This window comes from Nanchangia anserum (assembly GCF_015240065.1).
GTDB classification, from domain to species: domain Bacteria; phylum Actinomycetota; class Actinomycetes; order Actinomycetales; family Actinomycetaceae; genus Nanchangia; species Nanchangia anserum.
The window spans coordinates 1,379,666-1,491,075 of record NZ_CP060506.1 but is presented as its reverse complement, the minus strand read 5'-3'; the positions used below and the strand labels follow the sequence as shown (position 1 = coordinate 1,491,075).

Here is a 111,410-nt window from a genome sequence, read left to right as displayed (position 1 = left end):
TCCTCATCCTCGCGACCCTGGCCGCCGTCGCCATCTTCTTGGCGATCGAGGCGTGGCCGGCACTGACCGACTCCTCCGCGAGGTTCCGGGCGATGGGGCAGGCCCAGCCCGTCAGCCTCCTCGCCCTCACCGGCCCCCAGCTGTTCGGCACCGTCCTGGGTGCGGTGCTGGCGATGGTGTTGGCCGTCCCGCTATCGGTGGGTATCGCCTTGTTCATCACCCAGTACGCACCCGCGCGCCTAGCCGGATTCCTCGCCGCCGTCATCGATCTACTCGCGGCGATCCCCTCGGTCGTCTTCGGGCTGTGGGGTGGCCTGTGGCTGCTCCCCAAGCTCGCCGGCGTGTGGACGGGGATGCGAGAGGCGCTGGCGTGGCTGCCGATCGGCACCACACCCGCCTCGCCGACGGGGCGCGTCCTGGCCTCGGCCGCCGTCATTCTCGCCGTCATGATTATCCCCATCGTCACCGCGATCAGCCGCGACATCTTCGCCCAGACGCCGCGCTCGATGCACGAGGCGGCACTGGCCCTGGGCGCGACGACGTGGGAGCGGTTGAAGCTCGCCGTGCTGCCCTACGGGCGGGGCATCATTTCAGCCTCGATGCTCGGCCTAGGACGCGCGCTGGGCGAGACGATGGCGGTCGTCATGGTGCTGTCTGTGGGCGCGACCTATTCCTTCGACGTGTTCGCCTCGGGCGCACACTCGACGATCGCGGCGAATATCGCCCTCCAGTTCCCCGAGGCGTCGGGGCTGACGATGTCGGCGCTCATCGCCACCGGGTTGGCGCTGTTCGCCGTGACGATGGTCGTCAACATGCTCGCCCGCCTCATCATCGCCCGCACCCGGGCCTATTCGGGCGCGAACGCGTAAGGAGCCAGTCATGACGATGTCTCATGCCCTCGCGCTGGCCCCGGTGGATGCCCGCCACATGCGCCGACGCAAGCTCACCGATGCCCTCGTGCGCGGCGGCGTCATCGTGGCCTTCGCCCTCGCCGTCATCCCGCTGGTCTCGCTGCTGGCGACCATCATCGTTCGCGGTGCCCCGCGGCTGTTCGCCGATTTTCCCTATTTCCTCACCGTGTCGATGAAGGGCGTCTTCGGCGGGATGGATGCCGGCGGCATCTACCACGCGCTGCTCGGCACCGTCCTCGTGACGGCCTGGGCCTGCCTCATCTCGGTGCCCATCGGCATCCTCGCCGCGGTGTTCCTCGTCGAATATGGCCACCCGCGTCCGCTCGCGCGCGCTTTGACGTTCTTCGTCGACGTCATGACGGGCATCCCCTCGATCGTCGCCGGCCTCTTCGCCGCCGCCGTCTTCGCCCTGAGCGTCGGCCCGGGCTATCGGGCGGGGATCATGGGCGCCGCCGCGCTGTCGGTGCTCATGGTGCCGACGATCGTGCGCTCGACCGAAGAAATGCTGCGGATGGTGCCGAGCGGGCTGCGCGAAGCCGCCTACGCGCTCGGCGTGCCCAAGTGGAAGGTCACCGTCAAGGTCGTCTTGCGCACGGCGTTCACGGGAATCATCACGGGCATCATTCTGGGAATCGCCCGCGTCATCGGCGAGACCGCGCCGCTGCTCGTCACCGTCGGCACGTTCGACGCGATCAACACCGACGTCTTCAACGGGCGCATGATGACACTGCCCGTCTACGTCTATCGCCAATATGCCATGGGTGAGGCAACGTGCGCGGCCTCGGCCACCTCGTGCGTGACCTCGATCAACGAACAGCGCGCGTGGTCGGCGGCGCTCGTCTTGCTCGCCGTCGTCGTCCTCATCAACTGCGGTGGGCGCTGGCTCGCCCACATGTTCCAACCGAAAGGCGAGAAATGACTACGACCACCTCCTCCGCCTCCCACGCGCCCGTGACTAAAGGCCGCGTTATCGCCGGCGAAGACACCGACGTGACGTTCAATCCCACGGCAATCGCCGTGCGCCACGCGTCGATGTATTACGGCGACGTCCTCGCCGTTGACGACGTGACGATGGATATTCCCGAGCACTCGGTGACGGCGCTCATCGGGCCGTCCGGCTGCGGCAAATCGACCTTCCTGCGCTCGCTCAACCGGATGCACGAGGTCATCGCCGGCGCGCGCGTCAGCGGTGACATCCGCATCGGCGGTGCCGACATCTACGCCCGCGGGATCGATCCCGTGCTCGTGCGCCGCAAGGTCGGAATGGTGTTTCAGAAGGCCAATCCGTTCCCGACGATGTCGATCGCCGATAACGTCTTGACCGGGGTGCGGTTGAACTCACGACGTCTCACCCGCGCTCAAGCCGAGGAGATCGTCGAGACCTCTCTGCGCTCGGCGAACCTGTGGGACGAGGTCAAGGACCGGCTCAACCGACCCGGCTCGGCCCTGTCGGGAGGCCAACAGCAGCGCCTGTGCATCGCGCGCGCCGTCGCGGTCAAACCCGAAGTACTGCTCATGGACGAACCGTGTTCGGCGCTCGACCCCGTCTCGACGCTGGCGATCGAGGAACTCATGGCCGAGCTGGCCGAGGACTACACGATCGTCATCGTCACCCACAACATGCAGCAGGCGCGTCGCGTCTCCCAGCAGACGGCATTCTTCTCGATCTCGGGCCCCTCGCAACCGGGGCGCCTCATCGAGTACGGCCCGACCTCGCGGGTCTTCGAGCACCCCGAGAACGAATCGACGGCGAACTACGTCGCCGGCCGCTTCGGTTAGCCCCATAACAGTCGATGCCCGGCGCCTGCTGCGCCGGGCATCGCATTAGTCTTCTGCGAGCTTGTAGCCCAGCCCGCGCACCGTCACGATGCGGCGCGGGTTCTTCGGATCGGCCTCGAGCTTGGCGCGCAGCCGGGTGATGTGGACGTCAAGTGTCTTCGTCTCGCCCTCGTAGTCCGGTCCCCATACCCGGTCAAGGATCTGGGCGCGGGTGAGGACGATCCCGGGATTGCGCATGAGGAAGGCCAGCAGCTCGAATTCGCGCAGCGGCATGTCGACGCGCCGCCCGGCACACGTCACCTCGTGGCGGTCCTCGTCGACGACGAGATCGGCAACGACGATGCGCGACTCGTCATCTGCTGCCGCGGGTTGCCGCGTTCGCCGCAGCAGGGCACGGATGCGCGCGAGAAGCTCGCGATAGGAATACGGCTTGGCCAGGTAGTCGTCGGCCCCCATCTCGAGGCCGACGACCCGGTCGACGACCTCGCCCTTCGCCGTGACCATGATGATCGGCAGGTGGGCGGTGGCGGGATTGGCGCGCAGGCGGCGGGCCACCTCGATGCCGTCGATGCCGGGCAGCATGAGGTCGAGGAGAACGAGATCATACGTGCTTCGGTCAATGGCGGTGAGTGCTGCGTGACCGTCGGCGACGCTGTCGACCGTGAAGCCGTCGCGGGTAAGCGAATAGGCCAGCGGTTCGCGGAAGGCATCCTCGTCCTCGACGATGAGCACGCGCGTCATGTCGGCATTCCTTTCGAATGTGGCGATCCTGGCAGCCGCGGCAGGGTGATGGTGAATGTCGCCCCACGCCCGAGCTCGGAGTCGAGGCTGATATCGCCGCGGTGATCGTGAACGACGTGGGTGACGATCGACAGGCCCAGGCCGGTGCCGCCCGAGGCGCGTGAGCGCGCGGGATCGACGCGGTAGAAGCGGCGGAAGATCGCCCGGTGCTCGCTTGGGTCGATGCCGATGCCGCGATCGGTGAAGGCGATCGCGACCTCGTCGGCAGACTCGGTGAGAGTGACGTCGACGCGCCCGCCATCTGGGCTGTAACGCACGGCGTTGCTCACGAGGTTGGCGATGGCCGCTCCAGCTGGTCACGCACGGCAAGCACCGTGGCGCGCGCCTCCTCGACGCCGTGGGTGTGGATCGTCATGCCGCGGGTCGCGGCCGGCAGCGACTCGCGCGCGATCCCCGCGGTGACGATGTCGCCGATGGCGCACGGGCGCGCCCGCAACAGCGGAGCGCGCGCCTCGACGCGCGAGAGCTCGATGATGTCGGCGACCAGCCGGCTCAGCCGCTCCGACTCGGTGCACAGTGACGCGGCGAAGTGTCGAACCGCCTCGGCGTCGTCGGCGGAATCGCGAATCGTCTCGGCCAGCAGCGAGATCGCGCCGATCGGGGTCTTGAGTTCGTGGGAGATATCGGCGATGAACTGCTTGCGGGTGTCGTTGAGGCGACGCATCGGCGTGTGGTCGCGGGCAATGAGGACCGTGTAATCCTCGGCCAACTGTACGCCGTCAATGCGCAGGTTGAGCATCCGTTCGGGGCCTCCCGACGGACTCGACGCCGCGACGTCGACGACGCTGCCCTCACCGGTCGCGCGAAAGTGCGCGAGGGCCTCGCGCAGTTCGACGCTGGCGATGACGCGCTCGCGCACCAGCCCCATGGCGAGGGCGGAGACGTCGGCGCGAACGACGGTATCGGTGGAGTCGACGACGATGACGATGCCGGGCATGGCCTGGAGCAGCGCCAACACGTGCCCCGATAGGACGGGTTCGGCCATCGCGGCGCGGATGTGGGAACGCTCGCGCATCCACCACCACACGCGCGCCGCGCCGATGGCGATCCCGAGCATGGCGACGAGGGAAACGATGAGGAAGTCCCTGTCCACACCCGCAGTCTATCGAGTGCGCCGTCCGCCGGTTGTGCGCCCTCGTTCGGCGGCGTATTCGTCAACGGCGCGCCCGTGGAGTATCGTCATCGGGTTCTCGTGAGCATCTATGACAAGACAAGGAGACAACGTGACTGACGCGAAGCGCCGTCGGATTCCCCAGGCCGCCATCGCCGGCCTCATCGCCGGCATCATTTCGGCGATCATCAAGTTCGGGTGGGAGGTTCCCCTGCCTCCGCGCACACCTGAGCGCAACGCGACGAACCCGCCGCAGGAGCTCCTGCAACAGCTGGGCTTCTCCGAGAGCTTCACCCACCAGACATACTCGTGGCTGGGAAACCACATGCCGTGGGTGTCGTTCATCGTTCACTTTGCGTTCTCGATCGCCTTCGCCCTCATCTACTGCATCGTCGCCGAGTACTACCCGCGCATCAAGCTGTGGCAGGGCGTCGCGTTCGGCATCATCGTGTGGATCGCCTTCCACATCATCATCATGCCGGCGATGGGCACCGTGCCCGCGCCGTGGGACCAGCCGTTCGGCGAGCACTTCTCCGAGCTTTTCGGTCACGCCGTGTGGATGTGGGTCATCGAGATCGTGCGCCGCGATATGCGCAATCGTCTCACCCACGAACCCGATGCCGAGGTCGCGCTGGGTTCGACCCGCTGATTTCGCGCACCTGGCCGGCCCCTTCACGTCACCGCGTGAGGGGGCCGACGCGCATTCCGGCAGGGCGGCGATACGATGGAACCGCGAGAGTTAAGCGGAAGGAACACCATGAACGCGCAGACGTGGACCCTGAAGACGACGATCGACGGCCCCGAGGACGCCCCCGTCCTCGTGCTTGGGCATTCGCTGGGATCCTCCCACGTCATGTGGGATGAGGTCGTGGCCGCGCTGGCCGATCGCGTCCGCGTCATCCGCTACGACCTGCCCGGTCACGGCGGCTCCGCACCGGCCCCACTCGATCGGCCGATGACGATGGCGGATGTGACCGCGGCACTCACGCGCACGCTGGCCGACCTCGGCGTCGAGCGCTACCACCTGGCCGGGCTGTCGTTTGGGGGATTGACGACCCTGGCGATGGGGACCGCCGCCCCCGCCGGCCTCGAATCGATCGCCGTGTTCGGGTCCGGCCCGGTCACGGCGCCGCTCGAGCAGTGGCCCGAGCGCGCCGCCCTCGTGCGCGAGCAGGGCGCGGAAGGACTCATCGAGGCCACCTTCGAGCGCTGGTTCACGAAGGACGCGCGCACCGAGCACGCCGACGTGTGGCAGCGGGTGCGCGATGCCTTTGCCGGGTGCGACCGCGAGGGGTATGCGCAAGCCTGCGAGGTCCTCGGCTCGACCGATCTCAGCGACGACGTCGCCGCCATCGCGGTGCCGACGCTGCTCGTCGCCGCAGAAAACGACGGCGCCTTGAATTACGACACCGCCGAGCCGCTGGCGCGCACGATCGGGGCCGGCGCTACGCCGGTAGAGGTCGTGCGGCTCGCCGACGTCAAGCACATGAGCGCGGTGGAGCGTCCCCGCGAGGTAGCGGTGGCGCTGGCGCGCCACATCGGTGTGGACGCGTAGGCTCGCGAGATTTGGCACAATAGCCCCGTGCTGCTCTCCGACCGCGATATCACCGAGCTCATCGAATCTGGCCGAGCGACGATCGATCCGTTCGACCCGGCGATGGTTCAGCCGGCCTCGGTGGACGTCCGCCTCGACCGCTACTTTCGGCTGTTCGATAACCACAAGTACTCGGTGATCGATCCCGCGCAGGACCAGCCCGACCTCACCCGCCGCGTCGACGTCGGAGAAGTCGAGCCCTTCGTCCTTCACCCCGGCGAGTTCGTGCTCGGCGCAACCCTCGAACGCGTCAGCCTGCCCGCCGACATCGCCGCGCGCCTGGAGGGCAAGTCGTCGCTGGGCCGCCTCGGCCTGCTCACGCACTCGACGGCCGGATTCATCGACCCAGGCTTCGACGGCCACGTCACGCTCGAGCTGTCGAACACGGCGACGATGCCGATCGCCCTGTACCCGGGCATGAAGATCGGCCAGCTGTGTTTCTTCCGGCTGACCTCGCCCGCACTGCGCCCCTACGGAGCCGGCGCCTACGGATCGCGCTACCAGGGGCAGCGCGGACCGACGGCCTCGCGCTCGCACCTGCGCTTCGACCGGGTGGACGTCCCCGCGCTCGACGATGAGTGAGGACGACGCCCGCTCACGCGCCCTCACCGACACGCTGCTGGGCCTGAGCACCGAGCACACCCAGAGCCTGCGGGTCATCCGCGACGATGCCCTCGAGGTCGCCCAGCTGCCCACCGTGGACCCGGGAGGCTCGTTCCGCCTCAGCCAGGGTCCCCTGCCCGAGGCCGCGGTCGCGAACGACCTGCTCATCTTGTCGGGCGAGGTCGACCCCGCCGAAGTCGACGCCCTGGCCGTGTCCCTGTGGGACGATGCCGGCTGGCTCAGCCCGGGCGTCCTCCGGCTAAGGGGCGATGATCACCTGCGGGGCCCCTACGACCTCGACCGCGCCGCGCGCGCCCGCCTCGGCGTAGGGTCGTGGGCCACCATGGCCTTTGCCTACGCGCACCCCGGAACCGGGAGCGGCCCCATTCCGGACGAACTCCTCACGTCCCACCCCCTCGTGCGCGCCTACCGTGACGACCAGCCGGCACCCGCACAGTGGGAGGTCATCGAGGGCCTCTACGCGATGGCCCGCCGCCTCGCCGGCGCCTGGCGCGTCGGCCGGGGAGGCGCGCTCCTCCAACCCGATCCCGATTCCGCGACCGACCTCGCGCTCTACGCCCCCACCTGGATCGAGGAGGCTGACCTGCGCGCCCTCATCACCCAGGCGGTTCCCGCAGCGAGCCTCGTCGAGGCTCCCGCGCCCCAGCGCCCGAGCGGGGCGACGCGCGCGGCGAGGCGTCGGGCCGAACGCGCCGTGCGCGAGTGGACCGAGGCACGGCTGGGCAGCGACGAGGTGGAACGCCTGGCCAAGGAATCGCGCGCCTTCGACGAGATGGCCGCAGCTCACCCCGCGCCGATCGTCGGCTACGCACTCACGCTCGCCGCCGGCCACGACTCCCACATCGTCGTCACCGTCGACGCCACCGAGACGGTGCCGCCGGTGTTGCGGTGGGAGCCCTGGGCCAGCGGCAGCCTCGCCCACATTCGCGTCGCGTGGCTGGCCCCGACAACGCCCCCGCCTGCTCAGCGACCGAGCCGCGTCTACCGTGTGGAGCGGCTGCGCGTGAGCGAGACGATCGAGGCGCTGGCCTCGGCCATCCACCATCTGCTCGGCGGTGCCGTCGTCGACGAGGACGGCTTCCTCGTCGTCCTCGATCCCTCATCGCGGTAGCGCTCGCCGGATCCCGCCGGCTCCCGGTATCCTGGGGGCGACCCCCGTGACCTATCCCAGGGAGAAGCGTGCTCGGTATTGCCTTCGCCTACGTGTGCGGGGTCGGTGCTGCGCCGTGGATCATGCGTCGCTGGGGCGTGCGCGGCTTCGCCATCCTCGCCCTGATTCCCGCGGCGGTTGCCTGCTGGACGGCGGCGCAGGCCCCGGCGGTATGGCGCGCCCCGCTACGCACCGAGGTGGGCTGGGTCAGCGACCTCTCCGTCGGTTTGTCCCTCCGCCTCGATCAGCTTTCCTGGCTGCTCCTCATGGTCATTTCGACCGTCGGCGCCCTCATCCTCGTCTACGCCACCCGCTACTTCCCCGCCCGCGCCCCGGGGCTGCGCCGCTTCGCCACGGTATTCATGGCGTTCGCCGGCGCCATGAGCGGTGTCGTCCTCGTCGACCACACGATCTGGCTCTACATCATGTGGGAGGGCACCTCGCTGTTCTCCTTCCTCCTCATCGGTCACCACTACGGACGCGGCTACGCCCGCGCCGCCGCGCGCCAGGCCCTCCTCGTGACGACCACCGGCTCGCTCGCCATGTTCGCCGGCTTCGTCACGCTCGGCGAGATGAGGGGCGGCAGCTACCGCATCTCGGTCCTCGTCGAGGCGCTCGCGGCCGGACACCTCCAGGAGGGGCCAGCGTTGACATGCGCCCTGTTGGCCGTGTGCGCCGGGGCCGTGACGAAGTCGGCGCTCGTTCCCACGCACTTCTGGCTGCCTCAGGCGATGGCGGCACCGACGCCGGTGTCGGCCTTTCTGCACGCCGCGGCCATGGTCAAGGCCGGGGTCTACCTCGTCATCCGCTTCGCGCCGGGGGCCGCGCACCAGCCGGGCTTCACGGCGGTGCTCACCGTGTGCGGCTTAGGCGCCCTCGTCATCGGCGGCTATCGGGCGCTGCGCCAATACGACCTCAAGCTCATCCTCGCCTATGGGACGATCTCGCAGCTGGGACTCATGATCGCCCTGGCCGCCCAGGGAACCGCCGACATGATCGCGGCGGCGATGACGCTGCTGCTGGCCCACGCGACGTTCAAGTCGGCCCTGTTCCTCACGACGGGAACGATCGAGAAGATCGCGGGAACCCGCGACCTGCGCGAGCTGTCCGGGGTGCGGTTGGGCGCGCGGCGACTCGCGACGATCGCCGTGTGCGCGGCGGCCTCGATGGCGGGTCTGCCCCCGACGCTCGGCTACCTCGGCAAGGAGGCGGGCCTGAGCGGGGCACTCTCGCGCGGCGCACAGGGCTGGGTGTTCACCGCCGTCGTCGTCGCCGGATCGGTGCTGACGGTGGCCTACACGCTGCGCTACCTGTGGGCGGCGTTCGCCGTCAAGGGCAAGCTGCGCGGGAGCCTGGACACGCGTCGCTACACCCGCCTCGAACGCGTGCCGACCCCGACGTGGGTGGTCCCGGGAATCCTCGCGGGCCTCAGCGTCCTCGGGGGCCTTCTCCCCACGGGCGTGTCGGCGCTCGTGACCCCGTGGGCCGAGACCGCCCCGGGCCACGCGCACATTGGCTGGTGGTCGGGCTGGCTGCCCGCCCTCCTCACCGCCGCCATTGTCCTCGCGGGATGGCTCATGTATCGCCGCCGCCCCCAGATCGCCCGGCTGCAACGGCGCGCTGCGTTCCCGACCGCGCTCAGCGCCCGCTCCATCTACGAGCGCTCGCTCGCGCTCCTCGAGCAGGGCGCGGGCCGCGTGACGGCGATGTTCCAGCGCGGCTCGCTGCCGTGGGAGACGACGGGAATCCTCATCACGACACTCGTCGTCGTCAGCGCGGCCGCGGCGTATTCGGGCACGACGGCCCAGGCGTCGTGGGTGGGCGCGAACTCGCTCATCGAGGCCGCCGTGTGCCTGCTCGTCATTTGCTCGGCGCTTGCATGCGTGAGCGCGCCGCGCCGCCTTCACGCCGTCCTCGCGCTGGGCGCCACGGGCGCGGGTATCGGCGTGCTGTTCTTGACGTTCGGCGCGCCCGACCTCGGCCTCACCCAGATCGTCGTCGAGGCCGTGACGATCGTCGTCTTCGTCCTCGTGCTGCGGCGCCTGCCCGGGACGTTCCCCGGGCGCGGCGACCTCGCCCACCACCGGCGCACGCGGGCGCTGCGCGGCATCGTCGCCCTCCTCATCGGGGTGGGCGTCGTCAGCGTCGGTTTGTTGGCCGGCGGCGGCCGCATCGACGACCCCGTCTCCGCCCTCTTGCCCGGCGAGGCCGTCGAATTCGGGTATGGCCACAACATCGTCAACGTCATTCTCGTCGACGTGCGCGCGTGGGACACGATGGGGGAGCTCTCCGTCGTTCTCGTCATGGCGATCGGCGTGGCCTCCCTCGTCTACGTCAAGGAGTTGCGCGCGCGCAATCATGCTCGCGGGCGCACTCACCGCCGCCGCAACCGGCAGGCCGCCCGCGCCAAGTCGCGCGAACAGGACTCCCAGATGCTGCTCTCGGCCTCGGTGCTGCTGCCGCCGCAGGCGCGCTCGGTCGTTCTCGAGATGACGGTGCGGATCCTGTTCCACACCCTCCTCATCGTCTCGGCATGGCTGCTCGTTATCGGTCACAACATGCCCGGCGGCGGCTTCGTCTCGGGCGGCGTGGCGGGTATTGCCCTCATCGTGCGCTACCTGGCCGGAGGGCGCGCGGAACTGCTCGAGGCCGTGCCGTTTAACCCCGGTCGACTGCTCGGATCGGGCTTGTTCGTCGCCGCGATTGGGGGGTTGTGGCCGCTGACGTCGGGACGCACGGTATTCCAGACGGTTCCCCTCGACCTCGATTTTGGCTGGGCCGGCAGCCTGCACCTGACGAGCGCGCTCGTCTTCGACATCGGCGTCTACATCGTCGTGCTCGGCCTCGTCCTCGACATCATCGCCGCCCTGGGCGGCCACGTCGACGCCATCGGCGAGCGCGAGGGCGACCAGCGCGTCGAAGTCGATTTCTCCCAGCCGCTCGCGCCGACGAAAGAGGGCACGTCATGACGGTATCGCTCGCGCTGCTCATCACCGCCGGAGTTCTCATCGGCTGCGGCGTCTACCTCATCATGGATCGCACCCTGACACGGATCCTCATCGGCCTTGCGCTGGCGGGCAACGGGGTCAACGTCTTCATGGTGGCCCAGGCTGGGCGGGCGGGCGCGCCGCCCCTCATCGATGAAACGACGGGCGCGGTGATGACGGATGCGCTGCCGCAGGCCATGACGCTCACGGCCATCGTCATCACCTTGGGGACGACGGCGTTCGGGTTGGCGCTGGCCTACCGCTCGTGGCGCCTGGTCGGTCACGACGAGGTCGCCGACGATGTTGAGGATCACCGGTTGGCGCTGCGCGCGAAGCTGCGTCGCCAGGGCGAGCGCATCGCCGACGCCGGCTCCGATGCCGAGGCGCGGGTGGCCCTGGACGATCTCATCGACGCCGACGGGGGGACCGCATGACGTGGCTGCTGCCCGGGCCGGTGCTCATTCCCTTCCTCGCCGCGGGGGCGGCGATGATGCTGGGGCGTCACCACCGCACCCAGGCGTCGCTGTGCGTCGGGGCGCTGTCGACCTCCCTGGTCGTCGCGATCGTGTTGGCGGTACAGGCGGCGTCGGGACCGGTGGCGCTTGACGTCGGGTCGTGGGCCGCCCCGCTCGGCGTCACCCTCGTCGTCGATCAGCTCTCGGGGATCATGCTCGTCATGTCGCTGACGATCACCCTGCTCGTCCTCGTCTACGCGCTCGCGCAGGCCTCGGCCAACGACGGCGATTCGGACGCCCCGGCCTCGGTCTACCACCCGGTCTTTCACCCGGCCTACCTCATCTTGTCCGCGGGCGTGTCCAACGCCTTCCTCACGGGTGACCTGTTCAACCTCTACGTAGGCTTCGAGATCCTGCTGGCCGCCTCGTTTGTGTTGATGACGATGGGGGGAACGGCTCAGCGGATTCGCTCGGGCACGGTCTACGTCGTCGTGTCCCTGCTGGGCTCCCTCATCTTCCTCATCGCGATCGCCCTCGTGTACGGGGCGTGCGGGACGATCTCGTTTGCTCAGCTGGCGATTCGCCTGCGCACGATCGATCCCGGGGTCGCGATGGTGCTCCAGACGATGCTGCTCGTGGCGTTTGGACTCAAGGCCGCCATCTTCCCGCTGTCAGCCTGGCTGCCCGACTCCTACCCGACGGCGTCGGCGCCGATCACCGCGGTGTTTGCCGGGTTGCTCACCAAGGTCGGGATCTACGCGATCATTCGCACCCAGGTGCTGCTGTTCCCACCCTCGCCGGCAGACACGGTGTTGGGCCTGGCCGGGATCGTCACGATGATCGTCGGCATCCTCGGTGCCATCGCCCAAGACGACATCAAGCGTCTGCTCTCCTTCACCCTCGTGTCGCACATGGGATTCATGCTGTGGGGGATTGTGCTTGGCAACCGGATCGGGCTGGCCTCGGCGATTTTCTACGCCGTCCACCACATCCTCGTTCAGACGACGCTGTTTCTCGTCGCCGGTCTCATCGAGCAGGTGGGCGGCTCGACGTCGCTGCGGCGGTTGTCGTCGCTGGCCTCGGTGTCGACGGGACTCGTCGTCCTCTATCTCATTCCCGGACTCAACCTCGTCGGCTTCCCCCCTGACGGGCTTTCTCGGCAAGCTTGGCCTGGCCCAGGCCTCGATACGCTCGGGAACGTCGCTCGGGGTGGCCCTGCTCGTCGCGGGATTGGTGACGTCGTTGCTCACTCTCTACGTCGTCATCAAAGTGTGGAACCTCGCGTTTTGGCAGGGCGACGATCAACCCCAGGCCGACCCGCGCCCGGCCGGCGGGCTGACCTATCACCGGGGTCGGGCGATGGCGGCCCCCACCGCCGCCCTCGTCGTCATCGCCCTTGGCCTGTCCGCGGGGGCGGGGCCGGTCTATGGCTACGTACACGCGCGGCGCGGGGCAGCTGCTCGAGCGCACGCCGTACGTGCGCGCGGTGCTCGGAGACCTCGGTCGAGGCAGCGGCGAATCTCAGCACAGTGGTGGCGCAGATCCCGAGGGGTCGCTCGATCGTCCCCACGACGTCGGCGGGGACCCGGACACTCGGCTGGACCACCCGTCGGACCGGACCGGCGAGAACGGAGGTGCACGCGATGACTAACCCCGACCCCGCGACCACCTCGCGGTGGCGCCTGCTCACGAGTCACGTGTCGGTGCGAATGACCGTGTGGCTCGTCGTCGTCTGGGTCGTCCTGCGCGCCGAGTACACGCTGGTCTCCCTGCTCATCGGCATCATTCTCGCCCTCGTCGCCCAGGTGGCTTTTCCCATGCCGCACCTGGGGATCATCACGCGCGTGCGGCCGCTGTGGCTCCTCGTGCTGTTCGGCCACTTCGTCGTCGACATGGTCGTCGCCGCCGTGCAGGTGTCGTGGCTCGTCCTGCGCCCCGCGCCGGTGGCCTCGCGGGCCGTCATCATTCCCCTGCGGTCGCAATCGGCGCTGTTTCTCACGATCGGAACGGCGCTGACCTCGCTCGTTCCCGGCACCGTCGTCATGGACGCCCACCTGCGCCCGGCAACGATCCACCTCCACGTCCTCGATCTGCCGATGGCCGGGGGAGTCGCCGGGGTTCACCGCTCCCAGCTCAAGCTCGAAGAGCGGATCATGTGGGCACTGGCCTCGCGCAAGGAACTGCACGCGCGCGGGATCTCCCGCCCCGGCCGATACTCGCCGATGGCGCGCCACCTCGAGGGAATCGATGCCGACCACCGCGCCATCGATCTGCCGCTGCGAGACGGGAGCCCGTCGTGACGATCCTTGTCTCTGTCAACATCATCGCCCTCGCGATCGCGGGTCTGCTCACGCTCGTTCGCCTCGTCAGGGGCCCGAGCGCCCTCGACCGCGCCGTCGCGATCGACGTCCTCACCGCCGTCGTCATCGCTCTGGCGGTGTGGACGCTCGTCATCTCGCGTCGCGCCGATGTCGGCGTCATCGTCATCACGCTGACGATGGTGGCCTTCGTCTCCTCGACGGTCATCGGCAGGTTCGGGCGGCGCTACCGTGGCACCGAGCCGCTCGTTGACGATCCCGACACCGACGCGAAGGGGGAGTTATGACGCTCGCCGCCTGGCTCGACGCCATCGGATACGTCCTGTTGAGCGCCGGCACCATCTTCACGTGCCTCGCCGCCGTGGGCATCGTGCGCTTCTCGACGCTGCTCCAGCGCCAGCACGCGGCGACGAAGCCGCAAATGCTCGGCTTCCTGCTGTTCATGGTGGGGATCATGCTCATCCAGCGCACGCCGATGTGGACGGGGTTTGGCATCCTCGCGATCGCGCTACAGGCGATCACGGCCCCCCTGGGGACGCACATCCTCGCGCGCGCGGCGTACGGGCGCGAATGGCTGGGCACGGCGCGCGAGGACGACGAGGAGTGAATCGCCTCGATACCATGGGGAGGCGGACGCCCGTCCGCGTCCTGACCTCACAAGGAGAATGACCTCATGGACATCGGCTGGAAGATTGCCTCTGCCGGATCGCTCGCCGTCGCCGGCTTCATCGCCGACAAGATCGTTGACCTCGGGTGGAAGGCCGTGACCGGTCACACGGCGCCGCGCAACGCCGAGGAGGAGGCGCAGGCGAACCTCGCCGAGGTCGTCATCTTCGGCGTCGTCTCAGGCGTCCTCGTCACGCTGATTCGCCGCCTAACGGTCAAGCAGACGAACAAGTGGTACGGCGGGCGCACTAAGGACGCCGTCGCTGAGCACTCCGAGCGCTAGTCAGCCCGGCCGCGCCGCCCAGAATGTGGCGAAGGTCACTCTATGTGTGAGCTGCGCAATACATACGTGACTGTGCAGGCAGGCATATAGTGAGGTCATGAGCGAACACGTCATTCATGAAAACCACGATCACGTCCATGGTGCCGACTGCGGCCACACCGCCATCGTGCGCGACGACCACACGGATTACCTCCACGACGGCCACCTCCACCACGACCACGGCGATCACTACGACGAACACGTCGTCGAGGGCCACGAGGTCGCCGAGGATCACGCCGGTCACGTCCATGGTGCCGACTGCGGCCACGAGGCCGTGAGCCACGACGGCCACACCGACTACCTCCACGACGGCCACCTCCACCACGACCACGGCGATCACTACGACGAGCACTGAGTCGTAGCCACGCCACAGACCACGCGAGCGCCCCGCCTCATCAACTGGCGGGGCGCTCGCGCATCGGCGATGAGCGACCGCGATCGTGGCTCATGGACTAGGGTGGGAGGCGACAGGGGAGCGGCGGGTGCCGCTGAGAGTGCGAAAACGGTTCGCAGACCCTCGAACCTGATCCGGGTCATGCCGGCGAAGGGAGTCGAGTCTCTCCTCCTCACCTGTGTGTCTGGGAGGTGTACGTATGTCACGAGCGCGAGTGATGCGACGCGTCAGGAGCGCGTGTGCCCTGGGTGTGGCAGCGGTGATGATCGCCGCAGCGGGGGCGTGTTCATCAACCGACGATGCCGCGACGAGCAACGACGTCACGCTGCTCGTTCACGACTCGTTTTCGGTCCCCGACGAGGCCAAGGTGGCCTTCGAGAAGAAGACGGGCTATCACCTGAACATCGTGACGACGGATTCGGGCCAAGCGCTCATCTCGAAGCTCAAGCTGACGAAGGACGCTCCGGTGGCCGACGCCGTCTACGGGTTCACGGACACGACGTCGGGTGACCTTGAGGGGGCCGGCGTCATCGCCGACGCCGGTGTGACGCCGGCGCCGGGGAGCGAGGACTACCGATTGCCGCAGCTCCCCGGGGCCATCCCCGTGGATACGGGCGCGGTGTGTGTCAACATCGACACGACATATTTCGCCGCCCACAAGCTGGCGGAGCCGCAGACCCTCGACGATCTCACCGACCCGGCCTACCGCGGCTTGCTCGTCAGCCCCGACCCCGCCGGCGGCGATACCGGGTTGGCGTTCTTCTACGCGACAATCGCCGCGCACCAGGCGAACTGGGGCGACTACTGGCGCCGCCTCGTCGCCAACGACGTCAAAATCGTTCACGGCTGGTCCGAGGCCTACGAGCAAGAATTCACCCAGGGTGGCGGCGCCGGCTCATACCCGATCGTCGTGTCCTACGCGACCTCGCCCGCCGCGACCGTTGCCGCCGACGGCCAATCGGCGACGACGAAGGCCCTGCCGAAGACGTGTTTGTCTCAAACGGAATACGCCGGCGTCCTCGAGGGGGCACAGAATCCGCGCGGCGGTAAGGCCGTCGTCGAGTGGCTGACGTCGCCCGAGGTTCAGGCCACCATCAGCGAGCACATGTACATGTATCCCGTGCGCGAGGGCGTGGACCTGCCGCAGACGTGGAGCCGCTTTGCCCCGCGCCCGCCCGCCGATGACGTCCTCACGCTCGCGCCCGCGACGATCCGCGATCACCGCGAGCAGTGGCTGCGCGAACTCGCGGACATCATCGGGTGATGATGGCGCGTCGAGGCAACGCCGCGTGGCGCGCAGCGCTCGTTCTCGCCGGGGTCGTGCCCGCGGCGTTCCTCATCGTCTTTTTCGCCTGGCCTGCGGCGACGCTCGTCGGCTACGGCCTGGGGGGCGAGGATGGCCTCGACGTCGCGGCCCTCGGTGCGATCCTTGCGCGAGCGCGCGTATGGTCGGTGGTTGCGACGACCGTGTGGATGGCGGCCGCCGGCACCGCGGGATCGCTCGTCCTTGGCGTCGCCGGTGCCCACGTCCTGTATCGGCTGCGCTTTCCCGGGCGCGGGGTAGCTCGCGCGCTCGTCTTGGCCCCGTTCGTGTTGCCGACCGTCGCCGTGTCGGCGGGATTTCGGGCCCTCTTCGCCGAGACAGGCAGCTTGGGGTTCCTCGGGATCGATGAGACGCCCGCCGCCGTCATCATCGCCATGATGTTTTTTAACGTCTCGCTCGTCACCCGCGTCGTCGGCTCGGCCTGGGCCCACCTCGACCCCAGGCCCGAGGAAGCCGCACTCATGCTCGGTGCCGGCCCCGTGCGAGTCATGTGGGACATCACCCGTCCACGCTTGACCCCGATCCTTACCTCGGTCGGTGCCATCGTGTTTCTCTACTGCGCCGCCGCGTATTCCCTTGTTCTCATTCTCGGAGGCCACCACGTCGCGACGATCGAGACCGAGATCTATCGCGAGACGACGCAGCTGTTCAATCTGCGCACCGCGGCGGTGCTGTCGCTGCTTCAGCTCTGCGTCGTCGGCGTCGTCCTCGTCGTGGCCGCGCGGCTGCGCGCGCGTTCGCTTGCCTCCTCCGAGGTCGCCCGCGCGGTCGATCGCCCGATCCGCCGGCGCGATATCCCCTGGGTCGCTGGTGTCGGCCTCGTCATTGGCGGGCTGACGATCGCTCCGCTGGCCGAAATCGTCGTTCGTTCGCTCACGCGTGGCGGGGAGTGGACGCTCGCAAACTACGCTGATCTTGGGCGCGAGGACGCCAGCGGTGCACTGGCATGCTCGGTCGTGGAGTCGTTGGGGACGTCGCTGCGCACGGCAGCGGTCGCGGCGACGTGTGCCCTCGTCATCGGCTGCCTCATCGCCCTCGTTCTCGCCCAGCGTCCCGCGACGTCGTGGGACCGTCGCCTCATGCGGGTCTTCGATTCCTTCACCATGCTGCCGCTGGGAGTGTCGGCGGTGACCGTCGGTTTCGGGTTCCTTCTCACCCTGTCGGGGCCGCCCCTCAACCTCGCGCGCTCGGGACTCATCGTCGTGGCGGCCCAGGCCAGCGTTGCCGTGCCGCTCGTCGTGAGAATGACCGTCCCCGTCATGCGTGGCATCGATCCGCGCGTGCGCGAGGCGGCAACGATGCTCGGGTCGTCCCCGCTCGGTGTGCTGGCCCGCATCGACATGCGCTTCCTCGCGCGCCCCGCCCTCGTCGCATGGGGGTTCGCGGCGGCGATGTCGCTGGGGGAGTTCGGGGCCACGTCGTTCCTCGTGCGGCCACTCACGCCGACGCTGCCCGTCGTCATTTACCAGTTATCCGCGCGCCCGGGTGCGAGCGAGCAGGGACTCGCGATGGCCGCTTCGGTCGTCTTGTCCCTCGTCGCCGCCACGGTGATGGTCGCCGTCGATGGAGTGCGGCGCCGCGAGAGGAGGCATGATGAGCACGCGTGAACCGCGCCTCGACATCCGCGTCGTGTCGGTGCGTTACGGCACGCACACGGTGGTGAGGGATGCGAGTCTGGGCGTCGAGGCCGGCGCGATGACGGCTGTCCTCGGACCGTCCGGGTCGGGCAAGTCCTCACTCCTGCGCGCCGTCGCCGGTCTGGAGACGCCGGCGGGCGGGCGGGTCGCCATCGATGGTGTGGACGTCACCGCTACGCCGCCGCACGAGCGCGGAATCGGCATGATGTTTCAATCGGGGGCGCTCTTCGATCACTACAGCGTCGGTGGCAACGTCGCCTACGCGCTCTCGCGCGGGCGTTTTCGGGTGCCCAGGGCCCAGCGAAAGCATCGGGTCGAGGAGCTGCTCGATCTCGTCGGCCTTCGCGGGTTTGCATCGCGTCCTCCGGCGAGTCTGTCCGGCGGACAGGCGCAACGCGTCGCGCTCGCCCGCGCCCTCGCCTCGCACCCGCGCGTCCTCCTCCTCGACGAGCCGCTCTCAGCGCTCGATCGGTCCCTGCGCGAGCACCTCGCGCTCGAGATTCGTCGCATCGTCACGTCGCAGGGGATCGGGGGACTCTACGTCACCCACGACCAGGACGAAGCCTTCAGCGTTGCCGATCGCCTGGCGATCCTTATCGACGGTCGCATCCGCCGCGAGGGAGGTACGCGCGAGGTGTGGGAGGACCCGCGCGAGGCCGACGTCGCCGCGTTCCTTGGCTATGATCCGATCGTGCCGGCCGACATTGCCGCCACATGGGGCGTGAGCGGGCCGGCACAGCACGCGCTCGCTCTTGCCCCGGGTGCCCTGCGCCTGGCCGAGGACGCCGCTCGCCCCCTCGTCATCGACGCCGAGGTCGTGTCGATCACCGACGTTCGGGGAGCGCGCGACGTCTGCGTCGACATCGCCGGGATCGGCCGTGCCCGCGTGCGCGCTCCCATGCGATGGCACCCACGCGGATCGGTGTTGCCGCTGCGCCTCGATGACGACCAGGTCGCGTGGGTGCGCTAGCGCGCGTTGGGGTTGCCCGTGCAGATGGCGGACGTCGCGGCGTCCACGCGCGGGCTCGTCACCGTGATGGCCGAGACCGACGTGGGGAAACGCCCCTCGCAGGCCTTGAGGTATTCCGTGGCGTCCTTGCCGCGCGCGACTTGATCGGCGGTGACGACGCCGACGACCGGCTCGGCCCCCTCGAGGCCGCAGTCGACGGGAACCGTCGTGACGGCCGTGGAGCCGTCCGCGGCGGTCGTGCGGACGCACGTCTGCGCCGAATACGTGATTCCCGGCGACACCTCGCCCTGCGAGGCCGCAGCACCGGTGGCCACGCGCGCGGGGGTCTCGCCGCCGCCGGCCCAGGTGAACAGGCCGTTCTCGGACGACACGGTGAACGCGGCCTCGTTGAGGGTGAGCATGCCCAGGGCGTTATCGGGCAGACTCCACTCGAGGGCACCCGACGTCAATCCGTATCCGCGCACCTCGCCCGACGTCGTGTTGACGATGACGACGTCTTCGCCAATGCGCAGGTCGTGGGCATCAACCGAGACGCTCCACAACTCCGCGCCGCGCTGTCGAGAAAAGGCCGTCATGACGTGGTCGCCGGCGACGACCTCGACGTCCTTCGTTTCGGCCAGGCGCGGCGTGCCTTCGATTGTCATCGCCAACGAGGCGTAGGCGGGGCGGCCCACCGAGGGACCCGTCCAGTTGATCGCGTGGAACTCGCCCGAGCGAATGACGAGTGAAGGCAACGAGTGATCGACGGGGATCGGCACCGACACGTCGGCCGGCAGCAGCTGAACGCGATTGCGACCCGGAGTGACAACCGCTGCCGGGGCACACCCGGCGGAGGGGGCAACGACGATGCGCCCGCCCTTGTCGGCCGGCTGCGTAAGCAGGGTCCCGGGGACCGCGCCGACGACCTGGTTATTCGCGATCGTGATGAACGTGTTGAGGCCGCCGTGAGTGATGAGGTACATCGTCGGCGATAGCGCCCGGAAGGCCTCGGGGGCATCGATCGTCGCCGCACCCAGTCGGCACGACGAGGAATCGGGGACGAGGTCGGGCGACGTCGGCTGCTGGCTGAGCATGGGCTCGCCGGTGAGCGTTCCCTCCGCGTTGATCGGCGTGATCGACAGATCCGATCCCAGCAGCAAAATGGCGTTGTCGGCGCCCACGGCGACGTTGATGTAGGCCTGGCCGTCCTCCCAGATCCACTTCGCGATCCCGGTGCCCACGTCGACGAGGGCGACGAGGGTGCCCGTAGAGGACTTGACGAGGCACGGCAGTGACTGGCCCTGGGCCTGGGCGGCGCACGCGATGAGGGGGCCGCCCAGCGACGTCTGCCATGACGCCCGCGCGCCCTCTCCCAGCCCGATGAGGACGCTCTCGCCCTTCTTCGTCGCACCCGCCATGATGCGGGCGTCGCCGTAGCTCACCGGCTGCGTCGTGTTGCCCGTGCCAAGGACGGGCACAAACGCATCGAGGTCGAAATCGCCCGGAGTGACCTGCTCGCGCAGGTGGGGTTCTTCGGCAAAGACACCGGAGGCGGCGACGGCATCGGGATTGGCTTTCTTAGCCAGCAGCCACTTGCCGGCGACGATGCAGGCACCGATAAGCGCGATGACGACGAGGATCGTGACGATCGTCCACACGCGCGTGCGCCGGGAACCCTGAGCCACTGCGGTTCCTCCTTGGTAGGCGGGGAGCGGAGCGAGCGCTCCGCTCCCAGATTAGCCGATCTGCCCCGCGAGGTCGGAGGGGCTTACCTTGCACTCGGCACCGATGCGCATCGGTGCGATCGCGCCGCTTTCGCGCAGCAGGTTCAGTCGGGGGAGCACGCGGTCGCGAATCGCCCACGGGTCGAGGGTGTTGAGATAGATCCGGGTGCCGCCCTCAAACCCCGCGAGCGTCGAAATCCGCCACTTGAGCAATACCCGCCACCGCATCGGGCGATGCACCGAGCGGGGCCGGTGGTACCACTCCTCATTCGTGGCCACGTCCGCCCCGGTTGCCGCGTGCACGGCGTGGAGCAGATCCGAGACCCCGCGCACGAGCGCGTCGGGGGCGTCCCACGGATTGACGGGATCACCCAGCGGCCACACGGCGATGGTCGGGTAGCGGTGTCCCACCCCGACCATGGCGACGGCCGCGTCGTTTTGGGCGAGCAGTAGGCCCCGCGTCGCGCACAGCTTGAGGATCGCCTCGTAGGAATCGGGGTGATCGTAGAGACGATCGAGCTCCGCGATAGTCGCCACCGGATACTCGTCGATGGCCACCAGCTGCTTGTGGAGGTGATCGAACGAGGCTCCGGCCGGTTTCAACCAGTTTTGGAACGCCGCGACGTAGCGCACGTGTGGCGAGAGGTCGTAGAGGTCGCGCATCGAGCGGGCGGTAAAGCGCGTGTAGGCCGCGTGTTCGTCGGGGGTGAGGGTGCCCGAGGAGGCCAGCTGGCTCGTCGTCTCGGCCTGGTCCGTGTAGTGGCGCCGGCCGATGATGAGATCGTGGCCGCCGGCGAAGAACCCCGTCGCGTGGCGCAGCAGCGTCTCTTCGTCGAGCTCCGCGACCTCGGCCTCGGACGCCCCGTAAGCCGCCAGGCGCGCCCGCACGACGCGCAGGACATGGTCATAGCCGGCGGGTTCGGACAGGTATTCGGCCATGCGCCGGTGCTGCTCGGGGGACGGCTCCACATCGTGATTGCGTGTCCAATAGTCAAAGCTGACGATCTCGAACAGGTTCGGCACCCGGCGAAAGGCCGCCGTCGTCTCGGTCAGGGCCGACGCGCGCAGGCCCTGAAGCTCGCGCCACTGCCCGTTCTCGAGGACAAGCCGCGATTTTTCGGGCGGAGTCTCGAGGTAGCGGGTGGGGCAAAAGGCGCAGGCGCAATCGCGCTGCGCCGGATCGATCGGTGTCTCCACAGCCGGGGGCATGGCGAGGGGGCGATGCCCGCGTCCGGGAACCGTCCACACCTCGGTCCCCGTGAGCATGTTGCGCTGCTTGACCGTACCGTCCGCCAGCTTCACCAGCGAGCTGGAGTGTTCCGGCAGTTCTTTCGACATGAGTTCGTCAGTCCTTGTACCCGGAAGGGAGTCGTCAGTGATCCGCTCCCATGGTAGCGCCGCGACCCCTGCGGGCCGCGGCGAAACTCTGACCCCGCCCAAAAGACGCCCGGGCGGGTGGCGTGTGCGGCCCGCGCGAGATGCGCGGACCGCGAGGACCTAGGACTGGGCCCACCCGCGCGCCTGCCGAGAAAGCCGGTCGAGGGTGGCCATCGCGTCGTGAGCGCGATGCTTGGGAACGAACAGGTGGTCGTGGCGCATCCCCGAAATGACGTTGCACGGAATCTGCGCGGCGGCGAGGTTCTGGGCGACCGTGCCTGTGAGGCCCTGTAGCTTCACCGACAGGTTGATCCCCAGGCTGATGCGCGAGAGCGGTTCGTGCGAATAGGCGACGTCGTGTTCGCGCGCCTGCTCGAGGGGAATGAGCGCACAGGTTCCCTCGGCCTCGGCGATGACGGCGAAGGGGACGATATCCGCACTCAGCCCCTCGGCGTCACAGTAGACGTAGGTGCCGCGCACGGCCGGCTCGAGGCGAGCCAACGCAGAGTCGAAATCGACAATATTCTCCATACGATCACGGTAGATGGCCACGCCCCATTCGGGCGCGGCCATCTCACAACGTGAGTGCGCCCTAACCAGGGGTGACGCCCGCTCAGTCGGCCGCGCCCGCCAGCCCGGTGTCGTCGTCGGATTGCGTCGAGGACGGCGAGACGATCGAGACAATATGCACGCCGGTGCGTGCCAGCGCAGGCAGATCGTCGGCCCCGGATCGGGCGCGCCGCCACGCCTGTTCCACCGCATCCGCGACCGCCGGCGCCACGACGCGCGGGACACGATCGGACACGAGGGCGATCGACACGTCGATGCTCGCTCCCTCCTCGCGCGTCGCGATGATGATGCGCTCGCGGGCGGCCTTGTCGGCGACCTCACCCTCGAGGACCCGACGCATAGCCGTGGGGGAGGCGACGAAGGCGACGCCGTCAACGGCGGTGATCGCGTCGTGGAGCAGCTGGCGAATGGTGGAATCAACGTCGGGGGAGCACAGATCGGCCAGATTCATGCCTCCACCCCCGTGATGTCTCCGTAGGTGTCGGCGACCGTCACGTCGACGCTGTGCACGTCGAGCGGGGTCGCGCGCATGATGGCCGACGTGGCCGCTTTGCGTGCGCGCGCGACGGTGTCGGGAATCGGCGCGCCCAGGCGCACGTGCAGCGTCATGTCGAGATCGACGCGTGCGCGATACGTCGTGATGTCGCCGTTGAGTCGGGTTCCCACGACGATCGTGTCGTCGTCGCCGACCTCGTTGCGTACGAGGGCGCGCAGCGACCCCTCGGTCTGGTCGAGGACGCGCTCGGCAGTGGGAGCAGCCAGCGGGATCGAGCGTCCCGGGCGCGCCTCAAGCATGAGGTTGTGAATGAGCTGGTCGAGCCAGGGGCCCTGCGCAGCCGCGGTCGCCTCTTCGTCGAGGAGCGTGCGGGCGTTGACGTGAAGGGCCGATAGCGAGGCCAGAGTCTGCTGGCACAGCGCGCAGTCGGAGACGTGAGACGACAGCTCGCTCGCGCGTTGGGGTGCCAGAGCGTCATGGGCGCCCTCGCGGTAATCGAGGAGGGCGTTGAGATCGCGCACGTGGGTGCCGCATTCCAGCGTGGTATCGGTGCTGCTCATCTCCATTCCTCCAGTTGGGTCATGATCGTGTGGCGGGCTCGGGCGAGGCGGCCGCGAACAGAAGCGACGGAAATCCCGAGCGTGTGGGCGATGTCTTCGTACGACATGTCGGCGCCTTCGCGCAGCCACCAGACGGTGCGCTGCGACTCCGGTAGATCGGCGAGGGCGCGTGCCAGGGCCTGCGAGCCGGCCGAGACGACGGCCGCGGAATCCGGCGACGGGGTCGGGGCACTGACCGAGGTCAGGGCGTTGACGTCGTCGTGGGACTTGTGGCGGCGGGCGTGGTCAATCGCCTTGCGGGCGGTGAGCCGCAGCAACCACGACCGCACAGCCGCGGGGTCGTCGAGCTGATCGAGGCGTTGCCAGGCCTGAAGCAGGGATTCTTGGACGATGTCGTCGACATCGGCGAGGGAGGGACCGAGTCGCGAGGCGACGGCCTTCATGGCGGGCGCGTAGCGGCGAGCTAATTCGCCAAACGCCCACGGGTCGCCATCGGAACTGAGACCAACGAGGGCCTCATCGCGCATATGCGACTGCTCCACCTGCTCTCCTTGCGTCGTGGCTACCGAGAGGGGCCCAGTCGAATGACTGGGCCCCGTTCAGGCTCAGCAGGCGATGGCCTACTTGTTGCCGTCCTCGGAGAAGCCTTCCTTCAGCTTACCGAAGGCGGCCTTGAGGTTAGAACCGGCCTGCTCGGCGAAGTCCTTGGCCTGCTCGCCGATCTCGGCGGCCTTGTCCTTCACGTCAGCAGCCTTGTCCTTGACGTCGGCCGAGACCTGATCGGCCTTGCCCTCAGCCTTGAGGTCCTTGTTGTCCGTGGCCGAACCCGCGGCCTCCTTGACCTTGCCGCCGAACTTTTCGGTGGTGTTCTTGATGTCGTCTTCGAGAGCCATGATGGTTCCTTTCCTGTGGTGTGGCCTGCCCACATGCGGGCCTGGCCTCGGTGTTTAGGGTAGTTGAGCTAGCTCACTCGATCAGCGGAACCGATGCGAGCGCGCAAATTCGTCGTCAGGTGAACGCGGACCGGGACCTTCTCGCCCAGCACCGAATCCAGGCGGGCGATGGCCTGATCGATGACGTCCTTGAGGTGAGCCGGGTCGGCTCCCTTGTAGGCGTTGACGTCGATGGCCAGGCCCGTCTTGCCCTTGACCTCCCAGGCCGTGGCCTTGGCCGAGGAGACCCAGCGGTCGTCCTCAAGCAGGCCGGCCAGCAGGGCGTTGACGAACGAGATCGTCGGAACGGTGTCGCCGGAATCGGTGTGTGAGGCCGGTAGCTGGAACTCCTTGGTCTTGCCCCCACCCTGGCTGAAGATCCAGCGCAGGGCGATGAGGGCGAGGATGATGGCGATGGCCACCCAGGCGATCGTCATCCACGAGAAGTTCTGCACCCCGCCGATCGCCACATAGGAACGATCGACGATGCCGGTGTACCACGATTCGAAGCGGTCCATGCCGCCGCGGATGGCCCGCAGAATGGGGGCCGAGATGGCCGCGGCGATGAGGGCCGCGCCCGCCGCGATGAGCAGCAGCGAACCGATGAATAGCAGGGTGCGATTGAGTGCGCGTGGAAGGTGCTTCACTTGGCCACCTGCCCTTCTGATGCCACGCGCAGGCTCGTGCGCGGAGCGGGATCCAGCTGGTAGGAGGCGACGCGCTCGCTGGCGAACGCATCGAGGCTCGCCTGGTCGAGACCCAGCCCGGATGTCGGCTTCGCCGTGATGGCGACGGAGCCGCGCGAGACCGAGGTCGTGACCTGGCCGTCGGCGAGGTTGGCCTCCTCGCGGACCGCACGCGAGATCGCGGCGGCCACCACCGAGTCGTCAACGATGTAGGCGGCGCGCTGGTCGCGAATCGCGTGGCGCCCCAGCGTCCCCGGCAACAGCGCCTTCGCCAAGAAGACGAGGCCGATGAGAACGAGGACGACACCGATGACGATGGCGAGCGCCATCATCTGCTTCGGCAGCGTCGCGATGGAGTGCCAGATGGCAGTGGGGCGCGCGAGCAGAGCCCGCTGACCGGCCATCGCCAGGATGCCCTCGATCGCCAGGTAGACGAGGATGACAATTGCCAACACCGCCATGACCGTAGCCGCGATCGCCCGCGAGGAATGGGTCTCGCGACGTACGAGATAGGACACGTGCGGTCCGGGGCCAAGGTCGGTGCTCAAGGCCCGCTGTTCGCTAGGTGTGAGACTCACTGGAGCTCCCTCCTTTCTTCGTGTCCCGCCTGCCGGCTAATCCCGGTGACGTAGACGTTGACGTGACCGACGCGGTGACCCGACACGGTGTGAAGCCGTGTGCGGATCGTCTCGCGAGCCTGGTCAACGAGGGTGAACAGGGTGTGGTCGCCGCGAACGGAACAGCGTTCGAGGTCGTCCGCGCGCAGGGCCGCCTTGACGGTGACCCCGAGCTTGCCCTCATCGTCAAAGGAAGACACGGACACGTCGTCGGGGGCGACGCGCAATGTCTGGGATGTAGCGGCCTGGGCAATGGAGTGCAGGGCCTTGCGCGTGATGGTCGTCGACCCGCGCAGGTCGCGCTGCTTGCCCGTGAGGTCGGTCGTCATACTAGTCGGAGGTCGTGGTCGACTTGCCGATCAGCGCTTCCCCGACGCCACGCAGATCCAGTTTGCCCGTTGCCGCGCGCCCGATGACGGCGCCAACAGCCATGAAGATGACGGCGAGGAGGAACCCGCCGAAGCCGTGCTGAGCGGCCATGAACGCCAGGAAGGCGCCAATCGCGATACCGGTGGTCGTCATGCGTTACTTCAGCTCCTTCGATTCCTTGTCGTCCTCGTCCTCGTCCTCGGAGGGAACGTGAACGTCGGCGACCTTGATGTTGACTTCCTTCACCTCGAGGCCAACGAGGCCCTGGACGGAGGCGAAGATCGACTCGCGAACCTTTTCGGCAACCTCGTGAACGGGGTAGGGGTACTCGACGATGAGGGTCAGGTCCAGCGCGGTCTGCGTCTGGCCAACCTCGACCGAGATGCCCTGCTTGAGGTTGTCGTCCGCGCCGACGGTCGAGCGCAGCGAACCGAGCGCGCGAGCGGCCGAGTTGCCGACGTCGTAGACGCCGGGGATCTCGCGGATCGCGAGGCCGGCGACCTTGGCGACAACCTGGTCGGCGATCGTCGTCGTGCCCTTGCCCTCGTCGGCGCCGACGTTGGTCGTCGGGGCCAGGTCCTTGGCCTGGTTCGCGGTGGGGACGGTGCCCTTCGCGGCCGGTGTGTTCTTCGTGTTAGCCATGATGTGCTCCTGAAAATCACAGATCGTGTGTTCGGGGGATCCCGAACGACGGACACATAAAAGACGAGGCGGCCCGCGACTTCCTCACGCTACGCACCGTGTGGTCTCGGTCACGTCGGCGCGGAGGGGACGGGTCGCCGTCGCGCAGTGGGTGGGTAGGCTGAAGGCGTGAAGTTCCAGCGCGCGGCGGTTGCCGCTACCGATCCGGCAAGGCGGCGCGAGCGCGCCCGCAGGCGACGGCTCGTCGGCGTGGTCTGCATCGGCGTCGCGTGCGTTCTCGCCGCGGGGATCGCGCTGTGGGTGAGCGGGGTCGGCGCCGGCGGCTATTCCTCGCCCACGGAACTCGCGCGCGCCTACACGCAAGCCGCGCGTTCGGGCGATGCCGCCACACTGTGCGACACCGTGAGTCCCGAGGATCGCGACAGCCTCGAGGCCGGCGCTGGTGTGCGAGGTGACGGCGGGTGCGCCGAGCTCATGGGAGCGCTCGTCAGCTCGGCCAAGAGCTCGGATGGTGAGGCGGGCAGCTTCAGGTATGTCGTCGCTGCGGAAGACGCCGAGACGGCGCGGGTCCGCGTGCTGCGCGACGGAAAAGACTATGACACCGTCTATGCGCGAAAAGTCGGTGCGCGAGGCCGCTGGTACCTCGACCTCACGCTGCCGAGCGAAGGCGGCGAGGGGCGCTAGTCCTCGTCCTTGACCACGTCGTCGACGTCGTCGTCGACAGCGAGGCTGTCCTCGAAAGCTTCCCACTCCTCGGCGTGGTTGGCCCAGTTGCCCGAGGGGGAGCGGGTGAAGTCGCCTCCGGCGTCCTCCATCGTCTCCTCCGCGGCGAAATAGACGTAGGCGCGCACCCGGTCTTGCCCGCTCCACGTCTCGCAGGGGGCGACGTCGACCCAGGCGACCTCGCGGACATAGAGGTTGTCCGAGCGCCCCTCGCCGATATAACCCTCCTGCTCGTCGATCTCGCGCACGAGACGATCGAATTGGCGCTCGTCGAGCAGGCAGATCGTGCCCGCAACTCCCGTCCCGGCATGGTCGCGCACGCACAGGGGGTAGGACGAGCCGATATAGAGAGTGGCGTCGGGCAGGGTGGCGGGGGCGTGCTCGCTCACGGCCGAGGCCAGCGTGGACCCGAAACCGCGCGAGTCCGGCTGGGAGGTGCCGTAAAAGAAGAACGGGCGATATGTGGTGTCCATAAACCGATGCTACCGGCGTGACGGCGGGCGCGGGCGGGTTCGGATGGGCGTGAAAATGCGCGACAAAAACGGAGGTTGAGTCTAGAGCGCTCAACTTTTGCGCTGTGGGTGAAATCTGTTGGCACTCGCCAGTCGAGAGTGCCAATCTGGATCCATCGAGATCGAGTGGACCGACACGGTCCCGCAACGAAAAGAGGACATCATGACCGCACGTAATTCGCTGTTCCGCGATCCCTTCCGCGAGATCGAACGCACCTTCGAGCAGGCCTACCGCGCCTCCGCTCAGGCCCCGGCGATGCCGCTGGACCTCGTGCGCTCCGGCGACGTCTACACGGCCTACATCGACCTGCCCGGCGTCGACGCCGATTCGATCGACATCGACGTCGAGGACCGCACCCTGAGCGTGCGCGCGACGCGCAAGGCTCCGCAGGGCGCCGACCTTCAGTGGGTGGCCCGCGAGCGCACGTCGGGAACCTACGCCCGCCAGCTGACGCTCGGCTACGGCGTGGCCCTGGACAAGGTCGAGGCCACCTATGCCGACGGAGTGTTGACGCTGAGCATCCCGGTTGCCGAGGAGGCCAAGCCGCGCAAGATCGCCGTGAAGTCGACGTCGTCGCCGGCGACGATCGAGGCCGAAGCGGAGGAGGCTGCCGAGTAGATCGGTGCGAGTGACAGACGGCTGCGGCGGGGTGACCACCGGTCACCCCGCCGCAGCCATGTCGCGATGGGTCTAGCGCGTGATGAGGTCCATCGTGTCGGGGTGAGACCCCTGCCGCCCGGCCTCGCCGCGGTCCAGGCCGTCGAGAACCTCGCGGGCGGTAGGCGGCAGCGAGAAATCGAAAATGGATAGGTTCTCGAGCTGGCGTTCGGGATGGACGGACTTGGGGAAGATGACGTCGCCGCGCTCGATGGCCCAGCGCAACACGACCTGCGCGGGGGTCCGCCCCAGGTCCTCGGCGAGTGCGCGCACCTGCGGGTCGTCGAGGATGGCGCCGCGGGCGAGCGGGGACCACGCCTGAGTGAGGATCCCGTGACCGGCCCCGAAGTCGCGCACGTCGTTGTTGGGCAGGTAGGGGTGGGCCTCGATCTGGTTGATCTCGGGTACGACGCCGACCTCATCGATGAGGCGGCGCAGGTGCGGGATCTGGAAATTCGACACCCCGATGTGGCGGGCGCCCCGTCGGCGGCGAATTCCGTCAACACCCGCCACGTCGTCACGAAGTCGCCGCCGTAGCGCGTGGGCAGCGGCCAGTGGATGAGGAACAGATCGACGTAGTCGGTGCGAAGATCGCGCAGCGAGCGCTCAAAGGAGCGGCGTGCGTCGTCGGGAGCGTGATTGCCGTTGTTGAGCTTGGTCGTGAGGAACATGTCGTCTCGCGCGATACCCGATTCGGCGATGGCGCGACCGACCTCGGCCTCGTTGCCGTACATCTGGGCGGTGTCGATGTGACGGATCCCGATCTCGAGGGCGCTCCTCACGGTCGCGACGGTCTCGGCGGGCGCCACCTGGTAGGTGCCGATCCCGAACTGGGGGATGGAACCGCCCTCACGCAAGGCGATGTCGGGGATGGCGATGTGTGTCACGGCGACGTCCTTTCGCGAGCGAGAGCTAGTGTTTTGTCGATCCGGTCGCACCGCGCGTGGCGACGGCGCGGACTCGGATGGCCGCCGCGACCCCGATGAGGAGGCAGGCGGCCGCCGCCCACAGGATATGCGACACCGAGGCGGCGAAGGCTTCGCGGGCTGCGGCGACGATGTCGGGGCCCGCCGGTCCCAGCTTGCCCGCGTCGGCCTGGGAGGCCAGCCCCGTCAGTGCGGCGCCGGCCGACTGGGTGACGGCGTCGGCGATTCCGTGAGCCTGCTCGCCACCGATCCCGAGCTCGCTGAGGCGCTCGATAATTCGATCGGGAAGCAGGATGGCGATGAGCGTGCCGGCGATGGCTGTGCCCGCGGCCGCGCCAAACTGGCGCATCGTCGACTGGGTGGCCGAGCCCTGGCCCGAGCGGTGGGCGGGAACGTCGGCGAGGATTGTCGAGGTCAGCTGTGCCGAGGCGAAGCCCAGGCCCGCCCCGTAGACCGCCAGGCAGGCGGCCATCGCCCACAGGTTCGCGCCCGCGTTCACGCACCACGAACTCAGGCACACCCCGATGAGCTCGAGGCCGACCCCGACGATGACGACAGACGCCGAGGAGAGGAACAGCGAGAGCCCGCGCGCGCCCGCCCCGGCGAGGAACGCCCCGCCAGCCATGGCCGCGAGCACCCACCCGGCTCCCATCGGGGAGAGGCCGCGGTCGGCGATGAGATAGAGAGGCAGGACGAACACGAGGACGTATTCGCCGGCCGAAATGACGAGCGCGGCGACGTTGCCCCACGTGAAGGCCGGCAGCCGGAACAGACTGAGCGCCAACAGCGGTTCGGAGGCGCGGGTCTGCCACCACAGGAACAGCCCCAGCATGACGAGGGCGAAGGTGCCGATGAGGGGGATGGGGGAGAAGTCTCCCTTGTCGACGATCCGCCACGAGCCGATGACGACTCCGGCCCGGGCCCGCCACCATCCCAGCGTCTCGCCCTCGATGATGGCGAACACCGCTGGCGCGGCGAAGAGGATCGACAGGACGAGGCCGAGAGGATCGAGCCGGCCGCGCCGCTCGCCCTCGCGCGCGGGCAAGACGACGTAGCCGAGGGCGACGAGGACGATTCCGATGGGAACGTTGACCCAGAAGATCAACGGCCACGACCAGTTAGTCGTCAGCCAGCCCCCGGCCAGCGGACCAATCGCGGCCGCGCCGGCCATCGTCGCGCCCCACGCGCCGAACGCGATCGTGCGCTCGCGCCCGGTGAACATCTGGTTCAGCGTCGACAGCGACGAGGGGAGCACGGCGGCGGCCCCGACGCCCTGGATGGCCCGCGCGGCGATGAGGGGTTCGGCCGTGCGCGAGAGCGCGGCAATCAGGGAGCCGATGACGAAAGCCGCGACGCCCAGGCGAAACAGGCGGGCGGTGCCGAAAATGTCCCCGGCCTTGCCGAAGGAGAGCAGCAGCGCGGCGAAGATCACCGAATACAGGGCGTTGACCCATTCGGCCGTCGTCAGCGCCAGGCCAAGATCGGTGATGATCGTCGGCAACGACACACCGACGATCGTGCCGTCAATGACGATGAGGCCGACGCCGACGGCCAATACCGCCAGCCCGGCCCAGGCGCGCGAGCTTGTCGTGGGCATATGTCCTCCTTCCGGCGCGGTGTCCCCACCGCCCAGTTAATGACAGCGAGTCATATCCCTGCAGCGTATAGCAGGATCGACGCTCTCGCGCACGGTGGACTCCGTCGCCACGACTGGGCACGATAGGCCCATGAGTTCCCTCCTCGCGGCTAATCCGCTGCTGACGATCTTCCTTGTCATCACCCTCGGTGCACTGCTGGGCAGCATCAGGTTCGGCCCCATCAAACTCGGCGCCGCCGGGGCGCTGTTCATCGGCCTGGCCGTGGGAGCCCTCGTCCCCGAGACCGCGCAGGGCCTCGAACTCATCCAGGCCGTCGGCCTGGCGCTATTCGTCTACACCGTCGGCCTCGCCGCGGGCGCGACCTTCTTTCGCGACATCACCCGCCAGGGCGGCCTGTTCGCCGCGGCCGCGGCAATCCTCGTCGTCGTCGGCGCCGCCGCCTGGGGGATCGGCCGCATCCTCGGGGTGGACGTCGATTACATCACGGGAGCCTATGCCGGCGCGTTGACGTCGACCCCGGCGCTCGCGGCCGCCAACGACGCGGCGGGCTCGGTGGCTCCCGGCGTCGGCTACGCGATTGGGTATCCCGTCGGGGTCGTCGTCACCATCCTCGTCGTCGCCGCGGTGGTCACGCGCTCGTGGCCGGCCACCTCCGACACCCCCTCGCTCGCCGGGGCCAGCCTCGAGGCGCGCACGATCGCCATCGACTCCGACACCGCGCTGCGCCGCATTCCCGGCTGGCAGGAGGGCACGGTGCGACTGTCCTATCTTCAGCGCGCCGGGCGCACCCGCGTCGTCTCGCCCGGCGAGGAACTGCTCGCCGGCGATCGCGTCCTCCTCGTGTCCGCGCCCGATCACGCGCGCGCCGCGATCGAGTGGCTCGGCCATGAGGTCGACGACGAGCATCTGGAAGCTCACCGCGACGAGGTCGACTTCCGCTACTTTCTCGTCTCGCGCAAGGAACTGGCCGGGCGCAGCGTCGGCGAGCTGGGGATGGCCTCGCGGTTCGGCGGCATCATCATGCGCGTTCAGCGCGGCGACCTCGAACTGCTGGCCGCCGACGACCTGAGCCTGGAGCTGGGCGACCGGGTCCTCGTCGTGGCCTCGCGCGAGGAACTGGGCGGCGTTGCGCAATTCTTCGGCGATTCCCAGCGCGACGTCTCCGAGGTCGACCCGCTCGGGCTGGGCCTAGGGATGCTGCTCGGCCTCGTCGCCGGTTTGCTCTCCTTCACGCTGCCCGGCGGCGCGCCGTTCACCCTGGGAATGGCATGCGGACCGCTCATCGTCGGGATGATCCTCGGCGCGCTACAGCGCACGGGGCCGCTCGTGTGGGTGCTGCCCCAGGCCGCGAACCTCACCGTGCGCCAGCTGGGACTCCTCATCTTCCTCGTCGCCGTCGGCCTGGCCTCGGGACCCGCCTTTGCCGCGAACGCCTTCACGCTCGAGGGCGTGAAAATCGGCGGGATCGCCCTCGTCGTCGTTGCGGCCTCGGCGGCCGCCATCGTCGCCGCCGGGCGGCTGCTCGGGTTGTCGGCGCAGCGAACGGCCGGAGCGCTCGCCGGGTTCGTCGGTCAGCCGGCCATCCTCGCCTACGCCTCTGCTCGCGTCGCGGACGAGCGCATCGAGGCCGGCTACGCCGCCCTGTTCGCCTACGCCATCATCATCAAGATTCTGTGCATCGCCGCGATCGCCGCGTTTGCCTAAGCGCCGCGTGAGTCCGCTCACGGTTGGGGTGCGCCGGTTGGTTTGATCGGGCGAACGTGCTAGCTTGGCACGTGCCCAAGACCGCCGGTGTACGACAGTACCGAAGGCCGCGCAAGCGGGACCAGCGCAGGTGAACGACCGCGATCCTCGCGTGCCCCGTGCTCCTGCGCGGGGTTTTTCTGTTGCGCCACCGGCGGCGTGACATGGAAGGAGGGTCATGGCAAAGCCCAACAAGGAAGCGGCCATCGCCGAGCTGGAGGAGAAGTTCCGCACCAGCTCCGCCCTGCTGCTCACCGAGTACCGCGGCCTGACCGTTTCGCAGATGACCGATCTGCGCAACGCGCTGCGGGCGCACGCCACCTACTCCGTCACGAAGAACACGCTTGCCCGTATCGCCGCCAAGAACGCCGGTATGGACTACCTGGTTGACGAACTCAAGGGCCCCACGGCCATCGTGTTCGTCTCCGGCGAGGCGGTCGACGCCGCCAAGGCTCTGCGCGACTTCGCGAAGGAGAACGAGAAGCTGGTCATCAAGGCCGGCGCAATGGACGGGAAGCTGCTCGACGCCGACGGCGTCAAGGCGCTCGCCGACCTGGATTCGCGCGAGGTCACCCTCGCCAAGCTTGCCGGTGCGTTCATCGCCAAGCAGTCCCAGGCCGCGGCTCTGTTCGCCGCTCCCGCCACCAAGATGGTCCGCACCATCGACGCCCTGCGCGAGAAGCAGGAAAAGGCCGCCTAAGCGGCACCCGACACCGGATTTTCTGCGATATCGCAGAGTGATGAAAGGAACCTACTCATGGCTAAGCTTTCCGCCGAAGAACTGCTCGACGCGTTCAAGGAAATGACCCTGCTGGAGCTCTCGGACTTCGTCAAGCAGTTCGAGGAGACCTTCGACGTTGAGGCCGCCGCCCCGGCCGCCGCCGTCGTCGCCGCCGCTCCCGGCGCGGGTGCCGCCGAAGAGGCCGAAGAGAAGACCGAGTTCGACGTCGTCCTCGAGGACGCCGGCGCCAAGAAGATCGGTGTCATCAAGGTCGTTCGCCAGCTGATCCCGGGCCTGGGCCTGAAGGACGCCAAGGAGCTCGTCGAGGGCGCCCCCAAGGCGATCCTCGAGGGTGCGGCCAAGGAAGACGCCGAGAAGGCCAAGGCCGACCTCGAAGAGGCCGGCGCCAAGGTCACCCTCAAGTAAGGGACTGCGCCTGTTCACGCGGCTTGCCGCGTGAGAAACGCCCCGGTACCCTCCGCGGTACCGGGGCGTTTGCCTATTCCCCGGCAGCGAAGGATGACTATGGGATCGCCTTTTCCGCGCCACGTCGGCCCGCCGCTGAGCGAGGCTGAGCGCCGCATCGGGTTGTCGACGCGGCGTGACTGCCTCGCCGTCGCGATCTCGGCGGCCCTGTCCCTCGTGACGAGCCTGTGTGCCGCCATGGTGTGCGTGTGGATCGGCGACGTCGTCACCGCGCTGCCCGCCGGGGCCGTTCCCCTCGGGATCCATCCCATCGCCTGGATCGTCCTGGCCGGACTCAGCGAGGCCGCACGCATCGGCATTCAGCAGCGCTCCGCCGCCAGGCTCGTGGCGAGGCTGCAAACGCGCCTGATGCGTCACGCCTTCGCGCTGGGACCCGCACGTCTCGCGGCGCGGCGCACCGGGGGACTGATCGCGCTCATGACCCAGGGTGTCGAGAAGATTGCCCTGTACCGCCAGACCTACCTCGGGCCGCTCGCCGGCGCTTACTCACCCCGTTTGTCGCCCTCGCCGTCATGGCACTGCTCGTCGATCCCGTCACCGCCCTCATCCTCCTCGTCCTCACCCCGGCGCCCCCGCCCTCGTGTGGGTGTTCACCCGGGTCTCGCGCCGGGCCGGGGCCGGGTCGCGCCGCGCCCGCGGCGAACTCGCCGCCCGCTACCTCGACGCCATTCAGGGCCTGGAAACGCTCGCCGTCACCGGCTCGGCGCGCCGCATGGCCGATGAGCTCGCGGCCGCGGGCGAGAAGAATCGGGCCTCGACGATGCGCATGCTCAAGTCGAATCAGCTCGTCCTCTTCGTCATCGACGCCGGCTTCTACCTCGCCTTCCTCACCCTCGGGCTGGTTGTCGCCGCGTGGCGCTGCCGCAGCGGGGCCATCGGTGGGGGCGAGGCCGCCTCGATCATCGCCCTCACCCTCCTCATGCTCGAACCGATGGCCCAGATCGGCGGTTTTTTCTACGTCGGCATGGGCGGGCGAGCCAACCAGGCCGGGGCGCGCAAGTTCCTCGGCCGGCCGCGCCCCGACTCCGGCGAGACCGGTACCCCGGCCGTGCTCGGCGATGCCGCCCGGCGCGCGCCCCGCCTCACCGCTGCGGGTCTGACCTTCGCCCACCCCGGCGGCACCGAGGTGCTGCACGGCCTCGACCTCGACGTCGCCCCGGGCGAGCACGTCGCCATCGTCGGGCCGTCCGGGCAGGGCAAGACGACTCTCATCAACCTGCTCACGGGAACGCTCAGCCCGAACGCGGGGACGATCACGCTCGACGGCATCCCCGCGACGCCGCCGGCACTGCGGGCAGCCTCCGCCCTCGTGTCCCAATCGACATGGCTGTTCACCGGGACCGTCCGCGACAACCTCGCGCTCGCGGCTCCCGCAGCCCGCGAGGCTGACATGTGGGCGGCGCTGCGGCTGGCGCGGCTGGACGAGGAGGTGCGCGCGCTGCCGCACGGCCTCGACACCGTGATCGGCGAGCGCGGATCGGGCCTGTCGGGCGGGCAGGCGCAGCGTCTGTCGCTCGCTCGCGCATTCGTCTCGGGCCGGCGCCTGCTCGTTCTTGACGAGCCGACGAGTTCGATCGACCTGGCATCCGAGGCCGCGATCACTCAGACGCTGACGCAGATCGGGCGCGATTACACGGTCATTCTCGTCACCCACCGACGCACGACGCTGGCCGGGTGCGACCGCGTTGTCGCGTTGGCCGGCGGCGTCCTCGCCGAGGAGGTGGAGCGATGAAGGTGTGTCGCTGGTTGGTGTCTGAGACGCGTCCGGTCCTCGCGCCGCTCACCGGTCGATCCTCGCCCGCATCCTCGATCACGTCCTGGGCTGTGTCCTCTACGGCCTGGCCGCGGGTGCCGCGGTCGGCCTGGCAACACAGGTCCCGGGGCCGTCGTGGGGAGTACTCGGCGCCCTCATCGCCGCCATGGTGCTCCTGTGCCTCGTCAAAGGCCTGTGTCACTACGCCGAACAGTTCCTCGGCCACAGCGTCGCCTTCCGGGCGCTCGAGCTGCTGCGGCGCGCCTGCTTCGTCCGCCTCATCCCGGCCTCTCCCGCGGCGCTCGCGGGAGCGCGCTCGGGTGACCTGCTCGCGCGCTTGACGACGGACATCGACCGCATCGAGGTCTTTTTCGCCCATACGATCGCCCCGGCAATCTCGGCCATCGTCGTCCCGCTGCTCGCGTGCACGGCGATCGGCGTCGTCGGCGGCGTTCAGGCGGGTGCGGCCGGCCTGGCCATCGTCGTCATCACCTTGCTCGTGTGTGCCTACGCCGGTCACGATGTCGCCCGCGTGGCCTCATTGAGCAACCTCGGTGCCAAGGGCGACGTCGCCCAACAGCTCACCGACTCGGTGCAGGGCGTGGCCGAGGTCGTCGGCTACGGAGTCGAGACGGCGCGGCTATCCTCTCTCGCCGAGGCGCAGGATCGCGTGCGCGTACAAGACGCCCGGCTCACCCGGGTCCTCGCGGTTCGTCGCGGCGTCGTGCAGGTCGGTCTGTTGGCCATGGTCGTCGCCCCGACCGCGCTGGCGGTCAGGGCAGGGGCGGCGGCGTGGGCGGTGGCCGCTATCGCCGTCGTCGCGTGGCGCAGCTGGGAGGTCGTGCGCGGAGTCGAGGACTTCTCGACGAGCCTGGCGACGTCGCTGGCCGCCGCCCGACGCGTCCACACCCTCGTTCACACGCCGCCAGCCGTCGCCGACGGTCCCGACACGCGTGGCCTCACCCGCGCCCCCGAGGTCGTGTGGGACCGGGTCACCTTCGCCTATCCGCCCACGCCGGGGCGCGCCGCGGCTGCCCCGTCGTGCGCGAGGCAACGGTGCGGGCGCCGGCGGGAAAGTGGACGGCTTTCGTCGGGGCGACGGGTGCCGGAAAGTCGACCCTGCTCGCCCTCGCGCTGCGCTACTGGGATCCGCAATCGGGTTGCATGCGCATGGACGGCACGGACATTCGCGGCTACCGTGTCGAGGCGCTACGCAGGCGGATCGCCGTCGTCGACCAACGTCCCCACCTGTTCACGGGCACGATCGCCTCGAATCTGCGGCTGGTTGCCCCGGCCGCCAGTGACGACGAGCTGTGGGCGGCCCTCGACGCCGCCCAGCTGGGCGAGGATGTGCGACGGATGGGAGGCCTCGAGGCGCGCGTGGGGGAGCGCGCGGCGACCCTCTCGGGCGGCCAGGCTCAGCGCCTCGCCCTCGCGCGTGCGTTCCTCGTCGACGCCCATCTCGTCGTTCTCGACGAGTTCACCTCGCACCTCGATCCCGAGCTGGCGGATCGCGTTCGCGCGAGCGTGCGCGAGATCTTCCCCGACGCGACGATCCTCGAGGTCACCCACACGGCTCCGGCCGATGCGCTGTCTCAGCGCGACGCCGGCATCGATCGGCTCGTCGTCGTGGGCGAGGGCGGAATCGATGAGGCCGCCTCGTTGTCGACGTAACGCAGCAGATCGCCGGGTTGGCACTCGAGAACGCGGCACAGTGCCTCGAGGGTCGTGAACCGGATGGCTTTGGCGCGCCCGTTTTTTAAGACGGCGAGGTTCGCCGGGGAGATGCCGACACGTTCGGCGCACTCGCCGACCCCCATGCCGCGCTCGGCCAACAGCACATCGATGCGACACGCGATCATCTAGATCACCGCCGCCAGCTCGCGGCGGTCGGCGATCGCCGCGGCGAGAACCTGGCGCGCAACCCGGATGACCAGCCACAGGGCCAGAGGGACGACGACGCTGAGAACGCAGATCGCCGAGACGCCGATGTGGCCCGCCGGCGAGCCGATGAGGAACGTCGCCGCGGCGATGAGGGTGAACCCCGCGGTGACCAGGCTCGCCGCTTGCATGAGCGCGAGGTAGCGCAGGGCCGGGGTGTCGATGCCGTCGCGACCGGTGCTCAGCCGCGACAGGCGAGCGAGGCCGTAGAGGACGACCTCGGCGCACACGAGGGCCGCGATGGCGCACGCGGCGGCGATGGCGACCACCGGCACCGGGAGATTCCACTCGCGCACGAGGTCGACGGCCAAGGCCGGGATGAGGCCCACCTGGACGACGACGCACGCGAATGCGAAGAAGACGAGACAGCCGAGAAAGACACCGTTGTGAAGCCGCATATCTCGATTATCGATCGAAACCTATCGAAAAACAAGAGGTCTGTTCCCGTATGTCGACGGTATGTAGTAGAACTGCTATATTTTGTCGTGTTATCGCGCTGTATGGATGGGGGAAAACATGGAACCGGTCGTTGCCCTAACGAACGTCCGCTTCGCCTACGGCAAGCACGAGGTCCTCGAGGGGGTCTCGCTCGATGTCGCCGAGGGCGAGCTCGTGGTTCTGCTCGGCCCCAACGGGGCCGGCAAGTCCACGCTGATCGAACAGATTGTCGGAACGAAGCGCCCGCATGCGGGCACGGTGCGCGTGTTGGGTGCCGATCCCGCGCGCCCCGACGACGCTTGGCTCGGGCGGATCGGGGTGGTCGCGCAGCATAGCCGTGATCGTGGGATGTGGAATCTCCGCATGTTCCTCTCCTGGGTCGGCGCGCACTACCGCGCTCTCGGCCGTGACGTCCTCAGCCCCGAGGTCGCCGCCGACCGGGTCGGCCTGGGCGACCAGCTCACCCAGCGTCTCGGCCAGCTCTCGGGCGGCGAGCGCCGCAGGGCCGACCTGGCGGCTGCCCTCATCGGCGTTCCCGACCTCCTCGTCCTCGACGAGCCGACGACGGGACTCGATCCCGTCGTCAAGGCGCAGGTCCACGACGTCCTCGCCGACGAGATCGATCGCGGTGCCACCATCGTCATGACCAGTCACGATATGGGTGAGGCCCAGCGCATCGCTCAGCGGGTGGTCGTCCTCAGCTCCGGGCGCATCCTCTTCGACGGCACGCCGGCACGGTTGCGCGAGCGAGTGGGCGCGCACGCCGAGGTGACGTGGGTCGACCAGGAGCGGCGCTACGTCCACGCCACCGCCGACCCGGAGGCCTTCATTCGCTCCCTCGACCTGTCCCAGGTGCGCAATCTCGAGGTAACGCGCCCCAACCTCGAGGACGCCTATATCGATCTGCTGTCGCGTCAGGGGGATGACCATGAGTAAGCACACGGTGCCGGTGGCCGATCGCGTGAAGCTCGCCCTCATGTTCGGATGGTACGAGGTGCGCGCCCGTTACTTCTCGCGACCCCTGTCGGTGATCGGATCCATCTTCTCCTCCGCCTTCCTCATCGCCGTGCTCCCGCTGCTGTGCCTGCTCGAAGAAGTCATCACTCCCGGCGTCATCATCGGCTACGCCGACTATCTTGCGGGCTTCGCGGGAATCCTCATGCCGGCGGCAGCGTTGCGTCTCGAGTACGCCGGCGGGGGATTCGGTCGACTGCGGCTGCTGCCCTACGGACGCGGCGCCGTCTACGGCGCGCCTTCGTCCCGATGATCTGGACAATGGCGTGCGTCAACATCGGGGTTGTCGTGGCGCTTACCTGGGGACTCGACCTCGCGCCCGGCCAGATCGCGCGCACACTCGGTGCCACCGTTGTCGGCGAGGTACTCGTGTGGGCGATGTGCACCCCGATTGGGATGATCGTCGTGCGGTGGGCACGCTCCATGCCGCTGGCGCTTGGGGCCTGCATCGTCGCCTACCTCATCATGCGCCCCCAAACCGTGACGGGGATGAACGAGGTCCCAGTTACTGCCCAGGTCGCCATCGCGTGGGTGACGCCCCCGGCGTGGGCACACCAGCTCGCTCTCACACTCGGTGACATCGCGCCGGGATGGCTGGAATCGGCCCCGACGCTCCTGCTGGTCGCGATGACGGCGGTATTCATCGTCCTCGCCTGGATTACGGCGATCCTCAGTACCCGCAAGCTGTTTAGCCGCATCCACCTGGCGGAGGACGCCGCGCCGGCGGGCGGTGACCGCACCGCGCGGCGCGAGGCCAGGAGGTTCGCATGAGCGCGCAGCTGAGCACTCGCGACCGCCTCACCATCGGTGTGCGGATGGGAGCGACGCCGTGGGCGGTGAAGCTGGCACTCGGCATCAGCGCGCTGGCGTGGGCCATCCTCCTCGCGCTCATCGCTCGCGGACACGCCGACGCGGCCGCGCTCTACCGCGACGCCGGCCTCGTTTGGGTCGTCCTGGGCCTCATTTGCGCCTCCCTCGCCTTCCAACAGGTGGGCGACGAGTTTGCCAACCGTGACGAGCTGCGCTGCCGCCTCCTTCCCGCAGGCCGCACCGAGTGGCTGTGGCAGACGCTGGTCACGCGCGGGTGCGAGGTCGCGGCGGCGTGGGTCATCTGGGCCGTCTACGTCCTCCTCGCCGGCATTGGCTTCCACGGCGCGCCGGCACTCGCCGGGGCCCTCGTTGCCCCGCTCGGTGCCCTCGCGGTAGCCTCGCTGCTCGGTGTCGTGCTGGCGACGCTCTTCCAAGGGCCCGTCACCGGGTGGGGTGCCTACGCCGTCCTCGTGCTCTCGCTCGTCGGACTGCGGGGAACGACCGTCGCGGTCTCGCCCCTCGACGGCTGGGAGCAGGCGCTCGCGGCCTCGCCGTGGTGCGCGAGTGAGCGCCTGTTGCGGTTCGTCCTGGGGATGCCGAGCACCGGCCCGGGCGCCGGCATGCTCGTCGGCACCGTCGCGGCGTGGCTGGTCGGGGGAGCCCTCGTGCTCGTTGGCGCGTGGCGGTGGCGGCTGTCACGGGTCAGCCTTGCCGGCACCTCGGTCAGGCAGCGGCGGCTGCGCTACTACAGGGGGATGTGATGGCTGGCAAAGACAGCGACGGGGTCGTCAACCGCATCGCCGTGTTGCGTGCCGATCGCGGGGTGTCGCGGCGCCAGCTCGCCGAGGCCCTCGGTGTCCACTACCAGACGATCGGCTATCTTGAGCGCGGCGAATATGCCCCCTCACTCAACCTGGCCCTGCGCATCGCGGCGTTTTTCGAGGTCCCCGTCGAATCGGTGTTCAGCCTCGCGCCGTTCCCACCCCTGCGGTGAGGGCGCGCCTAGGCCCAGCCGAGCGCGTGGAGCTGGTCGTCGTCTAGTCCCCAGTAGTGGGCGATTTCGTGCACGAGGGTGATGTGAACCTCGCGACGTAGCTCCTCCTCGTCGGCGCTGATGTCAGCGAGGGCCTCGCGGTAGAGGACGATTCGGTCGGGGAGCTCGCCGTAGCCGTAGCCCTCGCGCTCGGTGACGTCGAGGCCCTCGTAGATGCCGAGCAGGTCGGGTTCGTCGAGGTTGCGGTCCTCGACGAAGATGGCGACGTTATCGAGGCCCGCGACGAGATGCTTGGGCAGGGCGGCGTATTCGTCCTCGACCAGCTCCCAAAACGCCTCGTCGTCGATTGTCATCGGTTACCTCGTGGCTTACGCGGGGTCGGGTGCCTGCCCGTCGTGGGGCTGCCACAGGCACTCGCCGACGTGGAAGTCGGTGAAGGTCGCCGTGAACGAGGAGTCCTCGGGGCTGCACGCGTAGACGCCGAAACGGATCGGGCCGGTGGCCGCGGCGAGGTGGCAGATGCGGATCTGCTCGAACCGCTCCCCATCACGCGAGCACTCGATGCGGAAGTCGTCCTCGCGCCGGCTCAGCCGGTACCACATGGAGCGCACGGACGCCGGGATCTCGGTTGTCGACCAGTCGGAGTAGCCGGCGTTCGTCACGACCGCGCCGAGGTGCTGGATTTCGGGGGTGTCGTACTCGATCGAGGCCTTCAGCCAGTTCTCGCTGTCGAGATAGACGGCGATCCCGCACTGGTCGAAGCGGTGAGACGAATCGAAGTGCGTTCGCACCGTGAAGGTGAAGAAGTCGGCGTCGGTGGTGTACTGGAGAACCGGGGCGTTGTCGTTGCGGAAGTGGTAGTACGTGCGCTGCCACAGGTCGGTGCCCGGCTCTGTGCGGATGCTCACGCGGTCGGCCTCGACGCTATAGCTGCGCGGCGGCCGCGTCCACGTCATTGTCGTGCAGTCCGTGATCACGTCTGACCCCTAACCGTGCCGATACGACACGCCGGCCCCGCCTGCCGGCGGGTGCCACGTCAGCAGCTCGGGGCCGCCGACGTGCGTGCACGTGCCGCATTCGAGGCAGGCGGCGTATTCGACCGAGATCGACCCGTCGGGATTCTCGGTGTACACGTGCGCCGGACAGATGGCGACGAGCACCTTGCCCAGTCCTGTGGCGCGGGCGTAGTCCTGGTTGACCTCGATGTGGTTCGTCGTCTCGTCGGTCTGATAGCGGTTTACCGAGAGGCGTTCGTGGATCGATCGTTCGGTGGGCTTCACAGCGAGCGTCCTCCTTTCCACGCAACTCGCGCGAGGTCGCGAAGTTTCACCGGCGAGGCGACGACGGCGTCCTTGGCGATCTGCCACGCGTGGCGGTGCGGGGTGTCGTCGTGGCGGTAGATGTCGTGGAAGATCGTGCCGAGCAGCGGTCCGATCTCGCGATAGAGGGCGTCCTCGGCGAGCGCATCGGGCGCATTCTTGTAGGTGGCGACGTCCGCGCCGACGGTGCTGGCGGCCAACATCGTCGGGTAGCGCTCAAGGCCGCCGGAGGCGTAGTCGTTCGCGCGCAGCGCCTGGGAGATGGCATCGGCGGCGACGAGGGCGGAGCCGGCGGCGAGGTCCATGCCGCGGATGGCGAATCCCGTGTTCAGCGTCAGGCCCGCGGCGTCACCGATGACGACGAATCCGTCGGTGTGGATCGGTCCCTCAAGTGCCCCGGCCTCGGCAGTGAGGTGGCAGCCGTACTGGACGAGTTCGCCCCCGTCGATGAGCGGGGCGACGCTGGGGTGGGTGAGGAACGCGTCGTGGACATCCGAGCTGGCCTGCCTCGAGCTGAGCAGCGCGTCGAGGCGCATGACGACGCCGATCGAGACCGAAGAACGGTTGGTGTAGAGGAAGCCGCCGCCGGGCAGCCCGCGGGTGGCCTCGCCGACCATCGCCCACGCCGCGCCTTCGCGCTCGCCCAAGCCAAAGCGCGAACGCACGACGTCCTCGCCCAGTTCGATCACGCTCTTGACCCCGAGGGCGACGTGGTTGTTCGCGGGCTGGGGCCGCAGCCCGATCGAGCGGGCCGCGAACGACGTGATGCCGTCGGCGGCGACGACGACCTTGCAGCGCAGCTCGTCCTCGCCGACGGCGACGCCCGTGACGACCCCGCCCGTGGTCAGGAGGCGATCGACGTGCATGCCGGGGACGACGGCGACGCCCGCGGCCTCGGCCTGCTCGGCCAGCCATGCATCCAACCGGACACGCAACACGGACACGGCGTTGCCGGCCTCAACCAGGCGGGAGTCGGCGACGTCGAGGCTGATATGCCCCGTCTCGGTGAGGAAGCTCAGGTGGTTGCGCAAGATGACGCGCTCGATGGGCGCGACGTTGGCGAAATCGGGGATGACCTCGTTCATGATGTCGCAATAGAACACGCCCCCGGACAGGTTTTTCGTTCCGGGGGCCTCGCCACGCTCGACGAGGGCGACCTCGTGGCCGAATTGGGCCAGGCGCAGTGCGCACACGGTTCCGGCGATACCGCCGCCAATGACGATGACGTCGAAATCGAGTTCGGTCACGTTGGCTCCCTCACTGCCGCCTGAAGCTATTCGCGCCTCATCCTATCGACCCCCGCGCCCACCCGCGCCACGGAGAGGTCGGTGGGCGGGGGAGCGGCGCCCTCGTGAATTCGCGCACATTGTTCAGCGGCATCTTGGCTGGTATGTGCACGCGCACTAATGTGGATGGTTGCGCCTGTAGTATCCGAGGTGGGTTGTTACACCGGTCGTCTCATAACAGAAGGTGCGCCGGACGATGGTCGGGGCAACGCCAGTTAGGGGTCGCGGGCGCGTGTGCGCAAAAAGACTCATCCGGAAGGATACCTTTTGGCTGCCTCCGCAACCACCGCATCGGGCATCAACGATCGCCTGTCCTTTGGCAAGCTAGGCGAGGTCCTCCAGCCGCCGTCCCTGCTGAGCATCCAGCGGGAATCGTTCGAGTGGCTGCTGGGCACCGACGAATGGAAGGAACGCCTCGAAGCGGCCGCGGCCGCCGGGCGCTCGCCGGTGCGTTCCGACGTGTCGGGCCTGGAAGAGATCTTCAACGAGATCTCGCCGATCCGCGACTTTGGCGAGACGATGTCGCTGTCGTTCTCGGACCCGAAGTTCGAGCCGGGCGAAGTACACGATCGACGAGTGCAAGGCGAAGGACTACACCTACGCCGCCCCGATGTTCGTCACCGCCGAGTTCATGAACGAAAACACCGGCGAGATCAAGTCGCAGACCGTCTTCATGGGCGACTTCCCGCTGATGACCCCGTCGGGGACGTTCATCATCAACGGCACCGAGCGCGTGGTTGTGTCCCAGCTCGTGCGCTCGCCCGGGGTCTACTTCGACATCACCCCCGACAAGACGTCGGATAAGGACATCTTCGGGTGCAAGTTCATCCCCTCGCGCGGTGCGTGGCTGGAGCTTGAGATCGACAAGCGCGACAACGTGGCCGTGCGCATCGACCGGCGCCGCAAGCAGTCGGCGACGGTGTTCCTGCGCGCCCTGGGCATGAGCCCGGCCGAGATCCGCGAGGAATTCGCCGACTTCCCGGTGCTGCTGGAGACGCTGGAGAAGGACTCGGATGCCATCCAGACGACCGAGGATGCGCTGACGGACATCTACCGCAAGATTCGCCCGGGCGAACCGGCCTCGGCCGAGGCCGGGCGCACCCTGCTCGAGAACTTCTACTTCAACGACAAGCGCTACGACCTGGCGAAGGTCGGGCGCTACAAGTTCAACAAGAAGCTCGGTCAGGTCGATTCCCTCGATCTGGGCGTGCTCACCCTCAACGACATCGTCATCGCGGCAAAGTACCTCATGGCGCTGCACCGCGGGGACAAGACCCTCACCGTGAAGAACAGCGAGGGTGCCGACGTCGAGCTTCGCGTCGAGACCGACGACATTGACCACTTCGGCAACCGGCGCATCCGCGCGGTCGGCGAGCTCATTCAGTCGCAGGTGCGCACGGGGCTGTCGCGCATGGAGCGCGTCGTTCGCGAGCGCATGACGACCCAGGACGCCGAGGCCATCACGCCGCAGTCGCTCATCAACATTCGCCCGGTGGTTGCGGCGATCAAGGAGTTCTTCGGCACCTCGCAGCTCTCGCAGTTCATGGACCAGAACAACCCGCTGTCGGGGCTGACCCACAAGCGCCGCCTCTCGGCGCTGGGTCCCGGCGGTCTCTCGCGTGACCGCGCCTCGATGGAGGTCCGCGACGTTCACCCGTCCCACTACGGGCGCATGTGTCCGATCGAGACCCCGGAAGGTCCGAACATCGGCCTCATCGGCTCGCTGGCCACCTACGCCCGCCTCAACGCGTTCGGGTTCCTCGAGACCCCCTACCGCGTCGTGCGCGACGCCCAGGTCACCGACGAGGTCCACTACCTGAGCGCCGATGAGGAAGACCGCTTCAATATCGCGCAGGCCTCCGCTGTTCTCACCGAGGACGGCCACTTTGCCGAGGAGCACGTGCTGTGCCGTGTCGCCGGGCCCGACCCGGCGCTCGTCGAGCGCGACGACGTCGATTACATGGACGTCGCGGCCCGGCAGATGGTGTCGGTGGCGACGTCGCTGATTCCGTTCCTCGAGCACGACGACGCCAACCGCGCCCTCATGGGTGCGAACATGCAGCGCCAGGCGGTGCCGCTGCTGACGACCGAGGCGCCCCTCGTGGGCACCGGCATGGAGCGGCGCACGGCGATCGACGCGGGCGAGGCCCTCGTCGCCGACCGCGCGGGTGTCGTCACCGAGGCCGATTCGGCCTCGATCACGATCATGGCCGACGACGGCTCCTACCAGGTTCACAAGCTCCAGAAGTTCGACCGCTCGAACCCGGGCAACTGCTACAACCAGCGTCTGCGCGTCGCCGAGGGCGACCGCGTCGAGGTCGGCGACCTGCTGGCCGACGGCCCGGCGACCGACGGCGGTGAGCTGGCGCTCGGCAAGAACCTCCTCGTCGCCTACATGTCGTGGGAGGGCCTGAACTACGAGGACGCGATCATCCTGTCGCGCCGCATCGTCCAGGACGACGTGCTGACCTCGATCCACATCGAGGAGCACGAGATCGACGCCCGCGAGACCAAGCTCGGTCCCGAGGAGATCACCCGCGACATCCCCAACGTCTCTGAAGACGCCCTGGCCAATCTCGACGAGCGCGGCATCATCCGCATCGGCGCCGAGGTTACGGCTGGCGACATCCTCGTCGGCAAGGTCACCCCTAAGGGTGAGACCGAGCTGACGAGCGAGGAGCGCCTGCTGCGCGCGATCTTCGGTGAGAAGGCGCGCGAGGTCCGCGACACCTCGCTGCGCGTCCCCCACGGCGAGACCGGCATCGTCATCGGCGTGCGCGAGTTCTCGGACGAGGAAGACGACATGCCCGCCGGCGTCAAGCAGATGGTGCGCGTCTACATCGCCCAGCGCCGCAAGATCACGGTCGGCGACAAGCTCGCCGGTCGCCACGGCAACAAGGGCGTCGTCTCGCGCATCCTCCCCGTCGAGGACATGCCGTTCCTCGAGGATGGCACCCCCGTCGACATCATCCTCAACCCCATGGGTGTTCCCGGTCGTATGAACATCGGCCAGGTTCTCGAGTTCCACATGGGCTGGATTGCCGCGATGGGCTGGGACGCGACGAAGGCTATGGAAGAGGGCGCCGAGTGGGTCAAGAGGCTGCCGGCTGGCGGTCTCAAGACCGATGCGCGCACCCGCATTGCCACCCCGGTCTTCGACGGCTGCACCCAGGAGGAGCTGGCCGGTCTGCTCACGTGCACGAACCCGAACGAAGACGGGATGCGCCTCATCAACTCCGAGGGCAAGGCCCGCCTGTTCGACGGACGCACCGGGGAGCCGTTCCCGTACCCGATCTCGGTCGGCTACAAGTACATGCTCAAGCTCCACCACCTGGTCGACGACAAGATCCACGCGCGCTCGACCGGCCCGTACTCGATGATCACCCAGCAGCCGCTCGGCGGTAAGGCCCAGTTCGGTGGCCAGCGCTTCGGAGAGATGGAGGTGTGGGCGATGGAGGCCTACGGCGCCGCCTACTCCCTCCAGGAGCTGCTGACCGTGAAGTCGGACGACATCACGGGCCGCGTCAAGGTCTACGAGGCGATCGTCAAGGGCGAGGACATTCCGGAACCGGGCATCCCCGAATCGTTCCGTGTCCTCATCCAGGAAATGCGCTCGCTGTGCCTGAACGTCGAGGCCCTCGACGTCGACGGCGAGGTCGTGTCGTTGCGCGAAGCCGACGACGACGCACAGCGTGCCACCGAGGAGCTAGGGATCAACATCGGGTCCCGCCCCAATCCCAACGTGAAGTTGGACGACATCTAACCGAGGCCGGCCCGGTAAGGGACGGCGCCCCGGCCGCGTCAGCGGGCGGCCGGGAGCCGGAAACCAGCACGCTGGCATCCGGTAGTACAGGATTGAGGAAGAAGGAAACGTGACCGACGCAAACGCCTTCGACAAGCTCCACATTGGGTTGGCGACCGCCGAGAACATTCACAGCTGGTCTCACGGCGAGGTGAAGAAGCCCGAGACCATCAATTACCGCACGCTCAAGCCGGAAAAGGACGGCCTGTTCTGCGAGCGGATCTTTGGCCCGACGCGCGACTGGGAGTGCGCGTGCGGCAAGTACAAGCGCGTGCGCTACAAGGGCATCATCTGCGAGCGCTGCGGCGTCGAGGTGACCCGCTCGAACGTTCGTCGTGAGCGCATGGGCCACATCGAGCTGGCCGCTCCCGTGACGCACATCTGGTACTTCAAGGGCGTGCCCTCGCGCCTGGGGTACCTGCTGAACCTGGCGCCGAAGGACCTCGAGAAGGTCATCTACTTCGCCGCCTACATGATTACCGAGGTCGACGAGGAGGCCCGCCACCAGGACCTGCCCAGCCTGCAAAACGAGCTGGACCTCGAGAAGAAGAACATCGAGGATCGCACCGAGGCGGCGCTCATGAAGCGCTCGGAAAAGCTCGAGAAGGACCTCGCGACGCTCGAGGCCGAGGACGCTCAGGCCGGCGCCAAGGACAAGGTCCGCAAGGCGGCCGAGAAGGAGCTCACCCAGATTCGTCGCAAGGGCGCTCGCGACATCGAACAGCTCGAGCAGGTCTTCGATCGCTTCAAGGACCTCAAGGTCGGCGATCTCGAGGGCAACGAGCTGCTCTACCGCAACATGGTGGCCCGCTACGGCATCTACTTCAAGGGTGACAAGGGCGCGGCCGCGGTGAAGAAGCGCCTGGAGGACTTCGACCTCAAGGCCGAGGCCGCGGCACTGCGCGAGGTCTCCGAGACCGGGACCGGTCAGCGCAAGACGCGCGCCCTCAAGCGCCTGCGCGTCGTGAACGCGTTCCTCTCCACGGGGAACTCACCCGTGTCGATGGTGCTCGACCGCATCCCCGTCATCCCGCCGGACCTGCGTCCGATGGTGCAGCTGGATGGTGGCCGCTTCGCGACGTCGGATCTCAACGATCTCTACCGCCGCGTCATCAACCGCAACAACCGTCTCAAGCGTCTGCTCGACCTGGGCGCGCCCGAGATCATCGTCAACAACGAGAAGCGCATGCTTCAGGAATCGGTTGACGCCCTGTTCGACAACGGCCGCCGCGGCCGTCCCGTCGCGGGTCCGGGCAACCGTCCGCTGAAGTCGCTGTCCGACATGCTCAAGGGCAAGCAGGGGCGCTTCCGCCAGAACCTGCTGGGCAAGCGCGTCGACTACTCGGGTCGTTCCGTCATCGTCGTCGGCCCGCAGCTGCTGCTGCACCAGTGCGGCCTGCCCAAGCAGATGGCGCTGGAGCTGTTTAAGCCCTTCGTCATGAAGCGCCTGGTCGAGCGCCAGGAGGCCCAGAACGTCAAGGCGGCCAAGCGCATGGTCGAGCGCCAGCGCGACGCCGTGTGGGATGTTCTCGACGAGGTCATCACCGAGCACCCGGTGTTGCTCAACCGCGCCCCCACGCTGCACCGCCTGGGCATTCAGGCCTTCGAGCCGGTCCTCGTCGAGGGCAAGGCGATCCAGCTGCACCCGCTCGTGTGTGGCGCCTTCAACGCCGACTTCGACGGTGACCAGATGGCCGTTCACCTGCCGCTGGGTGCCGAGGCGCAGGCTGAGGCCCGCATTCTCATGCTGTCGAGCAACAACATCTTGAAGCCGTCTGACGGCCGCCCGGTGACGATGCCCGCGCAGGACATGATCATCGGCGTCTACCACCTCACGGCTGACCCCGACCCGGCCCTGCCGGTGCCGCACGATGCCGAGGGCAACGAGGTCGTGCCGGCGTTCGCCTCGCTGGGCGAAGCCATCATGGCCTACGACCGCCGCGACCTCGACATCAACGCGACCGCGCGCATTCGCCTCGATCCCGACACCGTGCCTCCGGCCGGCTGGCAGGCCCCCGAGGGCTGGACCGAGGGCGACCCCGTCGAGCTGGAGACCTCGATCGGGCGCGCGTTCTTCAACGAGGCGCTCCCCGTCGATTTCCCGTTCGTCAACGAGCAGGTCGGCAAGAAGCAGCTGGGCAACATCGTCAACACGCTGGCCGAGTCCTACGACAAGGGCAACGTCGCGGCGTCGCTGGACGCGTTGAAGTCGACCGGCTTCCACTGGGCGACGTGGTCGGGCATCACCATTTCGGTGGCCGACGTCGTCGAGCCGCCCGAGAAGCCCGAGATCCTCGCCGACTACGAGGAGCGTGCGGCTAACGTTCAGGACCAGTACGACACCGGTTTCATCGATGCCGACGACCGCTACCGCGAGATGGTCGACATCTGGAACGAGTGCACGGCCAAGGTCGCCGAGGCGATGCGCAAGAACTTCGACGCGCGCAACCAGGTGTTCCGCATGGTCAACTCCGGTGCCCGTGGTAACTGGGACCAGGTTCGCCAGATCGCCGGCATGCGTGGCCTCGTGGCCGACCCGAAGCAGAAGCTCATCGAGCGCCCGATCAAGTCGAACTACCTGTCGGGCCTGACGGTTCTCGAGTACTTCATCGCCACCCACGGTGCCCGTAAGGGTCTGGCCGACACGGCTCTGCGTACCGCCGACTCGGGTTACCTGACGCGTCGTCTCGTTGACGTGTCTCAGGACGTCATCGTCCGCGAGATGGACTGCGGGACCCGCCGCGGCCTGGCGATGCCGATTGGCACACTCGGCGAGGATGGCTCGGTCACGAAGCTCGAGTGGGTCGAGACGACCGCCTACGGGCGCACCCTGGCGAAGGACGCGGTCACCGAGGCCGGAGACGTCGTCTTCGCCAAGGGCACCGACCTGGGCGACAAGGAGATCACCGCGCTCGTCGACGCCGGCGTATCCGAGATCACCGTGCGCTCCGTGCTCACGTGTGAGTCCGAGACGGGCACGTGCGCCGCGTGCTACGGGCGTTCGCTGGCCACGGGTAAGCAGGTTGACATCGGCGAGGCCGTCGGCATCATCGCCGCCCAGTCGATCGGTGAGCCCGGCACGCAGCTGACGATGCGGACATTCCACACCGGTGGTGCCGCGGGTTCCTCGGACATCACGCAGGGTCTGCCGCGCGTTCAGGAGCTCTTCGAGGCCCGCACCCCGAAGGGCGAGGCGATCATGACCGAGGCCGCCGGCCGGGTGAAGATCGTCGACGAGCCGCCGGCTCAGCGCAAGGTTGTCGTCGTGCGCGACGACGGCCAGGACGACCTCGAAATCGAGATCTCGCGCCGCATGAAGCTGCTCGTCTCCGAGGGCGATCACGTCGCGGTCGGCCAGCAGCTCACCGAGGGCCGCCTCGACCCGAAGAAGGTCCTGCGCATCCGTGGCGTCAACGCCACCCAGCGCCAGCTTGTCAACGAGGTGCAGGAGGTCTACCGCTCCCAGGGCGTCGACATCCACTCCAAGCACATCGAGGTCATCGTCCGCCAGATGCTGCGTCGCGTGACCGTCCTCGCCTCGGGCGACACCGACCTGCTGCCGGGCACCCTCGTCGATTCGATGCGGTTCCGCTCCGAGAACCGCCGCGTCGTGTCGCAGGGCGGGCAGCCGGCGTCGGGCCGTCCCGAGCTCATGGGCATCACCAAGGCCTCGTTGGCGACGGATTCGTGGCTGTCGGCCGCGTCGTTCCAGGAGACGACGAAGGTGCTGACGGATGCCGCGATGAACGCCAAGGAGGACCCGCTGGTCGGCCTCAAGGAGAACGTCATCCTCGGTAAGCTCATCCCGGCGGGTACGGGCCTGAGCACGTACCAGTCGGCCACCGTCGAGCCGACCGACGAGGCGCTGGCGGCGATGGGATGGACCGAGAAGGACTTCCGCATGCCCGAGTTCGAGGATGCGGCGGACTTCCTGAAGGACATCACCTTCGGCGATTCCTTCGGAATCGATCTCTAAGCATTCGGTTCAGCTGTGCCCCGGCCGCTTACGGCCGGGGCACAGCCGTATCTCGGTCAGGTTGAGCGCGGCGACGCCGCTAGAGTGGAGCCATGGATACAGCGACAGTGGCTATTCACGTGCTCTCGGTTATCGTCGTCCTCGCGATCATCGTCGCTCTGCTGGTGGCGATCGTCCGTATCAAGCGCGCCCACGCCGCGAAGGTCGAGGAGCTGAACTCGACGATCGACGCGCTTGAGCACCAGGTGAAGTCCTGGCAGTCCGCGGCCGATCCGAAGTAGCGCGATCGGCTACGATTTCGCGAAGTCGTTGAGGGCGTCAACGATCACCTGCGCGTAGAGGTTCTCGGCGTCGGGCGTGCTCGGATGGGTGCCGTCGGGTCCCAGCCAGTCGGTGTGGGCCGCGATGGCATCGTGCCAGTGCGCCACCCGAACGCGATCGGGGTAGCGCGTTTGCGCATTCGCGATGACGTCGTTGCTGATGGGAATCCACGTGTCGCGCGCGGGCCCGAAGGCGTCGACGAAGACGATCTTCGTGTCGTCGCCGGCCGCAGCCATGATGTCGTCGACCTGCTTGTTCGTCATCTGGGTGTTGGTGGCCAACGAGATGACGACGTAGGGGCGCTGGCCGTGCGAGGCCGCGTAGCTCTGCATGAGCGGGATCGCCTTGAAGATCGAGCGCGACACCTTTCCGTCGACGATGACGCCGGGCAGGTGCTGCTCGAGCGCGGGCTTGGCCCCCAGCGTCACCGAATCGCCGATGACGAGGACCTGGTCGCCGGTCACCGGCTTGGCGTTCGTCGGTGCCTGGGGTTGGGCGGGCGCGGGAGCGGGGGACGGCTGCGTCGGCGCGGTGGCGACGGCCTCGAGCTGTTGTTCCAGAGCCGTCTGCTTCGGGGCGTCGGCGACGGCCGCACACGTGAACATCGTTCCGATGATGACGACGGTGGCGGGAGCGACGAGGCGCCAATGCGTGCGCACGGAAAGCCCCTGTGCGATGGCGGCCCGGATGCGACCGACGAGGACGCGGCGGCGAATGGGTTCTTCGATGAGCGCAAAGGACACGGCGGCAGCCAGCACCGAGAGCGTGAGGGCGACGACGGCGCACACACTCATGGGGGCTTGCGGGAACGCCGTCTCCATCATGACAATGACCGGCCAGTGCCACAGATAGATGCCGTAGGAGCGCTGCCCGATCCAGCGCAGCGGCGCCACGTCGATCGCGCGGGTCAGCCACGACGAGGCGGGGCTGGCACCGCTGACCTCGTCGCAGCAACCCTGGAGGTAGCCCATGACGGCGAGGGAGACGACGAGGGTTCCCCAGGGGTACGTCCACGCCTGGTCATCGGGCACGATGAAGAATCCCGCGATGATGACGGCCAAACCCACCCACGCCAGCGCGACGCGCAGGCGACGGGTGCGCTCGGCGAGGCGGCGAAGGGCGGGCGCCATCGGTCGGCTGAGGGCGAGTGCGAGGCCAGCGCCGAGCATGAGTCCGAAACAGTGGGTGTCGGTGCCCATGTAGGCGCGGGTGACGTCGAGGTGCCCCTGGTCGGCGGGCAGGTTGGCCACGACGACCGCCATCGCGATAGCCGAACAGGCAGCGAGCGCCCACGCACCCCAGGCGAGGCGACGCCGCCATGCGCGGCGAATGACGTGGGCCGCGAGGACGACGATGAGGGGCCACACGAGGTAGAACTGCTCCTCAACCCCGAGCGACCACACGTTCATGTACAGCCGCGGCAGCTGCTGATCGAAGTAGGACGCCCCGTCCGCGATCGTCACCCAGTTGTAGACGAACGCGAGGGCACCGGCGATCTGGCGGCCGATGCCGACGAGGAGGTCGCGCGAGATCGCCCAGGCGATCGGTACGGTGACGACGAGCATCGTCGAGACCGCGGGGACGAGGCGGCGAACGCGTCGAAGCCAGAACTGGGCCAAGTTGATGCGCCCCGACCGCGCGCGCTCCTCGATGAGCAACCCGGTGATGAGGAAGCCCGAGAGGACGAAGAAGACGTCGACACCCAAGAACCCGCCGGGCAGCGAGGTTGGCAGGACGTGGTAGAGGAGGACGGCGATGCAGGCGAGGGCGCGCAGCCCGTCGAGGCCGCGCACGTGGAACCGCCCGGCCGGTGCGACCTGCCTAATCGATGTGGGCGCCGGTTCTGGCTCCGGCGCCGGAGCCGACGTGCGCGGGTGGGGCGGGCGCGGCGGTCGAGGCAGCTGCGAGGAGGAGCGTGTGAAGCCGGCAGCTGACGATGACGTGTAGGTCAACCCCAGTGCGTCGGACATCTTCCTCATGTGGCCCATTACCGTGCGTTCCTCCCACGACTGTGATTCGACCCGAAGTCCCTCACAAAGTAGTCCCGAGCTGGGAGAGCTTCAACGAACGCGCCGGATTGTAATAAGGATGTGACCTGGCGATCCCGCCGCGGCGTCACCACTCCTCGTGGGTGTTCGGATCCCACACGAATCGCTCGCCGGCGTCGAGCAGGTCGAGGTGACGCATGTGGGTCTCGCTCAGCGTGAAATCGAGGTCGAGGTTCTCGCGGTTGCGCTCGGCGCGCGAGGACACGGCGATGGGGATGATCCCGTGTTGGACCGCCCACCGCAAGACGACCTGAGCGGGGGAGCGCCCGATCTCCTCGGCGATCGTGACGACGAGGATCTGGTCGAGCAGGTGCTCCTTGTAGCCGATGGGACGCCACGCCTCGGTGCGGATGTCGTGAGCGTCGAGATACTCGCGGACATCGCGGCGCGCGATCATGGGATGGAGCTGAATCTGGTTGAGGACGGGATAGACGCCCGTGTCGCGGTGAATCTCCTCGATGTGCTCGGGCAGGAAGTTCGACACCCCGATGTGGTGGGTCAACCCGTCCTCACGGGCGCGCACGAGCTCCTCCCACGTGCGCCGGTACAGCCCGCGCGAGGGATTAGGCCAGTGAATGAGGGTGAGGTCGACGTAGTCCATGCCGAGGCGGCGCAGCGACCCCTCCAAGCCGGCGCGCGTCGCCTCGCCCTGATCGCCGCCGGCGATCTTCGTCGTGACGAACAGCTCGGCGCGATCGATCGACGAGGCGCGCAACCCCTCACCAACGGTCGCCTCGTTGCCGTATTGCGCGGCCGTGTCGAACAGCCGGTGTCCGTCGTCGGCGGCCTGCGCGAACAGCCGCACCCCGGCGGGCCCCTGGTGGGAGTACGTTCCCATGCCCCACGCGGGGATGGTGCCGTTGTCGTTGAGCGGCAGGGTCGGCGGCGTTGCCATGGTGGCTCCTCGTCTCGGGTCGATAGCGTTTCTTCCACCCTAGGGCGAGGACGACCGCGGTGCATTCGCGAGGGGAACGAGCGCACCGCGGCCTCGAATTAGCGCGTGGCCGCCCGGGCGCGCGAGCGCGCGGCGCCGACCCCCACCAGCGACAGCACCGCCAGCGCGGCGATGTAGATGGGGATGGGCCACCAGTGGCCGCCGGCCTCGTGGACCATCCACATGGCCAGCATCGGCGCGGTTCCCGAGAAGATGGCCGCCCCGATCTGATAGCCGAGCGTGATGCCCGTGTAGCGAATCTTGGCGTCGAAGAACTCGCCCATCATCGTCCCCAGCGTTGCGGTGACGAAGGACCAGGCGATGCCGATGGCCACGAGGGATGCGACGATGAGGGCCAACGCGTTGCGCAGATCGGCCAGCAAGAAATAGGGCAGGCTGACGAGGGCGAGCGCGATGACGCCGCCGACGTAGACGCGGGCCCGACCGAAGCGGTCCGACAGCGCCCCGCACGCGGGGATGGCGACCGAGGCGACGACGGCGCCGACCATGATGGCGAGCAACACCGTCGACTTGTCGTAGCCCTGCGACTCGGTGGCGTAGGTGACCATGAACGTCGCGAAGATGTAGAACGGCGCGGTCTCGACGGCCTTGACGGCGATGGCGATGAGGACCTCGCGCCAGTATTCGCGCAGCGTCGCCAGCAGGGGATTGCGCTCGATCGCGCCCGCGTCCTTGACCCGCTGGAAGTCGGGCGTCTCGTCCAACTCCTTGCGGATCCACAGGCCCAAGAAGATGAGGATGAACGACGCGAGGAACGGCAGCCGCCAGATCCACGACGTGAAGGCGGCCTCCCCGGGGATCATGGCGATGAGCAAAGCGATGTTGCCGAGGATGAGTCCCCACGTCACCCCGGTCTGGGGAATCGCGCCAAACAGGCCGCGCTTATTGTTGGGCGCGTACTCGTAGGCCAGCAGCAGCGCGCCGCCCCATTCGCCGCCGATCGCCAGTCCCTGGACGATGCGACAGGCGAACAGCAGCAGCGGTGCCGCGACGCCGATCTGGGCGTAGGTGGGCAACAGCCCGATGGCCATCGTGCCGGCGCCCATCATCGACAGCGTGACGACGAGGGTCTTCTTGCGCCCGATCCGATCGCCGATCGAGGCGAAGATGATCCCGCCGAAGGGGCGAATGAGGAAGGTCAGGGCGTGTCCGAAATAGGCGAGCATCATCGCCACAAAAGGATCGGACTCGGGAAAGAACTGCGGGGCAAAGACGAGGGGAACGACCGTGCCGTAGAGCAGGAAGTCGTACCACTCGATCGTCGAGCCGGTCACGGAGCCGATGAGCGCGCGTCGCTGCACCGTGCGTGCGGATGGGGTGGGGGTCATGGGGCCTCCAAAGAACGTACGTGGGACCTATGTCCCTAGGTGGTTCCACTGTAGCGGCCCTGACCTGCGACGTCAGCGCTTTAGACCCCCACCCCGACCCGAGTGTTACAGGGTGCCCAATAGCGCCGAGCGCATGACGTCGAGCGGCAGCGATCCCAGCCGCAACGCCTCGGTGTGGAAGCGCCGATGCAGCGGGTGCACTCGCCCGTCGGCCTCGCGCACCGGCAGGTCGGCGCAGGCGCCGGCAGCGCGCAGATAGTCCCCGCGCAGCTGACGCCAGAACCGCTGCCCGAGCGCGTAGCTGGGCGCCTGACCCGGCCATCCGAGATAGCGATCCAGCTCGAAACGCAAGAACCTCTCGGCCATCGCGACGTTCGCCCGCAACCACTCCCACGCGTAGGCGCGATCCCATCGCTGCCCCACGGGAAGATCTCCCCACGGTCCGGCGCCGGGCACCTCAAGTCCGAGGTGAACGCCGATATCGAGGGCCACCCGGGCCAGGCGCAACCGCTGGGAATCGAGATAGCCCATGCGCTCCCCGGCCTCCGTCTCGTACCCCAGCTCGGTCATCAGCGACTCGGCATAGAGCGCCCAGCCTTCCCCGTGCCCCGACAGCCAGCAATCCTGCGCCCGCCACGCGTTCAGCCCCGCGCACATCGCCTGACCGATCTGGAGGTGGTGTCCCGGCACCCCCTCGTGGAACACCGTCGTCAGCTCCTGCCACGTGTGAAAGACGTCCTCGCCCTCGGGCACCGCCCAACACATCCGCCCCGGCCGCGAAAAATCCTCCGCCGGCGCCAGGTAATAGATGCCGCCCGTGCCCGCGGGATCGATGACGCAATCGATCGTGCCCATGCGCGGGTCGATGTCGACGAGATCGCGCCCCACCTCATCGAGCGCCCGATCCGCCCAGCCCTGCATCCATCGCTGCAACTCGTCGGCACCGTGGAGCTGGCGAGCCGGATCGGCATTGAGGCGCTCATACGCCTCGGCCACGCTCGTCCCCGCCCCATACAGGTCCGCCGCGAGCTTCTGCTGCTCGGTGATGAGGCCGGCCAGCTGGTTGAGCGCCCACTCGTAGGACTCGACGAGGTCGACCCGCGCACCGACGAACTCGTGGGAAAAACGCTCGTAGCGCTCGCGGCCGACGGCATCGGCTGTCGGCGCCGAGGGCGCGAGGTCGCCGCGCAGCCACGCCGAGAACTCGCTCAGGCCCCGTCGCGCCTGCGCTGCCGCGTCGCTCCACGCCTCCTCCCCGTTGCCGTGGGCGGTCAGCTCGTCGAGGTAGCCGCCCGGTTTGGCGAACTCGTCGGCCTGCGCGGCGACGACCTCGACCTGGCGCTGCGCTGCGACGAGGCCGCGTTCGCGTCCCGCGCTCAACCGTTCGCGCATCTGCTCAAGCGCGCGGGGCAGGGCACCGATGCGGGCGCGCAGCCGCTCGCGCTCGGCCGCCGTGTCGGTCGGCATGAGGGCGAAGGTGTCGCGCAGCGACTGGAACGGCGAGGTGATGTTGTTCAGCTCGGCGTGCCACTCGGTGGCGTCGTAAAACTCGAGGGAAAGGCCGAGCCGATCGCGCATCGCGGCAGCCGTGACGGCGTCGGCACCGGTGAAGCCGCCCTCGGCCTTCTCGATTGCGTCGATGTCGCGCAGCGTGTCGTGGATCAGGTCGGCGATGCGGTCGAGCTGTGCGGGCGAAAAATCGTCCCATGTGTCGTCGTTGTCGTGGATGCCCGCGAAGGTCTGGGCGATTGGCGAGAGAGCCAGCTGGTCGTCGTGAAAGCGGTTCGCCCGCGCGTCGAGCGCGCTGGCCTTCGTAGGATGTGGCGTAGTCATTTTCCTAATCTATGTGAGGCGATGCCGTGGGGCACAGGGTGCGACGTGCGCGACAGACCGAGGCGCATCCCCTCGTCATCGATGCCGCGTGTGGGCGCATCGAGTGCGTGCGCGAGGGCAACATGGCGACGGTCTACATCGACGGCCGCCCATCCTCGGCGCTCGATCTCTCCGACCCCACGCACCTGTCGTTTGGCTACATGCAGATCATGGACGCCGCGGCCCGCGTTGCCTACACGCCGGCGGGGGAGCGTAGCGCCGCCCTTCACTTGGGTGGCTGCGGCTGCGCCCTGCCGCGGGCGTGGGCTCGTCGGTGGCCCGATACGCGCCAGGTCGCCGTCGAGATCGATCCCGACATGGTGGCCGCGGTGCGCGCCTGGTTCGACCTGCCGAAGAAGCCCGCGCTGTCGCTGCGTTGCGAGGATGCCCGCGACACCATTGTGGCGGCACCGGCGCGCCGCTATCGTCTGGTCGTTCGCGACGTCTTCGCCGCCGGTGTCTGTCCGATCGACCTCGCCGATGCTCAGGCGTGGGCTCACTACGCCCGCATCGTCACCGAGGATGGCCTCGTCATGGTCAATTCCACCGGCGGAGTTGGCGCGGCGCGCGCACAGGCCGATCGCGCCCGCGAGGCCGGCTTGGAGTGGGTGCGCTTGGTGGGAACCCGGCGCGCGCTGACGCCGGGCAAGGCCGGCAATGTCGTCGTGCTCGCCGCCCATCGCCCGCTCGACGACGCAGCGCTGCATCGGGCGCTTCAGCGCTGCGACGACCCCGCGCAGCTGAGGCCGCATCCCAGCGGATAGCCGCTCACACGGGCCACTCCGTGCGGTATGCTTCGTCACATGAAGTTTGGTTCCCGTTCTCTTGGCAAGGTTTCTCCCCCCCCCTCGACTGAAGGCTCGATAAAGAGACCGTGGTGGAAGCGATGGTATGGGATCCTCGGAATTATCGTCGCGGTTCTGTGCGTGCTGGGGTTCCTCGTTTCGTTGTTTTCTCCGGAGAAAACGGTTCCTGATGTCGTGGGAAAATCCGTTCCCGAGGCTCAGGAGATTCTGAAAGCGGAGGGTTTCACCAACGTCTCGGTCGATCTTGTCGACAAGAATCGCGATCTGGAAGATGGCGACTACGAGGTTGTCAGGCAGGATCCGCGTTCTGGACGCTCGATTAAGACTGTCAATAAGGTCACTTTGACGGCGAAGCCGAATGAGGAAGCTGCGGCGAAGCTGAAGGCGCAAGCCGAGGCGGAAGAACGTAAGCAGGCTGAAGCGGAGAAGCGCGCTGCAGAGGAAGCGGAGCGCAAGAAGGCGGAAGCAAAGAAGCGTGCAGCCGACGCAGAGGCTGCGGAGAAGGCACCACTGCAGAAGATCGACAAGGTTGAAGGGTATCAGCGATGTGTTGATTTGTTGACCGGCTGGCAGCAGGGCGTGAGTACCAGTGAGCCGATCGCCGATAGCGCGAAATGGACTGAGAAACGTTCTAAGGATCATCAGTGGGAGTATGAACTCGCGTTTAAAGCGAAGCTTCACGCACAGGGCGAGACCGCTTATATCGTGATGAGGTGCCGCGTGTACTTCGAGTCATATGACGGTGAACATACTTTCATCGATGCGTCGCAATCGAGTGTTGAGCATATGCCTGTGAGCAAGTGGGACGCTTGGCACTGACAGCGACCTGGTAGACACCAGAACGCTGTTCAGATATAGCGATGGCGCCGGGCCCTTCAAGGGGCCGGGCGCCATCGCGGTATAAGGGAGAGGGAACTACCAGCCCGCTCCCTGCTCGAAGGTCGCCTTCGTACCCGCGACCGTGTGCGAGCGCACGGCCTGCTCGAGCTCGGCGTTGCCCGGAATGTCGTTGGCCTCCGGGCCCAACGGCAGACCCGTGCGGTCTTTGAGCAGGGACACCGCCGCGAGACCCGCTGCGGTGAAGATGAACAGGTAGGCCGACACGGCCATCGACGTGTGGAAGCTCGCCTGGAGCGAGGTCGCGATCATCGGCGCGAATGCGCCGCCGAGGATCGCGCCGATCGCGTAGGCCATGCCCGCCCCCGAGTAGCGCACCCGCGCGGGGAAGATCTCGGCGAACAGTGCCGATTGGGGACCGTAGGTCAGGCCCAGGCTGATCGTCAGGGGCAGCAGCCCGCAGGCGATCCACCCCATGGAGGCGCGGTCGACGAAGAGGAATAGGGGGAATACCCACAGCAGCTGAAGTGCGAAGCCGATCTGGTAGGTGCGCACGCGCCCAATCTTGTCGGAGATCCGCGCGGCAAACAGCGTCGTGAGGATCCACGCCGCCGAGGCAAGCGTGATGAGGTAGAGCATGTGGTCGGCGTTCACCCCCAGGCCGCCCGAACCCGAGGCGTAGGCGAGGATGTAGCCGCCGGTGACCATGTAGCCGGCCACGCCGTTACCCATGAAGGCCAACGCCCCGAGTACGACCTGCTTGCCGCTGAAGCGGAAGAGCTGAACGATCGGCAGACGCAGTTGCTCGTCGTCCTTGCGGACCTCCTCAAAGATCGGCGATTCGGAGACCCCCAGGCGAATGGCCATGCCGACGACGATGAGGACGATCGACAGCAGGAACGGCACGCGCCAGCCCCATGTCGCAAATCCATCTTGGGCGACGGCGTGGACGATCGCGAGGACGGCCGTGGCTGTGAGCATGCCGAGGGGAACGCCTACCTGCGGGAATCCGCCGAACCACCCGCGCTTGGCGGCGGGAGCGTGTTCGACGGCCATGAGGGCGGCACCGCCCCACTCGCCCCCGGCGGCGAAGCCCTGGAGGACCCGCAGCGCCACGAGCAGTACGGGAGCGCCAACCCCGATGGTGGCGTAAGTCGGTAACAGCCCGATGAGGAGAGTCGCCGCGCCCATGAGGATGAGGGTGGCGACCATCATGGCCTTGCGACCGATCTTGTCGCCGAGGTGGCCGGCGACGAGGGCACCCAGAGGCCGGAAGAAGAAGCTGATTCCCACCGTGGCGAAGCCGATGACCTGGGCCAGGGTGGTGTTGTCGCGGGCCAGCGGCTCGAAAAACAGCGGGCCAAAGACGAGGGCGACGGCGTTGGAATAGATGAAAAAGTCGTACCACTCCACCGTCGTGCCCACGAGGGTAGCGATCGCGACTTTGCGATCTTCGCGCCTGTGGGGATCGAGGACGAGGTGGGTAGAGGTCGTTGGGGTGGTCATGGTGGCTCCTATCAACGATGACCGCGAGTCACATACGAGACCGTAAACGAAATCGTATATGGTGAGTGTATAGAGGAACCGCTCGATGTCAAGGGAACGACGTCCCTACGCGGAGAAGTCGGTGGCCGAGTGGTCGGTAGTGATGTAGTCGCGCAGCGACCGTAGCTTGTGCTGGCGAGCCAGTTCCTCGATGTGGTTGCGCGAGGCCTGCGCCCGAATCGCCGCGATGATCTCGGCGTGTTCATCAACAGATCGCAGCGAATGGGTGGGCGTGAACACGAACTGCGCGCGGCGCACAATTGTCACCCGGTCCCACTCACGTTCGAGCAGATCAATGAGGCGACCATTCCCGCACGCCGACGTCAAGGTGTGGTGAAAACGCTGATTGAGGTCGGTGACAATACGCGGATCGAAAGCCGAGGTCATCCGGTCGCGAATTTCGTTGTTGATGCGTGCGGCGGTGGCGAGATCATCGTCGCTGAGGTAATCCCGCGCAAGGGCTGTCGCATACCCCTCAAGGACGGCGAGAGATTCCATCACCTCGGCGTAGTCTTCCTTGTCGATAGATGAGACGACCGCGCCGACGTTGCGCTGAAAAGTCACGAGGCCCTCGGCCTCGAGCAGACGCACGGCCTCGCGCACGGGCACGGGAGAAACCTCCTCGTCGCGGGCAATGCGGTCAAGAACGAAGCGATATCCCGGACCGTATTTTCCCTCAAGGATGCCCTGCCGAAGATGCATATACACCCGCTGCGACTTCGAGATGCATTCGGCCACGGCTGCCTCCTTGAGTATCGGCCCGCCCGGCGGCGGCGTCGTCTAAAGCATAGCGAGTATGCGTCAGTACAAAACATCGCCGCCGGTGGGCCCCACTCGCGGATTACAGCTGCATGCCGACCTTGAAACCCTTGTCCGTATCGCCCTTGCGGGTGTAGGAGAAGCCGTCGGCGCCGATCGTCACGTCGAGCTCCTTGGGCTCGTGGCGCGCCACCAGCGGCTGCGGGTTGCCCTCGAGGTCGAGAACGAGCGAGGCGTCGCGGTACCACGAGGGCACGACGAGGTGGCCCCACCAGTCGCGACGCTGGTTGTCGTGGACATCCCAGGTGATCGTCGGGTTATCGGGATCGCCCGTGTAGTAATCCTGGGTGTAGATCTCCACGCGGTGTCCATCGGGATCACGCAGGTAGAGGTAGAAGGCGTTCGACACCCCGTGGCGACCCGGACCGCGCTCGATGGCGTCGGACTGACGCAGCGCCCCGAGCTTGTCGCAGATGTAAAGGATGTTGTGCTTCTCGTGAGTCGCGAACGCGATGTGGTGCATGCGCGGGCCATCCCCGCCGGTCAGAGCCGTGTCGTGGACGGTGTGCTTGCGGGCGAACCACGCCGCGTAGGTGACGTCCTCGTCGTCCTTGATGTCCTCGGTGCGGCGGAATCCCAGGTCTTCGAGGTACTTCGAGCCATTGACGACGTCGGGGAAGACCTGGTTGAAGTGGTCCAACCGCACGAGCGCGCCAGGGCCCTGCTTGTCGTAGTCCCAGCACATGCGCTCGACGTGGTCGCACTCGTAGAAGAACTCGTACGGGAAGCCCAGGGGATCCTCAACACGCACGGCGTCACCGATGCCGTCGACAAATCCCTCGGCCTTGCGCAGGGTTTTACATCCCAGCTCGCGGTAGTAAGCCTCGGCCTTGTCGACATCCTCGGGCGAACGCACGCGATAGGCGAACGCCGCGATCGCAGGCACCGGGCCCTCACGCAAGACGAGGTTGTGGTGGATGAACTCGTCGAACGTGCGCAGGTACAGGGCGTCGTCGGTCTCCTTGGTGACAACGAGACCGAGGGTGTCGACGTAGAAGGCGCGCGAGGCCGCCAGGTCGGACACGACGATCTCCATGTAGGCGCAGCGCAGAATGTTGGGCGCGGGAGCTTCGGGCGTGGGGATGGGTCCAAGTTCATTCATGATTCAGTCTCCTTTGGCTGTGAATATGGACGTGAGCTGCCTGCGGGCGGGGCGCGGACCCGGCGGGCCCGCGCCCCGGATGGTCATGCGGACGGGCCGCCCAGGCCGAGGTCGTTGTCGGCGTAGCCCGTCGCCCCAAAGCGGGTGTGTGGACGTCGCCGAGGCGGATGTGCACGGCCTGCTGGTCGGAATAGAAATCGAGGGAGCGGTAGCCGCCCTCGTGGCCCAGGCCAGAGGCCTTCACGCCCCCAAACGGGGTGCGCAGGTCGCGGACGTTGTGGGAGTTCACCCACACCATGCCCGCCTCGATAGCGTGGGAGAACAGGTGAGCGCGGGTGACGTCGCTCGTCCACACGTAGGCGGCTAGGCCGTAGTCAACGCCGTTGGCCAGGGCCAGGGCCTCCTCGTCGGTATCGAACGGGGTGATGCATACGACGGGGCCGAAGATCTCCTCCTGGAAAATCCGCGCCGTGGGGGCGACGTCGGCGAAGACGGTAGCCTCGAGGTAGTTGCCCTCCTCGAGGCCGGCCGGGCGGGAGCCGCCGGCGACCAGGCGCGCCTCTTCCTTGCCGATCTCGATGTAGGACATGACCTTGTCGTAGTGCTCGGGATGGACCAGCGCGCCGATCTCGGTATCGGGGTCCGAGGGCGGGCCAACCTTGATCTTGCGTGCCCGCTCCGCGTAGGCCTCGACGAAACGGTCGTAGATCGGCCGCTCCACGAGGATGCGTGACGACGCCGTGCAGCGCTCGCCGTTGAGCGAAAACACGCCGAACAGCGTCGAATCCAGCGCCTGGTCAACATCGGCATCGGCGAAGATGACGGCGGGGGACTTCCCACCCAGCTCCATCGACATCGCCTTCATCGTCGGCGCGCAGTTGGCGAAGATGACCCGGCCCGTTGCGGCCTCACCGGTGAAGGAAATGAGGTTGACATCCGGGTGCTTGACGAGGGCGTCGCCCGCGGTCTCGCCGAAACCGTTGACGAGGTTAAAGACGCCCTCGGGCACGCCGGCGCGCTCGAAGATTCCCGGCCACAGCGACGCCGAGGCCGGAGTGAACTCCGCGGGCTTGAGAACGACGGTGCATCCCGAGGCCAGGGCCGGGGCGAGCTTCCACGACTCCTGCATGAACGGCGTGTTCCACGGCGTGATGAGGCCCGCCACGCCCTTGGGCTTGCGGTTGACGTAGTTGATCTGGCGCCCCGGCATCTTGTAGGTCTCGTCGCGCTGGGCGACGATGAGGTCGGCGAAGAAGCGGAAATTCTCCGCCGCCCGATTCGCCTGCCCCTTGGCCTGGCGGATCGGCAGCCCGGAGTCAAAGCTCTCTAGGGCCGCGAGCTTCGCGTGCACCTTCTCGACCTCGTCGGCGATCGCGTAAAGCACGCGGGCGCGCTCACGCGGCTGCATCGTGGGCCACGGCCCATGATCGAACGCCTCGCGGGCCGCCGCGACGGCGGCATCGATGTCGGCGGCCTTGCCGGAAGCGCAGGAAATATAGGCGGCGTTCGTCGTCGGATCGATAACGTCAAACGTGTCGCCATCCGCGGAATCGACGTGGTGGGCACCAATGTAGTGCTGAATGTGGTCGGACAGGAGGTCGGTTGCCTCGCTCATGATCTCTCCTTCGGTCGGTTCCTGGATCAGGGGGTGGGCAGGGGTTGGCGGCCAGCCACTCCTCGTAGCGGGCCTTCCACTCGTCGGTGGACACGGGGAACAGGCCGTCGAGGCTGGCACCGGCACCAACCTGTTCGGCGATAAAGCGCTCGCGGTGTTCTTGGGCTTCGGCGTCGGCGAGGACCTCGTCGAGGAGATCGCGGGGGATGACGACGGCGCCGTCGTCATCGCCGACGATGACATCGCCCACGCACACCGTGGCACCGCCGCACGAGACGGTCACGTCGTGTTCCCAGGGCACGTGGCGCCGCCCGAGGACCGCGGGGTGGCGGCCGCCGGTGAAGACGGGCAGGCCGACGTTTTCGACTTCCGCGCTGTCGCGTGCGGCTCCGTCGGTGACGATCCCGGCGGCCCCGAGCGTCTTCGCCCGCAGGGCCAAGATGTCGCCGAGCGTTCCGGCTTCGACGCACCCGCGCGCCTCCATGACGAGGACCTCGCCCTCGCGCAGCGAGTCGACGACTTGCTTCTGGTGGTTGAAGCCACCGCCCTTGGCTGCGAAAAGGTCCTTGCGGTAGGGCACGTAACGCAGTGTGCGCGCCGGGCCGATGAGGCGATCGCCTCGGCGCAGCGGTGCGACGCCGTCGAGAATGGCCTCGTTGAACCCGCGCTTGCGCAGCTGAACCGACAGGGTTCCCACCCCGACGTTTCCGAGGCGGCGGCGCACATCCTCGCTGAGCGGTTCCTTGCGCGCGGCTGCGTCCTTGACGGTGCCAACGGGGAAGCCCCAGGCATCGGAGCGTTGGGTGTCGTCGACCTTGGGCGGGTTGCCAACCTCGGCGAGAGCGGGCCCCTCGACGATCTGTGTGCGCAGTCGCCCCGAGGTGAGGGAGGGGTCGTCGAGGCTGAACACCTCGACCTCGACGACCTGGCCGGGCTCGGCCACCGAGGCCCCGGCGGGAACGCCGGTCATAATCATGTCGCCGACCTCCAGGGTGAGCAGGCGCGACAGATCGGCGATCATCTGCGAGATCGGGAAGATCATCCCGGCGGTCGAATCGTCGCTGACGAGGTCGCCATCGAGCCACGTGCGCACGCCGATGCGATCCTCACGCACGGTGGCGGCATCAATGAGGCCGGGGCCGACGGGGCAGAATCCGTCGCCGGACTTGGAACGGACGTTCGAGCCCTTGTCGGCGTAGCGCATGTCGTGGAGGCCGAAGTCGTTGCCGGCGGTGACCCAGCCGACGTGCGACCACGCGTCAGCCTGAGCAATGTTGCGTCCGGCGGTGCCGATGATGACGCACACCTCGCCCTCGAAACCGATGAGTTCACAGCCGGCGGGCCGCTCGAGCGTGCCGCTGCCGGCCAGCGAGGAGGGGGCCTTGAAGAAGTAGGAGGGGTAACGCGGGGTGCGGCCGCGCTGGGCGGCGCGTGAGGCGTAAGAGAGATGGACGGCGAAAATCTTGCCGGGTCGATGGCCCAGGTGGGTGGTGACAGGATCCATGATGCCCTTCCCTGGAGGGCGTCGATGCCCTCGCGGTTCGATCGTACATCGAATCGTATATGATTGGCCCCAGCCTACGGGGCTGTGGTGGTGCCGTCAACCGGTTTGCCGAAATTGCGCACGAATTTCACCTCTGCGGCGATGTGCCGGCCTGCCGCCATGTGAGGTCTGCGCGATTATCGAACAATGCGCCGAGAGATCGTATACGATCGCCTGTGAGGGGCGGTTCGCGGCCCGCAGGAGTGTCGCCCGCCCGGTACGTCGGCACGAAAGGACCTGTCATGGCGGACAATCCCACCACTTTGTATGTCAACGGTACGTGGCGAGCGAGCGCTGACGGCGCCACCTTCGACGTCCTCAATCCGGCGACGGGCGAGGTCCTCGCGCAGGTGGCCTCGGCGACGCCGGCCGACGGCATGGCTGCTCTCGACGCCGCCGACAACGCGGCGCGCGAGTGGGCCGAGACCCCCGCGCGCGAGCGCGCGCACTACCTGTGGCGCGCCTTTGACGCCGTGACAGCGCGAGCCGAGGAATTCGCCCGGTGCATGACCCTGGAGATGGGCAAGCCTCTCGATCAGGCGCGCGCCGAGGTCACCTACGGTGCCGAGTTCCTGCGCTGGTTCGCCGAGGAGGCCGCGCACGTTCACGGCGAGTGCTACCACACCCCGGAGGGCGCCCTTCAGGTCATGACGCTCAAGCGCCCGGTTGGCCCCTGCCTGTTCATCACCCCGTGGAACTTCCCGCTGGCGATGGCCACGCGCAAGATCGCGCCCGCTCTCGCCGCGGGCTGCACCTGCGTGCTCAAGCCGAGCGAGGATACCCCGCTGACCGCTCTCCTCTTCGCCCAGGTGCTCGATGAGGTCGGGCTGCCCGCGGGCGTCGTCAACGTCGTGCCGACCGCCGACACCCCGCCGATGACCGGGCCGATGATCGCCGATCCCCGGCTGCGCAAGATTTCGTTCACGGGCTCGACGGCTGTTGGGCGGGCCTTGCTGAAGGAGGCGGCCGAAAACGTGTTGCGCACGTCGATGGAGCTTGGTGGGCTCGCGCCCTTCATTGTCTTCGACGACGCGGACCTCGACGCCGCCGTCGACGCCGCGGTCGCGACGAAGATGCGCAACATGGGGGAGGCGTGCAACGCTTCGTCGCGCTTCTACGTCCACAACAGCGTGCGCGAGGAATTCACCACGCGCGTGAGCGAGGCGCTCGGTGCCATGCGCGTGGGCGACGGGATGAGCGACGGCACCGAGGTCGGCCCCATCGTCTCGGCCAAGCAGCGCGATCACGTCGTCGACCTCGTCAATCGCTCGGTTGCGGCTGGGGGAAGGCTCGTCTGCGGCGGGCACCCGTGTGAGGGCCCGGGATTCTTCTATCCGCCCACCGTCGTCGCCGACCTGGCTCCCGACAACCCGCTGCTGCATGAGGAGGTGTTCGGTCCGGTCGCCCCGATCTGCGGTTTTGACACCGAGGAGGAGGCCCTTGCCCTGGCCAACGCCACGGAATTTGGCTTGGCCGGCTACGTGCACACCCGCGACGTCGCGCGGATCATGCGCCTGGCTCAGCGTCTCGAAGTCGGCATGATTGGCGTCAACTCCGCGACGATCTCCAACGCGGCGGCCCCGTTCGGCGGCGTCAAGGCGTCGGGGCTCGGGCGCGAAGGCGGCCTGGATGGCATCGAGGAATTCCTCGAGACCATCTACGTCGGCATGCCGCGTTAGCCGGATGCGCGTGTGCTCCGCAGCTATCGGGCTGCGGAGCACACCGGAGCGGAAGGGGACTAGCCGAGAAATTCCTCGGCGAGTTTCTCGCTGCCGCGCGCCAGCACGGTGACGTCGGCGTTGACGAAGACGAAGTCGGCTCCGGCATCGAGGTAGCGTTTGGCCATCGTCGGGTTGAAGGCGTTGGTGCCCACGGGCTTGCCGGCGCGGTGGCCTGCGGCGATGCAGGCCATGACCCGGTCGACGACGCGGGCATCCTCGGCCTGACCGATGATTCCGAGATCGGCGGCAAGGTCCGCGGGACCGACGAACAGGGCGTCGACGCCCTCGACGGCGGCGATCTCTTCAGCCTGGGAACAGGCTCGGTCGGACTCGATCTGGACGGTGAGCGACAGGGTCGATCGCGCCGTTTCGAGGTAGTTGGGGACGCGGTTCCACCGCGAGGCGCGCGCCAGCGCCGAACCGACCCCGCGCACCCCGCGACTGGGGTAGTCGACGCGCGCGGCGGCCTGCCTGGCCTCATCGGGAGTGTGCACCATCGGCACGAGCAGATTGATGACGCCGAGGTCGAGGTACTGCTTGATGAGGCGCTCGTCGTTGAGTGGCACCCGCACGAGGGTCGTGACCGGGTAGGCCGACACGGCGTGGAGCTGGGCCAGCAGCGAGGAGAGGTCGTTGGGGCAGTGCTCGGCGTCGATGAGGACGAGGTCGAGCCCGGCTCCCGCGCAGATCTCGGCGGCAATCGGTGAGGCCGAGCAGATCCACATGCCGACGAGGCCGCGCCCGGCGGCGTCGATGTGGTCGGTCAGGATGCGATCGCAGGTTAGCTGAACTGGCATGTCACGGTCCCCAAATCCTTGTAGTCGGCGACAATCGTGTCTCCGGCCTCGACCCATAGCGGTCGGGTGAAGGATCCGGCGAGGATGATCTCGCCGGCCTCGAGATGGTCGTCGTGGGCGGCGAGCTTGTTGGCCAGCCACGCCACCCCGGTGGCGGGATGACCGAGGACGCCGCCGGAGACCCCGGTCTCCTCGATCGTCTGGTTGCGGTAGACCATGGCCGAGACCCACCGCAGGTCGATGGCGTCGGGTCGCACCGGGCGCCCGCCGACAACCATGGCCCCCATCGCCGCGTTATCGGAGATCGTGTCGACGATCGTGCGCCCCTCCATCTCGATGTGTGAATCGAGGATCTCGAGGGCGGGCATCACCCATTCGGTTGCCGCGAGGACGTCGAAGATCGTCGCGCTCGGGCCGGAAATCGCCGAGCCGAGGACAAAGGCGAGCTCAACCTCAATACGCGGATGGGTGTAGCGCTGCCAGGGAACCTCGCACCCGGACTCGAAAACCATGTCGTCGAAGATGACGCCGTAGTCGGGTTCCGTGATGCCCGTGGCATCTTGCATGGCCTTCGAGGTCAGGCCGATCTTGTGGCCGACGAGACGGCGGCCGTTGTCGATGTTGCGCTTCGCCCACAGGCGCTGCACGGCGTAGGAATCCGCGACCTCCATGCCCTCGTAGCGGGTGGTCAGCAGGGGAACGGGGGTGCGGGTGCGCTGGGCCTCCACGAGCTCGTTGGCGATCTGGGTGATCTGCGTGTCGTCGAGCATGACGCCTCCTTGTGTCAGGCCGATAGGCACAACCTATCCTATCCGAAATCATACACGATTTGGCGGAAGGGTGCGGGTGGGTGGCGGGAAATGGTGAGAATCGCGCGAAATCCTAGACGTCCTATCTGGAATCGTATACGATCGATCTCGGTACACCACCCCACAAGGTTGTGAGGAGCGACCATGCAGCAATTTCACCACCACGGCTATGTGTCGACGAATCCGCGTGTCAAGCCCGCTGCCGGCGTCGGGCTCGAAGAGCGCCCCGCAGATCCGCCCACCGAACTCGACGTCCTCATCGTGGGGTCCGGTCCCGCGGGTATGCTCATGTTTTCCCAGCTCGCAGAGTTCGGCGACGTCCGCACGGCGATGATCGAGCGGCGCGAGGGTCGCCTCGTTCTCGGGCACGCCGATGGCGTCCAGCAGCGCAGCGTCGAGATGTTCCAGGCGTTCGGCTTTGCCGACGAAGTCATCGCCGAGGCCTACCGCATCACCGAGACGTCGTTCTGGAAGCCCGATCCCGCTAACCCGGACCATATTTACCGCGCCGCGCGCACGCCGGATGATCCCTTGGGGATCTCGGAATTTCCCCACCTCATCATCAATCAGGCGCGCATCCTCGACTATCTGCGCGAGCGGGCCGGCACCTATTCGCCCGCGCGCCTGTCGCCCTATTACGGTTGGGAGTTCCTCGACCTCGAGGTCGTTGACGGGGAGGAATATCCCGTTCACGCCCGGTTGCGTCGCGTCGGCGACGGGGGTGAGGAACGCCTCGTGCGCACGAAGTACCTCTTCGGTGCCGATGGCGCCCACTCGCGGGTGCGGCGCGCGATTGGCGCCCAGCACCTTGGCAAGGCGCAGCTTCACGCCTGGGGTGTCATGGACGTCCTCGTCAACACCGACTTCCCCGACATTCGCAACAAGGCGATCATCCAGTCGCGCCACGGGTCGATCCTCCACATCCCGCGCGAAGGCGGCTACCTCGCCCGCATCTACGTCGACCTGGGCGCCCAGAGCGCCGAGGACGACCACGCGGTGCGCCAGACGCCTATCGACGAGATCATTCGCCGCGCCAATGCGATCCTCACTCCCTATAGCCTCGATGTGCGCGAGGTGGCGTGGTGGTCGGTCTACGAGGTCGGCCACCGCGTGACCGACCGTTTCGACGACGTGCCCACCGACGAGGTCGGAACGCGCGATCCCCACGTCTTCATCGCCGGCGACGCCTGCCACACCCACTCGGCGAAGGCGGGGCAGGGCATGAACGTGTCCATGCAAGACGCCTTCAACCTCGGCTGGAAACTCGGCCACGTGCTCACGGGGCGCGCCCCGGCCTCACTGCTGGCGACCTATACGGCCGAGCGCCAGCAGATCGCCCAGGACCTCATCGACTTCGATTCGCGGTGGTCCTCGATGATGGTCAAGGAGGAAGCCGAGGAGTCTATCGAGGACTTTTACGTGCGCACCGCGGAATTCCCCGCCGGCTTCATGACGCAGTACCGCCCGTCCATCCTCACATGGGGCGACTCCGACCAGGAGGCCGCGAGGGGCATCCCGTTGGGCAAGCGGTTTAAGTCGGTCGAGGTCGGGCGGCGCAGCGACGCCAATCCCAAGCAGCTCGGGCACCTGCATGAGGCCGATGGGCGCTGGCGCCTGTATGTCTTTGCCGACGAGGCCCCCGCGGGTGCACCCGACTCGGCGCTGGCGCGGTGGGCGATGTGGATGAGCGAAAACCCCGTCTCACCCTTCCGCGCCTATCGGCGCCAGGGCGAGGACCTCGACGCCCTGATCGATGCCAAGGTCATCTACCAGCAGCACCACCACGACATCGACCCCAATGCGGTTCCGGAGCTGTTTAAGCCGGTCACCGGCGGGCTCGAGCTCGTCAACCTCGAGAAAATCTTCGGTATCACCGATGACGTCGACATCTTTGCCGAGCGCGAGATCGACCGCGGAGGTGTCGTCGTCGCGGTGCGCCCCGACATGTACGTCGCCGCGATCGTGCCGCTGTCTCGCCCGAGCGAGATCGCCGATTTCTTCGCCGGAATCTATCGGCGCGACTGACCGAACGGCAGGAGGGCCCGGGGTAGCGGTGATGCTGCCCCGGGCCCTCCTGCGTGCCGGTGTCCGCGTTGCGTGCAACCGCTCACACGGGCCGCCCCGCGCGTTGACGCGCCAAGCCCGCGCCACATACAGTTACACGCGGTGCCCGCTAGTCGGGCCCCTCTTTCGCTACCTCGCGTAGCAGCGGGCTCCTCTCCGTCGGAGCTCCGGACGTCTTTCAGGCGGGCCGGCCCCTGGCGGTGCCGCGTGCCCGCAAACGGGGCCCTACTCACGACTCTTTTCGCGTGGAACGGGCGACAGACCGAAAAGATGCAGTCAGACAGAAAGACGGAGAAGTAGTGCCTACAATCCAGCAGCTCGTCCGTAAGGGGCGCAGCTCGAAGGTCGCGAAGTCGAAGACTCGCGCCCTCAAGGGCTCGCCTCAGCGTCGTGGCGTGTGCACCCGCGTGTACACGACCACCCCGAAGAAGCCGAACTCGGCCCTGCGGAAGGTCGCCCGTGTGCGCCTGTCCTCGGGTATCGAGGTCACCGCGTACATCCCCGGCGAGGGCCACAACCTCCAGGAGCACTCGATCGTGCTCGTTCGCGGTGGTCGTGTGAAGGACCTGCCCGGTGTCCGTTTCCACATCGTCCGCGGCGCGCTGGACACGCAGGGTGTGCGTGATCGCCAGCAGGGCCGCTCGAAGTACGGCGCAAAGAAGGAGAAGAAGTAATGCCTCGTAAGGGCCCCGCTCCCAAGCGCCCGCTCGCTGTCGACCCCGTCTACGAGTCGACCCTCGTCTCCCAGCTGGTCAACCGCGTGCTGCTCGACGGCAAGAAGTCGCTGGCCGAGCGCATCGTCTACAACGCCCTCGAGGGCGTTCGCGAGAAGACGAACCAGGAACCCGTCTCCGTTCTCAAGCGCGCGCTCGACAACATCCGTCCCGCGCTCGAGGTTCGCTCCCGCCGCGTCGGTGGCGCGACCTACCAGATCCCGGTCGAGGTGCGCCCCTCGCGCGCGACGACCCTGGCGCTGCGCTGGCTCGTCGACTACTCGCGCGAGCGTCGCGAGAAGACGATGACCGAGCGACTGATGAACGAGATCCTCGACGCGTCCAACGGCCTGGGTGCCGCGGTTCGCCGTCGTGAGACCACGCACAAGATGGCCGAGTCGAACAAGGCCTTCGCCCACTACCGCTGGTAATCCCGGCGGGCGAGAAACTCCACCACGAGTTTAAGGAACATTTGTGGCATTAGAAGTTCTCAAGGACCTCGGCAAGGTTCGCAACATCGGCATCATGGCCCACATCGATGCCGGTAAGACGACCGTGTCGGAGCGCATCCTCTACTACACCGGCATCAACTACAAGATCGGCGAGACCCACGACGGCGCCGGCACGATGGACTGGATGGAGCAGGAGAAGGAGCGCGGCATCACGATCACGTCGGCCGCGACGACCTGCTTCTGGAAAGAACACCAGATCAACATCATCGATACGCCCGGCCACGTCGACTTCACGGTCGAGGTCGAGCGCTCGCTGCGCGTCCTCGACGGTGCCGTCGCGGTCTTCGACGGCAAGGAGGGCGTTGAGCCCCAGTCCGAGACCGTGTGGCGCCAGGCCGACAAGTACAACGTCCCGCGCATCTGCTTCATCAACAAGATGGACAAGCTGGGCGCCGACTTCGACTACTCGGTCCAGACGATCCGCGATCGCCTCCACGCCGAGCCCGTCGTCATCACGCTGCCGATCGGCGCCGAGAACGACTTCTCGGGCGTCATCGACCTGCTGACCATGAAGGCCATCCGCTTCCCCGAAAAGGACGAGTTGGGCAACGACACCCTCGGCGCCGTCCTCGTTGAGGAAGAGATCCCGGCCGAGCTGCGCGACAAGGCCGACGAGTACCGCGAGGCCCTCGTCGAGAAGGCCGCCGAGGGCTCCGAGGAGCTCATGGAGACCTACCTCGACTCTCCGCGAGCTCACCCTCGACCAGATCAAGCAGGGCATCCGCGCCCAGGTTCTGGCCGGCGAGATCTACCCGGTCTACGCGGGTTCCGCCTTCAAGAACAAGGGCGTCCAGCCCATGCTCGACGGCGTCATCTCGTTCCTGCCGGCCCCCACCGACGTCCCCGACGTCGAGGGCACGGCCGTCGGCGACGAGGAGAAGACCCTGACCCGCAAGCCGTCGGACGACGAGCCCTTCTCGGCTCTGGCGTTCAAGGTCGCGGCTCACCCGTTCTACGGCAAGCTCACCTACGTGCGCGTCTACTCGGGCAAGGCCGAAGCCGGCTCGACCGTTCAGAACGCGACGAAGGGTCGCCGTGAGCGCATCGGCAAGATGTTCCAGATGCACTCCAACAAGGAGAACCCCGTCGACGTTGCCCACGCGGGTAACATCTACGCGTTCATCGGCCTGAAGGACACGACGACCGGCGACACCCTGTGCGCGCAGGACAAGCCGATCATCCTCGAGTCGATGACGTTCCCGGATCCGGTTATCCACGTCGCCATCGAGCCCAAGACGAAGGCCGACCAGGAGAAGCTGGGCGTCGCCATCCAGAAGCTCGCCGAAGAGGACCCGACCTTCACGGTCAACCTCGACGCCGAGACCGGCCAGACCGTCATCGGCGGTATGGGCGAGCTCCACCTCGACGTCCTCGTCGACCGCATGAAGCGCGAGTTCCACGTCGAGGCCAACGTCGGTGCGCCGATGGTTGCCTACCGCGAGACCATTCGCAAGAAGGTCGAGAACGTCGAATACACCCACAAGAAGCAGACGGGTGGTTCGGGTCAGTTCGCGAAGGTGCAGGTCACCTTCGAGCCGCTGCCCACCGATGCCGAAGAGCAGTACGCCTTCGACAACCAGGTCACCGGTGGCCGCATTCCGCGCGAATACATCCCCTCGGTCGACGCGGGCATCCAGGACGCCATGGAGACCGGTGTTCTCGCCGGTTACCCGATGGTCGGCATCAAGGCGACGCTGCTCGACGGCGCCTACCACGAAGTCGACTCCTCGGAAATGGCGTTCAAGATCGCCGGTTCGATGGTTCTCAAGGAAGGCGCCAAGCGCGCCAAGCCGGTGCTGCTCGAGCCGATCATGGCTGTCGAGGTCCGCACCCCCGAGGAGTACATGGGCGACGTCATGGGCGACCTGACGGCGCGCCGCGGCAACATTCAGGGCATGAATGATGTCAACGGCGTCAAGGAGCTCAAGGCCAAGGTGCCGTTGTCCGAGATGTTCGGCTACGTCGGCGACCTGCGTTCCAAGACCCAGGGACGCGCCGTGTACACCATGCAGTTCGATAGCTACGATGAGGTTCCGCGTTCCGTCGCGGAGGAGATCATCGCGGCTTCGCGGGGCGAGTGATTGATACGGGTGCGGTGTCCGACACCTCACCCACTACCCCAAGTGAGATAAATAACCCGTAGGAGATCGCTCGCCCGGTGATGTTACGATCTGAGGCGAGAGACAAACTACCCGAGTCCAGGAGGACACAAGTGGCGAAGGCCAAGTTTGAACGCACCAAGCCGCACGTGAACGTCGGCACCATCGGTCACGTTGACCACGGCAAGACGACGCTGACCGCGGCGATCACCAAGGTGCTTCACGACAAGTACCCCGAGCTCAACGAGTTCACCCCGTTCGACCAGGTCGACAACGCTCCCGAGGAGCGCGACCGCGGTATCACGATCAACGTCTCCCACGTTGAGTACGAGACCGAGAAGCGTCACTACGCCCACGTCGACGCCCCCGGCCACGCCGACTACATCAAGAACATGATCACCGGTGCGGCTCAGATGGACGGCGCGATCCTCGTTGTCGCCGCCACCGACGGCCCGATGGCTCAGACCCGTGAGCACGTTCTGCTGGCCCGCCAGGTGGGCGTTCCCGCCATCCTGGTCGCCCTGAACAAGTCCGACATGGTTGACGACGAAGAGATGCTCGAACTGGTTGAGGAAGAGGTCCGTGACCTGCTCTCCTCGCAGGAGTTCGACGGCGAGAACGCCCCCGTCGTCCGCGTCTCGGCTCTCAAGGCCCTCGAGGGTGACCCCGAGTGGACCGGCAAGGTCGAAGAGCTCATGGAAGCTGTCGACACCTACATCCCCGAGCCCGAGCGTGACCTCGACAAGCCGTTCCTCATGCCCGTTGAGGACGTCTTCACGATCACCGGTCGCGGCACCGTCGTCACCGGCCGTGTCGAGCGCGGTAAGCTCGCGGTCAACTCCGAGGTCGACATCCTCGGTATCCGCGCCCCGCAGCACACCACGGTCACCGGTATCGAGACCTTCCACAAGATGCAGGACGAGTGCCAGGCCGGCGACAACTCCGGTCTGCTGCTGCGCGGCATCAAGCGCGAAGAGGTCGAGCGCGGCCAGGTCATCTGCGCCCCCGGCTCGGTCACGACGCACACGAAGTTCGAGGGCCAGGTCTACATCCTGAAGAAGGAAGAGGGCGGCCGTCACAAGGCGTTCTTCTCGAACTACCGTCCGCAGTTCTACTTCCGCACGACGGACGTCACGGGCGTCATCACGCTGCCCGAGGACACGCAGATGGTTATGCCCGGCGACACGACCGAGATCTCGGTCGAGCTGATCCAGCCCATCGCCATGGAGGTCGGCCTCGGCTTCGCTATCCGCGAGGGTGGCCGCACCGTTGGTTCGGGCCGCGTGACGAAGATCGATCTCTGATCTAGACTCGCGTCTTAACCTGACAGACGGGTCCGATGTGTTCATCACATCGGACCCGTCTTCTTTTGGCCGGGCACGTGTTTGCGTAAAATGTGAGTGCTTCTCACATATGGCCGCTCAGAGCAGATCGGAGCCACGATGATTCCTACCGGAGTGCCGCCCGAGTTCCTGGCGCGGGTGACCTCGCCCGCGCAGGCATTCTCCGGTGCGCCGGCGCAGGCCGTCCAGATTTGGACGGGGGAGGAGCTATGCGAATTCCCGACGGCCGCCCCCAGCGACGTCGTTCGCGCCGTTGAGGTCGCCCACGAGGCGCAAGTGCGCTGGTGGGGGCTGACCCAGATCGAACGCTGGCGGGTATTCCGCGATTTCGCGACTCTCGTGAAGACGCATCGCGAGAAACTCATTCGTCTGCTCCAGGTTTTTGGTGGGCAGTCTCGATTCGATGCGTTTGACCAGTTCCAGGACACGTTTAACTCGGCGTCGCAATATGCCCAGTTCGTCAAGCGCATGTCGATGTCGGAGTTCTCGCACGGCGCCATTCCTTTCGTGTCGCGACTGCGCAAGGATTCGCTGCCGCTGGGAACCGTTGCTGCCTTTACGCTGTCCGACTACATGCTTTCCTATGGCGCGGTCGATATCGCGCCGATCCTCGCCGCCGGCAACTCCGTCATCCAGTTCGTTCCCGCGCAGGCCTATCCCGTGTCGATGGCGGTGCTCGAACTGGCCGAGGCCGCCGGGCTGCCGCATGGAGCATGGCAGGTCCTGCCCGCCCACTCGACAGATCTCGGTCGCGCCCACATCGACCTGTTCGACCACGTCGTCTACATCGGTAACACGGCGACGGGCGTATCATTGCAGCAACAGTGTCTCGACGCGACCGTCGGCACGACGATGTATATGTCGGTAAAAAATCACTCGGTCGTCATGGCCGACGCCAACCTCGAGGTCGCCGTGCGCTCGGTCGCCTGGCAGGCCTTCATGAACGCGGGTTATTCGTCGGTCCATATCGAGAAGGTTCACGTCGACCGTGGCCTGTATCCCGACTTCATTCGCAAGCTGCGCTCGCTCGTCGAACGCCGCATTGTCCCCGGTGCCACCTACGATCACACGGCGACGATGGGTTCGGCCTATTCGCAGGCGCGCTTTGACCGCGTGCGCAACCACACGGTCGATGCACTGTCGCTGGGCGCCGACATCCTCTGCGGCGGCAATCCCCGCCCGGAGCTGGGGCCGTGGTTCCACGAGCCGACGATCCTCCTCGACGTGCCCGAAGATGCGCTGGCTTACTCGGAAGAGACCTACGGCCCCGTCCTCATTGTCGAGCCCTTCGACCAGGTCGACGAGGTAACCACCGAGATCGCGCATTCGCAATACTGCTACGGCATGCAGATCTTTACCGAAGACATGGCGCTAGCCAACTACGTCGCGTGCGCGTCCACCGCCAGCTTCGTGTCGATCAACGACGGCTATCATATGCTGTGGGGTGCGTGGAATGCGCCGGTGCGGGGGTCTCGCGACACGGGTACCGGCGTTCGCCACGGGGTTGCGGCCATCCGCCAGTTCACCCGTCAGTGCCTGACGATGCGCGAACTTGCCTACACCGGCGAGCCCAATTCCACGCAGTCGCTCAACCAGTGGGAGCGGCTGTCGCTGAAGGTCGTCTACACCTCGGCATTCTTGCGTTCGCTCTAAGGGGCGTGGGGGCCTTCACAGGACCCGCGGCTGGCGTCTCGCTCGGCGACGCTGCTAGAGTTGATTCTTGGCTCCGCAGGCCTGGCCGCCGCCGCGCATACGCGCTCAGGCGGATCGCCTCGGGTCTGCACATTGAGTGTGGGCGCCTTCGGCAGTCACAATCCCGGTTTTCCCTCCGGGGATGTTGCGGCTCAGCTCGCGACACGCCCGGAAGCGGGGACCGGAGTCTGACACGAGAAGTAACGAACAGGAGAACGGCATGGCGGGACAGCAGATCCGCATCCGGCTGAAGTCGTACGACCACGAGGTCATCGACAACTCAGCTCGCAAGATCGTGGATACAGTCCAGCGCGCCGGCGCCACCGTTGTGGGTCCGGTGCCTCTGCCGACCGAGAAGAACGTGTACTGCGTCATTCGGTCACCCCACAAGTACAAGGACAGCCGCGAGCACTTTGAACAGCGCACGCACAAGCGGCTGATCGACATCTATGACCCGACGCCCAAGGCAGTCGACTCGCTTATGCACCTCGACCTGCCCGCTGACGTCGACATCGAGATCAAACTCTGAGGAACTGCGCAATGAGCACAGATACGAAGCAGGCTGCCGCAGTGCCGGTTAAGGCACTTCTCGGCCGCAAGCTCGGCATGACGCAGATCTGGGACGAGGACGGTAAGCTCGTTCCGATCACCGTCGTGCAGGTTGATAAGAACGTCATCTCGCAGATTCGCTCTGTCGAGACCGACGGTTACGAAGCGATCCAGCTGGCGTTTGGCGAGATCGACAAGCGCAAGGTGACGAAGCCGCTGGCCGGCCACTTTGACAAGGCCGGGGTTACGCCTCGCCGCCACGTCGTCGAGGTCCGCACGTCCGACGCCGCCGAATACACGCTCGGTCAGGAACTGGCTGCCGACACGTTCGAGGCCGGCACCAAGGTCGACGTCACGGGCACGACCAAGGGCAAGGGCTTCGCGGGTGTCATGAAGCGCCACGGCTTCGCCGGCGTTTCCGCCTCGCACGGTGCCCACCGCAACCACCGCAAGCCGGGTTCGATTGGCGCGTGCGCCACCCCGGGTCGCGTGTTCAAGGGGCTGCGCATGGCTGGGCGCATGGGTAACAAGCGTCGTACCATCCAAAACTTGACGGTCCAGGCTGCCGACGTCGACAAGGGCGTCCTCCTGCTCACGGGTGCCATTCCCGGCCCCAAGGGCGGCATCGTGCTGGTCCGTACCGCAGCGAAGGGTGCGTGATCATGAGCCTGAATATTGACGTTATCGATGTCGAGGGCAAGGTCAGCGAGTCTGTCGAGCTGCCCGCCGAGATCTTCGATGTCGAGCTGAACATCCCGCTGATGCACCAGGTCGTCGTGGCCCAGCTGGCCGCGGCCCGCCAGGGCACCCACTCGACCAAGACCCGCGGCGAGGTCCGCGGTGGTGGTCGCAAGCCGTGGCGCCAGAAGGGCACCGGCCGCGCCCGCCAGGGTTCGATCCGCGCGCCGCACTGGCGTGGCGGTGGCGTCGTCCACGGCCCCAAGCCGCGCGACTACTCGCAGAAGACCCCCAAGAAGATGAAGGCCGCCGCGCTGCGCTCCGCCCTGTCGGACCGCGCCCGCAACGGTCGCATCCACGCCGTCACGGCGTTCGTCGGTGGCGAGACCCCGTCGACCAAGGCCGGCCGCGTCGCCGTCGAGCGCATCGCCGAGAACCGTCGCGTCCTCGTCGTCCTCGGCCGCTCTGACGCCACGGTTCAGGGGCTGTCGGTGCGCAACCTCCCGCAGGTCCACCTGCTGTTCGCCGACCAGCTCAACACCTACGACGTGCTCAACTCCGAGCACGTGGTGTTCACGAAGACGGGCCTGGACGACTTCATCAACCGCGGCCGCAGCGCCCGTTCGGAAGAGGAGGCCTAAGTCATGAGCCTGGAATCTTCGAGGAATCCGCGCGACATCATTGTCCGCCCGATCGTGTCGGAAAAGGCCTACGGCCTCATCGACAATGGCAAGTACACGTTCGAGGTCGCCCCGGACGCGAACAAGACCGAGATCCGTATCGCCATCGAAAAGCTCTTCGATGTCAAGGTTGCGAAGATCAACACGGTGAAGCGCCAGGGCAAGCGCGTGCGTACCCGCACGGGTTACGGCAAGCGTAAGGACACCAAGCGCGCCATTGTTACCCTCCGCGAGGGCACCATCGATATCTTCGGCGAGACCGTCGCCTGAGGGGTGAAGTGAACTATGGCAATTCGTAAGTACAAGCCCACGACGCCGGGCCGGCGCGGCTCGTCGGTCTCGGACTTTTCCGAGCTGACCCGCTCCCACCCCGAGAAGTCGCTGGTTCGTCCGCTGTCGAAGTCGGGTGGCCGCAACTCGTACGGTCGCGTGACCTCGCGTCACCGCGGTGGTGGCCACAAGCGCGCCTACCGCCTCATCGACTTCCGCCGCGCGGACAAGGACGGCGTTCCCGCCAAGGTCGCTCACATCGAGTACGACCCCAACCGCACGGCCAACATCGCGCTGCTGCACTACGCCGATGGCGACAAGCGCTACATCCTCGCTCCGGCGAAGATCAAGCAGGGTGACCGCATCGAGCAGGGCCCCGGCGCCGATATCAAGCCCGGCAACAACCTGCCGCTGCGTCACATCCCGCTCGGTACCGTCATCCACGCCGTCGAGCTGCGCCCCGGTGGCGGCGCCAAGATCGCCCGCTCCGCGGGTGTCTCGGTTCAGCTCGTCGCCAAGGAAGGCAAGTACGCCCAGCTGCGTATGCCCTCGGGCGAAATCCGCAACGTCGAGGTGGCGTGCCGCGCCACGATCGGCGAGGTCGGCAACGCCGAGCAGGGCAACATCAACTGGGGTAAGGCCGGCCGCATGCGCTGGAAGGGACGTCGCCCGAAGGTCCGCGGTGTCGTCATGAACCCGGTCGACCACCCGCACGGTGGTGGTGAGGGTCGTACCTCCGGTGGCCGCCACCCGGTCAGCCCGTGGGGTAAGCCCGAGGGCCGCACCCGTCGTCCGAACAAGGCGAGCGACCGCCTCATCGTGCGTCGCCGCAAGACCGGCAAGAAGCGCTGATAGGGGGAGACAGCTATGCCACGTAGCCTGAAGAAGGGCCCGTTCGTCGACGACCACCTGATGAAGAAGGTCGACGCGATGAACGACGCCAACAAGAAGAGCGTCATTAAGACGTGGTCGCGCCGGTCGATGATTACCCCGGACTTCATCGGTCACACGATCGCGGTGCACGACGGTCGCAAGCATGTGCCGGTCTACGTTACCGAGAACATGATTGGCCACAAGCTCGGCGAGTTCGCTCCCACGCGTACCTACCGCGGCCACGACAAGGACGACCGTAAGGCCCGCCGTCGCTGACGGTGGCCCGTATCTGGAAGAAGTGAGGCAAAAGATGGAAGCCAAGGCGCAAGCGCGCTATGTGCGCTCCACGCCGCAGAAGACGCGCCGCGTCGTGAACGAGATTCGCGGCAAGCGTGCTCTCGAGGCCTACGACATCCTTCGTTTCGCGCCCCAGCGGGTCGCCGTGGACGTTCGTAAGGTGCTGCACTCGGCGATGGCCAACGCGCAGGATCTGGCTACTCGCGACGGGCTGAGCGTTGACGCCAAGGATTTGGTTGTCAAGGCCGCCTACGTCGACGAGGGCCCGACGATGAAGCGGTTCCGCCCGCGCGCCCAGGGGCGTGCCGGCGCGATCCTCAAGCGCACGAGCCACGTCACGATCGTCGTGGCCAGCGACGATGACAAGGAAGGGAACGAGTAATGGGACAGAAGGTTAGCCCCACCGGGTTCCGGCTGGGTATTACCACCGACCACCGTTCCCGTTGGTTTGCTGATTCGACCACCCCGGGTCAGCGTTACTCCGACTTCGTTGCGGAAGACGTCAAGATCCGCAAGATGATGGAAGACCAGCTGGAGCGCGCGGGTATTTCGAAGATCGACATCGAGCGCACGCGCGACCGCGTCCGCGTCGACCTGCACACGGCCCGCCCGGGCATTGTGATCGGTCGCCGTGGCACCGAGGCCGACAAGCTGCGCGCGAAGCTCGAAAAGCTCACGGGCAAGCAGGTTCAGTTGAACATCCTCGAGGTCAAGCGCCCCGAGATCGACGCTCAGCTCGTTGCCCAGGGCATCGCCGAGCAGCTCGCCGCCCGCGTGTCCTTCCGCCGCGCGATGCGCCGTGGAATCCAGTCGGCGCTGGGCGCCGGTGCGCAGGGCATCCGCGTGCAGTGCTCGGGTCGTCTGGGCGGGGCGGAAATGTCGCGCTCGGAGTTCTACCGCGAGGGTCGCGTTCCGCTGCACACGCTGCGCGCCTACATCGACTACGGCTTCTTTGAGGCCCGCACGACGTACGGCCGCATCGGCGTGAAGGTGTGGATCTACAAGGGCGACATCACCGAGTCCGAGTTCGCGCGCCAGCAGGCCGAGGCCGCTCAGCGTGGCCGTGGAGGCCGTGGCGGGGATCGCCGTGGCCGCGGTCGTGGCCGCGGTGGCGACCAGCGTCGCGGCGGAGGCCGCGGCGGCAACCGCGGTGGCCAGGGTGCCGCCGCCGAGAAGCCGGCCGAGACGACGGAGGCCACCGTCCCCGCGTCGACGCCCGAGACCACCGGATCGGAGGAGTGAGACGTGCTCATCCCTCGTAGGACCAAGTTCCGCAAGCAGCACCGCCCGTCCCGCAAGGGCATGGCGAAGGGCGGCACCGAGATCTCGTTCGGCGACTTTGGCATCCAGGCTCTGGAGCACGCCTACGTCACGAACCGTCAGATCGAGGCCGCGCGTATCGCGATGACCCGCTACATCAAGCGTGGCGGTAAGGTCTGGATCAACATTTTCCCGGACCGCCCGCTCACGAAGAAGCCGGCCGAAACCCGCATGGGTTCCGGTAAGGGTTCGCCCGAGTGGTGGGTTGCCCCCGTCAAGCCGGGCCGCGTCATGTTCGAGCTCGCTGGCGTTCCCGAGAACGTCGCGCGAGAGGCCATGCGTCGCGCCCAGTACAAGCTGCCGATGAAGACTCGTTTTGTCACTCGTGAGGGTGGTGATCAGTAATGGCGAATAAGGGACTGACCACGGCCCAGCTCGACGTCATGGACGATGAGCAGCTCGCCCAGGAGCTCGAGAAGGCGAAGACCGAGCTGTTCAACCTGCGTTTCGCGCTGGCCACGGGTGCCGGCGAGGACCGCGGCCGGATGGCGACGCTGCGCCGCGATATCGCGCGGATCTACACGATCGCGCACGAGCGCGAGCTGGGGATCCGCACCGCACCGGAGCCGAAGGAGTAATCATGGCGGAGACGACTGAACGTAATCACCGCAAGGTTCGCCGCGGCTACGTCGTGAGCGACAAGATGGACAAGACCGTCACGGTCGAGCTGGAGGACCGCGTCAAGCACGCCCTCTACGGCAAGGTCATGCGTCGCAACAAGCGCGTGAAGGCCCATGACGAGAACAACGAGTGTGGCATCGGCGACCTCGTTCGCATCATGGAGACCCGGCCGCTGTCGAAGACCAAGCGCTGGCGCGTCATGGAGATCATCGAAAAGGCCAAGTAGACCGCACGGTCTGTGCGCCTCGAGGGCCCCGGAAGTTTCGGCTTCCGGGGCCCTCGCGTATGCGCGGCACTTCGATTGTGAGCTAGGTGCGGCGGTTCGCGATCGACCGGGAGCCGTCGATGGCGGGTCACGGCGTGAGACAATGCGAGCGTCCCCTCGTCGCGAAGGAGTTGCTATGTGCGCTGCTGCATCCCCCGGTGTTGCCCTGGATGCCGGACACGTCGCGGGCCGATCCGCGCAGGCGTTTGACGACGTGTTGAACGCCGCGCGAGCGGAGGCCGACTCGACGCGCGGCTACGGCAACCTGTTCGAGGACATCGTCCGCGCCTACCTCACCCACGATGCGCTGATGCGTCGCCAGTTTGCCCGCGTCTATTCGTGGCGCGACTGGCCGGGTCGGCAGGGGCGCCCCGATACGGGCATCGACCTCGTGGCGATCGAGCACGAGCACATGCCCGCCAACGGTGAGCCGGACGCGTCGACTCCGGCGACAGCCATCCAGTGCAAGGCGTTCGCCGCAGGGCACACGGTGCAGCGCCGCGACATCGACTCGTTCCTCGTCGCGTCCGAACCGGCGATCTTCACACGGCGGATGTATGTCGAGACCTCCGACACGGCGTGGGGGAGCAATGCCGAGGCGGCCGCGCGCGACTCCGCGAAGCCGCTGACCCGGATCGGCCGGGCCGACCTGCGCCAGTCGAACATCGACTGGACGACCTTCCACCCCGAGACCCGCACGGCAGCTCCCATCGCAACGCAGGCGCGCAAGACCCCGCGCGACCACCAGGTGCGCGCCGTCAACGACGTCCTTGCCGGATTCGAGGCCAATGACCGCGGCACCCTCGTCATGGCGTGCGGCACGGGCAAGACGTTCACCGCGCTGGAAATCGCGCGTCATGTCGTGGAGGACGGGCAGGGCCGCGCCCGCATCGCGTTCTTCGTTCCGTCGCTGGCCCTCATGTCGCAGACGCTGCACGAGTGGGCCAGCGAATACGCCGGTGTCTTCACGGCGTGGTCGGTGTGCTCCGACATAAAGGTGAACCGCTCGCGCGCCCGCGCCGACGACATCGCCGACATCGCGACGGTCGACCTGAAGGTGCCGCCGACCACGGACCCGCGCAAGCTGGCCGCCTCCTGGCAGGGCCACCGTGACACCGAGGGCCTACAGGTCGTCTTCGCCACCTACCAGTCGATCGACGTTGTCCACGCGGCGCAGGAATTGCTGCCGGTGGGGGAGGGCGACTTCGACCTCATCATTTGCGATGAGGCTCATCGCACGACGGGCGTCACCGTCGCGGGCGAGAAGGAATCGGCGTTCGTCCGTGTCCACGACGACCGCTACATCGCCGCAACCAAGCGCCTGTATATGACGGCCACGCCGCGGATCTTCAACGACAAGGTGAAGAACACGGCGAGCGAGCGAGACGCCGTCCTCACCTCGATGGACGACCGCGAGATCTTCGGCCCGCTGTTCCACCGCCTCGGCTTTGGCGACGCCGTCGCCGCCGGGTTGCTGACGGACTACAAGGTCGTTGTGCTGGCAATCCCCGAGGAGCAGATGACGGAGATCTGCCAAAAGGCCTCGGCCGCCTGCGGCGAGCTGTCCCTGCCCGAGACCGCGAAGCTCGCGGGCTGCTGGAACGCCCTGGCCAAGCGCCACAACGGCCGCTTCGACGTCCAGTACGGCTCGGATACTGCGCCGATGCGCCGCGCGGTCGCGTTCGCGAAGGACATCAGGTCCTCGAAGCAGATCGCGGAGGCGTTCCCGACGATCGTGCGCGATTACTTGCGCAATCTCGATAACGACGATGCGACGGACAACCTCGACGTCCAGTGCCGCCACGTCGACGGCACGATGAACGCGATCGACCGCGGCGAGGCCCTGGACTGGCTGAAGGAGGACCCGCACGCGCCAGACGGCCCGGTGTGCCGGATCCTCACGAACGCGCGCTGCCTGAGCGAGGGCGTGGACGTGCCGACGCTGGACGCCGTGCTGTTCCTCAATCCCCGCAAGTCGCAGGTCGACGTCATTCAGGCGGTGGGACGCGTCATGCGTCGCGCCGAGGGCAAGGAATTCGGTTACATCATTTTGCCGGTGGCGGTGCCGATGGGCGCGACACCCGAGACGGCGCTGAACGACAACAAGCGGTTCGCCGTCGTGTGGCAGGTGTTGCAGGCGATCCGCGCCCACGACGACCGCTTCGACGCTGCGGTCAACGCCATCGAGTACAACTCGGCGGATCCCGAGAACATCATCGTCGACGTCGTCAACCTGCCCAGCCCCACACCGCGCGACCCGTTCGGGGGAACGGCCGGCGACGACGATCCCACGATGCCGGGAACTGATGTCGGGCAGGAGGACCCGCCCGAACAGTTGCAGCTGACGTTCGCGCCCTCGGAATGGAAGGACGCCGTCTATTCCAAGATCGTGCGCAAGGTGGGCACGCGGCTGTATTGGGACGACTGGTCGCGCGACATTTCCGAGATCGCCACCCGCTACATGGCCCTGATCCGGCATCTGTTGGCCGAGGAGGCGAACCGCAGGCCCTTCGAGGAGTTTCTGGGCGGGCTACGCTCCACCTTGAACCCGCAGATCGACGAGGACGCCGCGATCGAAATGCTCGCGCAGCACATCATCACGAAGCCGCTGTTCGACGCGATGTTCCCGGATCAGACGTTCACCCAGCAAAATCCCGTGTCGCGGGCGATGCAGGGGATCCTGTCGCGGTTGGCGACGACGCAGGTCTTCGACAACGAGCGCGCGCCGCTGGAGAAGTTCTACGCGACGATGGTCGACCGCATCACCGCCCTCGATAGCCTGGCCGGCAAGCAACAGATCATGCGCACGCTTTACGATCGCTTCTTCTCGAAGGCGTTCCCGTCGATGCGCGACCGCCTGGGCATCGTCTTTACCCCGGTGGAGATCGTCGATTACATCCTGCGCTCGGCCGACGACGCGCTACACCGCCACTTCGACAAACACCTGGCCGACGAGGGCGTCGCCATCATCGAACCGTTCCTCGGCACGGGCACGTTCGTCGCCCGCCTACTCCAGCTGGGGTTGATCCCGCCGGACGCCTTAGCACGCAAGTACGAGCGCGAGATCTTTGCCAACGAGATCGTGTTGCTGTCGTACTACATCGCGAGCATCAACATCGAGCAGGTCTACCGCGAGGTGCGCCGCGAGGCCGGCCTGGGGGAGGGCTACGTCGAGTTCCCCGGCATCAGCCTGACGGACACGTTCCAGCTGCACGAGGATGACGGGACGATCGCCGAGGGTGGCGTCTTCGCGACGAACATCGAGCGCGCGAGGCGCCAGAAGGCTGCGCCGATCCGGGTGGTCGTCATGAACCCGCCCTACTCGGCCGGGCAGAACAGCGCGAATGACAACAACCAGAACCTGAAGTACGACCGGCTGGACGGCAGAATCACCGAGACCTATGCGGCGTGCTCGAGCGGCCAGAACAAGAACATCCAAGAACAGCCTCTACGATTCGTACTTCCGGGCCCTGCGGTGGGCGACCGATCGCATCGGCGACGAGGGCGTCATCGCGTTCGTGTCGAACAACGCCTTCATCGACGGCAATACGGCCGACGGCGTGCGTCTGACGTGGCAGGACGAATTCGCGGACATCTATATATACAACCTGCGTGGAAATGCGCGGACTCAGGGTGAAACGCGTCGCCAAGAAGGCGGGGGAGTATTCGGTGAAGGTTCGCGTACCGGTGTCGCCGTTACTGTCCTCGTGAAGAAGTCGGGCGCGAGTGGCCCGGCGACGATCCACTACACCGAGGTCGACGACTACCTGACCGCCCAGCAGAAGCTCGACGCGCTGGTGGGATCGCGATCACTGGCCCGCACCCGCTTCGAGCCGATCACCCCAAACGAGCACGGCGACTGGATCAACCAACGCGACGAGGCCTATGCCACCTATCAGCCGATCGGCGACAAGGAGACAAAGGGCAAGGCGACGACGCCGGGCATGTTCCGGCAGTACACGAATGGTCTAAAGACCAACCGCGACGCGTGGTGTTACAACTTCTCGCGTGAGGCCGTCGAGCGAAACATCGCCACGCATGTCACCTATCTCAACGAGGAACGCGAGCGGGTGAGGGCTCTTCTCGGCGACAACCCGACGGTTGCCCAAATCCGTGGAGTTCTCGCATATGACTCGACCCGTGGAAGCATCGCCACGATTAATGTCGGTGACATCCGTGCTAATCGCTCGACGGCATTGTCTGGGCATATTCAACTTGCCGTATACCGCCCCTTTGTGTCGCAGCAGGTGTATGTTGATCAGTCTGGCCGACTGAATGAGAGAACTTATCAGCTGCCGCAGCTGTACCCAACGGCGCTGACACCGAATTTGGCGCTTACGGTGCCCACGGATTACCGACGCGAATGGGCGCCGTTGATGACCGGGGCACTGCCCGACCTCACGTTTACCCCGGCGTGCCAGTGCTTCCCCCTCTATACGTGGGAACAGGCCAGCGGGGGGGGGGGACTCGCTGCTTGACCTCATCGACGAGCGCGCCGAGGACGCTGAGGAGTTCAGCGGCGTCTTCGACTTCGCCCGCCCGATCGGCGAGCGGGTGCCGCGCCGCTGCGACGGCTACGTGCGCAGGGACGCCATTACGGATGCGACCCTCGAGACTTATCGCTGCGTCCACGGTGATGCCGGGATCACAAAGGAAGACATCTTCTTCGCCACCTATGCGCTGCTGCATCACCCCGAATATCGCTCGCGCTACGAGGCCGATCTCAAGAAGGCGCTGCCGCGCATTCCCCTCGTCTCCGGTTTCGCCGATTATGCCCGGATTGGGCGTCAGCTAGCGGATATCCACGTTAACTACGAGCGCGTCGAGCCTCACCCGCAGGTGTGCGAGCAGTGGTCGGCCCTGACCCCGGATGACCCGTGGCGGCGCTACAAGGTGGAGAAGCTGCGGTGGGGCGGCACTGCCCGCCAGCGCGACCTGACGACGCTGGTCTATAACGACTACCTGACGTTCACGGGCATTCCAGTCGCAGCCAACGACTACATGGTGGGCGGGCGTAGCCCCCTGGAGTGGATGATCGACCGCTACCGCGTCACCATCGACAAGAAGTCCCAGATCAGGAACGACCCCAACGACTGGTGCCGCGAGCACGACAACCCGAGTTACGTTGCCGACCTCGTGCCGCGCCTGGTCACGGTATCGATGGCAACGCAGGATCTGATCGCTACCCTCCCGAAGCTGGCCATCATCGATGTTCCATAACCGCAGGTGGGGTGCCGTTTTTACTTAACCTGGTGTCCAATGAGGGAAAGTTGGAGCGCACATCCGCGAATGAGTGATATCCTTTAGGGATCCTCAGGGAAGAGGTCAAAGTCATGCGCGGAATACGCCGGTTGTTCGTTATCGTTGGTTGCCTAGCCGTTTGCGTGGCCGGGTTAATCTGTCGGTATGACCTCATCCAGCGACTTGCCGTGTTTCCCGTCGGCACCGACACTATTGCGACGCTGAGTGTCGGTGTCGACGCGGGAAACAAGGCTGATCTTATCGATTCGCTGGATCGGTCTCTGACTGCTGCCCATGTCAGTGCGTATCGTATTGATGATTCTGGTCGAGATCGTGTGGTCTACTATCGCTTTGGCAAAAACGCGCAGGTGCTGGATTCTGGACTGCGTGACCGGCCTGCACGGATAATTGGCGGGCGTGACCTCGGCGATCTCTCGCTGTCCGGCTCATATGCCCTCACACCTTCGTCCCCCGCTACTCAACAGACTCTCGCTCGCTGGGCGAATGCCCACAACGTCGGAATATCCTTCGATAAGGACCAGTCTGGGTTGGGGGTCTTCCTTGCGGGGATTGTGCGTACGTCGTTAGGGCTAGGGCTACTAAGCGTGCTTCTTCTGGGTGCGGCGTGCGTGACAACGTGGTACGGAACGCGCGTGAGGGAGCGCGGGTTGCGGTTCATTAGTGGTCAGTCGCGTGCACGCCTCGAAGCGGAAGACTTCCGCAGCTGCTGGGGGCGATTGTTCTGTGGTGTCATCATCGGCGGATGTCTCGCCGTCGTCGCGGGCGCTTTGACATTTGCTGGATCAGGATTTTCTAGCTATTGCCGTCAACTACTCGTCGTCACGTTGGCGATAACTGTCATTTTTGGCATTCTCTGCGTGGCTGCGGGTTGGCTTGTTAAGCCCGGAGTGCAGGTTATTACTCGTGAGGCGATCGGTCGCGACTCGCTCGGTGCGTCCAGCCTCGCGTTACGTGTTATTGCCCTTGTCATTGCCTCGTCACTCGTGCCGATCGCGGTGAATGCATATGCTTCAGCTCGCGACACCGGGGATCGTATTGCCGATGCAGCCGCGTTGGGAGATGTCACCAGGGTGAGTGTTTCGTCAGTAGCCGACGAAGACACGGTGAGGGATGGCGCAAATGCGGCCGCAACGCGGTGGGTGTCTGAACTCGAGCGGCGCAATGCCGTACTTGTGAGTTATCCCCTGGATTCCGGTTTTGAGGTATCCGAGTCACTCCGGGGCTACTCACATCTAGTCCTCGTCGACGCGGCGACGTTCGAACGACTGAAAAGCAGGGGCCTCCGTCTGAGCAGTGCGCCGGAATCCGCGGTGTCTGAAATGGACATCACGATGGAACCCTGGTTACGCGAGGGTGCCGACCTCACCGACGTGAAGTACTACGTCGGCAGCGGCATCAACGTGCCGATTCTTGGTCAAACATCCGCGGCATCATTCGCCGTTTCCAACGATCATCCACTTCTTGCCGTCCTGCCTCATGGAGTCGCCAAGACGCTGAACGGCGATGCGCTCATCGCCCTGGCGGCGAACGGTGGGCTCGTGGTGTCCGATCCGGGCATTGCGCACGATACCTTGCGGGCAACGGGCATGGATGCCTACACCGTGTCGGTCGATCGCGTGTTGCCGGAGCTTCGCGAGCAACAACGCGACGCCCTACGTGAAGCACAAATCGGCATCATTGCGCTCGTCATCACCTTGCTGAGCCTCCTTGTCGGCCTTGTACAGACGGCAGCGATGTGGTCGGCTCGCCACTCCCAGCTCATCACCGTTCGCCGGCTCGCCGGGCATCGGCTCGCACAGGTGGCGCGGGGCAAGTGGTTCGCCGAAATGTGCCTGGCCCTACTCGCGCTCGGCGTCGCATCTGGTATCGCGCTTGCCGACGTGACCCTTCCCCGCTACCTCATCGCCATGACGGCGCTGGTACTTGGGTGCGTCTACGCGCTCGCGTCCGCAGTCGTGCTGCTCCGAAGTGTTGCCCGCAGTGCCGTGCTGGCTGTTGAAAGGAGAATCTGACATGGGCCTGAGTGCTGAAAACCTCGCGGTCACACGCGCTGGTCGCCACATTTTTACCGACGTCTCGATCTCAGCCGAAGCCGGCGACATCACCGCGCTCGTCGGCCCCTCCGGATGTGGCAAGACCACCTTGCTGTCGTGCCTCGGACTTTTGCTGCGCCCGGATTCCGGAACCGTCGTCGTCGACGGTGTGTCGACACAGAAATGGTCGAGTCGCCGCGTCGCGCGCTGGTGGCACGAGGATGCGGCGTTCGTCTACCAGGACTCCGGTGTCATTGACGAAAAAGACGTCGGCTACAACGTGACGCTCGCGTCGAATTTGTGGGGACGCACCAAGATTGACGATGGTGCCCTCGACATGCTGAAAAACGTCGGACTCGCCGATCGTGTGCGCGAGAAGGCTGCGGTGCTGTCTGGTGGCGAAAAGCAGCGGTTAGGCATTGCGCGTGCTCTGTATCGGCGAGCTTCCTTCATATTCGCCGACGAGCCAACGGCGTCCCTCGATGCGGCGAACCGCCAGTCGGTATCCGACCTGTTGCGCCGAGCCGCCGACACCGGCGCATGCGTCATCACGGCGACCCACGACGACGGCCTGGCGGCTCGCGCCGATCGCGTGATCGCGCTCGCCCCAGCCAGCTGAGCGTTGCTCAGCGCTGCACGCCCGACGTGCTCGCCGGCGTTGTCTTTCTGCGCCCAGTGATCGTCGTCTGGAGATATTGACACAGCCATCTCGCAGAATACGGGATTGAGTAGGGTAGTCATCTGATTGCCGAGGAGATCTCGGATGGCGTGCAGGATCTCGGAAGAGGTAGAGATGGCGAAGCATGCGAATACCGCGAAGGGCCGGACTAAGTGGGATCGTCTTCAGTTGGTTTGGGGGCGCGTGCAGGAAGCATGGCGATTTGTACCACTAGAATTAAAAATAATGGCCGGCCTTATTGTGTTGCTCGTCATCCTTTCGTTTTGGGAGCGGTCTGGACTGGGCGCGCTAGAAAAGTCCGCGTTTGAACTCATTGTGATCGCTGCCTTTGCGGTATTGTGGTGCATTTTTATCGTGTTGATTTGCAAAGAAGTGCTGGAGCTCGTTCGGGGCTGGAAAGAGAAGCCCGAGCGCTTTCGGAATGAATGCGGCTATTTTGTCCAGGAGGTGTCGGATGCGCTCAGGCGCATGGGGTCACATCACGGCGAGGGTCGGGATAGGGTCTTGTCTGGCGCCGGCGAGGGGCTTGGGCCTGTTTCTTCGTCCGAAAAGGCGTGGCTTATCAAGCGTTATATCGAAATCTGGCGTCCAGCAGAGGCGGCACCTTTCCCTAGCCGCGTCCTGCGTGTTCTCTCTGTCGCGGTTCCGACAGTGCAATTGGTGGTTTCCATCTTTGAGAAAATTGATCCGAGGCAGGTCGTCAGTGAGTGGAGAGAAGAATCCGCATTGATGGGTTCTCCGTTGCCGGTTGCTGGTACCGGCGCTATTGTGTTAGTACTTTGGATCTTGTCGATTATGTATCGCCGGAAACACTTCGTTGTCACCACGGCGATGCGGCTGTGGTGCGAGCGCGAGCTCGGCGGCATTGATCGAGATGGGATGCAGGACGGTGCGTGACCTCGCGCGGCGGGTCGCCCCAATGTCCGTCATCGGATTTCCGCGAGTCGAGGCTTCGCACGGTCGCTCTCGCGTGGGCAAACACACACGGGCTGCGGCAATGGTCGGGTTTCGCCGCCGCGGCGCGGTGACGTAGTCTAGGAAAGTTGCATTCCGCCCCGGAATGCTGTGGCAGAGACCTGGCGGTCATCTCACGGGCGCTTGTGTCTGCCTCTGCACCTCGTGCCAGCCACCCCGGGGAGCCGGGCAACCGGGCAACAGGAAAGAACAACCGTTCGGTCAGGCTCGCGTGAGCGAGAACCGGCCCAACGACAGGAGAACAACGAATGATTCAGCAGGAGTCGCGACTGAAGGTCGCCGACAACACGGGTGCTAAGGAGATCCTGTGCATCCGCGTGCTCGGCGGCTCCGGGCGTCGCTTCGCCGGCATCGGTGACACGATCGTCGCCACCGTGAAGGACGCCATTCCCGGCGGCAACGTCAAGAAGGGCGATGTCGTTCGCGCGGTCATCGTGCGCACGAAGAAGGAACGCCGCCGTAAGGACGGGTCCTACATCCGCTTCGACGAGAACGCTGCCGTCATCCTGAAGAACGACGGCGAGCCGCGTGGCACGCGCATCTTCGGCCCCATCGGCCGCGAGCTGCGCGACAAGAAGTTCATGCGCATCATCTCGCTGGCCCCGGAGGTGCTCTAAATGGCAGCCAAGATCAAGAAGGGCGACCTCGTCGAGGTCATCGCCGGGCGCACCAGCGACGAAAAGAAGCTGGCCGAGCGCAACAAGCGCCGCGAAGAGCAGGGCCTGGCCCCGCTCAAGCCGGGTGACAAGGGCAAGCAGGGCCGCGTCCTCGAGGTGCTACGCGACAAGCAGCGCGTCCTCGTTGAGGGCGTGAACATCCGCACCCACCACGTGCGCCAGGGCCAGGACCAGCAGGGTCAGGCCACCGGTGGCATCGAATACCGCGAAGCTCCCATCCACATCTCCAACGTCGCCCTGGTCGACCCCAAGGAGAAGAAGCCCACGCGCGTCGGCTTCCGTGAGGAGCAGGTGGAGCGCGGTGGCCGCATGAAGACCGTTCGTGTGCGTTACGCGAAGCGTTCGGGGGAGGACATCTGATGAGCGACACCATCATCCCGCGCCTGAAGGCGCGTTACGCGGACGAGATCCAGGACGCGATGAAGAAGGAGTTCGGTTACTCCAACGTTCATCAGATCCCGACGATCACCAAGGTCGTCGTCAACATGGGCGTCGGCGAAGCCTCGCATGACTCGAAGCTCATCGAGGGTGCCCAGCGCGACCTCGCGACGATCACCGGCCAGAAGCCGATCGTCACGCGTGCGCGCAAGTCGATCGCCCAGTTCAAGCTGCGCGCCGGCCAGCCGATCGGCACGCACGTGACGCTGCGCGGCGCCCGCATGTGGGAATTCCTCGATCGCCTCATCTCGACGGCGCTGCCGCGTATCCGTGACTTCCGCGGGCTCAGCCCCAAGCAGTTCGACGGCCGCGGCAACTACACGTTCGGCCTGACCGAGCAGTCGGTGTTCCACGAGATCGACATCGAGAAGATCGACCGCGTTCGCGGTATGGACATCACCATCGTCACCACGGCAAACACGGACGAGGAAGGCCGCACGCTGCTGCGCCACCTCGGGTTCCCGTTCAAGGAGGCCTGATCTGAATGGCTAAGACCGCTCTGAAGAACAAGGCTGTCGGTAAGCACAAGTTTGCCGTGCGCGCCTACACGCGGTGCACCCGATGCGGGCGCCCGCACTCGGTCTACCGCAAGTTCGGCCTGTGCCGCGTGTGCCTGCGCGAACTCGCCCTGCGTGGCGAGCTGCCGGGCGTGAAGAAGTCCAGCTGGTAAAACGACTACGTCGAAGGTCTCACGCACGCGCGTGACGAAACCACGGCGAGGAAGGGCTACAGCCCACAATGACTATGACAGACCCCATCGCAGACATGCTGACGCGTCTGCGTAACGCCAACTCGGCGCATCACGAGTCCGTCTCGATGCCCGTCGTCCAAGATGAAGGTCGCGCTGGCCGAAATGCTCAAGCGCGAGGGCTACATCAAGGGCCTCGAGGTCGAGGACGCCCGCGTCGGCAAGACGCTGACGCTGCACCTGAAGTACGGCGAAAAGCGCCAGCGGGCCATCACCGGCCTCAAGCGCGTGTCCAAGCCGGGCCTGCGCAAGTACGCAAAGTCGACCGAACTGCCCCAGGTCATGGGCGGCCTCGGCGTGGCGATTATGTCCACGTCGTCGGGCCTGCTCACCGACCGCGAGGCGGGCGAGCGAGGCGTGGGCGGCGAGATCGTCGCTTACGTGTGGTAGAAGGGAGGGAAACGACATGTCACGAATTGGTAAGGCACCCGTCGCCGTTCCCTCCTCGGTCGAGGTAAAGATCGACGGTCAGACCGTCTCGGTCAAGGGCCCCAAGGGTCAGCTCGAGCGCACCTTCCCCCAGGGGATCACGGTGAGCCACGCTGACGGCCAGATCACCGTCACCCGCGAGAACGACGATCGCCGCAACCGCGCGCTGCACGGTCTCGTGCGCTCGCTGGTCAACAACATGGTGATCGGCGTGACCGAGGGCTACCAGAAGAAGATGGAAATCGTTGGCACGGGTTACCGCGTCATCGCCAAGGGCAAGGACCTCGAGCTGCACCTCGGGTACTCCCACACCATCGACTTCCCCGCCCCCGAGGGCATCGAATTCACCGTCGAGTCGGCTCTGAAGTTCACGGTCGCCGGCATCTCGAAGGAAAAGGTTGGCGAAACCGCCGCGCGTATTCGCCGGCTGCGTCCCCCCGAGCCCTACAAGGGCAAGGGCGTTCGCTACGCCGACGAGCAGGTCCGCCGCAAGGCCGGGAAGGCAGGTAAGTGATGTCGTACACCGTCAAGGGCAAGGGCAAGTTTGTTGCCCGGCGCCGCCGCCACCTGCGTGTGCGCAAGCGCATCATCGGCACCCCGGAGCGTCCGCGCCTCGTCGTTACCCGGTCCAACCGCCACATGGTTGCCCAGGTCATCGACGACGTCGCCGGTCACACCATCGTCTCGGCCTCCACGCTCGAAGCCGCCTACCGCGGTGACGACGCCAAGAAGGTCGAGCAGGCCCGCAAGGTCGGCGAGCGCATCGCCGAGCGCGCGAAGGCCGCCGGCATCACCGCCGTGGTCTTCGACCGCGGGGGCAACAAGTATCACGGTCGAGTCGCTGCGGTCGCCGAAGGCGCCCGTGACGGCGGTCTGAGCGTGTAACCGTCCACCAACCAAGGAAGCAAGGGATTGATTATGGCTGACGACAACAGCCGCACCACCTCCGCCTCCGAGGGCGGCGCGCAGCGCAGCGGCCGGGGAGGCCGCGACCAGAACCGCCGGGGGCGCCGCGACAACCGTCGCGAGCAGGAAAACCAGTACATCGAGCGCGTGGTCAAGATCAACCGCGTGTCCAAGGTCGTCAAGGGCGGCCGTCGTTTCTCGTTCACGGCTCTGGTCGTGGTCGGTGACGGCGAGGGCACGGTCGGGATCGGCTACGGCAAGGCCAAGGAAGTTCCCGCGGCCATCTCGAAGGGCGTCGAGGAGGCGAAGAAGAACTTCTTCACCGTCCCGATGATCCAGCGCACGATCACCCACCAGGTGCAGGGCGAGGACGCTGCCGGCGTCGTCCTCCTGCGCCCCGCATCGCCCGGTACCGGCGTTATCGCCGGCGGCTCGGTGCGTGCGGTCATGGACTGCGCGGGCATCCACGACGTCTTGTCGAAGTCGCTCGGCTCGGACAACGCGATCAACATCGTTCGCGCGACCGTCGCCGCGCTGAAGATGCTGCAGCGCCCCGAAGAGGTCGCCGCCCGCCGCGGTCTGCCTCTCGAGCGCGTCGCCACGCAGGCGATGCTGCGCGCCCAGGCCGAAGGACTTGCCGCCAAGCGCGACGCGAAGGACAAGGCCGAGGCCGAAGCCGCCGCTGAAGGAGTGAGCGCCTGATGGCTAATCTCAAGATCACAATGAAGCGCGGACTTGCGGGCACCAAGCCCGGTCAGCGCAAGACCATGGCGTCGCTGGGGCTGCGCAAGATCAACCACTCGGTGGTGCACCCCGACAACGCCGCCACGCGTGGGCAGATCGCCAAGGTCTCCCACCTGGTGAGTGTGGAGGAGGTTGACTAACATGGCGGATTCCACGAAGCAGACCGAATCGGGCATCGTGCGCCTGCACGACCTGCGTCCCGCCCCCGGTGCCAAGCGCAACCGGATTCGCGTGGGCCGCGGTGAAGGTTCGAAGGGCAAGACCGCTGGCCGCGGTACCAAGGGCACGGGCGCTCGCAAGAACGTCAAGCCCGGGTTCGAGGGTGGCCAGATGCCGATGCACATGCGCCTGCCGAAGCTGCGCGGGTTCAAGAACCCGTTCCGCGTCGAATACCAGGTCGTCAACGTCGGCAAGCTCGCCGAGCTGTTCCCCAACGGTGGCGACGTCACCGTCGAGGACCTCGTGGCCAAGGGCGCCGTTCGCAAGAACTGCCCGGTCAAGATTCTCGCCAACGGTGACATCTCGGTAGCGATCACGGTCGAGGCCGACAAGTGCTCGGCCGCTGCCGCGCAGAAGATCGAGGCGGCTGGCGGTTCCGTCAAGGAACGCTAGTGACGCGTAGGGGCGGCACTCCTGGTTGGCAGGGGTGCCGCCCCTTCATTTTTCTTAACTTCGTCTCATCCGTGTACGCTGAGACGTGCCCGCGCGCCGGACGTCCCCTTACCGGCGCCCTATCGAGTGGAGGACCCAGTGCTTGGCGTATTTGCCCAGGCGTTCCGCACGCCTGACCTACGGCGCAAGCTGTTGTTCACCCTATTCATCATGATGCTTTACCGGTTGGGTTCGCACATTCCGACCCCCGGCATCTCCTCCGAGAACGTCACGGCGTGCCTGGCGAACAACGACGAATCGAGCCTCATCGAACTCGTCAACATGTTCTCGGGCGGCGCGCTCATGCGACTGTCGGTGTTCGCGCTTGGCATCATGCCCTACATCACCGCGTCGATCATCATCCAGCTGCTGCGCGTGGTTATTCCGCGTTTCGAGGACCTCCATAAGGAGGGCCAGGCCGGCCAGGCGAAGATGACGCAGTACACGCGGTACCTGACGATCGCGCTGGGACTGTTGCAGTCGACGACGTACGTCGCGATGGCGCGGGCCGGTACCCTCATGCCGAACTGCCCGGCTGATAAGCCGTTGCTGCCCAACGACACGATCCCGAACTTCCTCATCATGGTCATCGTCATGACCGCGGGCACGGGCCTCATCATGTGGCTGGCCGAGCTCATCACCGAGCGCGGGATCGGCAACGGCATGTCGCTGCTCATCTTCACGGGTATCCTCGCGGGCATGCCCTCGCACGTGTGGTCGATCGCGGGCGGCAACTCGGGCGTGCGCAACACGATCCTCCTCATCGCCCTCATCCTCATCGTCACGCTGGCGATCGTGTTCGTCGAGCAGGCCCAGCGCCGCATCCCCGTTCAGTACGCCAAGCGCATGGTTGGGCGACGCATGTACGGCGGCTCGACGACGTACATCCCCATGAAGATCAACATGTCGGGCGTTATCCCCGTCATCTTCGCGGCCTCACTGCTGGCCATGCCGACGATGATCGCGGGCTTCGGTAAGTCGGACGCGGCATGGGTGCAGTGGATCAGCGCGAACTTCCGCCAGACGTCGTGGATCTACCTGCTCATCTATGCGCTGCTTGTCCTGTTCTTCGCGTTCTTCTACACGGCGATCACGTTCAACCCCGACGAGACGGCCGAGAACATGAAGAAGTACGGCGGCTTTGTTCCCGGTAAGCGGGCCGGGCGACCCACCGCCGAATACCTGCGCTACGTGTCGAATCGCATCACGACGGCGGGCGCGATCTACCTCGTCATCATCGCGATGATTCCCATGCTTGCGCTCATCGCCCTGCACGTCCAGAACCTGCCGTTCGGCGGAACGACGCTGCTTATTATGGTCGGTGTTGGTCTGCAAACGGTGATGCAGATTAACGCGCAACTGCAACAGCATCACTACGAAGGGTTCTTGTCATGAGCATTCGTCGTCTCCTCCTCATTGGTCTCTCCCGGTGCCGGCAAGGACGCAGGCCGGGCGCATCTGTGACGCGTTTGGGGATCGCGACGATGTCGACCGGGCAGGTCTTCCGCGACAAACATCGCCCGCGAGACCGAGCTGGGCACGCTCGCTCAGCAGTTCATGAGCAAGGGCGAATTCGTGCCCGACGAGGTGACGAACCCCATGGTGGCCTCGGCGCTGCGCGAGGAACCCTTCGCCAGCGGCTTCCTGCTTGACGGTTACCCGCGCACGCAGGCCCAGGCGGATACCTCGATACGGTGCTCGCCGAGGACGGCAAGAGCCTCGACCGCGTGCTCGAGCTTCAGGTGAACGAAGACGACCTTGTCTCGCGCCTGCTGCACCGGGCCAGCATCGAGGGCCGCGAGGACGACACCGAGCCGGTGATCCGTCACCGCATGGAGGTCTACCGCTCGCAGACCCTGCCGCTCATCGACTTCTATTCCCAGCGGGACTGCTGGTTCCCGTCGATGCAACGGCAGCGTCGACGAGGTGTGGCAGCGCCTCGAGGATGCGATCAAATAGATCCCACAGCAGGGGGGGACGGGCGATTCGCTCGAAGATCGAATACAAGACGCCGCGCCAGATCAGCTACATGCGCGAGGCCGGCCTCATCGTCGCCGCCATCCACGACGCGTTGCGCGAGGCCGCCCAGCCCGGTGCCGTTTTGCGCGATCTCGATGCGTGCGCGGCGGAGGTCATCGCGGCCCACGACGCCCGCTCGAACTTTCTCGGCTATTACGGCTACCCGGCGTCGGTGTGCATCTCTGTCAACGACACCGTTGTCCACGGGATCCCGGACGACACGACGCTACGTGAGGGCGACCTTGTCTCCTTCGACTGCGGCGCCTACATCGAGCGCGACGGCCAGCAATGGCACGGCGACGCCTGCCTGAGCGTCCTCGTCGGTGGCAAGCGGGCGGCCAGCCGCGACGCGATCGCGCTTGACGCCGTGACGAACGAGGCCATGTGGGCCGGCGTTGCCTCGCTGGCCAGTGGCAAGACGGTCGCCTGTGTGGGAGACGCGGTCGAGACCGTCGTCGAGGAGCAGGCCGCTTCCATCGGCTTCGAGGCCGGCATCGTCGAAGAATTCATCGGCCACGGCATCGGCACGGCGATGCACCAAGAACCCGATATCTTGAACTTCCGCGCCCGTGGACGCCAGCCCAAGATCAAGCCGGGCATGGTCGTGTGCGTCGAGCCGATCCTCACCCGCGGCAGCAACGAGGTTGTGACGCTCGAGGACCAGTGGACGGTCAAGACGTGCGATCATCAGCTGGCCTGCCATTGGGAGCACGAGGTCGCCATCTTGGACGACGGCATCAGCGTCCTCACCGCCCCTGACTGCGGCGTCGCCGAGCTGGCCCGATTCGGAGTCACGCCGGTCGCCCTCTAGCCCGGACGTGACCAATCCGACAAGATCGGGGACTTTGCGCCGCGGGGAGCGGCCCCGTAAGGTTGAGAGTCGGACGTCAGTGGGCTTAGCTATGCCCGCAACCGGTCTAGCCGGCGTCCTCAACCGAAGTGAGTGGAAGGCATATGGCAAAGAAAGACGGCGTCATTGAGATCGAGGGCACGGTCCTCGAAGCGTTGAAGAACGCGACGTTCCGTGTCGAACTCAAGAACGGCCACGAGGTTCTCGCGCATATCTCCGGCAAGATGCGTCAGCACTACATCCGGATCCTGCCCGAGGATCGCGTCATCGTCGAACTCAGCCCGTACGACCTTTCGCGCGGTCGGATCGTCTACCGGTACAAGTAACGACAACATGCCGCGTCGCGGCAGAGGAACAACAAGATGAAGGTCAAGCCCAGCGTCAAGAAGATCTGCGACAAGTGCAAGGTCATCCGCCGCCACGGCGTTGTCATGGTGATCTGTGACAACCCTCGCCACAAGCAGCGCCAAGGCTAAGACGCTCGCCCTCGGGCGCATCAGGACGTCACTGCTCAGGAAACTGGGACCCTCGGTTCGGAGGCCGGGGCCGCGTGGTTGCTGCGCGGGTCGTGACGTGACGACCTCCGAAAATTCACAACTGGAGAAGCATCAATGCCAGCAGCACGTATTGCAGGCGTCGACCTGCCGCGCGAGAAGCGCCTTGAGGTCGCCCTGACGTACATCTTTGGTGTGGGCCGCACCCGCGCCAAGCAGACCCTCGAGGCCACCGGTGTCTCGCCGGACGTGCGCGTCCGCGATATCACCGAGGAAGACCTCATCAAGGTCCGCGAATACATCGAATCGAACTTCCAGGTCGAGGGCGACCTCCGCCGCGAGATCCAGGCCGACATTCGTCGCAAGATCGAAATCGGCTGCTACCAGGGCCTGCGCCACCGCCGCCACCTGCCGGTGCGCGGTCAGCGGACGAAGACCAACGCCCGCACCCGCAAGGGTCCCAAGCGCACCGTCGCCGGGAAGAAGAAGGCCAAGTAACCCCTGTAGTCCACGGTTTCGTGGATCGATGACTGGAAGAGAGCAAGACACTCATGGCAGCAGCATCGCGTTCGGGGGCTCGCAAGCCCCGTCGTTCGGTTCGCCGGAACATCGTCTCCGGCAATGCGTACATCAAGTCCACCTTCAACAACACGATCGTGTCGATCACGGATCCCTCGGGCGCCGTCGTCGCATGGTCGTCTTCGGGCCAGGTCGGCTACAAGGGGTCGCGTAAGTCGACGCCGTTCGCCGCCCAGCAGGCCGCCGAGGCCGCAGCGAAGCGCGCTCAGGATTTCGGCATGAAGAAGGTCGACGTCTTCGTCAAGGGCCCCGGTTCGGGCCGCGAAACGGCAATCCGTTCCCTCCAGGCTTCGGGCCTCGAGGTCGGATCGATCCAGGACGTCACGCCGCAGGCTCACAACGGCTGCCGTCCGCCGAAGCGTCGCCGCGTGTGATTCCGGGCGGTTCGCCGCTCACGCCCGGCGCTCCCAAGGCCGTCTTAGTGGGGGAGCTGGGCACCTGAACACCTGTCTGGTGTGTTAGCCAGAACGGTCGCCGCACATCATATGGCGGATGTGTTGGCGAGAAAGGACACAACGTGCTCATTTCGCAGCGACCGACGCTCAGCGAGGAGACGCTGAGCGAATACCGCTCCCGGTTCACCATCGAACCTCTCGAGCCGGGTTTTGGGTACACGCTGGGTAACTCCCTGCGCCGTACCCTGCTGTCGTCGATCCCAGGCGCGGCCGTCACATCGATTCGCATCGAGGGCGTCCCGCACGAGTTCCGCACGATCACGGGTGTGACGGAGGACGTCTCCGAGATCATCCTCAACATCAAGCAGATCGTCTTGTCGTCCGAGAACGACGAGCCCGTCGTCATGTACCTGCGCAAGGCCGGCCCGGGCGAGGTCACGGCCGGAGACATCACGCCTCCGGCGGGCGTCGAGATCCACAACCCGGATCTGCACCTGGCCAGCCTGAACGAGAACGGCAAGCTCGAGATCGAGCTGACGGTCGAGCGTGGCCGCGGCTACGTCTCGGCTGCCCAGAACAAGCACGAGGACGCCGAGATCTCGGTGATCCCGATCGACTCGATCTACTCGCCGGTGCTCAAGGTGACGTACAAGGTTGAGGCGACCCGTGTCGCCCAGCGCACGGACTTCGACCGGCTGATCGTCGATGTTCAGACGAAGCCTGCGATCGCCCCGCGCGACGCGCTCGCCTCGGCGGGCAAGACCCTCGTCGAACTCTTCGGCCTGTGCCAGGAGCTCAACATCGAGGCCGAGGGCATCGAGATGGGTCCGTCGCCGACGGATCAGGATCTCGTTCAGGACCTCGCGCTGTCGATTGACGCGCTGGGGTTGCAGTCGCGTTCGTACAACGCGCTAACCCGCGAGGGGATCAACACCGTGGGCGAGCTCGTCGCCCGCAGCGAGGCCGACCTGCTCGACATCCGCAACTTCGGTGCGAAGTCGATCGAGGAAATCAAGGTCAAGCTCGCCGAAATGGGCATGGGCCTGAAGGACAGCCCCGCCTCCGGTGGTTTTGATGACAGCTATCTGGCGGGTTCCGTCACGTTTAGCGATGAGTGAGTGAGCCGTTTTCGGCCCGCGATTTGATTGAAGTAGTAGGAGCTAGACATGCCCAAGCCCACGAAGGGAGCGCGCCTGGGGTCGTCCCCCGCGCACGAGCGTAAGATCCTGGCCAACCTGGCCAAGTCGCTCATCGAACACGAAGCTATCGTGACGACCGAGACGAAGGCGAAGCGTCTGCAGCCGTACGTCGAGAAGCTGATCACGAAGGCCCGCAAGGGTGATATCCACAACCGCCGCCAGGTCGCACGCAAGATCGGCACCCAGGTGTCGAAGGCCGAGCGCGAACTTGACGCGGTCTACACCCTGTTCGACGTCGTCGCCCCGAAGATCGACCCCGAGCGCGAGGGTGGCTACACCCGCATCGTCAAGATGCCGCCGCGCCGTGGCGACAACGCGCCCATGGCGCAGATCTCGCTGGTGTTCGACAAGCTCGAGAAGAAGGCCAAGGTCTCGAAGCCGGCGGCCGAGGAGAAGGTCAGCGAAGCTTCGGCTGAGTAGTCGTTAACTCGTACAATCGGGCCGGGCATCCCTTGTGGGTGCCCGGCCCGATTCGCCTCGTGGCGAGCTTGGCCCGTGAGGAGGCCACGTACGATGGGGCCATGAGTGAAGAACCGCACGGCCCCCTGACGCTCGCGGTCGACTGCGGCGGGGCGGGGGAATTAAAGCATCGGTGCTGGACGCGCGAGGAACGATGATCGCCCAACCGACGCGCACGCCCACGCCCTATCCTCTGCCGCCGGACATGCTCGTCGATCTGGTCGAAGATCTGGGGCGTAAGCTGCCGGCATGTGATCGGGTGAGCGTCGGGATGCCGGGGATGCTGCGTCACGGCGTCGTCATCCACACGCCGCACTACGTGTGCAAGTCGGGGCCGCGCACCCGCGTTCTTCCCGAGTTGGTTGAACAGTGGCATCACTGCGACATTCGCCGCGCACTTGCCGAGCGCATCGGTGTTCCCGCGCTCGTCCTCAACGACGCCGAGGTCGCGGGCGCCGGGGTCATCACGGGCACAGGTTTGGAGGTCATCGTCACGTTGGGGACGGGGCTTGGCAACTCCGTGTGGGACGGGCGTCGCCTAGCCCCGCACATGGAGATCTCGCGCATGCCCGTGCGGTGGGGACTCATCTACGACGACTACATCGGCGAGCATGAGCGGTTGCGCCTCGGTGACGCCCACTGGTCGCGGCGCGTGCGCCGCGTCGTCGACGCCCTGCGCCCCGCGCTGCTGTGGGACCGCCTCTACATCGGTGGGGGCAACGGCGTGCGTATCGCGGCGAGCCAACGCCGCCTGCTTGGCGACGACGTCGTCATCGTTCCCAACGACGCGGGCATTCGCGGGGGAGTGCGCTGTTGGGAGATGGATCTGTGAGCGATACCCAGCGGGTGCGCCTCGACATCGCGTACGCGGGCGGAGCGTTCCACGGGTGGGCGGCCCAGCCCGGGCTGCGCACCGTCGAAGGAATGCTCGCCGAGGCGCTGGCGACGATCACGCGCGGGACGGTTGCGCTGACCGTCGCCGGGCGCACCGATGCGGGCGTCCACGCCGCCTGGCAGGTCGCCCACGTCGATATCGCGAGCGAGGTGTGGGACGGCCTGCCTGGGCGCTCCACCCGTTCCAGCGGTGAGGCGCTGGCCGATCGCCTCAACGGCGTCCTCGGGCACATGTGCGAGGCCGACCCGGACGTCATCGTGCGGTCGGCAGCGCCGGTTGCCGACACCTTCGACGCGCGGTTTTCCGCCTGCGGGCGCCACTACCGCTACCTCGCCGCCGACTTGCGTGCCCTTGCGTGCCCGTGGCGCCTCGACGTCGCGGTGGCGAAGCGCCCCCTCGACGTCGCCGCGATGGGCGAGGCCGCGCGGGCGCTAATCGGCGAACACGACTTCCTGCCCTTTGCCAAGCCGCGCCCCGGCGCGACGACGATCCGACACCTCAAGCAGCTCGATGTCTCGCGCACTCCCGACGGCCTCGTCGCCTTCACCCTCCATGCCGACGCCTTTTGCCACTCGCAAGTCCGCTTCATGGTCGGCGCCCTCATGCGGGTAGGTGAGCGAGCGCGCCCGATCGGGTGGATCGGCGACGTCTTGCGAGCCGGCGTGCGCGACAGCGCCGTGCCCGTCGCCCCCGCACGCGGCCTGACGCTGGTGCGGGTCGACTACCCGCACCCGAAACTACGCCGCCCAGGCCGAACGGGCCCGCGTCGTGCGCACCCTGCCCGCGCGCTAGGGCGTGGGAGGTATCACCGCGACCGATCTTGAGGCGGCCGCGGTAAAACCGATAAGGTTGACAGCTGTGCACTCACAAAGTTCGGGGCGCCTCCCACGTGCCCGCGGACCCAAAAGGTGCACACGTGCAAGAAACCGGGCGAATCTCGCCCATGAGTGAAGGAATGAAGGTTACGCGAATGCGCACCTATACACCGAAAGCCGGTGACCGCTCCACCAAGACGTGGCACGTCATCGACGCCCAGGACGTCGTCCTCGGACGACTGGCGGCCGCCGCCGCCAACCTGCTCCGTGGGAAGCACAAGCCGACCTACACGCCGAACGAGGACGAGGGTGACTACGTCATCATCATCAACGCCGAAAAGGTTGTCCTCACTGGCAAGAAGCGCGAGCAAAAGCGCGCCTACCACCACTCGGGCTTCCCGGGTGGCCTGAAGTCGGTCTCCTACGCCGAACTGCTCGAGAAGTACCCCGAGCGGGCTGTCGAAAAGGCTGTGCGCGGCATGGTTCCGCACACGAAGCTGGGCCGCGCTCAGCTGAAGAAGCTCCACGTCTACCGTGGCAGCGAGCACCCGCACGCCGCCCAGCAGCCCACCGAGTACCAGCTGACCAAGATCGCCCAGTAGTTCTGGCGCACTACCATAAGGAGAACCGTGGCTGATTACGAGAACCAGGAGCTTGCCGAGGACGCCGTCCCCAGCTCCTACACGTCGGAAACCCACTCCTCGGTTGAGGGCGCCGGCACGTCGGCGATCGCGCCGGGATACGGCCTGGGCCGCCGCAAGCGCGCCATTGCGCGCGTGCGACTGGCTCCCGGGTCGGGCGAGTGGACGATCAACGGCCGTCCCCTCGAGGACTACTTCCCGAACAAGCTGCTCCAGCAGGAGGTCAAGTCCCCGCTCGTCCTCCTCGAGCTGGCCGAGCAGTTTGACGTGAAGGTCCGCGTCACCGGCGGTGGCGTCTCCGGCCAGGCCGGCGCCGTCCGCCTGGGTGTTGCCCGCGCGCTCAACGAGATCGACCGCGAGGCGAACCGTCCGGCCCTGAAGAAGGCCGGGTTCCTCACCCGCGACGCCCGCGCCGTCGAGCGTAAGAAGGCCGGTCTCAAGAAGGCCCGCAAGGCGCCGCAGTACTCGAAGCGCTAAAGCTTACGAGCTGCGTTTTCGGCACCGCCTGACCTCCCGGGTCAGGCGGTGCCGCTATGCTTGGGGACGTCTACGACGAAAGGAAGATGTGATGGCGCGGCTTTTTGGCACCGACGGCGTGCGTGGTCTGGCGAATAAGGAACTGACCCCCGACCTGGCGCTGGCGCTGGGGATCGCCGCGGGCCGCAAGCTCGCCCCCAAGGCGGAAGGCCGCAAGCCTCGCGCCATCATCGGCCGCGACACCCGTATGTCGGGCCAGCTCCTTGATCACGCCCTCGCTGCGGGCCTGGCCTCCGCCGGGTTTGACGTCAATCGCATCGGCGTCGTGACGACTCCCTGCGTCGCCTACCTGACGGCTGCCGACGACATCGACCTTGGCGTCATGATCTCGGCGTCCCACAACCCCATGCCCGACAACGGCATCAAGTTCTTCGCCCGTGGCGGCTACAAGCTCGCCGACGCGATCGAGGACGACATCGAGAGCCTGCTCGACACCAAATTCGATCGGCCGACGGGTGCTGACGTCGGCGAGATCGACGAGGACCCGGCCGAATCCGAGCGCCACTACATCGATCACCTCGTCGCGGCGTGCGGCACCGACCTCAGCGGGCTGCGCATCGCCGTTGACTGCGCGAACGGTGCGGCGTCGCTGCTGGGTCCGGCGGCGCTTCGCGAAGCCGGTGCCGAGACCATCGTCATCAACGCTTCGCCCGATGGGCGCAATATCAACGACGGCTGCGGCTCCACTCATCCCGAGCAATTGCAAGCGCAGGTGCGCGCGGCGGGCTGCGATTTCGGTGTTGCCTTCGACGGTGATGCGGACCGCTGCCTGGCCGTTGACGCCGACGGCGAGCTGGTTGATGGCGACAAGATCATGGGGATGCTCGCGCGCGATCTCCACGAGCGTGGTGAGCTGGCGGGCGACACCCTCGTCGTGACGATCATGTCGAACCTCGGCCTCATCCTCGCCATGCGCGAGTGCGGCATCGCGACGGCCCAAACCGCCGTGGGTGACCGCTACGTGCTCGAGGAAATGGTCAAGTCGGGATACGTGCTCGGCGGCGAACAGTCCGGTCACGTCATCAACGGGATGCACGCGACTACCGGCGACGGCATCCTCACCGCGCTGATGATCGCCCGCGCCGTCAAGACGTCCGGGCGCAGCCTCGCCGACCTCACGTCGTTTGTCGAGCGGCTGCCGCAGACCCTCGTCAACGTTCCCAACGTCGACAAGCACCGCACGGACGACGCCGAGCTCCAGGCGGCGATCCGCGACGCAGAATCCGAGCTGGGCGAGACCGGCCGCGTCGTGCTGCGCGCGTCGGGCACGGAGCCGCTCGTGCGCGTCATGGTTGAAGCGGCCACACAAGACCAGGCCGACGCCGTCGCCGCGCGGCTCGCTGACGTCGTGGCGCAGCGACTGGGGCTCTAGCGATCGGGTGCGCGAGCGAGGCGTGCCGACGGCGGTATTAGGCTGAAGACATGACGACATCTGCCCCGTTGGTTCTCGGCATCGAGTCGACGTGTGACGAGACCGGCGTCGCGTCGTTCGCGGCACGGATCTGCTCGGCGACGTCACGGCCTCGTCGATGGATCAGCACGCCCGCTACGGCGGGATCATCCCCGAGATTGCCTCGCGTGCTCACCTCGAATCCTTCCTGCCCACCCTCCAGGCGGCGGCCGACAAGGCCCACGTGAATGTCGAGGATGTCGACGCCATCGCGGTGGCGGCGGGCCCGGGGTTGGTGGGGTCGCTGAGCGTCGGACACGCCGCCGCGAAAGCCCTCGCGCTCGCCCTCGACAAGCCGCTGTACGGGGTGAACCACGTCATCGGTCACCTTGCTGTGGACGCGCTCGTCGACGGGCCGCTTCCCGAGCGTTTCATCGGCCTCATCGTCTCGGGCGGCCATTCCAACCTCGTCCTCGTCCGCGACATTGCCCGCGACATCACCGAGCTGGGCGGCACGCTTGACGACGCCGCCGGCGAAGCCTTCGACAAGGTCGGGCGGCTGCTGAACACCCCCTACCCGGGCGGTCCCCACGTCGATCGCATGGCGCGCGAGGGTAATCCCGACGCCATTCGATTCCCGCGCGGGCTCGCGGCGGGCAAGGACAAGCACCGCCATCGCTACAACTTCTCGTTTTCGGGATTGAAGACCGCGGTGGCGCGCTACGTCGAAAGCATCGAGAGCGCCGGCGGCGAGGTCCCAGCGACCGATATCTGCGCGGGATTTTCCGCAGCCGTCAACGACTCGCTGACGGCGAAGGCGGTCCAGGCAGCCCTCGACCACGACTGCTCGACAATCATCGTCGGTGGCGGATTCTCGGCAAACTCCCACCTGCGTTCGCTTCTTGCCGAACGCGCCGCGGCCGCGGGCCTCGAGGTGCGCATGCCGCCGCTTAAGCTGTGCACCGATAACGGTGCTCAGATTGCTGCGATTGGGGCGGCTCTCGTCGCCGCTGGCGTCGCCCCATCCTCGCCGACGTTTAGCCCGGACTCGGGGATGAGCCTGACTCAGTCCTGCCTCGCTTAATCCTCGACGGGGTCGAGCCGCAACGCGACGTGGCGAGCGCCGACCCGGGTACACGCCAGGGTGATGTGGGCGTCTCCGGCGGGCTTGGGCAAGATGGCGCGTCGCAGCCTCGCCGGATCGATGTTTACCCCGCGCTTCTTGATTGTCACCTGGCCGGCACCCCACGCCCGCATGGCGGCTTTGAGCGTCTTCGTGCGCAGGCCGACGACGTCGCCGATGCGCCACTGCGAGATAAACGGGGTCAGGTGCTCCGGGGGCGCGGTGTTGCCGGTGAGGTAGGCGATCGAGGTGAAGACGGGGCGCGCATCGAGTTCGCTTGCTAGCGACGCGATCGCTCCGGCGCGGATGAGTGCCGAGTCCGGCTCGAACAGATACGCGGCGAGTCGCTCAGCAGGTTCCACCTGGGGATTGGGCGCGTTCGCGCAGGTGATGTCGGGGATCGCGAACTCGGCGGCGTGCGTTTCGGCGATGACGAGCGCGCTACGTCCCGGTCCCGTCTGGGCAAGCTCGCCCGACCACAGGCACGCTTCGACGAGGTCGCCGTCGACGCTCGTCCACTGCGCGTGCCAGTCGGGCGGCAGGGCGGCGTGATCGATACCCGGGGCTACCTTGATTCCGCCCGGCAGCGAATCCGCCAGGTCGAGGAAGTAGCTGAGCGGGGAGACCAGCTCTCGGGAGCAAGGACGCGCCCGGCCGGGTTCCGCCGCTGCGGATCGGCAAAGAACGCGTCGACGCCCCACGCCGCGGGATCGACCTCGGTGACGTCAACGTGACGCACCTCGGCCTCGGGAAACGCTCGCAGGTTGTGGCGGGCCGCGAGCACCATCTGCTCGTCCCGGTCGCACGCGACGACTCGTATCCCCAGTCCGGCCAGGGCCAGCGACTCCACGCCGAGGCCGCAGCCGAGATCCGCAACTCGATCGATTCCCGCTGCCCGGAAGCGATTCGCGTGATGCGCGGCGACGATGAGGCGGGTCGCCTGCTCGAGGCCTGCTCGCGTGAACACCATCTCGGCGGCCGCCGGGCCGAGCTTTGTCCGCGCGTGCTCGCGCAGCTCGCACTGGGTGAGCACCGCCGCGATGAGGTCGGCGTCGTAGCCGGCGGCGCGCAGCTTGTCGCCGAGGCGATCGAGCAGCGCCGGGGGAGTCGCAGCGAGAGTGCGGAGCAGCCGTTGGCCGCGTTCCGACAGCGCGTGATCGATCGGAGACGTCATGGCGCCATTGTTCCATGCTCGTGCGCGCGCGAGGCCGAGAGATTCTGGCACTCAGGTTGAACGAGTGCCAGAATCCGCATAGTCTTTTCCTGCAAGGTCGATCTTGACCACCCGCGACGGCAAGATCCCCTGAAACCACCAGAGTGAACAGAAAGGGAGAGACTCAATGTCCGTCTCCATCAAGCCGCTCGAAGACCGCGTGGTCATTCAGCAGGTTGAGGCCCAGAAGACCACCGCGTCCGGCCTCGTTATCCCCGACACGGCCAAGGAAAAGCCGCAGGAGGGCAAGGTCGTCGCAGTTGGCCCCGGTCGCGTTGACGACAACGGCAACCGCGTTGCGATGGACGTCGCCGAGGGCGACACCGTCATCTACTCGAAGTACGGCGGCACCGAGGTCAAGTACGGCGACGAGGAGTACATGATCCTCTCGGCCCGCGACATCCTCGCCAAGGTCGAGCGCTAGTCGCTAGCAGTTACCGTTCGAGGGCGCGCCTGTGTGACAGGCGCGCCCTCGACGCGTATATCGGAGCCGTGAGGCAGACATAGACGGCGGCACCACGCGAATCCGCGTGGTGCCGCCGTCGTCGTGGATATTAGGCGCTGCGCCGTGCCATCCGCCGTTGGCGTTGGATGTAGTCACGACGCTCTTCCTCGCTCATGCCGCCCCACACGCCGTAGGGCTCGTGAGCCGCCAGTGCGTATTCGCGGCACTGCTCGAGCACGGGGCAGGTCGCGCAAATGGCCTTCGCGGCCTCGGCGCGACGACGCCGGGTGCCTCCGCGTTCGCCCTCGGGGTGGAAGAACAGCTCGGTGTCCATGTCGCGACAAGCCCCCTGGTACTGCCATTCCCACTTTTCCATGAGCGGTCCGGGCAGACGCGAAACATCAGTCACTGCGGTTCTCCTTTCGATGGCTAACGCCTGAGGTCGATCGTAGCAAGTTGCGCATAAGTTATTCAAGCATTTTGCGCAGCCAATTTGGATCTTGTTCACCTTCGGCGCGGTGCCGGGGCGTAGTCGCTGCGATTCCTCGCCGCGCACACGTCCAGCATGACGGTTATTCCTCAACGGATGCTGGGAAAAGTTGCGCATGCGGCTGGAGATGGCAGGGGTGCGGTACTCGACGTGGTGGCTCCAAGTGGCACGAGACCGGGACGCGAGAGAGAATCGCAGAAGAAAGGAGGAGGGATGCCCAAGGTCACGCTGGGACACTGTGTTGACGAATTGCCCCTGACGGTGGCGTCAGTCGCCCGCAAGATCGGCGTGTCCCCCTCAACGTTGCGCACGTGGGAGCGCCGCTACGGATTGGGTCCTTCCGTGCGGACCATCGGTGCGCATCGACGCTACACCGCGATCGACATCGCCCGGCTGGAGCGAATGTGCGCCCTCATGGCCACGGGGATCTCCGCCGCCGACGCCGCCCATCAGGCTCTCGCCGAGAACGAGGACGCCCTCAACGTCGATGTGACGGTGACGGTGTCCAAGGGCGCCCTCATCGACGCGATCAACG

The 111,410-nt window shown here is 66.8% G+C and carries 118 protein-coding genes, 8 pseudogenes and 1 riboswitch (2 of these 127 running past the window's edge); of the genes and pseudogenes, 87 read left to right on the top strand and 39 right to left on the bottom strand.

The features are described 5' to 3' along the window. The 3 genes in view from pstC to pstB are tightly spaced (at most 10 nt apart) and all read left to right on the top strand, a layout consistent with a single transcriptional unit that may run on beyond the window. Positions 1-869 carry the 3' portion of a phosphate ABC transporter permease subunit PstC gene (gene pstC, locus H8R18_RS07035; RefSeq protein ID WP_194189212.1) on the top strand. The gene continues 160 nt to the left of window position 1, outside the view, so only the last 869 of its 1,029 coding nucleotides appear in the window; the start codon falls outside the window, past its left edge; it ends in the stop codon at positions 867-869. A gap of 10 nt (positions 870-879) precedes the next feature. Next, positions 880-1,830: a phosphate ABC transporter permease PstA gene (gene pstA, locus H8R18_RS07030; protein ID WP_191071346.1), complete on the top strand. Its 951-nt coding sequence runs from the start codon at positions 880-882 to the stop codon at positions 1,828-1,830. Then, on the top strand, positions 1,827-2,690 hold the full coding sequence (gene pstB / locus H8R18_RS07025) for a phosphate ABC transporter ATP-binding protein PstB (RefSeq protein WP_191071345.1): 864 nt from the start codon (positions 1,827-1,829) through the stop codon (positions 2,688-2,690). Before pstA ends, pstB begins: the two co-directional genes overlap by 4 nt. Before the next feature lie 45 nt (positions 2,691-2,735). On the opposite strand, the gene H8R18_RS07020 is transcribed toward pstB, so the two are convergent. The 3 genes from H8R18_RS07020 to H8R18_RS07010 are packed head-to-tail and all read right to left on the bottom strand — an operon-like array spanning position 2,736 to position 4,584. After that, a complete protein-coding gene (locus H8R18_RS07020) occupies positions 2,736-3,431 on the bottom strand; it encodes a response regulator transcription factor (protein WP_191071344.1) in 696 nt (231 codons plus the stop codon). After that, positions 3,428-3,760: a sensor histidine kinase gene (locus H8R18_RS07015; protein WP_194189211.1), complete on the bottom strand. Its 333-nt coding sequence runs from the start codon at positions 3,758-3,760 to the stop codon at positions 3,428-3,430. The genes H8R18_RS07020 and H8R18_RS07015 overlap by 4 nt, the downstream gene beginning before the upstream one ends. Beyond that, positions 3,757-4,584 carry a sensor histidine kinase gene (locus H8R18_RS07010; protein ID WP_194189210.1) on the bottom strand — a complete coding sequence of 276 codons (828 nt, stop codon included), beginning with the start codon at positions 4,582-4,584 and terminating at the stop codon, positions 3,757-3,759. Before H8R18_RS07010 ends, H8R18_RS07015 begins: the two co-directional genes overlap by 4 nt. Before the next feature lie 130 nt (positions 4,585-4,714). Here H8R18_RS07010 and H8R18_RS07005 point away from each other — a divergent pair, with 130 nt between their 5' ends. The 14 genes from H8R18_RS07005 (at position 4,715) to H8R18_RS06935 (ending at position 19,043) form a co-directional block, all read left to right on the top strand. Next, positions 4,715-5,251 carry a YagU family protein gene (locus H8R18_RS07005; RefSeq protein WP_227712786.1) on the top strand — a complete coding sequence of 179 codons (537 nt, stop codon included), beginning with the start codon at positions 4,715-4,717 and terminating at the stop codon, positions 5,249-5,251. A 108-nt stretch (positions 5,252-5,359) separates the two neighbouring features. Continuing rightward, on the top strand, positions 5,360-6,157 hold the full coding sequence (locus tag H8R18_RS07000; protein ID WP_191071341.1) for an alpha/beta fold hydrolase: 798 nt from the start codon (positions 5,360-5,362) through the stop codon (positions 6,155-6,157). 27 nt (positions 6,158-6,184) lie between these two features. Further along, a complete protein-coding gene (gene dcd, locus H8R18_RS06995) occupies positions 6,185-6,778 on the top strand; it encodes a dCTP deaminase (protein ID WP_191071340.1) in 594 nt (197 codons plus the stop codon). Next, positions 6,771-7,931: a hypothetical protein gene (locus H8R18_RS06990; RefSeq protein WP_191071339.1), complete on the top strand. Its 1,161-nt coding sequence runs from the start codon at positions 6,771-6,773 to the stop codon at positions 7,929-7,931. Before dcd ends, H8R18_RS06990 begins: the two co-directional genes overlap by 8 nt. Positions 7,932-7,999: 68 nt before the next feature. After that, entirely contained in the window at positions 8,000-10,939 is a 2,940-nt protein-coding gene (locus H8R18_RS06985; protein ID WP_191071338.1) for a Na+/H+ antiporter subunit A, read from the top strand. Then, positions 10,936-11,391 carry a Na(+)/H(+) antiporter subunit C gene (locus H8R18_RS06980; RefSeq protein ID WP_191071337.1) on the top strand — a complete coding sequence of 152 codons (456 nt, stop codon included), beginning with the start codon at positions 10,936-10,938 and terminating at the stop codon, positions 11,389-11,391. Before H8R18_RS06985 ends, H8R18_RS06980 begins: the two co-directional genes overlap by 4 nt. Beyond that, positions 11,388-13,712: a proton-conducting transporter transmembrane domain-containing protein gene (locus H8R18_RS06975; protein WP_227712785.1), complete on the top strand. Its 2,325-nt coding sequence runs from the start codon at positions 11,388-11,390 to the stop codon at positions 13,710-13,712. Before H8R18_RS06980 ends, H8R18_RS06975 begins: the two co-directional genes overlap by 4 nt. Continuing rightward, positions 13,709-14,017 carry an MrpF/PhaF family protein gene (locus H8R18_RS06965; protein WP_191071334.1) on the top strand — a complete coding sequence of 103 codons (309 nt, stop codon included), beginning with the start codon at positions 13,709-13,711 and terminating at the stop codon, positions 14,015-14,017. Before H8R18_RS06975 ends, H8R18_RS06965 begins: the two co-directional genes overlap by 4 nt. Beyond that, on the top strand, positions 14,014-14,337 hold the full coding sequence (gene mnhG / locus H8R18_RS06960) for a monovalent cation/H(+) antiporter subunit G (RefSeq protein ID WP_191071333.1): 324 nt from the start codon (positions 14,014-14,016) through the stop codon (positions 14,335-14,337). Before H8R18_RS06965 ends, mnhG begins: the two co-directional genes overlap by 4 nt. A 66-nt stretch (positions 14,338-14,403) precedes the next feature. Beyond that, entirely contained in the window at positions 14,404-14,679 is a 276-nt protein-coding gene (locus tag H8R18_RS06955; RefSeq protein ID WP_191071332.1) for a DUF4235 domain-containing protein, read from the top strand. Positions 14,680-14,776: 97 nt separating this feature from the next. Then, entirely contained in the window at positions 14,777-15,073 is a 297-nt protein-coding gene (locus H8R18_RS06950) for a hypothetical protein (RefSeq protein WP_191071331.1), read from the top strand. Between the two features lie 104 nt (positions 15,074-15,177). Further along, a riboswitch (TPP riboswitch) is annotated at positions 15,178-15,285 on the top strand. 44 nt (positions 15,286-15,329) lie between these two features. Next, positions 15,330-16,376, top strand: coding sequence for a thiamine ABC transporter substrate-binding protein (locus H8R18_RS06945; protein WP_191071330.1), 1,047 nt, complete (start codon positions 15,330-15,332; stop codon positions 16,374-16,376). Then, positions 16,376-18,043, top strand: a complete 1,668-nt coding sequence (locus tag H8R18_RS06940) for an ABC transporter permease (RefSeq protein WP_223875102.1) — start codon at positions 16,376-16,378, stop codon at positions 18,041-18,043. The genes H8R18_RS06945 and H8R18_RS06940 overlap by 1 nt, the downstream gene beginning before the upstream one ends. Further along, the gene (locus H8R18_RS06935) at positions 18,027-19,043 is read left to right on the top strand and encodes an ABC transporter ATP-binding protein (RefSeq protein ID WP_191071329.1); all 1,017 of its coding nucleotides are present in this window, start codon (positions 18,027-18,029) and stop codon (positions 19,041-19,043) included. The genes H8R18_RS06940 and H8R18_RS06935 overlap by 17 nt, the downstream gene beginning before the upstream one ends. Here the strand turns inward: H8R18_RS06935 and H8R18_RS06930 are convergent. The 12 genes from H8R18_RS06930 to H8R18_RS06875 form a co-directional block, all read right to left on the bottom strand. Further along, positions 19,040-20,707 carry a PQQ-binding-like beta-propeller repeat protein gene (locus tag H8R18_RS06930; RefSeq protein WP_191071328.1) on the bottom strand — a complete coding sequence of 556 codons (1,668 nt, stop codon included), beginning with the start codon at positions 20,705-20,707 and terminating at the stop codon, positions 19,040-19,042. The genes H8R18_RS06935 and H8R18_RS06930 overlap by 4 nt on opposite strands. A 51-nt stretch (positions 20,708-20,758) precedes the next feature. After that, the gene (locus H8R18_RS06925) at positions 20,759-22,084 is read right to left on the bottom strand and encodes a DUF4921 family protein (protein WP_191071327.1); all 1,326 of its coding nucleotides are present in this window, start codon (positions 22,082-22,084) and stop codon (positions 20,759-20,761) included. A 159-nt stretch (positions 22,085-22,243) separates the two neighbouring features. After that, positions 22,244-22,654: an ACT domain-containing protein gene (locus H8R18_RS06920; protein WP_191071326.1), complete on the bottom strand. Its 411-nt coding sequence runs from the start codon at positions 22,652-22,654 to the stop codon at positions 22,244-22,246. A gap of 82 nt (positions 22,655-22,736) precedes the next feature. Next, the gene (locus tag H8R18_RS06915; RefSeq protein ID WP_191071325.1) at positions 22,737-23,144 is read right to left on the bottom strand and encodes a hypothetical protein; all 408 of its coding nucleotides are present in this window, start codon (positions 23,142-23,144) and stop codon (positions 22,737-22,739) included. Further along, positions 23,141-23,749: an Asp23/Gls24 family envelope stress response protein gene (locus tag H8R18_RS06910; RefSeq protein WP_191071324.1), complete on the bottom strand. Its 609-nt coding sequence runs from the start codon at positions 23,747-23,749 to the stop codon at positions 23,141-23,143. Before H8R18_RS06910 ends, H8R18_RS06915 begins: the two co-directional genes overlap by 4 nt. Next, positions 23,746-24,291: an RNA polymerase sigma factor gene (locus H8R18_RS06905; protein ID WP_227712784.1), complete on the bottom strand. Its 546-nt coding sequence runs from the start codon at positions 24,289-24,291 to the stop codon at positions 23,746-23,748. Before H8R18_RS06905 ends, H8R18_RS06910 begins: the two co-directional genes overlap by 4 nt. Positions 24,292-24,369: 78 nt before the next feature. Continuing rightward, positions 24,370-24,642 carry a CsbD family protein gene (locus tag H8R18_RS06900; RefSeq protein ID WP_191071323.1) on the bottom strand — a complete coding sequence of 91 codons (273 nt, stop codon included), beginning with the start codon at positions 24,640-24,642 and terminating at the stop codon, positions 24,370-24,372. Positions 24,643-24,710: 68 nt separating this feature from the next. Then, complete coding sequence (locus H8R18_RS06895) at positions 24,711-25,328, bottom strand: hypothetical protein (protein WP_191071322.1); 618 nt, start codon at positions 25,326-25,328, stop codon at positions 24,711-24,713. Next, entirely contained in the window at positions 25,325-25,945 is a 621-nt protein-coding gene (locus H8R18_RS06890) for an Asp23/Gls24 family envelope stress response protein (RefSeq protein WP_191071321.1), read from the bottom strand. The genes H8R18_RS06895 and H8R18_RS06890 overlap by 4 nt, the downstream gene beginning before the upstream one ends. Continuing rightward, the gene (locus H8R18_RS06885) at positions 25,942-26,313 is read right to left on the bottom strand and encodes a hypothetical protein (RefSeq protein ID WP_191071320.1); all 372 of its coding nucleotides are present in this window, start codon (positions 26,311-26,313) and stop codon (positions 25,942-25,944) included. The genes H8R18_RS06890 and H8R18_RS06885 overlap by 4 nt, the downstream gene beginning before the upstream one ends. Before the next feature lies 1 nt (position 26,314). Beyond that, entirely contained in the window at positions 26,315-26,506 is a 192-nt protein-coding gene (locus tag H8R18_RS06880) for a hypothetical protein (protein ID WP_191071319.1), read from the bottom strand. Positions 26,507-26,509: 3 nt separating this feature from the next. Then, positions 26,510-26,995: an Asp23/Gls24 family envelope stress response protein gene (locus H8R18_RS06875; protein ID WP_191071318.1), complete on the bottom strand. Its 486-nt coding sequence runs from the start codon at positions 26,993-26,995 to the stop codon at positions 26,510-26,512. Between the two features lie 168 nt (positions 26,996-27,163). Between H8R18_RS06875 and H8R18_RS06870 the strand changes: the two genes are divergently transcribed. Then, positions 27,164-27,679 carry a hypothetical protein gene (locus tag H8R18_RS06870; RefSeq protein WP_191071317.1) on the top strand — a complete coding sequence of 172 codons (516 nt, stop codon included), beginning with the start codon at positions 27,164-27,166 and terminating at the stop codon, positions 27,677-27,679. On the opposite strand, the gene H8R18_RS06865 is transcribed toward H8R18_RS06870, so the two are convergent. After that, positions 27,676-28,191, bottom strand: a complete 516-nt coding sequence (locus H8R18_RS06865; RefSeq protein WP_191071316.1) for a gamma-glutamylcyclotransferase family protein — start codon at positions 28,189-28,191, stop codon at positions 27,676-27,678. The genes H8R18_RS06870 and H8R18_RS06865 overlap by 4 nt on opposite strands. A 202-nt stretch (positions 28,192-28,393) precedes the next feature. Between H8R18_RS06865 and H8R18_RS06860 the strand changes: the two genes are divergently transcribed. Next, entirely contained in the window at positions 28,394-28,849 is a 456-nt protein-coding gene (locus tag H8R18_RS06860; protein ID WP_191071315.1) for an Hsp20/alpha crystallin family protein, read from the top strand. Between the two features lie 72 nt (positions 28,850-28,921). On the opposite strand, the pseudogene H8R18_RS06855 reads toward H8R18_RS06860, so the two are convergent. Together H8R18_RS06855 and H8R18_RS06850 are read right to left on the bottom strand one after the other, a co-directional pair. After that, positions 28,922-29,766 (bottom strand): annotated as a pseudogene (locus H8R18_RS06855) (aldo/keto reductase). A 34-nt stretch (positions 29,767-29,800) separates the two neighbouring features. Then, entirely contained in the window at positions 29,801-31,411 is a 1,611-nt protein-coding gene (locus tag H8R18_RS06850) for an MFS transporter (protein ID WP_191071313.1), read from the bottom strand. A gap of 130 nt (positions 31,412-31,541) precedes the next feature. Here H8R18_RS06850 and H8R18_RS06845 point away from each other — a divergent pair, with 130 nt between their 5' ends. The 6 genes and pseudogenes from H8R18_RS06845 to H8R18_RS10005 all read left to right on the top strand — a co-directional run. Then, positions 31,542-33,116, top strand: coding sequence for an aspartate:alanine exchanger family transporter (locus H8R18_RS06845; RefSeq protein WP_191071312.1), 1,575 nt, complete (start codon positions 31,542-31,544; stop codon positions 33,114-33,116). A gap of 217 nt (positions 33,117-33,333) precedes the next feature. After that, complete coding sequence (gene rplJ, locus H8R18_RS06840) at positions 33,334-33,855, top strand: 50S ribosomal protein L10 (RefSeq protein ID WP_191071311.1); 522 nt, start codon at positions 33,334-33,336, stop codon at positions 33,853-33,855. Between the two features lie 57 nt (positions 33,856-33,912). After that, complete coding sequence (gene rplL, locus H8R18_RS06835; protein ID WP_191071310.1) at positions 33,913-34,302, top strand: 50S ribosomal protein L7/L12; 390 nt, start codon at positions 33,913-33,915, stop codon at positions 34,300-34,302. 99 nt (positions 34,303-34,401) lie between these two features. Then, entirely contained in the window at positions 34,402-35,085 is a 684-nt protein-coding gene (locus H8R18_RS09305) for a 6TM ABC transporter family protein (RefSeq protein WP_227712783.1), read from the top strand. Then, complete coding sequence (locus H8R18_RS06830; protein ID WP_338089216.1) at positions 35,075-36,094, top strand: ATP-binding cassette domain-containing protein; 1,020 nt, start codon at positions 35,075-35,077, stop codon at positions 36,092-36,094. Before H8R18_RS09305 ends, H8R18_RS06830 begins: the two co-directional genes overlap by 11 nt. Positions 36,095-36,281: 187 nt before the next feature. Continuing rightward, positions 36,282-36,761, top strand: a pseudogene (locus H8R18_RS10005) (ABC transporter transmembrane domain-containing protein); the annotation flags it as partial. Here H8R18_RS10005 and H8R18_RS06820 read toward each other — a convergent pair. Further along, positions 36,756-37,034 carry a hypothetical protein gene (locus H8R18_RS06820; protein ID WP_194189208.1) on the bottom strand — a complete coding sequence of 93 codons (279 nt, stop codon included), beginning with the start codon at positions 37,032-37,034 and terminating at the stop codon, positions 36,756-36,758. The pseudogene H8R18_RS10005 and the gene H8R18_RS06820 sit on opposite strands and share 6 nt — an antisense overlap. A 62-nt stretch (positions 37,035-37,096) precedes the next feature. On the opposite strand from H8R18_RS06820, the gene H8R18_RS06815 reads away from it, so the two are divergent. After that, positions 37,097-37,789 (top strand): ATP-binding cassette domain-containing protein, encoded by a 693-nt coding sequence (locus H8R18_RS06815; RefSeq protein WP_194189207.1) that lies wholly within the window; start codon positions 37,097-37,099, stop codon positions 37,787-37,789. Here the strand turns inward: H8R18_RS06815 and H8R18_RS06810 are convergent. Beyond that, positions 37,711-37,977, bottom strand: a complete 267-nt coding sequence (locus tag H8R18_RS06810) for a helix-turn-helix domain-containing protein (RefSeq protein ID WP_191071307.1) — start codon at positions 37,975-37,977, stop codon at positions 37,711-37,713. The two genes, H8R18_RS06815 and H8R18_RS06810, sit on opposite strands and share 79 nt — an antisense overlap. Then, a complete protein-coding gene (locus H8R18_RS06805; RefSeq protein ID WP_191071306.1) occupies positions 37,978-38,454 on the bottom strand; it encodes a DUF2975 domain-containing protein in 477 nt (158 codons plus the stop codon). A gap of 118 nt (positions 38,455-38,572) precedes the next feature. Here H8R18_RS06805 and H8R18_RS06800 point away from each other — a divergent pair, with 118 nt between their 5' ends. From H8R18_RS06800 to H8R18_RS06780, 5 genes are read left to right on the top strand one after another with little or no spacing between them, the layout of a single operon-like run. Then, on the top strand, positions 38,573-39,430 hold the full coding sequence (locus tag H8R18_RS06800) for an ABC transporter ATP-binding protein (RefSeq protein ID WP_191071305.1): 858 nt from the start codon (positions 38,573-38,575) through the stop codon (positions 39,428-39,430). Next, positions 39,423-39,761, top strand: coding sequence for a hypothetical protein (locus tag H8R18_RS06795; protein ID WP_194189206.1), 339 nt, complete (start codon positions 39,423-39,425; stop codon positions 39,759-39,761). The genes H8R18_RS06800 and H8R18_RS06795 overlap by 8 nt, the downstream gene beginning before the upstream one ends. A gap of 8 nt (positions 39,762-39,769) precedes the next feature. After that, entirely contained in the window at positions 39,770-40,279 is a 510-nt protein-coding gene (locus H8R18_RS06790; protein WP_194189205.1) for a hypothetical protein, read from the top strand. Next, positions 40,276-41,079: a hypothetical protein gene (locus H8R18_RS06785; protein WP_191071303.1), complete on the top strand. Its 804-nt coding sequence runs from the start codon at positions 40,276-40,278 to the stop codon at positions 41,077-41,079. The genes H8R18_RS06790 and H8R18_RS06785 overlap by 4 nt, the downstream gene beginning before the upstream one ends. Continuing rightward, entirely contained in the window at positions 41,079-41,312 is a 234-nt protein-coding gene (locus H8R18_RS06780; RefSeq protein WP_191071302.1) for a helix-turn-helix transcriptional regulator, read from the top strand. The genes H8R18_RS06785 and H8R18_RS06780 overlap by 1 nt, the downstream gene beginning before the upstream one ends. 8 nt (positions 41,313-41,320) lie before the next feature. On the opposite strand, the gene H8R18_RS06775 is transcribed toward H8R18_RS06780, so the two are convergent. The 4 genes from H8R18_RS06775 to H8R18_RS06760 are packed head-to-tail and all read right to left on the bottom strand — an operon-like array spanning position 41,321 to position 43,878. Beyond that, positions 41,321-41,665, bottom strand: coding sequence for a metallopeptidase family protein (locus H8R18_RS06775; RefSeq protein WP_191071301.1), 345 nt, complete (start codon positions 41,663-41,665; stop codon positions 41,321-41,323). 15 nt (positions 41,666-41,680) lie between these two features. Further along, positions 41,681-42,289 carry a DUF1349 domain-containing protein gene (locus H8R18_RS06770; protein ID WP_227712782.1) on the bottom strand — a complete coding sequence of 203 codons (609 nt, stop codon included), beginning with the start codon at positions 42,287-42,289 and terminating at the stop codon, positions 41,681-41,683. 9 nt (positions 42,290-42,298) lie between these two features. Next, positions 42,299-42,592 carry a ferredoxin family protein gene (locus tag H8R18_RS06765; protein WP_191071300.1) on the bottom strand — a complete coding sequence of 98 codons (294 nt, stop codon included), beginning with the start codon at positions 42,590-42,592 and terminating at the stop codon, positions 42,299-42,301. Then, the gene (locus tag H8R18_RS06760) at positions 42,589-43,878 is read right to left on the bottom strand and encodes an FAD-dependent oxidoreductase (protein ID WP_191071299.1); all 1,290 of its coding nucleotides are present in this window, start codon (positions 43,876-43,878) and stop codon (positions 42,589-42,591) included. The genes H8R18_RS06765 and H8R18_RS06760 overlap by 4 nt, the downstream gene beginning before the upstream one ends. A gap of 306 nt (positions 43,879-44,184) precedes the next feature. On the opposite strand from H8R18_RS06760, the pseudogene rpoB reads away from it, so the two are divergent. The 3 genes and pseudogenes from rpoB to H8R18_RS06745 all read left to right on the top strand — a co-directional run bounded on the left by rpoB (position 44,185) and on the right by H8R18_RS06745 (position 51,976). Then, a pseudogene (gene rpoB, locus H8R18_RS06755) lies at positions 44,185-47,680 on the top strand (DNA-directed RNA polymerase subunit beta). A gap of 109 nt (positions 47,681-47,789) precedes the next feature. After that, on the top strand, positions 47,790-51,695 hold the full coding sequence (locus H8R18_RS06750; protein ID WP_191071297.1) for a DNA-directed RNA polymerase subunit beta': 3,906 nt from the start codon (positions 47,790-47,792) through the stop codon (positions 51,693-51,695). Between the two features lie 92 nt (positions 51,696-51,787). Next, positions 51,788-51,976, top strand: coding sequence for a hypothetical protein (locus H8R18_RS06745; RefSeq protein ID WP_191071296.1), 189 nt, complete (start codon positions 51,788-51,790; stop codon positions 51,974-51,976). A 9-nt stretch (positions 51,977-51,985) separates the two neighbouring features. Here the strand turns inward: H8R18_RS06745 and H8R18_RS06740 are convergent, their stop codons facing one another. From H8R18_RS06740 to H8R18_RS06725, 4 genes are all read right to left on the bottom strand, one after another. After that, entirely contained in the window at positions 51,986-53,986 is a 2,001-nt protein-coding gene (locus H8R18_RS06740; RefSeq protein WP_191071295.1) for an acyltransferase family protein, read from the bottom strand. A 145-nt stretch (positions 53,987-54,131) separates the two neighbouring features. After that, positions 54,132-54,959, bottom strand: a complete 828-nt coding sequence (locus tag H8R18_RS06735) for an aldo/keto reductase (RefSeq protein WP_191071294.1) — start codon at positions 54,957-54,959, stop codon at positions 54,132-54,134. A 98-nt stretch (positions 54,960-55,057) separates the two neighbouring features. Continuing rightward, a complete protein-coding gene (locus tag H8R18_RS06730; RefSeq protein ID WP_191071293.1) occupies positions 55,058-56,347 on the bottom strand; it encodes an MFS transporter in 1,290 nt (429 codons plus the stop codon). A gap of 105 nt (positions 56,348-56,452) precedes the next feature. Continuing rightward, positions 56,453-58,180 (bottom strand): DUF885 domain-containing protein, encoded by a 1,728-nt coding sequence (locus H8R18_RS06725; protein ID WP_191071292.1) that lies wholly within the window; start codon positions 58,178-58,180, stop codon positions 56,453-56,455. A 38-nt stretch (positions 58,181-58,218) separates the two neighbouring features. Between H8R18_RS06725 and H8R18_RS06720 the strand changes: the two genes are divergently transcribed. Together H8R18_RS06720 and H8R18_RS06715 are read left to right on the top strand one after the other, a co-directional pair. After that, a complete protein-coding gene (locus H8R18_RS06720) occupies positions 58,219-58,983 on the top strand; it encodes a spermidine synthase (RefSeq protein ID WP_191071291.1) in 765 nt (254 codons plus the stop codon). A gap of 39 nt (positions 58,984-59,022) precedes the next feature. Next, positions 59,023-59,844 (top strand): PASTA domain-containing protein, encoded by an 822-nt coding sequence (locus tag H8R18_RS06715; RefSeq protein ID WP_191071290.1) that lies wholly within the window; start codon positions 59,023-59,025, stop codon positions 59,842-59,844. A 96-nt stretch (positions 59,845-59,940) separates the two neighbouring features. On the opposite strand, the gene H8R18_RS06710 is transcribed toward H8R18_RS06715, so the two are convergent. The 5 genes from H8R18_RS06710 to H8R18_RS06690 all read right to left on the bottom strand — a co-directional run bounded on the left by H8R18_RS06710 (position 59,941) and on the right by H8R18_RS06690 (position 66,447). After that, positions 59,941-61,368 carry an MFS transporter gene (locus H8R18_RS06710; protein ID WP_191071289.1) on the bottom strand — a complete coding sequence of 476 codons (1,428 nt, stop codon included), beginning with the start codon at positions 61,366-61,368 and terminating at the stop codon, positions 59,941-59,943. 105 nt (positions 61,369-61,473) lie between these two features. Beyond that, positions 61,474-62,145, bottom strand: a complete 672-nt coding sequence (locus H8R18_RS06705) for a GntR family transcriptional regulator (RefSeq protein ID WP_227712781.1) — start codon at positions 62,143-62,145, stop codon at positions 61,474-61,476. Positions 62,146-62,248: 103 nt separating this feature from the next. Continuing rightward, entirely contained in the window at positions 62,249-63,328 is a 1,080-nt protein-coding gene (gene hpaD / locus H8R18_RS06700; RefSeq protein ID WP_191071288.1) for a 3,4-dihydroxyphenylacetate 2,3-dioxygenase, read from the bottom strand. Further along, positions 63,321-64,943, bottom strand: a complete 1,623-nt coding sequence (gene hpaE, locus H8R18_RS06695; protein WP_194189204.1) for a 5-carboxymethyl-2-hydroxymuconate semialdehyde dehydrogenase — start codon at positions 64,941-64,943, stop codon at positions 63,321-63,323. Before hpaE ends, hpaD begins: the two co-directional genes overlap by 8 nt. Beyond that, a complete protein-coding gene (locus tag H8R18_RS06690; protein ID WP_194189203.1) occupies positions 64,855-66,447 on the bottom strand; it encodes a fumarylacetoacetate hydrolase family protein in 1,593 nt (530 codons plus the stop codon). Before H8R18_RS06690 ends, hpaE begins: the two co-directional genes overlap by 89 nt. A 281-nt stretch (positions 66,448-66,728) precedes the next feature. Here H8R18_RS06690 and H8R18_RS06685 point away from each other — a divergent pair, with 281 nt between their 5' ends. Further along, positions 66,729-68,165, top strand: coding sequence for an NAD-dependent succinate-semialdehyde dehydrogenase (locus tag H8R18_RS06685; protein WP_191071285.1), 1,437 nt, complete (start codon positions 66,729-66,731; stop codon positions 68,163-68,165). Positions 68,166-68,224: 59 nt separating this feature from the next. On the opposite strand, the gene H8R18_RS06680 is transcribed toward H8R18_RS06685, so the two are convergent. Both H8R18_RS06680 and hpaH read right to left on the bottom strand, forming a co-directional pair. Beyond that, on the bottom strand, positions 68,225-69,004 hold the full coding sequence (locus tag H8R18_RS06680) for an HpcH/HpaI aldolase family protein (protein WP_191071284.1): 780 nt from the start codon (positions 69,002-69,004) through the stop codon (positions 68,225-68,227). Then, complete coding sequence (gene hpaH / locus H8R18_RS06675) at positions 68,989-69,774, bottom strand: 2-oxo-hept-4-ene-1,7-dioate hydratase (RefSeq protein WP_191071283.1); 786 nt, start codon at positions 69,772-69,774, stop codon at positions 68,989-68,991. Before hpaH ends, H8R18_RS06680 begins: the two co-directional genes overlap by 16 nt. Before the next feature lie 183 nt (positions 69,775-69,957). Here hpaH and H8R18_RS06670 point away from each other — a divergent pair, with 183 nt between their 5' ends. The 48 genes and pseudogenes from H8R18_RS06670 (at position 69,958) to tsaD (ending at position 108,688) form a co-directional block, all read left to right on the top strand. After that, the gene (locus H8R18_RS06670; protein ID WP_191071282.1) at positions 69,958-71,838 is read left to right on the top strand and encodes an FAD-dependent monooxygenase; all 1,881 of its coding nucleotides are present in this window, start codon (positions 69,958-69,960) and stop codon (positions 71,836-71,838) included. Positions 71,839-72,176: 338 nt separating this feature from the next. Next, positions 72,177-72,551, top strand: coding sequence for a 30S ribosomal protein S12 (rpsL, locus tag H8R18_RS06665; RefSeq protein WP_191071281.1), 375 nt, complete (start codon positions 72,177-72,179; stop codon positions 72,549-72,551). Further along, complete coding sequence (gene rpsG / locus H8R18_RS06660; protein WP_191071280.1) at positions 72,551-73,021, top strand: 30S ribosomal protein S7; 471 nt, start codon at positions 72,551-72,553, stop codon at positions 73,019-73,021. The genes rpsL and rpsG overlap by 1 nt, the downstream gene beginning before the upstream one ends. Positions 73,022-73,064: 43 nt before the next feature. Continuing rightward, positions 73,065-75,183, top strand: a pseudogene (gene fusA, locus H8R18_RS06655) (elongation factor G). 131 nt (positions 75,184-75,314) lie between these two features. Further along, a complete protein-coding gene (tuf, locus tag H8R18_RS06650) occupies positions 75,315-76,505 on the top strand; it encodes an elongation factor Tu (RefSeq protein WP_191071278.1) in 1,191 nt (396 codons plus the stop codon). A gap of 138 nt (positions 76,506-76,643) precedes the next feature. After that, complete coding sequence (locus tag H8R18_RS06645) at positions 76,644-78,197, top strand: aldehyde dehydrogenase family protein (protein WP_194189202.1); 1,554 nt, start codon at positions 76,644-76,646, stop codon at positions 78,195-78,197. Between the two features lie 259 nt (positions 78,198-78,456). Next, positions 78,457-78,765 carry a 30S ribosomal protein S10 gene (gene rpsJ, locus H8R18_RS06640; RefSeq protein ID WP_191071276.1) on the top strand — a complete coding sequence of 103 codons (309 nt, stop codon included), beginning with the start codon at positions 78,457-78,459 and terminating at the stop codon, positions 78,763-78,765. A gap of 11 nt (positions 78,766-78,776) precedes the next feature. Then, complete coding sequence (gene rplC, locus H8R18_RS06635) at positions 78,777-79,445, top strand: 50S ribosomal protein L3 (RefSeq protein WP_191071275.1); 669 nt, start codon at positions 78,777-78,779, stop codon at positions 79,443-79,445. Positions 79,446-79,447: 2 nt separating this feature from the next. Beyond that, the gene (gene rplD / locus H8R18_RS06630; protein WP_191071274.1) at positions 79,448-80,104 is read left to right on the top strand and encodes a 50S ribosomal protein L4; all 657 of its coding nucleotides are present in this window, start codon (positions 79,448-79,450) and stop codon (positions 80,102-80,104) included. 3 nt (positions 80,105-80,107) lie between these two features. Then, positions 80,108-80,413 carry a 50S ribosomal protein L23 gene (gene rplW, locus H8R18_RS06625; RefSeq protein ID WP_191071273.1) on the top strand — a complete coding sequence of 102 codons (306 nt, stop codon included), beginning with the start codon at positions 80,108-80,110 and terminating at the stop codon, positions 80,411-80,413. A gap of 15 nt (positions 80,414-80,428) precedes the next feature. Next, entirely contained in the window at positions 80,429-81,265 is an 837-nt protein-coding gene (rplB, locus tag H8R18_RS06620) for a 50S ribosomal protein L2 (RefSeq protein ID WP_191071272.1), read from the top strand. A 15-nt stretch (positions 81,266-81,280) separates the two neighbouring features. Beyond that, positions 81,281-81,562 (top strand): 30S ribosomal protein S19, encoded by a 282-nt coding sequence (gene rpsS / locus H8R18_RS06615; protein ID WP_191071271.1) that lies wholly within the window; start codon positions 81,281-81,283, stop codon positions 81,560-81,562. 34 nt (positions 81,563-81,596) lie between these two features. Further along, positions 81,597-81,965 carry a 50S ribosomal protein L22 gene (rplV, locus tag H8R18_RS06610; RefSeq protein ID WP_191071270.1) on the top strand — a complete coding sequence of 123 codons (369 nt, stop codon included), beginning with the start codon at positions 81,597-81,599 and terminating at the stop codon, positions 81,963-81,965. Then, positions 81,965-82,825, top strand: a complete 861-nt coding sequence (gene rpsC / locus H8R18_RS06605) for a 30S ribosomal protein S3 (RefSeq protein ID WP_191071269.1) — start codon at positions 81,965-81,967, stop codon at positions 82,823-82,825. Before rplV ends, rpsC begins: the two co-directional genes overlap by 1 nt. Before the next feature lie 3 nt (positions 82,826-82,828). Beyond that, positions 82,829-83,248, top strand: a complete 420-nt coding sequence (gene rplP, locus H8R18_RS06600; RefSeq protein ID WP_191071268.1) for a 50S ribosomal protein L16 — start codon at positions 82,829-82,831, stop codon at positions 83,246-83,248. Further along, the gene (gene rpmC, locus H8R18_RS06595) at positions 83,248-83,481 is read left to right on the top strand and encodes a 50S ribosomal protein L29 (RefSeq protein WP_191071267.1); all 234 of its coding nucleotides are present in this window, start codon (positions 83,248-83,250) and stop codon (positions 83,479-83,481) included. The genes rplP and rpmC overlap by 1 nt, the downstream gene beginning before the upstream one ends. 2 nt (positions 83,482-83,483) lie before the next feature. Then, a complete protein-coding gene (rpsQ, locus tag H8R18_RS06590) occupies positions 83,484-83,750 on the top strand; it encodes a 30S ribosomal protein S17 (protein WP_191071266.1) in 267 nt (88 codons plus the stop codon). Positions 83,751-83,925: 175 nt separating this feature from the next. Further along, positions 83,926-87,426, top strand: a complete 3,501-nt coding sequence (locus H8R18_RS06585) for a restriction endonuclease (RefSeq protein WP_227712779.1) — start codon at positions 83,926-83,928, stop codon at positions 87,424-87,426. Then, positions 87,308-88,267, top strand: a complete 960-nt coding sequence (locus H8R18_RS09605) for a type ISP restriction/modification enzyme (RefSeq protein ID WP_265087367.1) — start codon at positions 87,308-87,310, stop codon at positions 88,265-88,267. Before H8R18_RS06585 ends, H8R18_RS09605 begins: the two co-directional genes overlap by 119 nt. A gap of 76 nt (positions 88,268-88,343) precedes the next feature. Further along, positions 88,344-89,009 carry a type ISP restriction/modification enzyme gene (locus tag H8R18_RS09600; protein WP_265087366.1) on the top strand — a complete coding sequence of 222 codons (666 nt, stop codon included), beginning with the start codon at positions 88,344-88,346 and terminating at the stop codon, positions 89,007-89,009. Between the two features lie 209 nt (positions 89,010-89,218). Next, entirely contained in the window at positions 89,219-91,063 is a 1,845-nt protein-coding gene (locus H8R18_RS06580) for a hypothetical protein (RefSeq protein WP_191071265.1), read from the top strand. 1 nt (position 91,064) lies between these two features. Next, entirely contained in the window at positions 91,065-91,703 is a 639-nt protein-coding gene (locus H8R18_RS06575) for an ABC transporter ATP-binding protein (RefSeq protein ID WP_191071264.1), read from the top strand. 144 nt (positions 91,704-91,847) lie between these two features. Next, a complete protein-coding gene (locus H8R18_RS06570; RefSeq protein WP_191071263.1) occupies positions 91,848-92,660 on the top strand; it encodes a hypothetical protein in 813 nt (270 codons plus the stop codon). Between the two features lie 326 nt (positions 92,661-92,986). Then, positions 92,987-93,355, top strand: a complete 369-nt coding sequence (rplN, locus tag H8R18_RS06565) for a 50S ribosomal protein L14 (RefSeq protein WP_191071262.1) — start codon at positions 92,987-92,989, stop codon at positions 93,353-93,355. Beyond that, positions 93,356-93,775, top strand: coding sequence for a 50S ribosomal protein L24 (gene rplX / locus H8R18_RS06560; RefSeq protein ID WP_191071261.1), 420 nt, complete (start codon positions 93,356-93,358; stop codon positions 93,773-93,775). After that, on the top strand, positions 93,775-94,332 hold the full coding sequence (gene rplE, locus H8R18_RS06555) for a 50S ribosomal protein L5 (RefSeq protein WP_191071260.1): 558 nt from the start codon (positions 93,775-93,777) through the stop codon (positions 94,330-94,332). Before rplX ends, rplE begins: the two co-directional genes overlap by 1 nt. 5 nt (positions 94,333-94,337) lie before the next feature. Continuing rightward, positions 94,338-94,523, top strand: coding sequence for a type Z 30S ribosomal protein S14 (locus tag H8R18_RS06550; protein WP_191071259.1), 186 nt, complete (start codon positions 94,338-94,340; stop codon positions 94,521-94,523). A gap of 68 nt (positions 94,524-94,591) precedes the next feature. Continuing rightward, a pseudogene (gene rpsH, locus H8R18_RS06545) lies at positions 94,592-94,991 on the top strand (30S ribosomal protein S8). 16 nt (positions 94,992-95,007) lie between these two features. Beyond that, on the top strand, positions 95,008-95,544 hold the full coding sequence (rplF, locus tag H8R18_RS06540; protein ID WP_191071257.1) for a 50S ribosomal protein L6: 537 nt from the start codon (positions 95,008-95,010) through the stop codon (positions 95,542-95,544). Beyond that, on the top strand, positions 95,544-95,915 hold the full coding sequence (rplR, locus tag H8R18_RS06535; RefSeq protein WP_191071256.1) for a 50S ribosomal protein L18: 372 nt from the start codon (positions 95,544-95,546) through the stop codon (positions 95,913-95,915). Before rplF ends, rplR begins: the two co-directional genes overlap by 1 nt. 33 nt (positions 95,916-95,948) lie before the next feature. After that, positions 95,949-96,638, top strand: coding sequence for a 30S ribosomal protein S5 (gene rpsE / locus H8R18_RS06530; RefSeq protein WP_191071255.1), 690 nt, complete (start codon positions 95,949-95,951; stop codon positions 96,636-96,638). Further along, on the top strand, positions 96,638-96,820 hold the full coding sequence (gene rpmD, locus H8R18_RS06525) for a 50S ribosomal protein L30 (protein WP_191071254.1): 183 nt from the start codon (positions 96,638-96,640) through the stop codon (positions 96,818-96,820). Before rpsE ends, rpmD begins: the two co-directional genes overlap by 1 nt. 1 nt (position 96,821) lies before the next feature. Then, positions 96,822-97,292, top strand: coding sequence for a 50S ribosomal protein L15 (gene rplO / locus H8R18_RS06520; protein WP_191071253.1), 471 nt, complete (start codon positions 96,822-96,824; stop codon positions 97,290-97,292). 138 nt (positions 97,293-97,430) lie between these two features. Beyond that, positions 97,431-98,726, top strand: a complete 1,296-nt coding sequence (secY, locus tag H8R18_RS06515; RefSeq protein ID WP_191071252.1) for a preprotein translocase subunit SecY — start codon at positions 97,431-97,433, stop codon at positions 98,724-98,726. A gap of 162 nt (positions 98,727-98,888) precedes the next feature. Beyond that, positions 98,889-99,157: pseudogene (locus tag H8R18_RS09595) on the top strand (nucleoside monophosphate kinase); the annotation flags it as partial. Between the two features lie 119 nt (positions 99,158-99,276). After that, positions 99,277-100,161 (top strand): type I methionyl aminopeptidase, encoded by an 885-nt coding sequence (gene map / locus H8R18_RS06505; RefSeq protein WP_194189201.1) that lies wholly within the window; start codon positions 99,277-99,279, stop codon positions 100,159-100,161. Between the two features lie 143 nt (positions 100,162-100,304). Then, positions 100,305-100,526: a translation initiation factor IF-1 gene (gene infA / locus H8R18_RS06500; RefSeq protein ID WP_191071249.1), complete on the top strand. Its 222-nt coding sequence runs from the start codon at positions 100,305-100,307 to the stop codon at positions 100,524-100,526. Between the two features lie 36 nt (positions 100,527-100,562). Continuing rightward, the gene (rpmJ, locus tag H8R18_RS06495) at positions 100,563-100,676 is read left to right on the top strand and encodes a 50S ribosomal protein L36 (protein ID WP_191071248.1); all 114 of its coding nucleotides are present in this window, start codon (positions 100,563-100,565) and stop codon (positions 100,674-100,676) included. A 135-nt stretch (positions 100,677-100,811) separates the two neighbouring features. Continuing rightward, positions 100,812-101,192 carry a 30S ribosomal protein S13 gene (gene rpsM / locus H8R18_RS06490; RefSeq protein ID WP_191071247.1) on the top strand — a complete coding sequence of 127 codons (381 nt, stop codon included), beginning with the start codon at positions 100,812-100,814 and terminating at the stop codon, positions 101,190-101,192. A 53-nt stretch (positions 101,193-101,245) separates the two neighbouring features. Further along, complete coding sequence (gene rpsK, locus H8R18_RS06485) at positions 101,246-101,647, top strand: 30S ribosomal protein S11 (protein WP_191071246.1); 402 nt, start codon at positions 101,246-101,248, stop codon at positions 101,645-101,647. A 143-nt stretch (positions 101,648-101,790) separates the two neighbouring features. Continuing rightward, positions 101,791-102,786 (top strand): DNA-directed RNA polymerase subunit alpha, encoded by a 996-nt coding sequence (locus H8R18_RS06480; RefSeq protein WP_191071245.1) that lies wholly within the window; start codon positions 101,791-101,793, stop codon positions 102,784-102,786. A gap of 48 nt (positions 102,787-102,834) precedes the next feature. After that, positions 102,835-103,287, top strand: coding sequence for a 50S ribosomal protein L17 (gene rplQ / locus H8R18_RS06475; protein WP_191071244.1), 453 nt, complete (start codon positions 102,835-102,837; stop codon positions 103,285-103,287). Between the two features lie 101 nt (positions 103,288-103,388). Next, a pseudogene (locus tag H8R18_RS06470) lies at positions 103,389-104,158 on the top strand (ROK family protein). Further along, positions 104,155-105,045, top strand: a complete 891-nt coding sequence (truA, locus tag H8R18_RS06465) for a tRNA pseudouridine(38-40) synthase TruA (protein ID WP_338089190.1) — start codon at positions 104,155-104,157, stop codon at positions 105,043-105,045. The pseudogene H8R18_RS06470 and the gene truA overlap by 4 nt, the downstream one beginning before the upstream one ends. Before the next feature lie 146 nt (positions 105,046-105,191). Further along, complete coding sequence (gene rplM, locus H8R18_RS06460) at positions 105,192-105,638, top strand: 50S ribosomal protein L13 (RefSeq protein ID WP_191071241.1); 447 nt, start codon at positions 105,192-105,194, stop codon at positions 105,636-105,638. Between the two features lie 27 nt (positions 105,639-105,665). After that, positions 105,666-106,154, top strand: coding sequence for a 30S ribosomal protein S9 (gene rpsI, locus H8R18_RS06455; RefSeq protein ID WP_191071240.1), 489 nt, complete (start codon positions 105,666-105,668; stop codon positions 106,152-106,154). A 91-nt stretch (positions 106,155-106,245) separates the two neighbouring features. After that, on the top strand, positions 106,246-107,586 hold the full coding sequence (gene glmM, locus H8R18_RS06450; protein WP_191071239.1) for a phosphoglucosamine mutase: 1,341 nt from the start codon (positions 106,246-106,248) through the stop codon (positions 107,584-107,586). Between the two features lie 50 nt (positions 107,587-107,636). Next, positions 107,637-108,688 (top strand): annotated as a pseudogene (gene tsaD, locus H8R18_RS06445) (tRNA (adenosine(37)-N6)-threonylcarbamoyltransferase complex transferase subunit TsaD). Here tsaD and H8R18_RS09585 read toward each other — a convergent pair. After that, a complete protein-coding gene (locus tag H8R18_RS09585) occupies positions 108,685-108,861 on the bottom strand; it encodes a THUMP-like domain-containing protein (RefSeq protein WP_265087413.1) in 177 nt (58 codons plus the stop codon). The pseudogene tsaD and the gene H8R18_RS09585 overlap by 4 nt on opposite strands. 431 nt (positions 108,862-109,292) lie before the next feature. Continuing rightward, entirely contained in the window at positions 109,293-109,901 is a 609-nt protein-coding gene (locus H8R18_RS09290; protein ID WP_227712778.1) for a methyltransferase domain-containing protein, read from the bottom strand. Positions 109,902-110,067: 166 nt separating this feature from the next. Here H8R18_RS09290 and groES point away from each other — a divergent pair, with 166 nt between their 5' ends. Beyond that, on the top strand, positions 110,068-110,364 hold the full coding sequence (gene groES / locus H8R18_RS06435; RefSeq protein WP_191071236.1) for a co-chaperone GroES: 297 nt from the start codon (positions 110,068-110,070) through the stop codon (positions 110,362-110,364). A gap of 130 nt (positions 110,365-110,494) precedes the next feature. Here the strand turns inward: groES and H8R18_RS06430 are convergent, their stop codons facing one another. Further along, entirely contained in the window at positions 110,495-110,794 is a 300-nt protein-coding gene (locus tag H8R18_RS06430; RefSeq protein ID WP_227712777.1) for a WhiB family transcriptional regulator, read from the bottom strand. Between the two features lie 294 nt (positions 110,795-111,088). Between H8R18_RS06430 and H8R18_RS06425 the strand changes: the two genes are divergently transcribed. Then, positions 111,089-111,410, top strand: partial view of a MerR family transcriptional regulator gene (locus H8R18_RS06425; RefSeq protein WP_191071235.1) — the 5' end (the start) only. The gene runs 593 nt beyond the window's last position; only the first 322 of its 915 coding nucleotides appear in the window; the start codon lies at positions 111,089-111,091; the stop codon falls past the right edge of the window.

What these genes read in the sequence shown, in the direction of transcription:
- pstA (WP_191071346.1), top strand. Translation starts at nt 880, where the DNA reads ATGACGATGTCTCATGCCCTCGCGCTGGCCCCGGTGGATGCCCGCCAC.
- pstB (WP_191071345.1), top strand. Translation starts at nt 1,827, where the DNA reads ATGACTACGACCACCTCCTCCGCCTCCCACGCGCCCGTGACTAAAGGC.
- H8R18_RS07020 (WP_191071344.1), bottom strand. Translation starts at nt 3,431, where the DNA reads ATGACGCGCGTGCTCATCGTCGAGGACGAGGATGCCTTCCGCGAACCG.
- H8R18_RS07000 (WP_191071341.1), top strand. Translation starts at nt 5,360, where the DNA reads ATGAACGCGCAGACGTGGACCCTGAAGACGACGATCGACGGCCCCGAG.
- H8R18_RS06990 (WP_191071339.1), top strand. Translation starts at nt 6,771, where the DNA reads ATGAGTGAGGACGACGCCCGCTCACGCGCCCTCACCGACACGCTGCTG.
- H8R18_RS06980 (WP_191071337.1), top strand. Translation starts at nt 10,936, where the DNA reads ATGACGGTATCGCTCGCGCTGCTCATCACCGCCGGAGTTCTCATCGGC.
- H8R18_RS06975 (WP_227712785.1), top strand. Translation starts at nt 11,388, where the DNA reads ATGACGTGGCTGCTGCCCGGGCCGGTGCTCATTCCCTTCCTCGCCGCG.
- mnhG (WP_191071333.1), top strand. Translation starts at nt 14,014, where the DNA reads ATGACGCTCGCCGCCTGGCTCGACGCCATCGGATACGTCCTGTTGAGC.
- H8R18_RS06955 (WP_191071332.1), top strand. Translation starts at nt 14,404, where the DNA reads ATGGACATCGGCTGGAAGATTGCCTCTGCCGGATCGCTCGCCGTCGCC.
- H8R18_RS06950 (WP_191071331.1), top strand. Translation starts at nt 14,777, where the DNA reads ATGAGCGAACACGTCATTCATGAAAACCACGATCACGTCCATGGTGCC.
- H8R18_RS06945 (WP_191071330.1), top strand. Translation starts at nt 15,330, where the DNA reads ATGCGACGCGTCAGGAGCGCGTGTGCCCTGGGTGTGGCAGCGGTGATG.
- H8R18_RS06940 (WP_223875102.1), top strand. Translation starts at nt 16,376, where the DNA reads ATGATGGCGCGTCGAGGCAACGCCGCGTGGCGCGCAGCGCTCGTTCTC.
- H8R18_RS06935 (WP_191071329.1), top strand. Translation starts at nt 18,027, where the DNA reads ATGATGAGCACGCGTGAACCGCGCCTCGACATCCGCGTCGTGTCGGTG.
- H8R18_RS06925 (WP_191071327.1), bottom strand. Translation starts at nt 22,084, where the DNA reads ATGTCGAAAGAACTGCCGGAACACTCCAGCTCGCTGGTGAAGCTGGCG.
- H8R18_RS06920 (WP_191071326.1), bottom strand. Translation starts at nt 22,654, where the DNA reads ATGGAGAATATTGTCGATTTCGACTCTGCGTTGGCTCGCCTCGAGCCG.
- H8R18_RS06915 (WP_191071325.1), bottom strand. Translation starts at nt 23,144, where the DNA reads ATGAATCTGGCCGATCTGTGCTCCCCCGACGTTGATTCCACCATTCGC.
- H8R18_RS06910 (WP_191071324.1), bottom strand. Translation starts at nt 23,749, where the DNA reads ATGAGCAGCACCGATACCACGCTGGAATGCGGCACCCACGTGCGCGAT.
- H8R18_RS06900 (WP_191071323.1), bottom strand. Translation starts at nt 24,642, where the DNA reads ATGGCTCTCGAAGACGACATCAAGAACACCACCGAAAAGTTCGGCGGC.
- H8R18_RS06885 (WP_191071320.1), bottom strand. Translation starts at nt 26,313, where the DNA reads ATGACGACCGACCTCACGGGCAAGCAGCGCGACCTGCGCGGGTCGACG.
- H8R18_RS06880 (WP_191071319.1), bottom strand. Translation starts at nt 26,506, where the DNA reads ATGACGACCACCGGTATCGCGATTGGCGCCTTCCTGGCGTTCATGGCC.
- H8R18_RS06875 (WP_191071318.1), bottom strand. Translation starts at nt 26,995, where the DNA reads ATGGCTAACACGAAGAACACACCGGCCGCGAAGGGCACCGTCCCCACC.
- H8R18_RS06865 (WP_191071316.1), bottom strand. Translation starts at nt 28,191, where the DNA reads ATGGACACCACATATCGCCCGTTCTTCTTTTACGGCACCTCCCAGCCG.
- H8R18_RS06860 (WP_191071315.1), top strand. Translation starts at nt 28,394, where the DNA reads ATGACCGCACGTAATTCGCTGTTCCGCGATCCCTTCCGCGAGATCGAA.
- H8R18_RS06850 (WP_191071313.1), bottom strand. Translation starts at nt 31,411, where the DNA reads ATGCCCACGACAAGCTCGCGCGCCTGGGCCGGGCTGGCGGTATTGGCC.
- H8R18_RS06845 (WP_191071312.1), top strand. Translation starts at nt 31,542, where the DNA reads ATGAGTTCCCTCCTCGCGGCTAATCCGCTGCTGACGATCTTCCTTGTC.
- rplJ (WP_191071311.1), top strand. Translation starts at nt 33,334, where the DNA reads ATGGCAAAGCCCAACAAGGAAGCGGCCATCGCCGAGCTGGAGGAGAAG.
- rplL (WP_191071310.1), top strand. Translation starts at nt 33,913, where the DNA reads ATGGCTAAGCTTTCCGCCGAAGAACTGCTCGACGCGTTCAAGGAAATG.
- H8R18_RS09305 (WP_227712783.1), top strand. Translation starts at nt 34,402, where the DNA reads ATGGGATCGCCTTTTCCGCGCCACGTCGGCCCGCCGCTGAGCGAGGCT.
- H8R18_RS06830 (WP_338089216.1), top strand. Translation starts at nt 35,075, where the DNA reads ATGGCCGATGAGCTCGCGGCCGCGGGCGAGAAGAATCGGGCCTCGACG.
- H8R18_RS06810 (WP_191071307.1), bottom strand. Translation starts at nt 37,977, where the DNA reads ATGATCGCGTGTCGCATCGATGTGCTGTTGGCCGAGCGCGGCATGGGG.
- H8R18_RS06805 (WP_191071306.1), bottom strand. Translation starts at nt 38,454, where the DNA reads ATGCGGCTTCACAACGGTGTCTTTCTCGGCTGTCTCGTCTTCTTCGCA.
- H8R18_RS06800 (WP_191071305.1), top strand. Translation starts at nt 38,573, where the DNA reads ATGGAACCGGTCGTTGCCCTAACGAACGTCCGCTTCGCCTACGGCAAG.
- H8R18_RS06795 (WP_194189206.1), top strand. Translation starts at nt 39,423, where the DNA reads ATGAGTAAGCACACGGTGCCGGTGGCCGATCGCGTGAAGCTCGCCCTC.
- H8R18_RS06790 (WP_194189205.1), top strand. Translation starts at nt 39,770, where the DNA reads ATGGCGTGCGTCAACATCGGGGTTGTCGTGGCGCTTACCTGGGGACTC.
- H8R18_RS06785 (WP_191071303.1), top strand. Translation starts at nt 40,276, where the DNA reads ATGAGCGCGCAGCTGAGCACTCGCGACCGCCTCACCATCGGTGTGCGG.
- H8R18_RS06780 (WP_191071302.1), top strand. Translation starts at nt 41,079, where the DNA reads ATGGCTGGCAAAGACAGCGACGGGGTCGTCAACCGCATCGCCGTGTTG.
- H8R18_RS06775 (WP_191071301.1), bottom strand. Translation starts at nt 41,665, where the DNA reads ATGACAATCGACGACGAGGCGTTTTGGGAGCTGGTCGAGGACGAATAC.
- H8R18_RS06745 (WP_191071296.1), top strand. Translation starts at nt 51,788, where the DNA reads ATGGATACAGCGACAGTGGCTATTCACGTGCTCTCGGTTATCGTCGTC.
- H8R18_RS06740 (WP_191071295.1), bottom strand. Translation starts at nt 53,986, where the DNA reads ATGTCCGACGCACTGGGGTTGACCTACACGTCATCGTCAGCTGCCGGC.
- H8R18_RS06735 (WP_191071294.1), bottom strand. Translation starts at nt 54,959, where the DNA reads ATGGCAACGCCGCCGACCCTGCCGCTCAACGACAACGGCACCATCCCC.
- H8R18_RS06730 (WP_191071293.1), bottom strand. Translation starts at nt 56,347, where the DNA reads ATGACCCCCACCCCATCCGCACGCACGGTGCAGCGACGCGCGCTCATC.
- H8R18_RS06725 (WP_191071292.1), bottom strand. Translation starts at nt 58,180, where the DNA reads ATGACTACGCCACATCCTACGAAGGCCAGCGCGCTCGACGCGCGGGCG.
- H8R18_RS06715 (WP_191071290.1), top strand. Translation starts at nt 59,023, where the DNA reads ATGAAGTTTGGTTCCCGTTCTCTTGGCAAGGTTTCTCCCCCCCCCTCG.
- H8R18_RS06710 (WP_191071289.1), bottom strand. Translation starts at nt 61,368, where the DNA reads ATGACCACCCCAACGACCTCTACCCACCTCGTCCTCGATCCCCACAGG.
- hpaD (WP_191071288.1), bottom strand. Translation starts at nt 63,328, where the DNA reads ATGAATGAACTTGGACCCATCCCCACGCCCGAAGCTCCCGCGCCCAAC.
- hpaE (WP_194189204.1), bottom strand. Translation starts at nt 64,943, where the DNA reads ATGAGCGAGGCAACCGACCTCCTGTCCGACCACATTCAGCACTACATT.
- H8R18_RS06690 (WP_194189203.1), bottom strand. Translation starts at nt 66,447, where the DNA reads ATGGATCCTGTCACCACCCACCTGGGCCATCGACCCGGCAAGATTTTC.
- H8R18_RS06685 (WP_191071285.1), top strand. Translation starts at nt 66,729, where the DNA reads ATGGCGGACAATCCCACCACTTTGTATGTCAACGGTACGTGGCGAGCG.
- H8R18_RS06680 (WP_191071284.1), bottom strand. Translation starts at nt 69,004, where the DNA reads ATGCCAGTTCAGCTAACCTGCGATCGCATCCTGACCGACCACATCGAC.
- hpaH (WP_191071283.1), bottom strand. Translation starts at nt 69,774, where the DNA reads ATGCTCGACGACACGCAGATCACCCAGATCGCCAACGAGCTCGTGGAG.
- H8R18_RS06670 (WP_191071282.1), top strand. Translation starts at nt 69,958, where the DNA reads ATGCAGCAATTTCACCACCACGGCTATGTGTCGACGAATCCGCGTGTC.
- rpsG (WP_191071280.1), top strand. Translation starts at nt 72,551, where the DNA reads ATGCCTCGTAAGGGCCCCGCTCCCAAGCGCCCGCTCGCTGTCGACCCC.
- H8R18_RS06645 (WP_194189202.1), top strand. Translation starts at nt 76,644, where the DNA reads ATGATTCCTACCGGAGTGCCGCCCGAGTTCCTGGCGCGGGTGACCTCG.
- rpsJ (WP_191071276.1), top strand. Translation starts at nt 78,457, where the DNA reads ATGGCGGGACAGCAGATCCGCATCCGGCTGAAGTCGTACGACCACGAG.
- rplC (WP_191071275.1), top strand. Translation starts at nt 78,777, where the DNA reads ATGAGCACAGATACGAAGCAGGCTGCCGCAGTGCCGGTTAAGGCACTT.
- rplD (WP_191071274.1), top strand. Translation starts at nt 79,448, where the DNA reads ATGAGCCTGAATATTGACGTTATCGATGTCGAGGGCAAGGTCAGCGAG.
- rplW (WP_191071273.1), top strand. Translation starts at nt 80,108, where the DNA reads ATGAGCCTGGAATCTTCGAGGAATCCGCGCGACATCATTGTCCGCCCG.
- rplB (WP_191071272.1), top strand. Translation starts at nt 80,429, where the DNA reads ATGGCAATTCGTAAGTACAAGCCCACGACGCCGGGCCGGCGCGGCTCG.
- rpsS (WP_191071271.1), top strand. Translation starts at nt 81,281, where the DNA reads ATGCCACGTAGCCTGAAGAAGGGCCCGTTCGTCGACGACCACCTGATG.
- rplV (WP_191071270.1), top strand. Translation starts at nt 81,597, where the DNA reads ATGGAAGCCAAGGCGCAAGCGCGCTATGTGCGCTCCACGCCGCAGAAG.
- rpsC (WP_191071269.1), top strand. Translation starts at nt 81,965, where the DNA reads ATGGGACAGAAGGTTAGCCCCACCGGGTTCCGGCTGGGTATTACCACC.
- rpmC (WP_191071267.1), top strand. Translation starts at nt 83,248, where the DNA reads ATGGCGAATAAGGGACTGACCACGGCCCAGCTCGACGTCATGGACGAT.
- rpsQ (WP_191071266.1), top strand. Translation starts at nt 83,484, where the DNA reads ATGGCGGAGACGACTGAACGTAATCACCGCAAGGTTCGCCGCGGCTAC.
- H8R18_RS06585 (WP_227712779.1), top strand. Translation starts at nt 83,926, where the DNA reads ATGTGCGCTGCTGCATCCCCCGGTGTTGCCCTGGATGCCGGACACGTC.
- H8R18_RS06575 (WP_191071264.1), top strand. Translation starts at nt 91,065, where the DNA reads ATGGGCCTGAGTGCTGAAAACCTCGCGGTCACACGCGCTGGTCGCCAC.
- H8R18_RS06570 (WP_191071263.1), top strand. Translation starts at nt 91,848, where the DNA reads ATGGCGTGCAGGATCTCGGAAGAGGTAGAGATGGCGAAGCATGCGAAT.
- rplN (WP_191071262.1), top strand. Translation starts at nt 92,987, where the DNA reads ATGATTCAGCAGGAGTCGCGACTGAAGGTCGCCGACAACACGGGTGCT.
- rplX (WP_191071261.1), top strand. Translation starts at nt 93,356, where the DNA reads ATGGCAGCCAAGATCAAGAAGGGCGACCTCGTCGAGGTCATCGCCGGG.
- rplE (WP_191071260.1), top strand. Translation starts at nt 93,775, where the DNA reads ATGAGCGACACCATCATCCCGCGCCTGAAGGCGCGTTACGCGGACGAG.
- H8R18_RS06550 (WP_191071259.1), top strand. Translation starts at nt 94,338, where the DNA reads ATGGCTAAGACCGCTCTGAAGAACAAGGCTGTCGGTAAGCACAAGTTT.
- rplF (WP_191071257.1), top strand. Translation starts at nt 95,008, where the DNA reads ATGTCACGAATTGGTAAGGCACCCGTCGCCGTTCCCTCCTCGGTCGAG.
- rplR (WP_191071256.1), top strand. Translation starts at nt 95,544, where the DNA reads ATGTCGTACACCGTCAAGGGCAAGGGCAAGTTTGTTGCCCGGCGCCGC.
- rpsE (WP_191071255.1), top strand. Translation starts at nt 95,949, where the DNA reads ATGGCTGACGACAACAGCCGCACCACCTCCGCCTCCGAGGGCGGCGCG.
- rpmD (WP_191071254.1), top strand. Translation starts at nt 96,638, where the DNA reads ATGGCTAATCTCAAGATCACAATGAAGCGCGGACTTGCGGGCACCAAG.
- rplO (WP_191071253.1), top strand. Translation starts at nt 96,822, where the DNA reads ATGGCGGATTCCACGAAGCAGACCGAATCGGGCATCGTGCGCCTGCAC.
- map (WP_194189201.1), top strand. Translation starts at nt 99,277, where the DNA reads ATGCGATCAAATAGATCCCACAGCAGGGGGGGACGGGCGATTCGCTCG.
- infA (WP_191071249.1), top strand. Translation starts at nt 100,305, where the DNA reads ATGGCAAAGAAAGACGGCGTCATTGAGATCGAGGGCACGGTCCTCGAA.
- rpmJ (WP_191071248.1), top strand. Translation starts at nt 100,563, where the DNA reads ATGAAGGTCAAGCCCAGCGTCAAGAAGATCTGCGACAAGTGCAAGGTC.
- rpsM (WP_191071247.1), top strand. Translation starts at nt 100,812, where the DNA reads ATGCCAGCAGCACGTATTGCAGGCGTCGACCTGCCGCGCGAGAAGCGC.
- rpsK (WP_191071246.1), top strand. Translation starts at nt 101,246, where the DNA reads ATGGCAGCAGCATCGCGTTCGGGGGCTCGCAAGCCCCGTCGTTCGGTT.
- rplQ (WP_191071244.1), top strand. Translation starts at nt 102,835, where the DNA reads ATGCCCAAGCCCACGAAGGGAGCGCGCCTGGGGTCGTCCCCCGCGCAC.
- rplM (WP_191071241.1), top strand. Translation starts at nt 105,192, where the DNA reads ATGCGCACCTATACACCGAAAGCCGGTGACCGCTCCACCAAGACGTGG.
- glmM (WP_191071239.1), top strand. Translation starts at nt 106,246, where the DNA reads ATGGCGCGGCTTTTTGGCACCGACGGCGTGCGTGGTCTGGCGAATAAG.
- H8R18_RS09585 (WP_265087413.1), bottom strand. Translation starts at nt 108,861, where the DNA reads ATGCGGGCGTGGGGTGCCGGCCAGGTGACAATCAAGAAGCGCGGGGTA.
- H8R18_RS09290 (WP_227712778.1), bottom strand. Translation starts at nt 109,901, where the DNA reads ATGACGTCTCCGATCGATCACGCGCTGTCGGAACGCGGCCAACGGCTG.
- groES (WP_191071236.1), top strand. Translation starts at nt 110,068, where the DNA reads ATGTCCGTCTCCATCAAGCCGCTCGAAGACCGCGTGGTCATTCAGCAG.